The sequence below is a fragment of the Mesorhizobium sp. M0119 genome, from assembly GCF_040322615.1.
Lineage (GTDB): Bacteria > Pseudomonadota > Alphaproteobacteria > Rhizobiales > Rhizobiaceae > Mesorhizobium.
In genome coordinates this window covers 1-96,597 of sequence record NZ_JAMYTU010000021.1, presented here as the reverse complement: position 1 = coordinate 96,597, position 96,597 = coordinate 1, and the positions used below count along the sequence as shown (strand labels likewise).

At 63.3% G+C, this 96,597-nt stretch carries 90 protein-coding genes, 1 tRNA gene and 1 other RNA gene; 49 read left to right on the top strand and 43 right to left on the bottom strand.

The window, feature by feature from the left end; translation table 11 throughout:
• Nucleotides 1–308: 308 nt before the first annotated feature.
• The gene (locus NKJ40_RS20095; protein WP_292664553.1) at nt 309–878 is read left to right on the top strand and encodes a NifU family protein; all 570 of its coding nucleotides are present in this window, start codon (nt 309–311) and stop codon (nt 876–878) included.
• A gap of 111 nt (nt 879–989) precedes the next feature.
• On the opposite strand, the gene NKJ40_RS20090 is transcribed toward NKJ40_RS20095, so the two are convergent.
• On the bottom strand, nt 990–1,607 hold the full coding sequence (locus NKJ40_RS20090) for a L,D-transpeptidase (RefSeq protein ID WP_023676387.1): 618 nt from the start codon (nt 1,605–1,607) through the stop codon (nt 990–992).
• On the opposite strand from NKJ40_RS20090, the gene NKJ40_RS20085 reads away from it, so the two are divergent.
• Nucleotides 1,600–1,920 carry a hypothetical protein gene (locus NKJ40_RS20085; RefSeq protein ID WP_352467529.1) on the top strand — a complete coding sequence of 107 codons (321 nt, stop codon included), beginning with the start codon at nt 1,600–1,602 and terminating at the stop codon, nt 1,918–1,920. The genes NKJ40_RS20090 and NKJ40_RS20085 overlap by 8 nt on opposite strands.
• Here NKJ40_RS20085 and NKJ40_RS20080 read toward each other — a convergent pair.
• The 3 genes from NKJ40_RS20080 to NKJ40_RS20070 form a co-directional block, all read right to left on the bottom strand.
• A complete protein-coding gene (locus NKJ40_RS20080; protein ID WP_352467528.1) occupies nt 1,917–2,042 on the bottom strand; it encodes a hypothetical protein in 126 nt (41 codons plus the stop codon). The genes NKJ40_RS20085 and NKJ40_RS20080 overlap by 4 nt on opposite strands.
• Nucleotides 2,043–2,171 (bottom strand): hypothetical protein, encoded by a 129-nt coding sequence (locus tag NKJ40_RS20075; RefSeq protein WP_302893588.1) that lies wholly within the window; start codon nt 2,169–2,171, stop codon nt 2,043–2,045. It abuts the gene before it with no gap.
• 164 nt (nt 2,172–2,335) lie between these two features.
• Nucleotides 2,336–2,662 (bottom strand): GYD domain-containing protein, encoded by a 327-nt coding sequence (locus NKJ40_RS20070; protein ID WP_023717906.1) that lies wholly within the window; start codon nt 2,660–2,662, stop codon nt 2,336–2,338.
• A 150-nt stretch (nt 2,663–2,812) separates the two neighbouring features.
• Here NKJ40_RS20070 and NKJ40_RS20065 point away from each other — a divergent pair, with 150 nt between their 5' ends.
• The 4 genes from NKJ40_RS20065 (at nt 2,813) to NKJ40_RS20050 (ending at nt 5,131) form a co-directional block, all read left to right on the top strand.
• Complete coding sequence (locus tag NKJ40_RS20065) at nt 2,813–3,112, top strand: DUF1330 domain-containing protein (protein ID WP_023717905.1); 300 nt, start codon at nt 2,813–2,815, stop codon at nt 3,110–3,112.
• Between the two features lie 798 nt (nt 3,113–3,910).
• Nucleotides 3,911–4,237: a hypothetical protein gene (locus NKJ40_RS20060; protein ID WP_352467527.1), complete on the top strand. Its 327-nt coding sequence runs from the start codon at nt 3,911–3,913 to the stop codon at nt 4,235–4,237.
• Between the two features lie 61 nt (nt 4,238–4,298).
• Entirely contained in the window at nt 4,299–4,799 is a 501-nt protein-coding gene (locus tag NKJ40_RS20055; RefSeq protein ID WP_352467530.1) for an MmcB family DNA repair protein, read from the top strand.
• Nucleotides 4,800–4,870: 71 nt separating this feature from the next.
• Nucleotides 4,871–5,131: a hypothetical protein gene (locus NKJ40_RS20050; RefSeq protein ID WP_352467526.1), complete on the top strand. Its 261-nt coding sequence runs from the start codon at nt 4,871–4,873 to the stop codon at nt 5,129–5,131.
• Between the two features lie 26 nt (nt 5,132–5,157).
• Here the strand turns inward: NKJ40_RS20050 and NKJ40_RS20045 are convergent, their stop codons facing one another.
• From NKJ40_RS20045 to NKJ40_RS20020, 6 genes are all read right to left on the bottom strand, one after another.
• Nucleotides 5,158–5,466 (bottom strand): formate dehydrogenase subunit delta, encoded by a 309-nt coding sequence (locus NKJ40_RS20045; protein ID WP_352467525.1) that lies wholly within the window; start codon nt 5,464–5,466, stop codon nt 5,158–5,160.
• Nucleotides 5,456–6,286, bottom strand: coding sequence for a formate dehydrogenase accessory sulfurtransferase FdhD (gene fdhD, locus NKJ40_RS20040; RefSeq protein ID WP_352467524.1), 831 nt, complete (start codon nt 6,284–6,286; stop codon nt 5,456–5,458). The genes NKJ40_RS20045 and fdhD overlap by 11 nt, the downstream gene beginning before the upstream one ends.
• 3 nt (nt 6,287–6,289) lie before the next feature.
• Entirely contained in the window at nt 6,290–9,202 is a 2,913-nt protein-coding gene (gene fdhF / locus NKJ40_RS20035; protein ID WP_352467523.1) for a formate dehydrogenase subunit alpha, read from the bottom strand.
• A 12-nt stretch (nt 9,203–9,214) separates the two neighbouring features.
• On the bottom strand, nt 9,215–10,771 hold the full coding sequence (locus NKJ40_RS20030; protein WP_352467522.1) for a formate dehydrogenase beta subunit: 1,557 nt from the start codon (nt 10,769–10,771) through the stop codon (nt 9,215–9,217).
• Nucleotides 10,768–11,247, bottom strand: a complete 480-nt coding sequence (locus NKJ40_RS20025; RefSeq protein ID WP_292656094.1) for a formate dehydrogenase subunit gamma — start codon at nt 11,245–11,247, stop codon at nt 10,768–10,770. The genes NKJ40_RS20030 and NKJ40_RS20025 overlap by 4 nt, the downstream gene beginning before the upstream one ends.
• 133 nt (nt 11,248–11,380) lie before the next feature.
• Nucleotides 11,381–12,280, bottom strand: coding sequence for a LysR family transcriptional regulator (locus tag NKJ40_RS20020; RefSeq protein ID WP_023717897.1), 900 nt, complete (start codon nt 12,278–12,280; stop codon nt 11,381–11,383).
• Between the two features lie 208 nt (nt 12,281–12,488).
• Between NKJ40_RS20020 and NKJ40_RS20015 the strand changes: the two genes are divergently transcribed.
• Together NKJ40_RS20015 and NKJ40_RS20010 are read left to right on the top strand one after the other, a co-directional pair.
• Entirely contained in the window at nt 12,489–13,130 is a 642-nt protein-coding gene (locus tag NKJ40_RS20015) for a DUF47 family protein (protein ID WP_352467521.1), read from the top strand.
• Nucleotides 13,130–14,134 (top strand): inorganic phosphate transporter, encoded by a 1,005-nt coding sequence (locus NKJ40_RS20010; RefSeq protein WP_352467520.1) that lies wholly within the window; start codon nt 13,130–13,132, stop codon nt 14,132–14,134. Before NKJ40_RS20015 ends, NKJ40_RS20010 begins: the two co-directional genes overlap by 1 nt.
• A gap of 38 nt (nt 14,135–14,172) precedes the next feature.
• Here the strand turns inward: NKJ40_RS20010 and NKJ40_RS20005 are convergent, their stop codons facing one another.
• Nucleotides 14,173–14,550, bottom strand: coding sequence for a VOC family protein (locus tag NKJ40_RS20005; protein ID WP_352467519.1), 378 nt, complete (start codon nt 14,548–14,550; stop codon nt 14,173–14,175).
• A gap of 196 nt (nt 14,551–14,746) precedes the next feature.
• Between NKJ40_RS20005 and NKJ40_RS20000 the strand changes: the two genes are divergently transcribed.
• The 4 genes from NKJ40_RS20000 to chrA all read left to right on the top strand — a co-directional run bounded on the left by NKJ40_RS20000 (nt 14,747) and on the right by chrA (nt 20,472).
• Entirely contained in the window at nt 14,747–15,931 is a 1,185-nt protein-coding gene (locus NKJ40_RS20000) for an Mrp/NBP35 family ATP-binding protein (protein WP_352467518.1), read from the top strand.
• A gap of 239 nt (nt 15,932–16,170) precedes the next feature.
• Nucleotides 16,171–17,976, top strand: coding sequence for an IlvD/Edd family dehydratase (locus NKJ40_RS19995; protein WP_352467517.1), 1,806 nt, complete (start codon nt 16,171–16,173; stop codon nt 17,974–17,976).
• A gap of 271 nt (nt 17,977–18,247) precedes the next feature.
• Complete coding sequence (locus NKJ40_RS19990) at nt 18,248–19,087, top strand: chromate resistance protein ChrB domain-containing protein (protein WP_352467516.1); 840 nt, start codon at nt 18,248–18,250, stop codon at nt 19,085–19,087.
• Nucleotides 19,084–20,472, top strand: coding sequence for a chromate efflux transporter (gene chrA / locus NKJ40_RS19985; protein WP_352467515.1), 1,389 nt, complete (start codon nt 19,084–19,086; stop codon nt 20,470–20,472). The genes NKJ40_RS19990 and chrA overlap by 4 nt, the downstream gene beginning before the upstream one ends.
• Before the next feature lie 3 nt (nt 20,473–20,475).
• Here chrA and NKJ40_RS19980 read toward each other — a convergent pair whose 3' ends face one another.
• Both NKJ40_RS19980 and pdxR read right to left on the bottom strand, forming a co-directional pair.
• Nucleotides 20,476–22,065: a trimethylamine methyltransferase family protein gene (locus tag NKJ40_RS19980; protein WP_352467514.1), complete on the bottom strand. Its 1,590-nt coding sequence runs from the start codon at nt 22,063–22,065 to the stop codon at nt 20,476–20,478.
• Between the two features lie 192 nt (nt 22,066–22,257).
• Entirely contained in the window at nt 22,258–23,751 is a 1,494-nt protein-coding gene (gene pdxR, locus NKJ40_RS19975) for a MocR-like pyridoxine biosynthesis transcription factor PdxR (protein ID WP_352467513.1), read from the bottom strand.
• A gap of 5 nt (nt 23,752–23,756) precedes the next feature.
• Here pdxR and NKJ40_RS19970 point away from each other — a divergent pair, with 5 nt between their 5' ends.
• From NKJ40_RS19970 to NKJ40_RS19960, 3 genes are all read left to right on the top strand, one after another.
• On the top strand, nt 23,757–23,912 hold the full coding sequence (locus tag NKJ40_RS19970; protein WP_352467512.1) for a hypothetical protein: 156 nt from the start codon (nt 23,757–23,759) through the stop codon (nt 23,910–23,912).
• 94 nt (nt 23,913–24,006) lie between these two features.
• The gene (gene pgi / locus NKJ40_RS19965; RefSeq protein WP_352467511.1) at nt 24,007–25,650 is read left to right on the top strand and encodes a glucose-6-phosphate isomerase; all 1,644 of its coding nucleotides are present in this window, start codon (nt 24,007–24,009) and stop codon (nt 25,648–25,650) included.
• Between the two features lie 5 nt (nt 25,651–25,655).
• Nucleotides 25,656–26,378 carry an HAD family hydrolase gene (locus NKJ40_RS19960; protein ID WP_352467510.1) on the top strand — a complete coding sequence of 241 codons (723 nt, stop codon included), beginning with the start codon at nt 25,656–25,658 and terminating at the stop codon, nt 26,376–26,378.
• On the opposite strand, the gene NKJ40_RS19955 is transcribed toward NKJ40_RS19960, so the two are convergent.
• Nucleotides 26,362–27,066 carry a class I SAM-dependent methyltransferase gene (locus tag NKJ40_RS19955; RefSeq protein ID WP_352467509.1) on the bottom strand — a complete coding sequence of 235 codons (705 nt, stop codon included), beginning with the start codon at nt 27,064–27,066 and terminating at the stop codon, nt 26,362–26,364. The two genes, NKJ40_RS19960 and NKJ40_RS19955, sit on opposite strands and share 17 nt — an antisense overlap.
• A 37-nt stretch (nt 27,067–27,103) precedes the next feature.
• Nucleotides 27,104–29,056: a long-chain fatty acid--CoA ligase gene (locus NKJ40_RS19950; RefSeq protein ID WP_352467508.1), complete on the bottom strand. Its 1,953-nt coding sequence runs from the start codon at nt 29,054–29,056 to the stop codon at nt 27,104–27,106.
• 477 nt (nt 29,057–29,533) lie between these two features.
• Here NKJ40_RS19950 and NKJ40_RS19945 point away from each other — a divergent pair, with 477 nt between their 5' ends.
• The 5 genes from NKJ40_RS19945 to NKJ40_RS19925 are packed head-to-tail and all read left to right on the top strand — an operon-like array spanning nt 29,534 to nt 34,817.
• The gene (locus NKJ40_RS19945; protein WP_352467507.1) at nt 29,534–31,126 is read left to right on the top strand and encodes an ABC transporter substrate-binding protein; all 1,593 of its coding nucleotides are present in this window, start codon (nt 29,534–29,536) and stop codon (nt 31,124–31,126) included.
• A 57-nt stretch (nt 31,127–31,183) separates the two neighbouring features.
• Complete coding sequence (locus tag NKJ40_RS19940; RefSeq protein WP_254816243.1) at nt 31,184–32,191, top strand: ABC transporter permease subunit; 1,008 nt, start codon at nt 31,184–31,186, stop codon at nt 32,189–32,191.
• Between the two features lies 1 nt (nt 32,192).
• A complete protein-coding gene (locus NKJ40_RS19935; RefSeq protein WP_023676823.1) occupies nt 32,193–33,110 on the top strand; it encodes an ABC transporter permease subunit in 918 nt (305 codons plus the stop codon).
• Between the two features lie 4 nt (nt 33,111–33,114).
• Complete coding sequence (locus NKJ40_RS19930) at nt 33,115–33,990, top strand: ABC transporter ATP-binding protein (protein WP_023676824.1); 876 nt, start codon at nt 33,115–33,117, stop codon at nt 33,988–33,990.
• A complete protein-coding gene (locus NKJ40_RS19925; RefSeq protein WP_352467506.1) occupies nt 33,987–34,817 on the top strand; it encodes a dipeptide ABC transporter ATP-binding protein in 831 nt (276 codons plus the stop codon). The genes NKJ40_RS19930 and NKJ40_RS19925 overlap by 4 nt, the downstream gene beginning before the upstream one ends.
• A 22-nt stretch (nt 34,818–34,839) precedes the next feature.
• Here NKJ40_RS19925 and NKJ40_RS19920 read toward each other — a convergent pair whose 3' ends face one another.
• Nucleotides 34,840–35,757 carry a LysR family transcriptional regulator gene (locus NKJ40_RS19920; RefSeq protein ID WP_352467505.1) on the bottom strand — a complete coding sequence of 306 codons (918 nt, stop codon included), beginning with the start codon at nt 35,755–35,757 and terminating at the stop codon, nt 34,840–34,842.
• 93 nt (nt 35,758–35,850) lie between these two features.
• On the opposite strand from NKJ40_RS19920, the gene NKJ40_RS19915 reads away from it, so the two are divergent.
• Nucleotides 35,851–36,723: an NAD(P)H-dependent oxidoreductase gene (locus NKJ40_RS19915; RefSeq protein ID WP_352467504.1), complete on the top strand. Its 873-nt coding sequence runs from the start codon at nt 35,851–35,853 to the stop codon at nt 36,721–36,723.
• On the opposite strand, the gene NKJ40_RS19910 is transcribed toward NKJ40_RS19915, so the two are convergent.
• From NKJ40_RS19910 to NKJ40_RS19835, 16 genes are all read right to left on the bottom strand, one after another.
• Complete coding sequence (locus tag NKJ40_RS19910) at nt 36,654–37,946, bottom strand: cysteine desulfurase-like protein (RefSeq protein ID WP_352467503.1); 1,293 nt, start codon at nt 37,944–37,946, stop codon at nt 36,654–36,656. The genes NKJ40_RS19915 and NKJ40_RS19910 overlap by 70 nt on opposite strands.
• A 78-nt stretch (nt 37,947–38,024) precedes the next feature.
• Nucleotides 38,025–38,699 carry an amino acid ABC transporter permease gene (locus NKJ40_RS19905; protein WP_352467502.1) on the bottom strand — a complete coding sequence of 225 codons (675 nt, stop codon included), beginning with the start codon at nt 38,697–38,699 and terminating at the stop codon, nt 38,025–38,027.
• Between the two features lie 108 nt (nt 38,700–38,807).
• Nucleotides 38,808–39,599 carry an ABC transporter substrate-binding protein gene (locus NKJ40_RS19900; protein ID WP_352467501.1) on the bottom strand — a complete coding sequence of 264 codons (792 nt, stop codon included), beginning with the start codon at nt 39,597–39,599 and terminating at the stop codon, nt 38,808–38,810.
• Between the two features lie 177 nt (nt 39,600–39,776).
• Nucleotides 39,777–40,172, bottom strand: coding sequence for a RidA family protein (locus NKJ40_RS19895; protein ID WP_352467500.1), 396 nt, complete (start codon nt 40,170–40,172; stop codon nt 39,777–39,779).
• A 75-nt stretch (nt 40,173–40,247) separates the two neighbouring features.
• Nucleotides 40,248–41,396: an acyl-CoA dehydrogenase family protein gene (locus tag NKJ40_RS19890; protein ID WP_352467499.1), complete on the bottom strand. Its 1,149-nt coding sequence runs from the start codon at nt 41,394–41,396 to the stop codon at nt 40,248–40,250.
• A 231-nt stretch (nt 41,397–41,627) separates the two neighbouring features.
• Entirely contained in the window at nt 41,628–42,440 is an 813-nt protein-coding gene (locus NKJ40_RS19885; RefSeq protein ID WP_352467498.1) for an enoyl-CoA hydratase family protein, read from the bottom strand.
• Nucleotides 42,437–42,907, bottom strand: coding sequence for a MarR family winged helix-turn-helix transcriptional regulator (locus tag NKJ40_RS19880; protein ID WP_254816232.1), 471 nt, complete (start codon nt 42,905–42,907; stop codon nt 42,437–42,439). Before NKJ40_RS19880 ends, NKJ40_RS19885 begins: the two co-directional genes overlap by 4 nt.
• Nucleotides 42,901–43,674, bottom strand: coding sequence for an SDR family NAD(P)-dependent oxidoreductase (locus NKJ40_RS19875; protein WP_352467497.1), 774 nt, complete (start codon nt 43,672–43,674; stop codon nt 42,901–42,903). The genes NKJ40_RS19880 and NKJ40_RS19875 overlap by 7 nt, the downstream gene beginning before the upstream one ends.
• On the bottom strand, nt 43,671–45,965 hold the full coding sequence (locus NKJ40_RS19870) for a bifunctional salicylyl-CoA 5-hydroxylase/oxidoreductase (protein ID WP_352467496.1): 2,295 nt from the start codon (nt 45,963–45,965) through the stop codon (nt 43,671–43,673). Before NKJ40_RS19870 ends, NKJ40_RS19875 begins: the two co-directional genes overlap by 4 nt.
• Before the next feature lie 143 nt (nt 45,966–46,108).
• Complete coding sequence (locus NKJ40_RS19865; protein WP_352467495.1) at nt 46,109–46,708, bottom strand: VOC family protein; 600 nt, start codon at nt 46,706–46,708, stop codon at nt 46,109–46,111.
• 81 nt (nt 46,709–46,789) lie between these two features.
• Nucleotides 46,790–47,620 (bottom strand): ATP-binding cassette domain-containing protein, encoded by an 831-nt coding sequence (locus tag NKJ40_RS19860; protein WP_352467494.1) that lies wholly within the window; start codon nt 47,618–47,620, stop codon nt 46,790–46,792.
• Entirely contained in the window at nt 47,613–48,503 is an 891-nt protein-coding gene (locus NKJ40_RS19855; RefSeq protein ID WP_352467493.1) for an ABC transporter ATP-binding protein, read from the bottom strand. The genes NKJ40_RS19860 and NKJ40_RS19855 overlap by 8 nt, the downstream gene beginning before the upstream one ends.
• Complete coding sequence (locus tag NKJ40_RS19850; RefSeq protein WP_352467492.1) at nt 48,500–49,348, bottom strand: ABC transporter permease; 849 nt, start codon at nt 49,346–49,348, stop codon at nt 48,500–48,502. Before NKJ40_RS19850 ends, NKJ40_RS19855 begins: the two co-directional genes overlap by 4 nt.
• Entirely contained in the window at nt 49,341–50,348 is a 1,008-nt protein-coding gene (locus NKJ40_RS19845; protein WP_352467491.1) for an ABC transporter permease, read from the bottom strand. Before NKJ40_RS19845 ends, NKJ40_RS19850 begins: the two co-directional genes overlap by 8 nt.
• 64 nt (nt 50,349–50,412) lie before the next feature.
• Complete coding sequence (locus tag NKJ40_RS19840) at nt 50,413–51,939, bottom strand: ABC transporter substrate-binding protein (protein ID WP_352467490.1); 1,527 nt, start codon at nt 51,937–51,939, stop codon at nt 50,413–50,415.
• Between the two features lie 108 nt (nt 51,940–52,047).
• On the bottom strand, nt 52,048–53,622 hold the full coding sequence (locus tag NKJ40_RS19835; protein WP_352467489.1) for a phytoene desaturase family protein: 1,575 nt from the start codon (nt 53,620–53,622) through the stop codon (nt 52,048–52,050).
• Between the two features lie 117 nt (nt 53,623–53,739).
• On the opposite strand from NKJ40_RS19835, the gene NKJ40_RS19830 reads away from it, so the two are divergent.
• The 5 genes from NKJ40_RS19830 to NKJ40_RS19810 all read left to right on the top strand — a co-directional run bounded on the left by NKJ40_RS19830 (nt 53,740) and on the right by NKJ40_RS19810 (nt 60,673).
• Entirely contained in the window at nt 53,740–54,531 is a 792-nt protein-coding gene (locus NKJ40_RS19830; protein ID WP_352467488.1) for a cyclase family protein, read from the top strand.
• 311 nt (nt 54,532–54,842) lie between these two features.
• Nucleotides 54,843–56,414, top strand: a complete 1,572-nt coding sequence (locus tag NKJ40_RS19825) for a phytoene desaturase family protein (protein ID WP_352467487.1) — start codon at nt 54,843–54,845, stop codon at nt 56,412–56,414.
• A complete protein-coding gene (locus NKJ40_RS19820) occupies nt 56,414–56,893 on the top strand; it encodes a MarR family winged helix-turn-helix transcriptional regulator (RefSeq protein ID WP_352467486.1) in 480 nt (159 codons plus the stop codon). Before NKJ40_RS19825 ends, NKJ40_RS19820 begins: the two co-directional genes overlap by 1 nt.
• A 44-nt stretch (nt 56,894–56,937) precedes the next feature.
• Entirely contained in the window at nt 56,938–59,091 is a 2,154-nt protein-coding gene (locus tag NKJ40_RS19815) for a thiamine pyrophosphate-dependent enzyme (RefSeq protein ID WP_352467485.1), read from the top strand.
• Entirely contained in the window at nt 59,084–60,673 is a 1,590-nt protein-coding gene (locus NKJ40_RS19810) for an indolepyruvate oxidoreductase subunit beta family protein (protein ID WP_352467484.1), read from the top strand. Before NKJ40_RS19815 ends, NKJ40_RS19810 begins: the two co-directional genes overlap by 8 nt.
• A gap of 26 nt (nt 60,674–60,699) precedes the next feature.
• On the opposite strand, the gene NKJ40_RS19805 is transcribed toward NKJ40_RS19810, so the two are convergent.
• A complete protein-coding gene (locus tag NKJ40_RS19805; RefSeq protein WP_352467483.1) occupies nt 60,700–60,870 on the bottom strand; it encodes a hypothetical protein in 171 nt (56 codons plus the stop codon).
• A gap of 357 nt (nt 60,871–61,227) precedes the next feature.
• A tRNA-Thr gene (locus tag NKJ40_RS19800) sits at nt 61,228–61,303 on the bottom strand.
• A gap of 353 nt (nt 61,304–61,656) precedes the next feature.
• Between NKJ40_RS19800 and NKJ40_RS19795 the strand changes: the two genes are divergently transcribed.
• A complete protein-coding gene (locus NKJ40_RS19795) occupies nt 61,657–62,814 on the top strand; it encodes a hypothetical protein (RefSeq protein ID WP_352467482.1) in 1,158 nt (385 codons plus the stop codon).
• A gap of 239 nt (nt 62,815–63,053) precedes the next feature.
• On the opposite strand, the gene NKJ40_RS19790 is transcribed toward NKJ40_RS19795, so the two are convergent.
• Entirely contained in the window at nt 63,054–64,655 is a 1,602-nt protein-coding gene (locus NKJ40_RS19790) for a cisplatin damage response ATP-dependent DNA ligase (RefSeq protein ID WP_352467481.1), read from the bottom strand.
• 226 nt (nt 64,656–64,881) lie between these two features.
• Nucleotides 64,882–65,892 (bottom strand): ligase-associated DNA damage response exonuclease, encoded by a 1,011-nt coding sequence (locus NKJ40_RS19785; RefSeq protein ID WP_352467480.1) that lies wholly within the window; start codon nt 65,890–65,892, stop codon nt 64,882–64,884.
• Nucleotides 65,893–65,999: 107 nt separating this feature from the next.
• On the opposite strand from NKJ40_RS19785, the gene NKJ40_RS19780 reads away from it, so the two are divergent.
• Together NKJ40_RS19780 and NKJ40_RS19775 are read left to right on the top strand one after the other, a co-directional pair.
• The gene (locus tag NKJ40_RS19780) at nt 66,000–66,944 is read left to right on the top strand and encodes a methyltransferase domain-containing protein (RefSeq protein ID WP_352467479.1); all 945 of its coding nucleotides are present in this window, start codon (nt 66,000–66,002) and stop codon (nt 66,942–66,944) included.
• A 54-nt stretch (nt 66,945–66,998) separates the two neighbouring features.
• Entirely contained in the window at nt 66,999–67,355 is a 357-nt protein-coding gene (locus NKJ40_RS19775; RefSeq protein ID WP_352467478.1) for a hypothetical protein, read from the top strand.
• 7 nt (nt 67,356–67,362) lie between these two features.
• On the opposite strand, the gene NKJ40_RS19770 is transcribed toward NKJ40_RS19775, so the two are convergent.
• Both NKJ40_RS19770 and NKJ40_RS19765 read right to left on the bottom strand, forming a co-directional pair.
• On the bottom strand, nt 67,363–68,226 hold the full coding sequence (locus NKJ40_RS19770) for a prephenate dehydratase (protein WP_352467477.1): 864 nt from the start codon (nt 68,224–68,226) through the stop codon (nt 67,363–67,365).
• Between the two features lie 34 nt (nt 68,227–68,260).
• Nucleotides 68,261–68,989, bottom strand: coding sequence for a 3-deoxy-manno-octulosonate cytidylyltransferase (locus tag NKJ40_RS19765; protein WP_352467476.1), 729 nt, complete (start codon nt 68,987–68,989; stop codon nt 68,261–68,263).
• Between the two features lie 192 nt (nt 68,990–69,181).
• On the opposite strand from NKJ40_RS19765, the gene NKJ40_RS19760 reads away from it, so the two are divergent.
• The 9 genes from NKJ40_RS19760 (at nt 69,182) to NKJ40_RS19720 (ending at nt 79,518) form a co-directional block, all read left to right on the top strand.
• Nucleotides 69,182–69,835 carry a c-type cytochrome gene (locus NKJ40_RS19760; protein WP_352467475.1) on the top strand — a complete coding sequence of 218 codons (654 nt, stop codon included), beginning with the start codon at nt 69,182–69,184 and terminating at the stop codon, nt 69,833–69,835.
• 173 nt (nt 69,836–70,008) lie between these two features.
• Nucleotides 70,009–71,892, top strand: coding sequence for an extracellular solute-binding protein (locus tag NKJ40_RS19755; protein ID WP_352467474.1), 1,884 nt, complete (start codon nt 70,009–70,011; stop codon nt 71,890–71,892).
• Nucleotides 71,892–73,760: an extracellular solute-binding protein gene (locus NKJ40_RS19750; protein WP_352467473.1), complete on the top strand. Its 1,869-nt coding sequence runs from the start codon at nt 71,892–71,894 to the stop codon at nt 73,758–73,760. The genes NKJ40_RS19755 and NKJ40_RS19750 overlap by 1 nt, the downstream gene beginning before the upstream one ends.
• Nucleotides 73,761–73,790: 30 nt before the next feature.
• Nucleotides 73,791–74,885 (top strand): microcin C ABC transporter permease YejB, encoded by a 1,095-nt coding sequence (locus NKJ40_RS19745; protein ID WP_292662264.1) that lies wholly within the window; start codon nt 73,791–73,793, stop codon nt 74,883–74,885.
• Nucleotides 74,885–76,024, top strand: a complete 1,140-nt coding sequence (locus tag NKJ40_RS19740; RefSeq protein WP_352467472.1) for an ABC transporter permease — start codon at nt 74,885–74,887, stop codon at nt 76,022–76,024. Before NKJ40_RS19745 ends, NKJ40_RS19740 begins: the two co-directional genes overlap by 1 nt.
• Nucleotides 76,025–76,121: 97 nt before the next feature.
• Nucleotides 76,122–76,355, top strand: coding sequence for a hypothetical protein (locus NKJ40_RS19735; RefSeq protein WP_236379202.1), 234 nt, complete (start codon nt 76,122–76,124; stop codon nt 76,353–76,355).
• A complete protein-coding gene (locus NKJ40_RS19730; protein ID WP_352467471.1) occupies nt 76,355–76,855 on the top strand; it encodes a type II toxin-antitoxin system VapC family toxin in 501 nt (166 codons plus the stop codon). Before NKJ40_RS19735 ends, NKJ40_RS19730 begins: the two co-directional genes overlap by 1 nt.
• Nucleotides 76,852–78,480, top strand: a complete 1,629-nt coding sequence (locus tag NKJ40_RS19725) for an ABC transporter ATP-binding protein (RefSeq protein WP_352467470.1) — start codon at nt 76,852–76,854, stop codon at nt 78,478–78,480. Before NKJ40_RS19730 ends, NKJ40_RS19725 begins: the two co-directional genes overlap by 4 nt.
• A gap of 96 nt (nt 78,481–78,576) precedes the next feature.
• Nucleotides 78,577–79,518 (top strand): 2-hydroxyacid dehydrogenase, encoded by a 942-nt coding sequence (locus NKJ40_RS19720; RefSeq protein ID WP_352467469.1) that lies wholly within the window; start codon nt 78,577–78,579, stop codon nt 79,516–79,518.
• A gap of 25 nt (nt 79,519–79,543) precedes the next feature.
• Here NKJ40_RS19720 and NKJ40_RS19715 read toward each other — a convergent pair whose 3' ends face one another.
• From NKJ40_RS19715 to NKJ40_RS19705, 3 genes are read right to left on the bottom strand one after another with little or no spacing between them, the layout of a single operon-like run.
• On the bottom strand, nt 79,544–79,846 hold the full coding sequence (locus NKJ40_RS19715; protein ID WP_352467468.1) for a Dabb family protein: 303 nt from the start codon (nt 79,844–79,846) through the stop codon (nt 79,544–79,546).
• 26 nt (nt 79,847–79,872) lie between these two features.
• Nucleotides 79,873–80,814, bottom strand: a complete 942-nt coding sequence (gene nudC / locus NKJ40_RS19710; protein WP_352467467.1) for an NAD(+) diphosphatase — start codon at nt 80,812–80,814, stop codon at nt 79,873–79,875.
• A 38-nt stretch (nt 80,815–80,852) separates the two neighbouring features.
• Nucleotides 80,853–81,272 carry an HIT family protein gene (locus NKJ40_RS19705; RefSeq protein ID WP_352467466.1) on the bottom strand — a complete coding sequence of 140 codons (420 nt, stop codon included), beginning with the start codon at nt 81,270–81,272 and terminating at the stop codon, nt 80,853–80,855.
• Nucleotides 81,273–81,630: 358 nt separating this feature from the next.
• Here NKJ40_RS19705 and ffs point away from each other — a divergent pair.
• The 11 genes from ffs (at nt 81,631) to NKJ40_RS19650 (ending at nt 93,018) form a co-directional block, all read left to right on the top strand.
• An RNA gene (gene ffs / locus NKJ40_RS19700) (signal recognition particle sRNA small type) lies at nt 81,631–81,727 on the top strand.
• Nucleotides 81,728–81,831: 104 nt separating this feature from the next.
• Complete coding sequence (locus NKJ40_RS19695) at nt 81,832–83,658, top strand: DNA polymerase III subunit gamma/tau (RefSeq protein ID WP_352467465.1); 1,827 nt, start codon at nt 81,832–81,834, stop codon at nt 83,656–83,658.
• A 31-nt stretch (nt 83,659–83,689) separates the two neighbouring features.
• Nucleotides 83,690–84,013, top strand: coding sequence for a YbaB/EbfC family nucleoid-associated protein (locus tag NKJ40_RS19690; protein WP_292662242.1), 324 nt, complete (start codon nt 83,690–83,692; stop codon nt 84,011–84,013).
• Between the two features lie 292 nt (nt 84,014–84,305).
• Nucleotides 84,306–85,244, top strand: a complete 939-nt coding sequence (locus tag NKJ40_RS19685) for a cell wall hydrolase (RefSeq protein WP_352467464.1) — start codon at nt 84,306–84,308, stop codon at nt 85,242–85,244.
• A 282-nt stretch (nt 85,245–85,526) separates the two neighbouring features.
• Nucleotides 85,527–86,132, top strand: a complete 606-nt coding sequence (gene recR / locus NKJ40_RS19680; RefSeq protein WP_352448580.1) for a recombination mediator RecR — start codon at nt 85,527–85,529, stop codon at nt 86,130–86,132.
• A gap of 187 nt (nt 86,133–86,319) precedes the next feature.
• Nucleotides 86,320–87,597, top strand: a complete 1,278-nt coding sequence (locus NKJ40_RS19675) for a lytic murein transglycosylase (protein WP_352467463.1) — start codon at nt 86,320–86,322, stop codon at nt 87,595–87,597.
• 201 nt (nt 87,598–87,798) lie between these two features.
• Nucleotides 87,799–89,442: an ABC transporter substrate-binding protein gene (locus NKJ40_RS19670; protein ID WP_352467462.1), complete on the top strand. Its 1,644-nt coding sequence runs from the start codon at nt 87,799–87,801 to the stop codon at nt 89,440–89,442.
• Nucleotides 89,443–89,460: 18 nt separating this feature from the next.
• Complete coding sequence (locus NKJ40_RS19665; RefSeq protein WP_352467461.1) at nt 89,461–90,528, top strand: ABC transporter permease; 1,068 nt, start codon at nt 89,461–89,463, stop codon at nt 90,526–90,528.
• The gene (nikC, locus tag NKJ40_RS19660; RefSeq protein WP_352467460.1) at nt 90,525–91,445 is read left to right on the top strand and encodes a nickel transporter permease; all 921 of its coding nucleotides are present in this window, start codon (nt 90,525–90,527) and stop codon (nt 91,443–91,445) included. The genes NKJ40_RS19665 and nikC overlap by 4 nt, the downstream gene beginning before the upstream one ends.
• On the top strand, nt 91,442–92,275 hold the full coding sequence (locus NKJ40_RS19655; RefSeq protein ID WP_352467459.1) for an ABC transporter ATP-binding protein: 834 nt from the start codon (nt 91,442–91,444) through the stop codon (nt 92,273–92,275). Before nikC ends, NKJ40_RS19655 begins: the two co-directional genes overlap by 4 nt.
• Complete coding sequence (locus NKJ40_RS19650) at nt 92,272–93,018, top strand: ABC transporter ATP-binding protein (protein WP_352467458.1); 747 nt, start codon at nt 92,272–92,274, stop codon at nt 93,016–93,018. Before NKJ40_RS19655 ends, NKJ40_RS19650 begins: the two co-directional genes overlap by 4 nt.
• Nucleotides 93,019–93,106: 88 nt before the next feature.
• Here NKJ40_RS19650 and NKJ40_RS19645 read toward each other — a convergent pair whose 3' ends face one another.
• Both NKJ40_RS19645 and NKJ40_RS19640 read right to left on the bottom strand, forming a co-directional pair.
• A complete protein-coding gene (locus tag NKJ40_RS19645) occupies nt 93,107–96,202 on the bottom strand; it encodes an efflux RND transporter permease subunit (RefSeq protein WP_352467457.1) in 3,096 nt (1,031 codons plus the stop codon).
• Nucleotides 96,199–96,597, bottom strand: a 399-nt coding sequence (locus NKJ40_RS19640; protein ID WP_352467456.1) for an efflux RND transporter periplasmic adaptor subunit, incomplete at its 5' end; no start/stop codon positions are given. The genes NKJ40_RS19640 and NKJ40_RS19645, both read right to left, overlap by 4 nt.

Sequence of the window (96,597 nt, the reverse complement as noted above, 5' to 3'; positions counted from 1 at the left end):
TAAGTTTATCCACGGACGGTCTCCCTTGATTGAGATCTGCAACGACCTCATTCTGGCACATCACGATGCCGTCGGGGGCCGTCCACCCCAACACGTACCAAAAGTACGCTCCGCTCTGGTTCTCGGAAACCACCATTTTCGGCTCGGCCTGACCTGAATCTCAACACATCTCCAATTGTTTCAGCGAGCTAGCAAAACATTTCACCAGCCAGCCGTTCCCCGCGATGCCTTTCGCTTGAATGTCGGGCGGATAAAGCCTAATTAGAATTATTCCAAACTAGCTGCCCGAAACGGGCACGGAGACGGCCATGTTCATCCAGACCGAGTCGACGCCAAACCCGGCGACGCTGAAATTCCTGCCCGGCAAGGAAGTGCTGCAAGAAGGCACCGCCGATTTCCGCGATGCCGACAGCGCGGCGACGGCTTCGCCGCTGGCCGGCCGGCTGTTCGAGATCCCCGGCGTCACCGGCGTCTTCTTCGGCTATGATTTCATCACCGTGACCAAGGACGGCCCCGACTGGCAGCATCTGAAGCCGGCTATCCTCGGCGCCATCATGGAGCATTTCATGTCCGGCGCCCCGGTGATGGCCAAGGCCGGCCCCGCCGCCGAGACCAGCCAGACCGGCGAATTCTACGACAAGGCCGACGAGGAGCTGGTCCTCACTATCAAGGAGCTGCTCGACACGCGGGTGCGCCCGGCCGTGGCCCAGGATGGCGGCGACATCACTTTCCGCGGTTTCGAGAACGGCACAGTGTTCCTGCACATGAAGGGCGCCTGCGCCGGCTGCCCGTCGTCGACCGCGACGCTGAAGCACGGTATCCAGAACCTGCTCCGGCACTTTGTGCCGGAAGTGCAGCATGTCGAACAGGTTTCCTGACGCGCCGTTCCATCGTCAACATCGATAGACAACAAAAAACCGGGCCAAAGTGCCCGGTTTTCTGCTTGCGACGTCTGTGTTGTTGCCTAGACGGTCCGCGTATAAGGGGCTTTATATTACAATGACCTTGGCGCCGACCGAGGTGCGGTCGTAGAGGTCGATAATGTCCTGGTTCATCAGCCGGATGCAGCCCGACGACATCGCCTTGCCGATCGAATTCCATTCCGGGCTGCCATGCAGGCGGTAGCCCATGTCGCCGCCCTTGTTGAACAGGTACATGGCGCGCGCGCCGAGCGGGTTCTTCAATCCCGGCTCCATACCGCCGGCGAACTTGGCCAGCTCCGGCTGCCGCTTGATCATCTGTGAAGGCGGCGTCCAGGTCGGCCATTCGCGCTTCAGTGCGATATGGGCGGTGCCGTGCCATTCGAAACCTTCACGGCCGACGCCAATGCCGTAGCGCATCGCTTCGCCGTCGCCCATGACGAAATAGAGGAACTTGTTCTGCGTATCGACGATGATGGTGCCCGGCTTTTCCTTGGTGTCGTAGTCGACGATCTGCCGGCGGTATTTGAACGGCACCTTTTCGATCGGAACGCGCGGCAGGTGATAGCCGGCGTCGGTTACCGCGCCGTAGTTGTTGGTGAAGATCTGCGAGCCGATGGTGCTGCAACCGGCGACAGCCGTCGACAGCGCCAGGGCCGCGACGATTGCAAGTGACTTCATGCGCATGAAAAGGTCCGATGCCCTGCCCAAACAACAGCGGCTCGAGTCGGCCGCTTTTTCATCTTCATTCATGCTGGCATTTGCTTTGCTTGCCAAGCGGGCGATGCCTATATCCTTGGGGTTGCGTGCTGGTAAACCTGCGACTATGGCATTTCGGCAACAGCTCCCGCAGGATTATGCTGCAAAATCAATGGGCCAAGAACAAGAGCCGGGAGACGAGGAAATCGCCGTGAATGTCGGTGGCGCTCATCCGCCCCTACGAGAAGATCGGCCTGTGACGCGGCCGCTGCAGGGGAAAGTCCAGACGGGCCGGGTTTAATAAAGGACGCCGCGAAGCACGGTCCAGGCCAGAAGCCCGAACGTGCCGATCACCACCAATGCACCAAGGACCGTGCCGATCTTTTCAGGCAGTCCATCGGGGCGACCAGGATCGTCGGCCATTCAACTATCGATCATGACGTAGGCGGCGCCAAACACGGCGACGATGATTGCCCCAAGCACCGCCCAGCCTCTGATGGCCGAGCGGATTTCCTCCGGCGTCGCCGATTTCCGGTCGTCATCTTCCGTCATGGTGTGCTCCTCGTAAAAAATCCCGTGGCCGACATTGAAAGCGCAAGCTGCCGGCGCTGCCAAGAGGGTGCAGCGGACATTTTTTGCGCAAAAGTGTAGGAACGGGCGCCGTTCGAGAGCAAGCGTTCCCCAGCCTTCGACACTCCGCAAAGCAGGGGCGGCCGTCACGATCCCGGTGGGCGATAGCGGATCGACTTCGCTTTCCCAAGCGCGTCCATCGTCTCTTCGACACTTAACAGCACGGTGGTCTCGTACGAGCTGAGCGCGCCTCCCGCACCGATGGCGAGCATGACAGAGGCCATCGACACGTTGTCCGGCGCCTCCCATAGGTTCCAGCCATCGTACTCTCCGAAGGCATACCAGAACCCGTGCAGCTTTCCGCCGACCGACTCGATGTAGGAACGGGCAGCCTCGCGTCTATCCTCGGGATTATCCATCAAGCGCGCCCAGGTTTCGGGCCTGTAGCTGAATCGCGTGAGATACATTGGCATGGTTCGTCTCCTCCCAGAGCTGCCCCCACCAAGACAGTTAAGCGCCGCAATCCGGGAGAACGCGAGTCGTTTCCGAGGCGTAGTACCGCTGGCTTAGTTGCGGGGCCGCTAATAGACCTGTTTCAATGTTTTTTTCAGGGAGTAAGGTCAATGGCCGCATATCTCATTGCTGATGTAGACATAACCGACGCCGCCGTTTTCGAGGAATACCGCCGGGACGTGCCGGCAACCGAAGCCCGCTACGGGGGGAGGTACATCGCTCGCGGCGGAGCCACCAAAGTTCTGGAAGGCGATTGGGAACCTCATCGCCTCGTCATTGTCGAATTCCCTGATATGGCTTCCCTCCTGGCATGGTACGACTCTCCAGAATACGGCCGCCTCAAAGCCATCCGCGAACGCTGCGCAAAGACGAGGATCATTGCTCTGGAGGGCATGATGCCGGTTAGTTAGAGGGACGGGTCGATGACAATGGCAAATCTGAGTTGCCATATCTGGTGCGGTCGGGCGACAGGACAGGATATGAATCAGCAAGCTTCAAACTTGCGGGCGGAAAATGACGGCCAACGATGGGAGGATGACGCCGGAAGCACTCATTGAACGGGACCTACACATCAATATGGCCCCACACCGGATCGGCAGGCGGTGTTACAGTGTGACCTAGGGTTGTGTCATGGCGTTGAAAATGCCGGCGCCAACTATCGCACATAAGACTGCGGCCCCAAGCCCTCCCACAATGATGCACCACCAGGCGCGGCCATTTCCCCGAAGCACGGGATTCATTTTTATCATCCGTCGCGCCAGAAGCCCTGGTAGAGTGCATAAGAAGACCCGAAACCGGCGAGCCAAATGACGGAAAATACGACGCCCCGCGTGAGCATCCTATTGAGCCTAGTCTGCACGACCGTCAAACTTGCATTCTCAGTAACCATGCTTCGCCACCTTTTTGATTACGCTGCGACCACTATCGGGCATGCAGCGGTGAATATTAGAGCAACCGCGACGCCTCGCGAAAACATAGCTCCCCTCACCAGTAGGAACCGCATTCATAACGCGAGCGGCCCGCCTTGTGGAAGGACGGGCCTTGTAGCGCCCGCTCCACAGTATTTTGCAGATAGGTTTGTCAGCCAGATAGTCGCCCCTCAAAAAGGCGATTATGTACACGTTGATGGGCAAGCTGGCGCACATGCCGCCCGCCCCAAAACCAAAACCGAAAGGCAAGAAGGCCCGTTAGGCAATGGATGAGTCACAATGAGCGTCGTCAGCGGTGTGGTGCTTTGTACATCTATTGCTGAAGATTGTTCGAGCCCGAACGGTCAGCCCGTTCTTTTCGAGCGCATACAGGAGTGGCTAGCGGAGCGCGCCGGCCCCTTCCAACAACTTAACAGCGTCGAGGCTAGCTTTGGCGGCAGCAAGCACCCGCAAATGTTTGTAGCTGGCGGCGGCTTCAACCATTTCCCCGAAGACGACTTTGCGGCCTACGTGATGTCGCTGCCTTGGCAAAACCCAGAAAACGTTGTGTTGGTGATCGATCCCGAAGAGGGGGCTACCCGCGTCTTCAGACCTTCCTGTTTGTAAAGTACATAATCACCCGCAAAACCGGGTTCAAACCGTGAACAAAATCTGGCATGGTGCGGCCATGCCGATCATCTCACCGATTCCTCTCAACCCCCTCATAGACGGTCGCCAGTCGGAGCGTGCCATGCTGGTCAGGCGTGGTGTGCAGCGGCTGCTCAAGCAGATGGGCGCGCATGTCTTGCCCGAACTGTCGCTGGCCACCGGCAGACGTGCCGACCTTGTGGCCCTAACCCGCCAGGGCGATATCTGGATCATCGAGATCAAATCCTCGATCGAGGATTTCAGGGTCGACCGCAAATGGCCGGACTACCGCCTGCATTCCGACCGCTTCTTCTTCGCCACGCATCCCGGCGTGCCCCAGGAAATCTTTCCGGAGGAATGCGGCTTCATTCTCTCCGACGGCTATGGTGCCGAGATTTTGCGCGATGCGCCCGAGCACCGCATGGCGGCGGCGACGCGCAAGGCGCTGATGCTGAGGATCGCGCGCGCCGGTGCCGCGCGGCTGCTGGCAGCGGAGCTTGCCGGTGTGTCGGTGCCGGCGCTGGAGGGTGAGAGCGAGTAGGGGTTTTTCGCTTCGTAATCTTGGAGGCTTGCGCTGCCCCGGCTGACGCCACCTTGCATAAGAGATGATGTATGACTGCGGTGTTCCGCAAGGAACGCCAACAGCCGGGTGTAGCCCTCGTCTTCCCAGTGCAGGTCGAGATTGGAAATGAAACCCGGCACGAAGACGAGATCGAGCGATCCCTGGCCGACCACCTGATAGGCGATCCGCACGTCGCCGCTAAGCGCGTATCGAGTTTCGATCGGCCTCACGAGGTTTGTCCGCCCGACCCGACGATTTCTTATCGCCGGATCATAGCAGAGGCGCACAGCTTGCGGCAGATGAAACTATAGAGAGTGTGAATGTAGGCCCGCGGCGCCTACTTCTGTGACGCGGCGGTAGTCTCGGTGTTCGCTCCGCCGACGCTGAAACCTGCGCCCTCCGGCGCGCCCGGCCGCTTGATGTGTGGCGCGGCCGCGACGACAAGCTCGTTGAAGCCTTCGCCGCCGCTGTCCAGCATCTCGAACAATTGCCGGCGCATCCGCGGCTCCCAGAACTTGTTGATGTGCTCGGCGACGCCGGCAATGCCTTGCTCGCGCGGCTTGGAGTGGAAAAAGGCAGCGATCTGGTTGGCCATGCGAACCAGCTTTTCGCTGGTGCTCATGAGGTGGCCTTCGTCATGCGACATGCTTGGCAACTCCGGAAACCACGCGGTCAGGATGGGTGAAAATATCGAAATCATCGCCGCGCACCAGCGCCACCAGCGTCATGCCGGCGTCGTCTGCGGTGCGGATGGCAAGTGCCGTCGGCGCCGAGACGGCGATGATGAAGGCAGCACCGATCGCCGCGGTCTTCTGCACCATCTCGACCGAAACGCGCGACGTCACGACGACGGCCCCCGACCTGCCGTCGATACCGGCTTTGGCCAGCGCGCCGGCCAGCTTGTCCAGCGCATTGTGACGGCCGACATCCTCGCGCGCCATGACGATGCCCTTGCCGGGCATATAGAAGCCGGCGGCGTGGACCGCGCCGGTCTCGGCGTGCAGCGGCTGCACTTTCGACAAAAGCTTGACCGAGCGAACGATGTCGTCGGCCTGAAGCGTAAGTGTTGACGCGCCGACCGGATCGACCGAGCGCATTGCTTCCTCGATCGATTCGATGCCGCACAGCCCGCAGCCGACCGGGCCGGCCAGCCGTCTGCGACGCGCCTCGAAGCGGGTGTTGGCGCTGTCCTTCAGCCTGATCTGGATATCGATGCCGGCGCCGTGATCCTCGACCTCGATCGCTTCGATTTCATCTGGCGAGGCAATGATGCCTTCGGTCAGCGAGAAGCCGAGCGCGAAATCCTCAAAATCAGCCGGGCTTGCCATCATCACCGCATGCGTGGTGCCGGCAAAGGAGAATGCTACCGGCGTCTCTTCCGGCACCATGCGGTTGGCGGCCGCGGTGCCGCCGGCGCGGCGCGCCAGCCGCGAGATCTGCGCAATGGCTTTGCGGCGCGCGGTCAAAGACTACTCCGCCGCTTCCAGCTTTGCGATGCGGCGGCTTTGCTTCGCCTGCTCGTCATAGTCGCGCTGCCATTCCGACGGGCCGTTGGACGCGCCCACCTGCACCGCGGTCACCTTGTATTCCGGGCAGTTGGTCGCCCAGTCGGAGAAGTCGGTGGTGATGACGTTGGCCTGGGTGTCGGGATGGTGGAAGGTCGTATAGACGACGCCCGGCGACACCCGCTCGGTGATCAGCGCGCGCAGCGTCGTCTCGCCCGAGCGGCTGGTCAGCCGCACCCAGTCGCCATCGCGCAGGCCGCGATTTTCGGCATCGTGCGGATGGATCTCCAGCCGGTCCTCGCTATGCCAGACCACGTTGTCGGTGCGCCGGGTCTGTGCGCCGACATTATATTGCGACAGGATGCGGCCGGTGGTCAGCAGCAGCGGGAAGCGCGGTCCGGTCCTTTCGTCGGTCGCGACGTATTCGGTGCGGATGAACTTGCCCTTGCCGCGCACGAAGCCGCCAATATGCATGATCGGCGTGCCTTCCGGCGACTTCTCGTTGCAGGGCCACTGCACCGAGCCCACCCGGTCGAGAAGGTCGAAGGAAACGCCGGCGAAACTCGGCGTCGTCTTGGCGATCTCGTCCATGATCTCAGACGGATGCGTGTAGTTCCAGCCAAGGCCGAGCGCCTTGGCGAGCTCCTGCGTCGTCTCCCAGTCGGCATAGCCGCATTTCGGCCCCATCACCTTGCGCACCATATTGATGCGGCGCTCGGCATTGGTGAAGGTGCCGTCCTTCTCGAGGAAGGTCGAGCCGGGCAGGAAGACATGCGCGTAGTTGGCCGTCTCGTTGAGGAAGAGGTCGTGCACGACGACGCATTCCATCGCGGCGAGACCCGCGGCGACATGCTTGGTGTCGGGGTCCGACTGCAGGATGTCCTCGCCCTGCACATAGAGGCCCTTGAACGAGCCGTCGACGGCTGCGTCCAGCATATTGGGGATGCGCAGGCCGGGCTCGTCGTCGAGCTTGACGCCCCACAGGCTCTCATAGATGGCGCGCACGGCGTCGCCTGAAATGTGGCGATAGCCGGGAAGCTCGTGCGGGAACGAGCCCATGTCGCAGGAGCCCTGCACATTGTTCTGGCCGCGCAGCGGGTTCACGCCGACGCCCGGCCGGCCGATATTGCCGGTCGCCATGGCGAGGTTGGCAATGGCGATGACGGTGGTCGAGCCCTGGCTGTGCTCGGTCACGCCGAGGCCGTAATAGATCGCGCCGTTGCCGCCGCGGGCATAGAGCCGGGCTGCACCGCGTATGTCGTCGGGATCGACATTGGCAAGCTGGCCGACCACCTCCGGGCTGTTTTCCGGCAGGGCCACGAACGATGCCCAGTCCTGGAACTCGTCCCAGTCGCAGCGCTCGCGGATGAAAGCCTCGTCGAACAGGCCTTCGGTGACGATGACATGGGCGAGCGCCGTCAGCATGGCGACGTTGGTGCCCGGCTTCAGCGGCAGATGGAACTGTGCTTCGACATGGGCCGAGCGCACGATATCGGTGCGGCGCGGATCGAGCACGATCAGCTTGGCGCCTTGGCGCATGCGCTTTTTCATGCGCGAGGCGAACACCGGATGCGCATCCGTTGGATTGGCGCCGATCAGCAGGATGACATCCGTCTGCTCGATCGAATCGAAATCCTGCGTGCCGGCGGAGGTGCCGAAGGTCTGGCCGAGGCCATAGCCGGTCGGCGAATGGCAGACGCGGGCGCAGGTATCGACATTGTTGTTGCGGAAGCCCTGCCGGACCAGCTTCTGGACGAGGTAGGTCTCCTCGTTGGTGCAGCGCGACGAGGTGATGCCGCCGATCGACGTGCGGCCGTACTGGTATTGGATGCGGCGGAATTCATTCGCCGTATGGGTGAGCGCCTCTTCCCACGACACTTCGCGCCACGGATCGCTGACCTTCTCGCGTATCATCGGCTTCAGGATCCGGTCCTTGTGCGTCGCGTAGCCATAGGCGAAGCGGCCCTTGACGCAGGAGTGGCCGTGGTTGGCCTTGCCTGCCTTGTAGGGCATCATGCGGATGACCTCGTCGCCCTTGACCTCGGCCTTGAACGAACAGCCGACGCCGCAATAGGCGCAGGTGGTGACGGTCGAGCGCTCGGGCAGGCCTTTCGCCAGCACGGTCTTTTCCCTCAGCGCATCGGTCGGGCAGGCCTGCACGCAGGCACCGCACGACACGCATTCGGAATCGACGAACGCCTCGTGCATGCCGGCCGCGACCCTGGATTCGAAGCCGCGTCCCTCGACGGTCAGCGCGAACGTGCCCTGCACCTCCTCGCAGGCGCGCACGCAGCGCGAGCAGACGATGCATTGCGCCGGATCGTAGGTGAAATAGGGGTTCGATTCATCACGCGCGATGTAGTCGATGGTCAGCGAGCCATGGCCGGGCGCCACGCCGTTTTCCTGCTTGACGTGGTTGCGGCCGTCCACGCCATAGCGGTTCTCGGTCAGGCCGACCGTCCTGACGACCTTGTCGAACTCGCTGGCGCCGGTGCCGGCCTTCTCGCCCCACGCCGCCGGGTGGTCGGAGACATAGAGTTCCATCACGCCGCGGCGGATGGCGCCTAGCCGGTCGCTCTGCGTATGCACGACCATGCCTTCGCCGACCGGCGTCGTGCACGAGGCCGGCGTGCCGCCGCGCCCATCGATCTCGACGAGGCAGACCCGGCAGGAGCCGAACGAGTCCAGCATGTCGGTGGCGCAGAGTTTCGGGATTTCAACGCCCGCTTCCATCGAAGCGCGCATGATAGAGGTCCCCGCCGGCACCGTCACCGACTTGCCGTCGACGGTCAGCGTTACCTTTTGTTCCGCTTCAGAGGCGGGTGTGCCGTAGTCGATTTCCTGGACCAGCGATTTGATGTCGAATGCCGCGTTCATGCCTGTCCGCTCCTATTCCGCTGCTTCGGCGACCGGCGTCGGCCGAAAGTCGTCCGGAAAATGGTTGAGTGCACTCATCACTGGATATGGGGTGAAGCCGCCGAGAGCGCAAAGCGAGCCGAACTTCATCGTGTTGCAAAGGTCGGTGACCAGCGCGATCTGCTTTTCCGGTTCGACGTTCTGGGCGAGCCGGTCCAGCACCTCGACGCCGCGCGTCGAGCCGATGCGGCACGGCGTGCACTTGCCGCAGCTTTCGATGGCGCAGAATTCCATGGCAAAGCGTGCCTGCTTCAGCATGTCGGCGCTGTCGTCGAAAACGACGATGCCGGCATGGCCGATCAGCCCGTCCTTGGCGGCAAACGCCTCGTAGTCGAACGGCGTGTCGAACAGGGCGCGCGGGAAATAGGCGCCGAGCGGGCCACCCACTTGCACAGCCTTGACCGGACGCCCCGTCGCCGTGCCGCCGCCGATATCGTCGACGATCTCACCCAGCGTCATGCCGAACGCCGCCTCGTAGAGGCCGGGATACTTGACGTTGCCGGCAATCTGGATCGGGATGGTGCCGCGCGAACGGCCCGTGCCGAAATCCTTGTAGAAGGCGGCGCCCTTGTCCATGATCACCGGCACCGAGGCCAGCGAGATGACGTTGTTGATCACCGTCGGCTTGCCGAACAGGCCCTTGTGCGCCGGCAGCGGCGGCTTGGCCCGCACCTGTCCGCGCTTGCCTTCGAGGCTGTCGAGCAGCGCGGTCTCCTCGCCGCAGACATAGGCGCCGGCACCGACGCGGACTTCCATGTCGAATGAATTGGGCGAGCCGAGCACATTGACGCCGAGCACGCCGACCTTGCGGGCGATCTCGACGGCCTTCTGCATCACCGCCACCGCATGCGGGTATTCGGAGCGGATATAGATAAAGCCCTTGGTCGCGCCGGTGGCTATGCCGGCGATCGCCATGCCTTCGATCAGCACGAAGGGGTCGCCTTCCATGATCATGCGGTCGGCGAACGTGCCGGAATCGCCTTCATCGGCATTGCAGACGATGTATTTGCGGTCGGCCGACGTGTCGAGCACCGTCTTCCACTTGATGCCGGTCGGGAAGCCGGCGCCGCCACGACCGCGCAGCCCGGACTCGGTCACCTGTTTGACGATGTCCGCCGGCGTTATCGCCACTGCATTCTGCAGGCCCTTCAGGCCGCCATGCGCCTTGTAATGATCGAGCGACAGCGGATCGGTGACGCCGCAGCGCGCAAAGGTCAGCCGCGTCTGCCTGGCCAGGAACGGGATCTTGTCCGGCGCGCCCAGCCAGCGCTTGTGGTGGCCGCCGGTGAGGAAGCCGCAGTCGAACAGGCTTTTGACGTCGGATGGCTTGACCGGCCCGTAGGCGACGCGGCCAGTGGCTGTTGCCACTTCGACCATCGGCTCGAGGAAATAGGCACCGCGCGAGCCGTTGCGCACGATCTTGGCCTCGATGCCGCGCTCGGCCAATTCCGCCCGAACCGCCTTGGCGACCTTTTCCGCGCCGAGCGCCAGCGCGCCGGAATCGCCGGGAATATAGATGCGCGGGATCATGAGCGCACCTCGGCTACGATTTCATTGAGCTTTTCGTCGTCGAGCCGCCCGATCACCTCGCCGTCCAGCATCGCCGACGGCGAGCAGGCGCAAAGGCCGAGGCAATAGACCGGCTCCAGCGTCACCGACCCGTCGCGGGTTGTCTCGTGGAAACCGATGCCCAGCAATGATTTGAGCTTGGCGGCAATCGCATCCGAACCCATCGACTGACAGGCTTCCGCCTGGCAGAGCTTCAGCACATGCCTGCCGGCCGGTTGGCTGCGGTAATCGTGATAGAAGGTGACGACGCCATGCACCTCGGCCCTAGAGATGTTCAGCGCCTCGGCGATGACCGGCAGCGCGTCCTGCGGTACATAGCCGAACTCTTCCTGTATGCCGTGCAGGATCGGCAACAGCGGGCCTTCGAGGCCTTTCAGCTCCTGGATGATCGCCGCCGTGCGAGATGCGATCTCGGTACTTGCAGGCTGCATCGTCATGCAGCGCCCTCCCTGGTCGTGGCGGTCTTCCGCTAAGTGCTTAGGAAATCAGAGGAAACCCGCCAAATCAATAAAGCCGATCCGTTGCTCGATAGAAATTTTCTATCGTTCGCGGTCACCTGTATTTTCTAGCCTAGCGACGGGCGCGGAAATCGTCCGCCAGCGCCATTGCCTCGTCCAACAGCGCCGAGACCAGTGGCGTGTGCGGTTCGCGCGGCGCCGCCACCAGCCCGACGGTGTGGCTGGCATCCGGCTCGACGATCGGGATAGCCCGGATCGGCTCGGAAAAGCCGAACGTTTCCGCAAGGTTAAGCGGCATGATCGACGACCATTTGCCGGTGCGGATATGCGAAAACAGCACGATCATCGAGTTAGATTCCAAAGTCGGCCGCACCTGCACGCCGGCTTCGGCCAGATGCTGGTCGATGATGCGGCGGTTCTGCATGTCCGGCGTCAGCAGGCAGAGCGGCAGCTGGCTGAGTTCCGCCCATGTCACTTTGTCGCGGTCGAAATAGGGGTTCCCGACAGCGGTGATCAGTTGGTAGCGCTCGTCGTAGAGCGGCACGCTGGTGACGCGTCCGAGCGGCTCGTTGTCGAGATAGGTGATGCCGGCGTCGATGTCGAAATTGCCGAGCAGCGACAGCACCTCGATCGAGGTCCGCGACAGCACCGAGAAGGTGACGCCGGGATGCTTTGCCCGGAACGGCGTCGTCAATCGCGCCACCATGGCCAGCGCCGTCGGGATCGCCGCGATGCGGATGCGCCCTGACAGGCCGTGGCGCGCCGCCCGCATCTCCTCGCGCATGGTCCTGCTATCGCCGACGATGCGGCGCGCCCACACCAGCACCTGCTTGCCTTCCGGAGTCAGCCCCTGGAAGCGGGAGCCGCGCAGCACCAGCATCACGCCGAGCTGGCCCTCCAGCTGCTTGATGCCGGCCGAAAGCGTCGGCTGGGTGACGCCGCACACCTCCGCCGCCCGGCCGAAATGTTCTTCCCTGGCAAGTGCTATGAAGAATTCCAGCTTGTCGATCATGCCGTCGGGAGCCTGTCACGGACGCTATGTCCAATCTTAGCGCGCAAGGTCGGGGAAATCGCCTTCGGCCGCAAGCCGCCTGTGCAATCGCCCGCATCCACATCTTTCAGCCGGCTTACTGTTTCCCGCAATGGCATGCAGCGCTATGTGGATGGGACGGGGTCGTGGATGGGACGGGGTCGTGGACCGACACGACGGGAGACCGAACATGCTGGGCTGGTTCCGCAAGCTTTTGCCGCGCGAAGATCGCTTCTTCGACCTGTTCGAGCGGCATTCCCGCACCGTGGTCGCTGGCGCCGAGGCACTGCAGCAGCTTTTGCAGGGCAACGAGATCGACCGCTGGTGCCAGACGATCATCGATCTCGAGGACGAAGCCGATCAGATCACCGCGGAAGTGCTGCTGGCCGTGCGCCGCTCCTTCATCACGCCCTTCGACCGCGGCGACATCAAGGACCTGATCCAGTCGATGGATGATGCCATCGACATGATGCACAAGACCGTCAAGACGGTAAGGCTGTTCGAAAAGAAGGAATTCGACCCGCTAATGCAGCAAATGGGGGCCGTCATCGTCGAGGCCGCCAAGTTGGTGGCCGAGGCGATCCCGCTGCTCGGCGAGGTCGGGGCGCATACGGTGCGCCTCAACGCCATCGCCGAGGAGGTCATGCGCGCGGAAGGCCGGGCCGACGACCTGCACGAGCAGGGCCTGAAGGACCTGTTCAAGCGGCACGGCCGCAGCGATCCGATGGCCTATCTGATCGGCAGCGAGATCTACGGCGAGCTGGAAAAGGTGGTCGATCGCTTCGAGGACGTCGCCAACGAAATCAGCGGCATCGTCATCGAGAACGTATAGTGGAAGCCGCAATAGCCTTTCCCGTGCTGGTCGGCCTTGTCGTCGTCGCGCTGTTCTTCGATTTCCTTAACGGCCTGCACGATGCCGCCAACTCCATCGCCACCATCGTCTCCACCCGGGTGCTGCGGCCGCATTATGCGGTGTTCTGGGCGGCCTTCTTCAATTTCATCGCCTTCATGTTCTTCGGTCTCCACGTGGCGGAGACGCTGGGAACCGGCATCATCGACGCCAGCATCGTCACACCGGCAGTGATCTTCGCAGCACTTGTCGGCGCCATCGTCTGGAATATCGTCACCTGGCTCATCGGCATCCCGTCCAGCAGCTCACACGCACTGATCGGCGGTTTGGTCGGCGCCGGCGTTGCCAAGGCAGGCACCGGCGCTATTGTCTGGGCCGGATTGGGCAAGACCACGGCAGCCATCGTACTATCGCCGGCGGCGGGATTTCTGCTGGCGCTCATCTTGATCCTTGCGGTTTCCTGGCTGTTCGTGCGGCAGACACCGTTCGCAGTCGACAGCACGTTCCGCGTCATGCAGTTCTTTTCCGCCTCGCTCTATTCGCTCGGCCATGGCGGCAACGACGCGCAGAAGACCATGGGCATCATCGCCGTGCTGCTCTATTCGCAAGGCATGCTCGGCGCGAATTTTTACGTGCCGCTGTGGGTCGTCATCACCTGTCAGTCGGCGCTGGCGCTGGGCACGTTGCTCGGCGGTTGGCGCATCGTCCACACAATGGGCTCGAAGATCACCCGGCTGAACCCGATGCAGGGTTTCTGCGCCGAGACCGGCGGAGCGATCACCCTGTTCGCCGCCACCTGGCTCGGAATTCCGGTATCGACCACGCACACGATCACCGGCGCCATCATTGGCGTCGGCGCCGCCCGCCGCGTCTCCGCCGTTCGCTGGGGCATTGCCGGCAACATCGTGGTGGCATGGATCGTCACCCTGCCGGCAACCGCGGCGATCGCGGCTCTCACCTACCTCGCGGTCGGCCTGGCATGGTGACAGCACCGCAGCACTGCGCGGCAGGCGATGCGCCGTATCTACCTATCCACGAGGTTCAGGATGTTGCCGTCCGGATCCTTGAACCATGCGACCTTCATGCCCTGACCGACATGAACGTCACCCTCCAGCGTCAGGCCCGGCATGTCGTAATGCTCGAAGGTCACGCCCTTCAATTTCAATGCCTCGACGATTTTGCCGAGTTCATCGCCGACCGTCCAGGTCACAGCCGTCGCCTTGTTGGTCCCAGCGAAGTTCGAACGGTACACGTTGATGGCGGTATCGCCGCTTTCATAGACGATCAGTTCGCCACCCTCATTGTGCACCTCTTTGAGGCCGAGCGTCCCTTCGTAGAAAGCCCTGGCCTTGGCCAGGTCCTTCACAGCGAGATTGGCCGTTGCGTTGCTGTTTGCGAGCATGATTCGTCTCCTTCCCTGACGGTCATTCCATGTCCATTGAAATAGGCTGCGTTGACGATTTGGCGACGGCTACTCCCACTGGAAATGCCGTCATATGTTCGCTGCCTCCCCGGTACGCCGCTGCAACTTGTTAGTCCATCGCTTGGTTCTATTCCGGAACTGCATTATCTGGAGCGGAAAAGTAGAGGAAAAACTCATGCCCGCCGCCCATGAAAACGTGACCAAGGAAATCGTTATCGAGCGCCTGAAAACGGTCAATGGGCCGGATTTCACCGGCAATATCGTCGACCTCGGCATGGTTTCCGAGATTTTCATTGCCGATGCCAAGGTGTTCTTTTCGATCACCGTTCCCGCAGCCCGTGCCCAGGAGATGGAGCCGCTGCGTGCGGCGGCCGAACGTGTCGTCAAGGCGATCCCCGGTGTCGCCGGCGCCGTGGTCGCGCTGACGGCGGAAAAGAAGGGCGGCGGCATGGAGGCGCCGGTTCCGCAAAGACCGGCTCAGAGGCCCGCTCCACCGGCCGCACCTGCGCGTCCCATGCCCCAGGCGCCGGCCTCACACAGCCAGGGCAAGCGCGGCGTACCCGGCATCGAGGCGATCATCGCTGTTGCTTCCGGCAAGGGCGGCGTCGGCAAGTCGACTACCGCCGTCAATATCGCCCTTGGGCTTGCCGCCAACGGGCTGCGGGTCGGCGTGCTCGATGCCGATATTTATGGCCCCTCCATGCCGCGTCTGCTCAACATTCGTGGCAGGCCGCAGACCGTCGACGGCAAGATCCTGAAACCGATGCAGAATTATGGCCTCAAGGTCATGTCGATGGGCTTCCTCGTCGATGAGGAGACGCCGATGATCTGGCGCGGGCCGATGGTGATGTCGGCATTGACGCAGATGCTGCGCGAGGTCGAATGGGGACCGCTCGATGTGCTCGTCGTCGACATGCCGCCCGGCACCGGCGACGCCCAGCTGACCATGGCCCAACAGGTGCCGCTGGCCGGCGCCGTCATCGTCTCGACGCCACAGGACCTGGCCCTGATCGATGCGCGCAAAGGCCTCAACATGTTCAGAAAGGTCGACGTGCCGCTATTGGGTATCGTCGAAAACATGAGCTATTTTCTCGCCCCCGATACGGGAAAACGCTACGACATCTTCGGCCATGGCGGCGCGCGCCGCGAGGCCGAGCGTCTCGGCGTCACCTTCCTTGGTGAAGTGCCGCTCGAGATGGGCATCCGCGAAAGCTCCGATGCCGGCACGCCGGTGGTGGTCTCCAAGCCGGATGGCGCTGAGGCGAAAATCTATCGCGACATCGCCGCCAAGGTCTGGGACCGCGTCAATGAAGAGCGGGGCGCGGCCGAGGCTGCAGTGCCGAGCATCGTATTCGAGTGAGGCGGATGTCCCTCCCCAAGTGGGCCCCTTGAGGGGGAGGGTGGCCGGAAGGGTCAGGTAGGGTCCGCGGCGACACGCTCCAACTTTTCCGGGATAGCGGGCTGACAAACCGCGATCCCGTCTAGCGTGGGGGGCAGATGTATGTCTATCGCACCAAAGTGCGGATTCGGATGGCGTGTGCCCCTTGCCTGCTTCCGCGCGTTGTCATATCGATTTGTCATACAAATACGGAGACCACGATGGCAGGCGCCCCCACCCACAAGAAAAAATTTCGCTCGCAGGAGTGGTTCGACAATCCCGACAATCCGGGCATGACGGCACTCTATCTGGAACGCTACCTGAACTACGGGCTGACGCGGGCCGAACTGATGTCCGGGAAGCCGCTGATCGGCATCGCCCAGACCGGCTCGGACCTGTCGCCCTGCAACCGCCATCACATCGAACTGGCCAAGCGCGTGCGCGAAGGCATCGTCTCGAAGGGTGGCATTCCTTTCGAGTTCCCTTGCCACCCGATCCAGGAAACCGGCAAGCGGCCGACTGCTGCACTTGACCGCAACCTTGCCTATCTCAGCCTGGTAGAGGTGCTCTACGGCTATCCGCTCGACGGCGTGGTGCTCACCATCGGCTGCGACAAGACGACGCCGGCCATGCTGATGGCCGCGGCCACCGTCAACATTCCGGCTATCGCGCTTTCGGTCGGCCCGATGCTCAACGGCTGGCACAAGGGCAAGCGCACCGGCTCCGGCACTATCGTCTGGGAATCGCGCCAGCGCCTGTCGGCCGGCGAGATTGGCTATGACGAGTTCATGGATATCGTTGCCTCTTCGGCGCCGTCGACCGGCTATTGCAACACGATGGGCACCGCCACCACGATGAATTCGCTGGCCGAGGCGCTCGGCATGCAATTGCCGGGCTCGGCCGCTATCCCCGCCCCCTATCGCGAACGCGGCCAGATCGCCTACGAGACCGGAAAGCGCATCGTCGACATGGTGCATGAGGATCTGAAGCCCTCCGACATCATGACCCGTAAGGCCTTCGAGAACGCCATCGTCGTCAACTCGGCGATCGGCGGCTCGACCAATGCGCCGATCCACCTCAACGCCATCGCCCGCCATCTTGGCGTGCCGCTCGACAATGACGATTGGCAGAAGGTCGGCCTCAACATACCGCTCATCGTCAATCTGCAGCCGACGGGCGAATATCTCGGCGAGGACTATCACCATGCCGGCGGCGTGCCGGCCGTGGTCGCCGAACTGATGAAGGGCGGCCTGCTGCCCTATCCGGAAGCCATGACGGCTAACGGCAAGACCATCGGCGACAATTGTAGCGGCGCTGTTAACGAGAACCTCGACGTCATCCGCACGGTTGCCGCGCCGCTGAAAGCCAATGCCGGCTTCATCAACCTCAAGGGCAATCTGTTCGATTCGGCGATCATGAAGACCAGCGGCATCTCGCCCGAATTCCGCGAGCGCTATCTGTCGAACCCGAAGGACCCCGAAGCTTTCGAGGGCAACGCCATGGTCTTCGACGGCCCCGAGGACTATCACGCCCGTATCGACGACCCGGCACAGGGCATCGACGAGCACACCATCCTGTTCATGCGTGGCGCCGGCCCGATCGGCTATCCCGGCGGCGCCGAAGTCGTCAACATGCAGCCGCCTGCCTATCTGATCAAAAAGGGCATCCACGCGCTGGCCTGTATCGGCGACGGTCGCCAGTCGGGCACGTCGGGCTCGCCATCGATCCTCAACGCCTCGCCGGAAGCCGCCATCGGCGGCGGCCTGGCGCTGCTGAAGACCGGCGACCGCGTCCGCATCGACCTGCGCAAGGGTACCGCCGACATCCTCGTCAGCGACGACGAGATCACGCGGCGCCGCGCCGAGCTGCAAAACAATGGCGGCTATCACTATCCGAAGCACCAGACGCCCTGGCAGGAAATCCAGCGCGGCATGGTCGACCAGTTTTCCGAAGGCATGGTGCTGAAGCCGGCGGTGAAATACCAGGATGTGGCACATACAAGCGGCGTGCCGAGGGACAATCACTGACCAGGGTCCGTCGCACGAGCCAGCCGTCAGGTCGCCAATTTTGCGGTCACCTCAGTTCTCCCCGTTAACAGCCCGCTAACGGGGAGAAATGCCCGCCACAGAGTTGGATGCGATCATTTGTCAAAAGCGATTGCCCTGCGACAGCAGGGACAAATGCTTGACAAGCGGGCGTGACAAATCCACGATCATCGTAAGGGGTGCATCGCGACGACCCCGTGAGGCGTCAGCCCAACGTTCGCGTCCAAGCTTCTCTTTCAAGGAGGTGGACGCCATGCCGTCAACAACCGCTATCACTGTATCGCAACTGTCCCGTCTGATTGGGCTGCCGGGTGCACCCGCAATCATCGACGTCCGCATCGATGATGACTACAACGCCGACCCGCGACTGCTGCCGGGGTCGGATCGGCGTGATTTCAGGACTGTCTCGAACTGGGCTGCCGACTTCGCCGACAGGCAAGTGACAGTCGTCTGCCAGCAGGGAAAAAAGCTCTCGCAAGGCGTGGCCGCATGGCTGCGGCAGGAGGGCATTGCCGCCGAATCGCTCGACGGCGGGTTTGAAGCATGGCGCGATGCCAAGGGCCTTCTCGTTCACGCGGACAAGATACCGCCCGCCGATGCCAAGGGCCGCACCGTTTGGGTGACGCGTACGCGCCCGAAGGTCGATCGCATCGCCTGCCCCTGGCTGATCCGGCGCTTCATCGATCCTCACGCGGTCTTTCTCTTCGTCGAGCCGGCCGAAGTGGCGGCGGTCGCCGATCGCTTTCAGGCCGTGCCTTTCGACATCGCGAACGTGTTCTGGAGCCACCGCGGCGAACGCTGCACCTTCGACACCATGATCGAGGAGTTCGGGCTTAAATCCGAAGCGCTCGATCGCCTGGCCACGATCATACGCGCTGCCGATACTGCGAGCCTCGATCTTGTTCCACAGGCGGCCGGGTTCCTGGCCGCCTCGCTTGGCCTGTCACGGATGTTTCGCGACGATCTGGAGCAGCTCGAGGCCGGCATGCTGCTTTACGATGCGTTCTTCCGCTGGTGCCGCGATGCCACCGAGGAGACGCATAACTGGCCGGTCGCAGGCGCAGTCAGTCTCGGCGCGGGCAAACCATCGTGAGCGCCGTCCTTTCGAAAAAGCCGGCGGAGATCCAGGAGCCGGTGGTGCCGAGCTTCCGGCAGGCCGTGAAAGTCTGGGCGAAAATCGGGGTGCTCAGCTTTGGCGGCCCGGCCGGGCAGATCGCGCTCATGCACAAGGAACTGGTCGAGGAACGGCGCTGGATCGGCGAACAGCGCTTCCTGCATGCGTTGAACTACTGCATGCTGCTGCCTGGCCCCGAGGCCCAGCAACTCGCCATCTATATCGGCTGGTTGCTGCACAAAACGGTCGGCGGCCTTGTTGCCGGCATTCTCTTCGTCGTGCCGGGCGCGCTTGTCATGTTCGTCCTGAGCAGCCTCTATGCGCTCTATGGCGATGTACCACTCGTCGCGGCGCTGTTTTTCGGGGTCAAGGCGACCGTGCTCGCCATTGTCATCGAGGCGGTGATCCGGATCGGCAGACGCGCGCTGAAAAACCTGGTCATGGTGTCGATCGCACTCGCCGCCTTCATCGCCATCTACGCGTTGAACGTGCCGTTTCCGCTGATCGTGCTGCTTGCCGGCCTGGCAGGCTGGATCGGCAACCGTAGTGCGCCGGCATTTTTTTCCGGCGCTTCGCATGGCAAGGGCGATGTTCCCGACATAAAGGGCGTGGTCGATCTGATGTTCGAGCGCGGCGAACTGACCCACGTCAGGCCGACACGATGGCACGCGCCGCGCACTTTGGCGATCTGGCTGCCGATCTGGCTGGGGCCTGTTCTGCTGGTCTGGGCTGTCACCGGCCCTGCCAGCGTTTGGACGCAAATCGGTGGCTTCTTCAGTGTCATGGCGGTCGTCACCTTCGGCGGTGCCTACGCCGTGCTTGCCTATGTCGCGCAGGCAGCGGTCGAGTCCTTCGGCTGGCTGGCACCCGGTGAAATGGTGGACGGCCTTGGGCTTGCCGAAACCACGCCGGGTCCGCTCATCCTGGTCTTGCAGTTCGTCGGCTTCGTTGCCGCGTTCCGCCAGCCGGGCTTGCTGGCGCCGCTGCTTGCCGGACTGCTTGGCGGGCTATTCACGTTGTGGGCGACGTTTACCCCATGTTTCCTATGGATATTCCTTGGCGCGCCTTACATCGAAGCGCTGCGCGGCAACAAGGCGCTGTCGGCGGCGCTCGGTGCGATCACCGCCGCCATCGTCGGCGTCATCATGAATCTCGCTCTATGGTTTGGCTTGCACGTCATCTTCGGCGAAGTGCGCAATGTCGGGCTTGGAATGGACGTGCCGGTGCTTTCATCGATAGACTGGCGCGCGGCGCTGCTTTCCTGTGCCTCGATGATCGCCATTCTGAGGCTGAAGATCGGTATGCTGCCGACGCTTGCCGGATCGGCGCTGGCCGGTGTGTTGTTACTGGCGGTGAGCGGGTAACGCTCAGCCGCCCATTCTGCCGCGCGGCAGCTTGATCATATCGCCGAAGCGGGCGCGCAATTTGTCGTCGACCGGCTTCGGCACGTGGCGCGGGAAGCGTTCGGCAAGCACGCGTTTCTTCTCGATGATCGCCCGCTGCAAGATGTCAGGCCTGCCTTTCTCATTCCATTCCTTCGGCGAAAAGCGGTCGCCGACGGCCGGATAGAAATATTCGGTCTGCATCAGCCGCAGCGTCTGCTCGTTGCCGAGATAATGGCCCGGGCCTTTCAGGCAGACATCGGCAATGGTGTCGATCGACAGCGACTCGTCCGTCACTTCGATGCCGCGCACGCAGCGCAGGCAGTGGCCGAGCATGTCGTTGTCGATGATCAGGCTCTCAAGGCAAAAGCCGAGCAGCGAGGCATGCATACCGGCCGATTCGTAAACCAGGTTGAGGCCGGCAAGACCGGCCATCACGTCGGTTATGCCCTTTTCGTAGCCGGACTGAATGTCAGGCAGTTTCGAATCTGTCATGCCGGCGGCCGAACCGCCCGGCAGGTCGTAAAATTGCGCCATCTGAGCACAGGCCGCGGTCAGCACCGCCTGCTCGGCCGAACCGCCCGACATGGCGCCGGTCCGGAGATCCGAGACGAACGGCCAGGTGCCGAAAATCGCTGGATGGCCTGGCTTGATGGCGTTGACGTAGATGAGGCCGACGAGCACTTCGGCGACCGCCTGCACCACGGCGCCGGCAATCGCCGCCGGTGCCGTCGCACCCGCCTGGCCTGCCGACAGCAGCAGGATCGGAATGCCGCCCTCGACGCAGGCTTCGAGAACGCCGCAGGCGTCCTCGGCAAACTTCATCGGCGGCACGACGAAGCAGTTCGAATTGGAGACGAAAGGCCGCGCGCGAAAATTCTCTTCGCCGCCGGCGATCGCATAGAGCATGTCGAGCGCCGGCTTGACGTTCTCTCGCACGGTAAACGAGGTGCCGACATGCTTCGACGTGCCCATGACGCAGGCGTAGAGCGTGTTGAAATCCATATCGAGCGGGTCGGGAATGTCGCGTGGCACCATCGGCCGCTGGAAGAAATGGATGTTGTCGAGCCCTTCGACCAGGCGCGCGGCATCGTAAATGTCCTGCAGCAGCGACTCGCGATACTCACGCTTTTCGACATCGACGAGATGCACCGCAGCACCAGCCGTGCCGTAATGCACGCGCTTGCCCTGGATCACCATGTCATGCTTCGGATCCTGGCCGTGCAGGGTGAAATGCCGTGCCGCTTTCTTGATGGTGTCGAGCACGAGACCGCGGGGAAAGCGCAGGCGGCCGTCCTCACCGAGGGTCGCGCCGGCCTTGGTCAGTGCCTCGATGCAGGAGGGGATGGCGTTGGCGAAACCGACTGTCTCCAAAAGAGTAAGCACGGCCTCGTGGATACGTTCGCAATCATTGCCGCTGAGCGGGCTGTAGCTTCCGCCTTCGAGGCCAGCGCGCACCGGCTTGACGTCGTCGGCGAGCGGTGCCGCCCGCATGGCGCGGCGCGCCTCGCGCCCGCCGGACCGCCGCGAACGCTGGTCTGCGGACACGTCCTGCTTCTCATGGGCCACTGGCATGAAGGCACTCCAACTTTAGCTGCGGAGCGGGCGCGGCGGTTGGTCCACCATCTGCCTGCTTCGTCCCCTATATATCCGACTATGCCGCCGGCATTGGCACAGCCTATGTGCCAGCTGATCCCGTCGCATATGCCAAGGTGCTAAAGAACCGGAGCCGCACCACATGCGCCGGCTCCGGTCGGGGGAGGGTGATCAAGCCGCTGCCGGCCTGCGTCCAGCTGCCGTCGCCAGTTCGCGGATGCCGGGTTCGATGTGCTGCAACGCGATCGAGGAAATGCCCAAGCGCATGAAACGCGATGGCTTTTCGGTGCGGTCGAAGAAGCGGTCGCCAGGCTCGATGATGACGCTGCGCGAGGCTGCGGCCTCCGCCAGCCCGCGCGAATCGGTGCCGCGCGGCCCCTCGAGCCAGAGCGACGTGCCGCCGGCCGAATCGGTCGAGCGCCACTCCGGCAGGAAGGCGGAAATCGCATGGACCAGACGCTTGCGCCTCTCATCGAAGGCGCTCGACAGCCGCCGCACCAGCGCCTCGTGATGGCCGAGCGACAGGAACAATGCGACGGCGCGCTGGTTGTTCGCCGGCGGATGGCGCAGCATGAAGCGGCGCAGCGCCCGAAGCTCGGAGATCAGCCCGGCCGAGGCGACGATGTAGCCGAGCCTGAGGCCGGGAGCCAGCGTCTTCGACATCGAGCCGACGTAGACGACGCGGCCGGACCGATCGAGGCTCTTCAGCGCCTGCTGCGGCGCCTCGTCCAGGAGCTGGCTGTCATATCCGTCCTCGATGATGATCTGGTTGTAGCGGTTGGCGCGCGCCAGAAGATCCTGCCGCCGCTCTGCCGACAGCGGCACCATGGTCGGGCAATGGTGGCTGGGCGTGACGAAGACGAAGCCGGAATCATTGGGAATGGCCGAGGTTACGATGCCGGAGTGGTCGACCGGAACCGGCTGGATGTCGGCGCCGGCCAGCCGGAAGATCGAACGTGCATCGGGATAGCCCGGGTCCTCCATCGCCACCTTTGAGCCCTTGGTCATTAACAGCGTCGCCAGCATGTAAAGCGCGTTCTGCGCGCCCAGCGTCACGATGATCTCGTCCGGATTGGCGAAGATACCGCGTCGCGGCAGCAGCCGTGCCTGGATCTGCTCGATCAGGAGCGGATCGTCGCGGTCGACCATGTCGGACGCCCAGTTGCGGATTTCGAGCACCGCCAGCGCCATGCGGTTGCACTCGCGCCATTCGGCGGTCGGGAACAGCGCCGGGTCGAACTGGCCATAGACGAAGGGATAGGACGACTTGATCCAGTTGTCGTGCTTGGCCGGCGGTGGCATGTCGCTCGCCGCGATCTGCCGGCGCGCCTTCCAGTCGATCTCGTTGGCCTGGTCGGGCGCTTTCTGGTGCGGCTTGGCCGGCGTCGCCAGCACTTCGGGATTGACGAAATGGCCGCGGCGCTCGCGCGCCACCAGGAACCCCTGGTCGACCAGCTGCTGGAAGGCCAGCACCACGGTGCCGCGCGCTACGCCGAGTTTTTCGGCAAGAATCCGGCAGGACGGAAGCGGCATGGAAGCCGCGATCTGCCGGTCGAGGATGGCGGCGACAATCGCCTGACGGATCTGCGCCTGCAGGGTCTGACCGGATTCCGCCGAAATCCGGAACAGGCCGGACCATATGGCCGTGTCGTTTCGCTGTGGCATGGGAGATGTTCCTCGATGGCCAGCTTTTTTCACTTGGCTGGACCAGTCGAATGTACCGGTGGCACAAGGTGTTGCGCCAATCAATTTTTCTGATCGCTGGGATTTATGCCAGTGATCCTTTGCGCTGGCCCGCGCCGCGCTGCGGCATCGCTGCGCATTGAAACAGATCGAATACGACCCGATAGTTTGCCGCGACGACACGCGCCGGAAACATCCGGCCTGATAAGATGCATCTCAAGAGACCGGAGCGAAGCAGTGGATCAATCGTCCTTTCAAAAGCAGCTCGACGCATTGCGCGATCATCGTGCGGCCAAATCGGGCTCGATGCGCGAGGCTTTCGCTACCGATCCGCAGCGCTTCGAGAAATTCTCCGCCAGCGACGGCGACCTGCTGCTCGACTGGTCGAAATGCGCGGTCGATGCGCGGACGATGGAGTTGCTGGAGAACCTAGCTGAGGCCGCCGACCTCGAAGGCCGGCGCGACGCGATGTTTGCTGGCAAGAAGATCAACGTCACCGAAGGCCGCGCCGTGCTGCACACGGCGCTGCGCAACCTGACCGGCAAGGGCATCGTGCTCGACGGCCAGGACGTGAAGGCGGAAGTCCTTGCCGTACTCGACGCGATGGGCGCCTTCGCCGACGCGGTGCGTTCCGGCAAGGCGGCCGGCGCGACCGGCAAGAAGATCACCGACATCGTAAACATCGGCATCGGCGGCTCCGATCTCGGTCCGGCCATGGCGACGCTGGCGCTGGCGCCCTATCATGACGGGCCGCGCGCGCATTACGTATCCAATATCGACGGTGCCCACATCCACGACACGCTGAAGGGTCTTTCCGCCGAAACCACCCTGTTCATCATCGCCTCCAAGACCTTCACCACGGTCGAGACGATGACCAATGCCGAGACCGCGCGCGGATGGGTCGAGAAGGCGCTCGGCAAGGAAGCGGTCGGCAAGCATTTCGCCGCCGTCTCGACGGCGCTCGACCTGGTCGCCAAATTCGGCATCGCGCCCGATCGCGTCTTCGGCTTCTGGGACTGGGTCGGCGGCCGCTATTCCGTCTGGGGTGCGATCGGCCTGCCGGTGATGATCGCCGTCGGGCCAAGGAATTTTCGCGCCTTTCTCGACGGCGCCCATGAGATGGACGAGCATTTCCGCACCGCGCCCCTGGCGAAGAACCTGCCGGCGCTGATGGGGCTGATCGGCTGGTGGCACCGGGTGGTCTGCAAATACCCCGCTCGCGCCGTCATTCCTTACGACCAGCGTCTGTCCAGGCTGCCGGCCTATCTGCAGCAGCTCGACATGGAATCGAACGGCAAGAGCGTCACCCTGGACGGCGGCGCTGTAACGACGCCGACGGGCCCGCTGGTGTGGGGCGAGCCCGGCACCAATGGCCAGCATGCCTTCTTCCAGCTTCTGCATCAGGGCACCGATTTCATTCCGGTCGAATTCCTTGCCGCTGCCGTCGGCCACGAGCCGGAACTGAAGCATCACCACGACCTTCTGCTCGCCAATTGCCTGGCGCAGTCGGAAGCCTTCATGAAGGGCCGCACGCTTGAGGAAGCCCGCGCGCAGATGCTGGCGAAAGGCATGAAGCCGGCCGATGTCGACAGGATTGCTCCGCACCGCGTCTTCTCCGGCGACCGCCCCTCGGTGACGATCCTCTACAGGAAACTCGACCCCCACACGTTCGGACGGCTGATTGCGCTCTACGAACACCGCGTCTTCGTCGAAGGCACGCTGTTCAACATCAACTCCTTCGACCAGTGGGGCGTCGAGCTCGGCAAGGAACTGGCGACCGGGCTGCTGCCCGTCGTTGAAGGCAAGGAGAATGCCGCAAAGCGGGATGCCTCGACTGCCGGACTGGTGGAATACATTCACCGCTTGCGCGGCCCGGAGTGAAAAGCTTGGCGGACATCAAGGGAATATTGTTCGACAAGGACGGCACGCTCGTAGATTTCAACGCGACATGGCTGGGCATCGCCGACTTCATGGCGATGGATGCGGCCGAAGGCGATCGCTGGAAAGCAGACAGGCTGCTTGCGGCAGCGGGCTTCGACTTCGCCACCAAGCGCTTCAAGCCGGATTCGATTTTTGCCTCCGGCACAAACATGGACGTCGTCGAGCTGTGGTTTCCACGGCTTTCCGACGAGGACCAGATGCTTGCCGTCGCCCGCTTCAACGCCATCACTTCGGCGCAAGGATCGGCAATGGCGGTGGCGCTGCCGGGCGTGGTCGAGACGCTCGGGCTGCTTCACAGGAAATCCTACCGGCTTGGCGTCGCCACCAACGACTCGACCAGCGGCGCGGAAAAGACCTTGGTAACGCTGGGCGTCGCGCAGCTTTTCGAAGCCGCCTATGGTTACGACGCGGTGGCCAATCCAAAACCGGCACCGGACACGATCCTTGCCTTCTCGGATCTGACCGGGCTCAGGCCGGCGACGATCGCAATGATCGGCGATAATCGCCACGATCTGGAGATGGCGCGCGCCGGCGGCTGCGGCCTGGCGATCGGCGTGCTGTCCGGCACCGGCACACGTGAATCGCTGTCGCAGATCGCCGACGTCATCCTGGATTCGGTTGCCGATCTGCCCGATTTTCTTGCGGCCCGGGTCAGCGAGACGGTCTAGACTCGCAGCTGGCTGGTCCGAACGAGAACACGCCGCTCGGCTTCATCGCCGCATTCCTGCCTTCGCCGACATCCGTCACCTCGTATTCGGCCAGCAGGCGAAGCCGCGAGCGGGGCAGATAGGCGCGGCCCGGATCGCCGATCAGCACGGCGATGCCGGCTGCAAGGCAGCGGTCGAGGAAGGGAACGACCCGGCCGGCGAGATCATGGGCATAAAACAGGTCGCCGACCACCACGACATCCACCGGTGGCGGCGGACCGCTGGTGATGTCCTCGCCGATCGTCGCGATCACAACATCATTTGCCGTCGCATTGAGGCCGAGCGCAACCACACCATTGCGATCGATCTCGGCCGCGACGACCGCGCTTGCCCCGGCTTTTGCCGCTGCGATGCCGACGAGACCCGAACCGGCGCCGAGGTCGAGCACGCGACGGCCGGCCACGGTCTCCGGCCGGTCGAATATGTAGCGGGCGAGCACCGCGCCGCCGGCCCAGACATAGGCCCAGTACGGTGGCTCCGGTTCAGGCCCGTCTTCTTCGGTCGCGTGTTGGTTCCACTCGACAAGCCGCCTGAGCCCGCTTCCCGGATGGGCGGTGTAAAGCCGAATGTCGGGAATCGCAGGCACTGCCGCGATCCGCATGTTCGCCCGGATGAACTCTGCCGGGTCCGGACGCGCACCTGTATCCATGGCGTTGGCGCCGGCGATGCAATGACTCAAGCTGCGCCTAGCCCCGCAACGCCCGGCGCAGGATCTTGCCGACCGGTGTCTTCGGCAGCTCGGTGCGGAACTCGATATATCTGGGGCGCTTGTAGCCGGTCAGGTTTTCGCGGCAATAAGCCGTCAGCATCTCGGCGGTCAGTGCCGGGTCCTTTTTGACGACGAACAGCTTCGGCACTTCACCCGAATGCTCGTCCGGCACGCCGATCGCCGCCACTTCGAGTACGCCCGGATGCTGCGCCACCACTTCCTCGAGTTCGTTCGGATAGACGTTGAAGCCGGAAACCAGGATCATGTCCTTCTTGCGGTCGACGATCTTGGTGTAGCCGCGCTCGTCCATGAAGCCCATGTCGCCCGACTTGAAGAAGCCGTCCTCGGTCATCACCTTGGCGGTCTCGTCCGGCCGGTTCCAGTAGCCGGCCATCACCTGCGGTCCGCGGATGCAGATTTCGCCGACTTCGCCGAGCGGCAAATTGTTGCCGTCGTCGTCGCGGATGGCGAGCTCGGTCGAGGGCAGCGGCAGGCCGATCGTGCCGGTGTAAACGCCGTCGCTGAATTTGTTGATGGTTGCCCCCGGCGAGGTCTCGGTGAGCCCGTAGGCCTCGCTAATCGGGCAGCCGGTCAGCGCCTTCCAGCGCTCGGCGATGGCCCTCTGCACCGGCATGCCGCCACCCAGCGTCAGGATCAGCGGCTTGAAATCGAGCTTGCGAAAATCCTCATTATTGAGCAGCGCATTGAACAGCGTGTTGAGGCCCGGAAAGATGTGGATCGGGTATTTCTGCAGCTCCTTGACGAAGCCGGGAATGTCGCGCGGATTGGGGATGAGGACATTCTGCGCGCCTTGCTGCATGCCTACCAGCACGTTCGCCGTCAGCGCAAAAATGTGATAGAGCGGCAGCGCGCAGAGGAAGTTCATATGCGCCGGCTTCGGTTTGACGGTAAAGGCGTCTTCGGCCCATAGCGCGTTCTGCGCGACGTTCGCCAAAATGTTGCTGTGCAAAAGCATCGCGCCCTTGGAGATGCCGGTCGTGCCGCCCGTGTATTGCAGGAAGGCGATGTCGTCGGCCGCGACCTTTGCGGGCCTGAAGGCCATGCCGGCGCCGGCCTTCAGCGCGGCGTTGAATTTGACATGGCCGGGCAGCGACCATGCCGGCACCATTTTCTTGACGCGGCGTACAACGAAGTTGACGATCGTTCCCTTGAGCCCACCGAGCATGTCGCCCATCGTGGCGACCACGACATGCTTGACCGCGGTCCTGGCGATCACCGCCTGCAAGGTGCAGGCGAAATTTTCGAGGATGACAATGGCTTGAGCGCCGGAATCCTTGAGCTGGTGCTCCAGTTCGCGCGGCGTGTAGAGCGGATTGATGTTCACCACGACATAGCCGGCGCGGAGCACTGCCATCATCGCCACTGGATATTGCAGCACATTCGGCATCATCACCGCGACGCGCGCGCCCTTCTGCAGCCCCTTTGATTGCAGATAGGCGCCGAAGGCCGCCGATTGTCGCTCGAGGTCGGCATAGGTGATCGATTTGCCCATGCAGACGAAGGCCGGCCGATTCGCAAACTGCTTGCAGGCGGCGACGAGAAAGTCACCGATCGAGCTGGAGGGCAGGTTGCCGATCTCAGCCGGCACGATCTTTGGGTAACTCTTGAGCCACGGTTTTTCCGGCAGGCCGGCGGCCAGCGACGTGATCGCCTTCGGTAATCTCTTGGCTGGACCTGCCGCCTGTTTGGGCGCTGTCGGCACTGCCTTCGCCGCCGGCTTGGCGGCGGCGGACTTTGCGGCAGGCGCCGTCTTGCCGGCTGTCGGCTTGGCAGCCTTTCCAGCCGCGGTTTTCGCCGCCGGCCTGGCGGTAGCCTTCGGTTTGGTTGCGGCTGCTTTTGGCTTGACCACTTTCGATGTTGCCTCGGCCTTTGCTTTCGCCGCGGTCGTTGTCTTTGCCGGTTTTGCCACCTGTCGCTCCCTCAATCGTTCTTATTGTTTCGGCACGCTTGAGCGCCACCGCCGCCCCTGACGAACAAAGGTATCCACGCTGCCGCAATGTCCGGAACCCGGGAAATCCAGCACGCCGTCCATCTATCTATGTATTGCCACTAGCGGCGGCCGTGCAAGCCTCGCCCACCTGGCAGTGCGGCAAGACTTGCTGTCAAACCTCTCGGCCGCGACTGCTTTTCGGACGCGCATCTCTTGAACCGAACGGCTCGATTCCCCCAATTGGCGGCATCGCCGATCAACAAAAAATTGAAGTCGCTAATAATGTCGTGATCTGCGGATTCCGCTCGTTTTTTCCACAATTTGCTGCGTGCCGGAATTTTTTTCTGCTTCCCGTGGGTTAGGCAAACGAGCAGTTCCAAAGCTAGAAAAACGGTGCTTATATGCGGCCTTCGCGAGCCTGATAGAGGGGCTTGGAAGAACATCAGGGAGTGCTCAATGAAAAAGAAACTGACTTTTGCAGCCGCGTTGCTGGCTGCAAGCGTCCTCGGCGGCATGGCCAATGCAAAACAACTGGTCTATTGCTCGGAGGCATCGCCGGCCGGCTTCGACCCGTCACCATGGAGCGGCGGCAACGACTTCGACGCCTCGTCGCGCACCATCTATTCGCGCCTGGTCGAGTTCGAGCATGGCAAGACCACCATCTCGCCCGGCCTCGCCGAGAGCTGGACGGTTTCCGACGACGGTCTCGAATACACGTTCAAGCTTCGCCCGGGTGTGAAATTCCAGACGACCGACTATTTCACGCCGACGCGCGACCTTAACGCCGACGACGTGATCTTTTCTTTCGAACGCCAGTGGAAGAAGGAAAGCCCGTGGTTTAGCTATCTGGAAGGTACCGGCTGGGAATATTTTGCCGGCATGGGCTTCCCGGAACTTCTGAAGGAAATCGTCAAGGTCGACGATCTGACCGTGAAATTCGTGCTGAACAAGCCTGAGGTTGCCTTCCTGCCGGATCTCGGCATGGATTTCGCCTCGATCGTCTCCAAGGAATATGCCGACCAGCTCGACAAGGCCGGCACTCGGCAGCAGTTCACCCAGAAACCGATCGGCACCGGTCCGTTCCAGTTCGTCGACTATCAGGTCGATGCGGTCATCCGCTACGCGGCATGGGACGGCTACTATGGCGGCCGCCAGAAGATCGACGATCTGATCTTCGCCATCACGCCCGATCCGGCCGTGCGCGCGCAGAAGCTCAAGGCCGGCGAGTGCGATATCATGTCGTACCCGGCGCCGGCCGACATCGCCGGACTGCAGGCCGACACGAACCTCAAGGTTGACGAGCAGGAAGGCCTGAATATCGGCTACATGGCTTACAACACGACGCAGCCGCCCTTCGACAAGGTCGAGGTCCGCAAGGCTCTCAACATGGCGGTGAACAAGAAGGCGATCATCGACGCGGTCTATCAGGGCGCCGGCGCGCCGGCCATCAACCCGATCCCGCCGACCATGTGGTCCTACAACAAGGACATCAAGGACGATCCCTATGATCCAGAGGCGGCCAAGAAGATGCTGGCCGACGCGGGCGTCAAGGATCTGTCGATGAAGATCTGGGCTATGCCGGTCAGCCGTCCCTACAACCCGAACGCCCAGCGCGTCGCCGAGTTGATCCAGGCCGACTATGCCGCCGTCGGCGTCAAGGCGGAGATCGTCAGCTACGAATGGACCGAGTACCGCCAGCGCGGCAAGGCTAAGGATCGCGACGGCGCCTTCCAACTAGGCTGGACCGGTGACAATGGCGATCCGGACAACTTCTTTTTCTTGCTCGGTTGCGATGCCATCGGCCAGTCCAACTATGCAATCTGGTGCAATCAGGAGTTCGAAGGCCTGCTGAAGAAGGGCAAGGCGACGACCGACGTCGCCGAGCGCACCAAAATCTACGAGGAAGCTCAGGTGGTGTTCAAGCGTGAGGCTCCGTGGCTGACCATCGCCCACTCCAAGGTCTTCATGCCGATGAACAAGAAGGTGTCGGGCTTCGTTATGGACCCGCTCGGCATTCATCGGTTTGACGGCGTCGACGTCACCGAATAAGCCCGAGAAATTGAACGGCGGCGCTGGACTTCCCGCGCCGCCGTTCTATGAAGCAAGATGCTCCGTTATCTCCTCCACAAGCTCGCTTTGATCATCCCGACCGTGTTCGGCATATCGCTGGCGGCGTTCGCTTTCGTCCGGCTTCTGCCTGGCGATCCCATCCTGGCCCTGGCCGGCGAGCGCGGCGTCAGCCCCGAGCGCTATGCCCAGCTCATCGAGCAGTTTGGCTACAACCGGCCCTATGTCATCCAGTACCTCGAATATATCGGCAGGGTCCTGACCGGCGATTTCGGCATATCCATTGCCACCAAGCGGCCAGTACTCGGAGAATTCCAGGCGCTGTTTCCGGCCACGCTGGAACTGGCGACGGTGGCGTTGATCATCGCCATCCTGCTCGGCATTCCCGCCGGTATCTTCGCCGCGGTCAAGCGCGGCTCGTGGTTCGACCAGGCGACGATGGGTGTGGCGCTGACCGGCTATTCGATGCCGATCTTCTGGTGGGGGTTGCTGCTCATCATCTTCTTCTCGGGCTATCTTGGCTGGACGCCGGTTTCCGGCCGCATCGGCCTGCAGTATTTCTTCAGGCCGACGACCGGGTTCATGCTCATCGACAGTCTGATCTCCGGCAGGAGCGGCGCTTTCAAATCTGCCGTCAGCCATTTGATCCTGCCGTCGATCGTGCTGGCGACGATCCCGCTTGCCGTCATAGCGCGCCAGACGCGCTCGGCGATGCTCGAGGTGCTGGGCGAGGACTATGTGCGCACCGCGCGCGCCAAGGGCTTGGCGCCGCGCCGCGTCATCGGGCTGCACGCTTTTCGCAACGCGCTGATCCCGGTGGTCACCACCATTGGCTTGCAGGTCGGCACGTTGATGGCGGGCGCCATTCTGACCGAAACCATTTTTTCCTGGCCAGGCATTGGCAAATGGATGATCGACGCCATCGGCAAGCGCGACTATGTCGTCGTCCAGAGCGGATTGCTGATCATCGCGCTGATCGTCATGGCGGTGAACCTGATCGTCGACGTGCTCTACGCCGTCATCAATCCGCGCATCCGGGTGCAGTGAGATGACCGACGAATCCGCCGCCGAAGCCACCGCTGCCTCCATCCCGACAGGCGGCAGGCAAAGGGCGTTTGCCGAGTTCTGGCACTACTTCTCGATGAACACCGGGGCCGTCATCGGCCTTGTCGTGTTTTCGGCGCTGGTGCTGGTGGCGATCTTTGCGCCGTTCGTCGCGCCGCATTCGCCCGACGAGCAGTTTCGCGATGCGCTGCTGGCACCTCCTGCCTGGCAGGAAGGCGGCAAATCGATGTTCCTGCTCGGCACCGATGCGGTCGGCCGCGACATGCTTTCACGGTTGATCTTCGGGGCGCGTTTCTCGCTGTTCATCGGCTTGGTGGTCGTCGTCTTCTCGCTTACCAGCGGCATCGTGCTTGGCGTGCTCGCCGGCTATTTCCGCGGCTGGGTCGACACGCTGATCATGCGCATCATGGATATCATCCTGGCCTTCCCGTCGCTGCTTCTGGCGCTGGTGCTGGTGGCGATCCTCGGCCCCGGCCTGTTCAACGCCATGCTGGCGATCGCGCTGGTGCTGCAGCCGCATTTCGCGCGTCTCACCCGCGCCGCCGTGATGGCCGAAAAGAACCGCGAATATGTGATCTCCGCCAAGGTGGCCGGCGCCGGTCATCTTCGCTTGATGGTGAGGACGATCCTGCCGAACTGCCTGGCGCCGCTGATCGTACAGGCGACGTTGTCCTTCTCCAACGCCATTCTCGAGGCTGCGGCGCTCGGCTTCCTCGGTGTCGGTGCGCAGCCGCCGACGCCGGAATGGGGCACGATGCTCGCCTCGGCGCGCGAGTTCATCCTGCGCGCGCCTTGGGTGGTGACCTTCCCCGGCCTTGCCATCCTGATCACTGTGCTTGCAATCAATCTGATCGGCGACGGCTTGCGCGATGCCTTCGATCCCAAACTGAAGAGGTCATAATCCAATGCCTCTTCTCGAGATCAAGAACCTGACCGTTTCCTTCGACACCGCCGCCGGACCATTCATGGCGGTACAAGGTATCGACCTGTCGGTCGAACCGCGCGAGGTGCTGGCGATCGTCGGCGAATCCGGTTCCGGCAAATCGGTGGCGATGCTGGCGGTGATGGGGCTTTTGCCCAACACCGCCACAGTGAGGGCCGACCGCATGGCCTTCGACGGCATCGACCTGCTCAAGCTCGGCCCATCCGAGCGGCGCAAGATCGTCGGCAAGGACATTTCGATGATCTTCCAGGAACCAGTCGCCAGCCTCAACCCGTGCTTCACCGTCGGCTTCCAGATCGAGGAGGTGCTGCGCTTCCACATGGGCATGGACCGCGCCCAGCGCCGGGCGCGCGCCATCGAGTTGATGAAGCTCGTCGGCATCGCCGACCCCGAGGAACGGCTGGGCTCCTTCCCGCACCAGATGTCGGGCGGCCAGTGCCAGCGCGTCATGATCGCCATTGCCATCGCCTGCAATCCGAAGCTTTTGATCGCCGACGAGCCAACCACGGCCCTCGACGTCACCATCCAGAAGCAGATCCTCGATCTGCTGGTCGGCCTGCAGGCCAAATATGGCATGGGCCTGATCATGATCACCCACAATATGGGGGTGGTTGCCGAGACCGCCGACCGTGTCATCGTCCAGTACAAGGGCCGCAAGATGGAAGAGGCCGACGTGCTGTCGCTGTTCGAATCCCCCAAGAGCAACTACACGCGCGCGCTCCTGTCGGCGCTGCCGGAAAACGCCGTCGGCGACCGGTTGCCTACTGTTTCCGACATGCTGTTCGAGCCGGCCCCATCTGTAGTCGCAGCCCGGTCCGCAGGAGGAACCGCCTCATGAGCGTGACGGTAGTCGAAGGCAAGAACATCGTGCGCGACTATCATGTCGGCGGCGGGCTTTTCCGCCCCTCCCGTACGGTTCATGCGGTCAAGGGTGTTTCGTTCAGCGTCAACAAGGGCAAGACGCTGGCCATCGTCGGCGAGAGCGGCTGCGGCAAGTCAACACTCGCCCGCATCATCACCCTGATCGACCCGGCGACCTCTGGCGAGCTTTTCATCGACGGCAAGAAGGTCGACATTGGCAGGGACGGCCTGTCGAAGGAAATGCGTCGCAAGGTGCAGATCGTCTTCCAGAACCCCTATGGTTCGCTCAATCCACGCCAGAAGATCGGCGACGTGCTTGGCGAGCCGCTGCTCATCAACACCGACAGCACGGCCGACGAGCGGCGCGATCTTGCCATGAAGATGCTGAAGAAGGTCGGTCTCGGCCCCGAGCACTATAATCGCTACCCGCATATGTTTTCGGGCGGCCAGCGCCAGCGGATCGCCATCGCCCGCGCGCTGATGCTCAACCCCAGCCTCCTGGTGCTGGACGAGCCGGTCTCGGCGCTTGACCTGTCGGTGCAGGCGCAGGTGCTGAACCTGCTCGCCGACCTGCAGGACGAGTTTCAGCTGACCTATGTTTTCATCAGCCACGACCTGTCGGTGGTGCGCTATATCGCCGACGACGTGATGGTGATGTATTTCGGCGAAGCGGTCGAATACGGCTCGCGCGACGAGGTCTTCGCCGACCCCAAGCACAGCTACACCAGGACGCTGTTCGCGGCGACGCCGCGTGCCGACGTCGCCAGCATCAAGGCAAGGTTGGCCAAAAAGAAGGCCGCCTGATCCGGCGAGGTTTGCCGGCCGGCTACCGCTTCTCGATCCCCGGAATGCCGGCAATCTGCTCGACGAGAAAGTCGACCAGCAGCCGCACCCGGGCAATGCCCGCACGCTCCGGAACGATCAGCATGTTCAGCGGGACGGGAGGCGGAAAATAGCCCATGACCACCTCCAGCCGGCCGGCCGTCAGAAGATCGTCGACAAGCCAGTGGTGCGCGGGTGCGATGCCGCGTCCGGCGACAAGGGCTTCGCGCGCGGCAAGCCCATGGTCGACCCGAAATCGCCCGTCAAAGGGCACCGCAAAGCTCTCGCCGTCCGGCCCCTGCAGGACGAGCATGTCGCTTCCCGCGATGTTCGACATCCGGATGCCGTCATGGCCAGGCAGATCCTGCGGGACAGCCGGTCTGCCCTGCGCCGCCAGATAGGCCGGCGCCGCCACCAGCAAACGCCGGGACTGGCCGAGCGCCCGCAGCTTCATCGAGCTGTCGGTGAGCGGACCGAGGCGAAGCGCGATGTCGACTCCCTCCCGCACGAGATCGATGCGCTCGTCGGTGAGGCTGAGATCGATGCCGATGTCGGGATAGCGGTCCTGAAAGGCGAAGATCAGCCGGCTGACATGCAAGACCCCGAGCGCCGCCGTGCAGGATATCCGGATCGTGCCGGCCGACGCGCCGCGCGTGCCCCGCGCCTCATCGCCGGCCTGCTCAACGAGGCGCAGGATCTGGACGCTGTCGGCGTAGTAACGGCTGCCTTCATCGGTCATCGTGACACGCCGGGTGGTCCTGCTGAGCAGGGGCACGCCGACGGCCTCCTCGAGTTCCCGCAAATGCCGTGTGATCGTCGACTGCCCAACTCCGAGCTCGCGCGCCACCGCCGAGAGGCTGCCGCGCTCGGCGACGCGAACGAAGGTGCGCATGCGTTCGAGGGTGACGTCCGATCTATCCATTATTCGGCATTATCTTATACATTCACTACATATAGCGGATCAGCCCACGGCTGGATACCTTTGGTGTCTATCGCCCTTCTTCGGAGTAGACCCATGAAAGTCCTGCTTGTTTTTGCTCATCCTGAACCGCGTTCGCTCAACGGCGCGTTGCGTGACGTCGCCATCAGGGAACTCGAGGCCCAGGGCCACGAGGTGCGGGTGTCCGACCTCTATGCCGATGGCTGGAAATCCGAGGTAGACCGTGCCGACTTTCCGTCGTGGCCGCCCGAAGCACGTTTCCTGCCGGCCGGCGCCTCCAAAAAGGCTTTTGCGAGCGGCACTCTGACCGGTGACGTCAAAGCCGAGATCGACAAGCTGCTATGGGCCGATACCCTGATCCTCCAGTTCCCGTTGTGGTGGTACGCCATGCCGGCGATCCTCAAGGGCTGGGTCGATCGGGTGTACGCCTACGGCTTCGCCTATGGCGTCGGCGAGCACAGCGACAAGCGGTGGGGTGACCGCTTTGGTGAGGGAACGCTCGCCGGCAAGCGCGCGATGCTGATCGTGACCACCGGCGGCTGGGAGGAGCATTATTCCGCCCGCGGCGTCAACGGCCCGATCGACGACCTGCTGTTTCCGATCAATCACGGAATTCTCTACTATCCGGGCTACGACGTGCTTCCGCCGTTCGTGGTCTACAGGGTGGACCGTTTCGGGGAGGCGGATTTCGAGCCTGTCGCGGAGCGACTGCGCGAAAGGATGCGAACGCTCGAGACAATCCGGCCCATTCCTTATCGGCAGCAGAATGGCGGCGATTACTTGATCCCAAGCATGCAATTGCGCCCCGGCTTGGAGAACCCGGGTGCGAACGCCTTTGCGCTTCACGAGGATCGCGCCGGCGCCGCCGGCCAGCCCGATCAGGACAGCCGGGCAATGATGGTGCGCAGCGCCTCGCCGAAGCGCCGGACTTCCTCGATCGTATTGTAATGCACCAGCGAGGCGCGCACGGCGCCGCTGTCCATGCTGAGGTTGAGCCGCTTCATCAGGCGCGGCGCATACATGTGGCCGTCGCGAATGCCGATCTGCATCTCGGCCATCTCCTCGACGATCCTCTGCGGCGACAGCGTGCCGATGTTGAAGCAGAAGGTCGGCACGCGCTCGCTGAGGCGTGCCTCTTCGGCCACGCCGTAGATCGTCGCGCCGCAATCTTTGAGCACCGCCAGCATTTCGCGCGCCAGCACCTGCTCGTAGTCGCGGATGGCATTCATGCCGGCGACGATGTTGTCGCGGCGCGACCGATTATTGGCTGGAGCGAAATTGCGGCCGATCGATTCGAGGTAGCGCACCGCGGCATCCATGCCGGAGACGTTTTCGTAGATGAACGTGCCGGCCTCGATCTTGTAAGGCGGCTCGTCGGGGATGAAATCCTCGCGGAAGGTCGGCAAGCGCTTCAGCGTTTCGAAGCGGCCCCACAGGAAGCCCATGTGCGGCGAGAAATTCTTGTAGCCGGAGCAGACCAGATAGTCGCAGTCCCAGGCCTGCACATCGATCAGCCCGTGCGGCCCGTAATGCACGCAGTCGAGGAACACTTCAGCGCCTGCCGCATGCGCAATCCCAGCCACGGAGGCAACGTCGACAATCGAGCCGATCGAATGCGCCGTCACCGTGCAGGCGACGAGCCGGGTGCGCTCGGAGACCAGCGGGCGCAAATCATCGGCATGCAGATTGCCGTCATCGCGCATCCGCCACCATTTGAACTTGGCGCCGGCGGGCGCCAGCGCCAGCCACGTCGCGATATTGGCGTCGTGATCCATGTCGGTGATGACGATCTCGTCACGGTCCCCGTTTGCGCGCTCAGAAAGCATCTGGCCGATGCCGAGGCTGACCAGGCGGATGAACGAAGTGGCGTTCATGCCGAAACAGATCTCCGCCGGGTTGGCGGCGTTGATCAGCAAGGCCACGCTTTCGCGCGCGCCGGCGACGGCTTGGTCGACGGTGACGCTGCGGCCATAGCGGCCGCCGCGCTGCACATTATGCGCGACCAAATGGTTGGTGACCGCATCGAGCACGCTTTGCGGGATCTGCGCGCCGGCGGCGTTGTCCATGAAGACGAAGTCGCCCGCCTTCTGCAAGGCGGGAAACATCGCGCGGATCGTCTCGACCGGGAACGCTGCGGCATCGCCGGTTTTCGAAATCTGATGCTGGTTCAAGGTCGTCTCCTGCGAAGTGCCTAACGGATAGGAAAGTTGATATTTAGGAGAATTGGCCGATGGAAATCGTTCGCGCCCTCAGCGGGTCTTTTCGGTCTGGAAGCGGCGTTCCAGGAGGCTGACGAGACGGACCATCGGCCAGAGAAAGATCAGGTAGACCAGCGCCGCGCCGATCAGCGGTGAAGGATTGGCATAGAGCGATTGCGCATTGGTCGCTTCCTTCAGCAGTTCAGGCAATGCTACCGTGGAGGCGAGCGAGGTGTCCTTGAACATCGAAACGCAATTGCTGGTCATCGGTGGAATGACGACGCGGATCGCCTGCGGCAGTACCACCTTGCGCAGGGTCAGCAAGAACGGCAGGCCGAGTGCCTGCGCCGCCTCGAACTGGCCGCGCGGAATGCTTTCTATGCCGGAGCGGAACACCTCGGCCGAATAGGCCGCCATGATGATGGCGAAGGCCATCACCGCGGACGTCCACGATGACAGGCGAATGCCGAGGAACGGCAGCGCATAGTAGATCAGGATCAGCACGACCAGCACCGGCATCGCCCGGAAAATGTCGATGTAGCCGACAGCCAGCAGCCGAAGCGGCTTTGGCGCATAGAGCCGCACTAGGCTGACCGCGAGGCCGACGGGAATACCGATGCCGATGCTCATGATTCCGAGCAGCAGCGTGTTCAGGAAGCCGCGCAGCAGCGCCGGCAGGCTGGAGACCATGACGTCGGCGTTGAAGAAGGTGTCCAGCAGCGACATCGCAGCATTCCCGAAACGTTTGGCGTCCCGCGACGCTCGAGCCCGAGCCCGAAATCCGAAATCGTGCCGGCACGAAAGCCGGCACGACATTTAAGCGCGAACTGCCGTTCAGGCCTTCGGCATAGGCATTTCCTTGACGGTCGAGGAATCGGCCGGTGCGTCGCTGCCGAACCACTTCTTGTGGATCGCGGCCAGCGTGCCGTCCGTCTTCATCGCGGTCAGCGCGTCGTTCAGCTTGCCGAGCAGCGGGTGGTCCTTGGTCATCATCAGGCCGTACTGCTCGCCGGTCTTGATGCGCTCTTTTACCGCCAGATCCTTCATCTTGGTGAAGGAATATTCCAGGCCCGGAATATCGCTGACCACCGCATCGACGCGGCCTGACCCGAGATCGAGCAGCAAATTCTGCTGGGTGTCGTAGCCCTTGACGTCACTGAACCCGTCCGCTTCCTGGTGCGCCTTGACCCAGGCTTCGCCAGTCGAGCCGGACAGCACGCCGACGATCTTGCCCTTGAGGTCGGCCTCGGCCTTGATTGGGCTGTCGGCCTTCGCGGCGATGCCCATGTCGGAATCATAGTAGGGCTGCGTGAACGACTGCGACTTCAGCCGCTCCGGCGTGATGGTGATCGACGAGATGGCGACGTCGATGCGCTTCGAGGTGGTGGCGGCGAACAGCGCCTGGAAACCGAGGTCGGCGATATCAGTGGTCATGCCGATACGCTTTGCCGCTTCGTTGATGATGTCGACTTCGAAACCCTCGAATGTGCCGCTCTCGTTCTTGTATTCAAAAGGCGGATTGGTCGGATAGGCGCCGACATTCAGCGTGCCTTCGGCATAGGCCGGGCCGCCGGCGATGCCGATAGCGGCAGCAACAAGAAGCAGGTTGCGACGGGTGAAGTTCATTTTCGTTCCCTCTGGTTGTGATCGGGCGGGTTTGGCCCCGCACGGTTTTGATGCGCCAAGTGACCGGACTGCTGGAAAGCCCTCCCGGCACGGCAGTCGCAAGACATCGGATGCTATCCAAAGTACCGCGCTTTTCAAGGCGAAAGTTTTAAGCTTAAAAAATTGCGCATGTTGCCGTCAGTCCGGAATAACCGCCGTGGCCTGGATCTCAACCTTGGCGCGATCCTCGACCAGCGCCATCACCTGCATGGCGGCCATCGCCGGAAAATGCCGGCCGATCACCTCGCGATAGACCTCGCCGATCCCCCTGAGATTGGCCAAATATTCTGCCTTGTCGGTAAAGTACCAGGTCATCGAGGTGATATGCTCCGGCTTGGCGCCGGCCTCGGCGAGCACAGCAACAATATTGGCCAGCGTCTGCCGCACCTGGCCGACAAAATCATCGGTCTCGAAGCGGCCCTGCCCGTTCCAGCCGACCTGCCCGCCGACGAAGACAAGCTGCCCACGCGCGGCGACGCCATTGGCGTAGCCGACGGGTTTCGCCCAGCCTTCCGGCTGCAGGATGGTGTGCATATCAAAGCCTCCCAATGCTCAAATCCGGTCGCTCAAAACTCGAAGACAATCAATTCTTCCACATAAACTCCGGTCTCAGGCCGCTCCCAATACCTGTCGCGCAATCACCACCTTCTGCACGTCCGACGCCCCCTCGTAGATGCGCAGCGCCCGGATCTCGCGATACAGGCTTTCAACGATATGGCCCCTGCGGACGCCGTCGCCGCCATGCAGCTGCACAGCCTTGTCGATCACCGCTTGCGCTTTGTCGGTAGCGAACAGCTTGGCCATGGCGGCTTCGCGGGTAACCCGAGCGGCCCCCATGTCCTTGGTCCAAGCGGCGCGGTAGACCAGCAAGGCGGCGGCATCGACATCCAGCGCCATGTCGGCAATGTGGCCCTGCACCATCTGCAGCTCGGCCATCGGTGCACCGAACAGCCTGCGCTCGGCCACTCTTTTGATGCTTTCGTCCAGCGCGCGCCGGGCAAAGCCGAGCGCCGCTGCGCCGACAGTCGAACGGAACACGTCGAGCACGGACATGGCGATGCGAAAACCGTCACCGGGTTTGCCGATCAGCGCCGAGGCTGGAACGCGTGCATTGTCGAAAAATAGCCGGGCGAGCGGGTGCGGCGCGATCACTTCCAGCCGCTCGGCGACGATCAGCCCCTCGGTTTCGGAAGGCACGACAAAGGCGGAAAGCCCCTTGGCGCCGGGCGCCTCGCCGGTGCGGGCAAAGACAACATAAAAGTCAGCGATACCGCCGTTGGAGATCCAGGTCTTTTCGCCAGACAAGAGATAGCTGTCGCGGTCACGTGTGGCCGTCATTTCCATATTGGCAACGTCCGAGCCAGAACGCGGCTCCGACAGCGCGAAAGCCGAAATCGCCTTGCCAGCCCGTGTCTTCGCCAGCCAATGCTGCTGGTCGGGCGAGCCGAACAGGCTGAGCGCACCAGTGCCGAGCCCTTGCATGGCGAAGGCGAAATCGGCCAGCCCGTCATGCCGGGCCAGCGTCTCGCGTGTGAGGCAGAGCGTGCGCACGTCGAGCGGTGAGGGGTTGTCGGTATCGAGCGCCGTCGGCTTCAGCCAGCCGTCCTTGCCGAGCTTGGCCACCAGCTCGCGGCAGGCGGCGTCGACGTCGTCATGCGCGACCGGCAGGTTCTTGGCGCACCATGCCTCCAGCCGCTCCGCCAACTCGCGGTGGCGATCCTCGAAGAACGGCCAGGAGAGGAAGGAACGGTCAGGCATTGCTGCCTCCACAGTTCTCCGGCCCTGGCGCTCCACGGCGCCCCCCTCTGTCCTGCCGGACATCTCCCCCTCTAGGGGGGAGATTGGCGGCTTCGCTGCCACGGCTCTCCCTGCGATGTTGGAGATTGGCGAAAGCGGGCCTGACATCCAATCTCCCCCCTTGAGGGGGAGATGGCCGGCAGGCCAGAGGGGGGTTCTGTCCCGCCAGCGTGCCCACGGAAACGATCATCCTCAATCCCCCTCGAACACCGGCTTCTCCTTGGCCACGAAAGCCGTGTACGCTCGCTCGAAGTCACGGGTCTGCATGCAGATCGCCTGCGCCTGCGCTTCCGCTTCGATCGCCTGGTCAAGCCCCATCGACCATTCCTGGTTCAGCTGCGTCTTGGTCATGCCATGGGCGAAGGTCGGGCCGGAAACGATGCGCGCAGCCATGTCGAGCGCGTCGGCCTCGAGCGTTGCGGCATCGACCAGCCGGTTGTAGAAGCCCCAGCGCTCGCCTTCCTCGGCGCTCATCGTGCGGCCGGTATAGAGCAGCTCGGCGGCGCGACCCTGGCCAATGATGCGTGGCAGGATCGCGCAGGCGCCCATGTCACAGCCGGCAAGGCCGACGCGGGTGAACAGGAATGCCGTCTTGGCTTGAGGTGTGGCGATGCGGATATCGGAAGCCATGGCGATAATCGCGCCGGCGCCAACCGCCACGCCGTCGACCGCCGCGATAATCGGCTTGCCGCAATTCAGCATCGCCTTGACGAAATCGCCGGTCATGCGGGTGAAGGCGAGCAGCGCCTTCATATCCATCTCGACCAGCGGGCCGATGATGTCGTGGACATCGCCGCCCGAGCAGAAATTGCCGCCATTGGGAAGGAACACCACCGCATCGACATCGTCGGCATAGACGAGATCGCGAAAAATGTCGCGCAATTCGGCATAGCTGTCGAAGGTCAACGGGTTCTTGCGCTCCGGCCGATCGAGCCGGATCTTTGCGACCTTGCCTTCGACCTGCCAGAGGAAATGCTTCGGCTTGCGGCCCGCCATGTCAGTCATTCCCGTCCCTCCCAATTGCTGCGGAAGGAGGTCAGCATGCCGGTCAGCCGGCGCGCCTCGTCCTCGCTCACATTGCCCAGCAATTCGCCGACCCATTTCTCATGCGCGGCGGCGATCACGGCGAAAGTCTTCGACCCTTCTTCGGTCAGCCGCACCATCGAGGTGCGGCGGTCGCCATTGCGTCGGGCTCGCATCACCAACCCTTCCGAGACCAGCCGGTCGATGATGCCGGTGACATTGCCGTTGGACACCAGCAGGAAGCGCGAAAGATCGCTCATCAGCATGCCCTCCGGCGCCCTGTAGAGCGCGGCCATCACGTCGAAGCGTGGCAGCGTTGTGTTGAACTCTTGCCGCAGGCGTTCGCGCAGCTCGGCCTCGATGGTGCGCGAGGCGCGCAGCAGGCGTATCCACAGCCGCAGGCGGTCCTTGCCGGGTCCGGACGGGGCGGGCAGGGGACCGGCTACCATGTCTCACCTCCGGAGATCGAAATCGTCTGCCCGGTGATCGACCGGGCGGCGTCGCTACACAGATAAAGTACCGCGGCCGCAATTTCTTCCGGCTGGATGAAGCGGCCTTGCGGGTTGCTCGCGGCTAGGCTTGTCCGTGCCTGCTCGGACGAGCGGCCGGTCGTTTGGACGATGCGCTGGACGGCGCTCTCCAGCATCTCGGTTTCGACAAACCCTGGGCACACGGCATTCACTGTTATGCCGGACTTGGCGGTCTCGACGGCGAGTGCCCGCATCAGGCCGACGACGCCATGCTTGGCGGCAACGTAAGCTGCGACATAGGGATAACCTTTCAGTCCGGCGGTGGAAGCGACGAAGATGAGACGGCCAGCCTTGCGCACCGCCATGCCGGCCAACGCCGGCTTCATCGTCAGGAACGCACCGGTCAGGTTGACGTCGAGCGTGCGCTGCCAGTCTGCCAGCGAGGTCCGCTGCGCCGGGGCACTGCCGGACATGCCGGCATTGGCGACGACGATGTCGAACGCTCCGCGTGCCGCTTCCGCGGCCTCGTAGAGCGACGCCATCGATGCCTCGTCGGTGACGTCGGCGGAAACGGCGAAGATGCGGTTGTTCTCGGCGGCGACCTCGGCAAGCGGTTCTTCACGCCGGCCGCAGATGGTCACGTCGATACCGGCGCCGGCCAGTGCCAGCGCGATTGCGCGGCCGACGCCGGAGCCGCCGCCGGTGACCAGCGCATGCCGCCCCGAAATCGTCGCCGCGGCACTCATACTTTCAACCCCGCTGCCGCTTCGCGCTCGGCCAGCCGGAAGAGCTGGTCGCGGCCGGGCAGATAGGGATCCGGCCATTTGGCGCCGCGATCGCCAAGCGTGACGGCCGCGTGCAGCGTCCAATAGGGATCGGCAAGATGCGGCCTAGCCAGTGCGACGAGATCGGCGCGGCCCGCCATCAGGATCGAGTTGACGTGGTCCGGCTCATAGATATTGCCGACCGCCATCGTCGCCATGCCGACCTCGTTGCGGATGCGATCGGAAAACGGCGTCTGGAACATGCGGCCATAGACCGGTCTTGCCACGGCCGAAGTCTGGCCGGCCGATACGTCGCAGATGTCTACGCCGGCCTCATGCAGCAGCCGCGCGATCTCTACGGCATCGGCCGGCGTCACGCCTTCGATGCCCAGCCAGTCATTGGCGGAGATGCGCGTCGAGATCGGCTTCTCGGCCGGCCACGCGGCGCGCACCGCATGAAAGATTTCCAAGGGATAGCGCATGCGGTTTTCCAGCGAGCCGCCATAGGTGTCGGTGCGCCGGTTGGTCAGGGGCGTGATGAAGGAGGACAGGAGATAGCCGTGCGCGGCGTGGATTTCGAGCATGTCGAAGCCGCAGCGCGCCGCCATCTCGGCCGAGGCGACAAACTGGTCGCGCACCATATCCATGTCGGCGCGGTCCATCGCCTTCGGCACCTGGTTCTCCGGCGACCACGGCACGGAAGACGCCGCCATGACCGGCCAATTGCCTGAGGGCAGCGGCACGTCGGTTCCTTGCCAGCCGAGCCTGGTCGACCCCTTGGCACCGGAATGGCCGATCTGGGCGCAGATCTTGGCCTCGGTTTCGGCATGGACGAACTCGACCAGCCGCTTCCAGGCGACCTCATGCTCGGGCGCATAGAAACCGGGGCAGCCAGGCGTGATGCGGCCCTCCGCGCTGACGCAGGTCATCTCGATGTAGAGGAGGCCGGCGCCGCCCTTGGCCCGTTCGGCGTAATGGGCGAAATGCCAGTCGGTCGGACAGCCGTCGACCGCCTTGTACTGTGCCATCGGCGAGACGACGACGCGGTTCTGCAACGCCATCTCGCGCAGCCGGAACGGCGCGAACATCGGCGCGCGACGCAGATTGTTGCCGCCGGCGCCGGCCTGGCGCTGGTACCACTCCTCGGCGCCGGCCAGCCATTCGGCATCGCGCAGCCGCAAATTCTCGTGACTGATGCGTTGCGAACGCGTCAGCAGCGAATAGTTGAACTGCACCGGATCGAGGCCGAGATAGCGCTCGACCTCCTCGAACCATTCGAGCGAATTGCGCGCCGCCGACTGCAGCTTCAGCACTTCGGTGCGGCGGGCGTCCTCATATTTGCGGAAGGCTGCCTCGAGGTCCGGCTCGGACTCGACATAGTCGGCCAGCGCCACCGCGCTTTCCAGCGCCAGCTTGGTGCCGGAGCCGATCGAGAAATGCGCGCTCGCCGCCGCGTCGCCCATCAGCGCCAGGTTCTTGTAGGACCAGCGTTCGCACAAGACGCGCGGGAAATTGATCCAGGCCGAGCCGCGGATATGATTTGCGTTGGTCATCAGCGCGTGGCCGCCGAGATGGCGGGCAAAGATGCGCTCGCAGACGGCAATCGATTCCTGCTGCGACATCGCGCCGAAGCCGAAGCGCTGCCAGGTCTGCTCGCTGCATTCGACGATGAAGGTCGCGGTATCACTGTCGAACTGGTAGGCATGCGCCCACACCCAGCCATTTTCGGTCTTTTCGAAGATGAAGGTGAAGGCGTCGTCGAATTTCTGACGGGTGCCGAGCCAGACGAACTTGCATTTACGGATGTCGATATCGGGCTTGAACACGTCGACGAAGGCGCCCCGCGCTTTCGAGTTCAGCCCGTCGGCGGCGACGACCAGGTCGTGCGTCTCCATATATGGCTTGGGATCGGCGATATCGGTCTCGAACACCAGCTTGACGCCGAGTTCGCGCGCCCGCCGCTGCAGCAGGGTGAGCAGCCGCTTGCGGCCGATGCCGCAAAAGCCGTGACCGGTCGAGACCGTGCGCACGCCGTCATGGATGACGGCGATATCGTCCCAATAGGCGAAATGCTTGCGGATCCAGATGGCGCTGACCGGGTCGTTCTTGGTCAGGTTCTCCAGCGTTTCGGCCGACAGCACGACGCCCCAGCCGAACGTATCATCGGCACGGTTGCGCTCGAACACCGTCACGTCATGCGCGGCATCCCGGAGCTTCAGCGAGATGGCAAAGTAGAGCCCGGCTGGTCCGCCGCCGAGAACCGCAACTTTCATCGTGCGATCTCCTCTTCGCTTCTGTCCGTCGAGTTTACGCCTGAGGCGGATTAATTCAAGCTTGAAGTTTCAGGATTGAAACAATCTGCCTCAGAAGCCCAGCTCGCCGGCAGTCGGCTTGCGCAGGCCAAGGACGTCCCGGGCTATTTTTCCGGGTTCTTCGGGCTCCACAGCACCGTCTCCGCATCTTTTTCATAGGCCATGCCATTGGGATAGCTGATCGCTTCCAACTGCAAGCCCCAGGGCGCCTGGAAGTAGAGGATGGTCTGGCCGGCGGCCGGGCCTTCGGTAACCGGCAGCGGCCCCATTCGCGTCTTGACGCCCTTGCCGTCAAGATAGGCTTTTGCGGCGGCGATATCGTCGACATAGAAGGCGATATGGAAGCCGCCTATGTCGCTGTTGCGCGGCGTCAGGTCCTTCTGGTCCGGCGCTGTGTATTTGAACAGCTCGATGTTCGACCCGTGTCCGCAGCGGACCAGGGTGATCTCCTCGATCACCGCCTTGGGATCGACGCCCAGCAGATCCTGCATGAACGTGCCCTTGTCGTCGGCGAACGGGCCGAACGACATCGCCTTCTTGCAGCCGACCACCTCGGTAAAGAAACCGACGGCCTGCTGCATGTCGGGGACGGTGACGCCGGTGTGGTCGTGGCCACGCATGCCGGGTATCGAATCAGCCGAGGCTGCTCCCATCGAGCCGAGCAGAGCGGCCGCAAGCATTGTATTTCTGACTGCGTATTTCATTCCAGTTCTCCTCCGTTTCGTGAGCTGACTTGTCGACGCACGCCCGAGGCCCGCTCTTCGGCGTGCGAATAGGATTGTGCTTCATGCCGGCGCCTTTGCGGCGGGAAGTAGCCAGCCGTCATCGATCTCGGGCAGCGGAATGGCGGCGAGGAGGTCGCGCGTGTAGGCCTGCTGCGGGTGCTCGAACAAAGTATCCGTCGCGCTGGCTTCGACGATCGCGCCTTCGCGCATGACGATCACTTGCCGGCACAGCCGCCGGATCACCGACAGATCATGGCTGATGAAGGCAACGGTCAGGCCCATTTCGGCGGCGAGTTTTTCCAGCAGCGTCAGGATCTGCGCCTGCGTCGACACGTCGAGGCCGGAGACGATTTCGTCGGCCAGCACGAATTTCGGCGACAGCGCCAGCGCCCGGGCAATGCCGACGCGCTGGCGCTGGCCGCCCGACAGTTCGTGGCGGTAGCGGCTGGCAAAGCTTTGCGGCAGGCCGACGCGCTGCAATGCCTCCGCGACACGCCCCTTGAGATTGTCGCCAAATCCGTTCTGCTTGAGCGGTGCTGCGATGATGCTGAAGATGGTGCGGCGCGGATTGAGCGACGACATCGGATCCTGGAAGATCATCTGCAGATTACGGCGCAGCGGCCGGAGCTCGGCCTCAGGCAGATGTGTGATGTCGCGGCCGTCGAAGATGACGTTGCCGGCACTGGGCTCCAGAAGCCGCACCAACGCGCGGCCAAGCGTCGATTTGCCGGAGCCGGATTCGCCGACGATGCCGGTCACCGAGCCCCTGGGCAGGTCGAAATCGAGGCCTTTCAGGATCTCGGCCAGCGGCGCCCGGCCGATCAGCGGCTTGCGCGTCATATCGGGCAACGCAACCTTGAGCCCGCGCACGGAAAACAGCGGCTCAGCCATGCGGCCGTCTCCAGGCCTGGTCTGCTGCGGCGATCTCCGCCGCCAGTCCGGCCAATACCGCCTCGTCCACCGGTTTCAGCGAAGCGTATGGATCGGTGTAGCGCGGCGTCGCCGCCATCAGCGCCCGCGTATAGGGGTGTCGTGGGGCGGCGAAGAGGGCAGCCGTCTTGGCCTCCTCCACCACCTTGCCGGCATAGAGCACCGAAACTTTCTGGCTGATCTTGGCGACGACGCCGAGATCGTGGGTAACGAACAGGATCGCCGTGCCATGCTCGCGCTGCAATTGCGCGATCAGCCGCAAGATCTGCTTCTGCACGGTCACATCGAGCGCCGTGGTCGGCTCGTCGGCGACGATCAGCCTTGGTTCGGCTGCGAACGCCGCGGCGATCAGCACGCGCTGGCGCATGCCGCCGGACAGCTCATGCGGATAGCATTTGAGGACACGCTCGGGGTCGCGGATCTGCACCTCGTCCAGCAATTGGCGGATGCGTGCATCGGCCTTCTCACCGCTCCAGCCGAGGATGCGCACCAGGCGGTCGGTCATCTGCGGGCCGATGCGCCGTGACGGATTGAGCGCCGTCAGCGGGTCTTGCGGGATCAGCGCCGTGCGCGCGCCGATCAGGGTGCGCCTTGCCTTGGGCTGAAGGCGGCCGAGGTCCTCGCCCTCGAGCAGCATATCGCCTCCGACGATGCGCACGCTCGGGGGCAGCACGCCGAGCACCGCCTTGCCGATCATCGTCTTGCCGGCGCCGCTCTCGCCGACCAGCGCGCGAACTTCTCCGGGCTCGACGGCGAGTGACACCGAGCGCAGCACGCGCAACCCATTAGGCAGCACCGCGCTAAGGTCGCGTATGTCGAGGCAGGATTTCGCCAGCGCGTTCATCGCAGCACCGGATCGAAACGTGCCCGGAGACCTTCGCCGAACTGGCTGAACGACAGCACCGTCAGGATCAGGGTGACCAGCGGGAACACCAGCACCCACCAGGCCTGATGGATCGACAGGCGGCCCTCGGCGATGATGCCGCCCCAGGTCGGGTCGTCGGTCGAGATCGACAGATTGACGAAGGACAGGATCGCCTCGACGATGACGGCAATGCCCATCTCCAGCGACAGCAGTGCCACGATCGACGGCACCACATTGGGCAGCACCTCGCGCAGCATGATGCCGATGCGGCCATAGCCGGCGATGCGGGCGTTCTCGACATAATCCATGCGCGACTGGCCCATCGTCTCGGCGCGGATCACCCGGCAGAAGCGCGTCCAGTCGATGACGGCGATGGCGATGATGACCGAGCTCAAGCCGGTGCCGAGCACGGCAACCAGAAGGATGGCAAACAGCACCGGCGGAAACGCCATCCAGACATCGACAACGCGGGAGATGATGCGGTCGGCCCAGCCGCCGAAATAGCCGGCGATCAGGCCGAGCGCCGAGCCGACCAGGCAGGCGGCGATGGCGGCGGCGAAGGCGACGATGAAGGCGATGCGGGCACCGAAGATCAGCCGCGACAGGAGATCGCGGCCGAGGCTGTCGGTGCCGAGCCAGTAGCCGGGCTCTGCTCCGCTCAGCCAGAACGGCGGCAGGCGCTCCAGCATCAAGTCCTGCGCCAGCGGGTCCTGCGGTGCGACCAGCGGCGCAAAAATTGCAGCCAGCAGCGCAATCAGCAGCCAGCCGCCGGCCAGCCATAGGCGTGCCCGCGAGCCATGTCTTGAAATACGGGCCTCATCCATGGCGCAGCCTCGGATTGAGCAGCGCATACATCATATCGACGGCAAGGTTGATCAGCACGAACAGCAGCGCGAAAACCAGCACGATGCCCTGGATCAGCGGCAGGTCGCGGTTGATGACGGCATCGATCGCCATGTTGCCGAGACCCTCATAGGAAAACAGCCGCTCGACGATGACCGTGCCGCCGATCAGGAAGGTGAATTGCACGCCGACCAGGGTAAGCGTCGGCAGCGCCGCGTTCTTCAGCGCTTCGCGCAGGATGACCTGCGTTTCCGAAAACCCCTTCACCCGCGCCAGCACGACATAGTCGAGGTCGAGCACTTCCTTCAGCGACTGTTTGAGCAACTGCGAGATAATCGCGGCCAGCGGCAGCGCCAGCGCGATCGCCGGCATCAGCATGTGCGCCAAAAGGTCCCTGGTCAGGTCGAAGCGCAGTCGCACAATGCTTTCGAACAGATAGAATTGCGTGGCGAAGGGCAGGTCGAGCTGCGGCGACACCCGGCCGGAAATGTCGAAGATAGGCACCAGCACGCCGAACAACAGGATCAGCACCAGACCCCACAGGAAATCGGGAATCGAGAGCGCCGCACCGCTGGCAATGTCGATGCCGGCCTCGACCGCGGTGCCGCGCTCGCGCGCGCCGAGGATTGCCGTCGTGCCGCCGATCGCCACCGCCATCACAAGCGCGACGACGGCGAGTTCCAGCGTCGCCGGGAGGCGATTGAAGACCAGCCCGAGCACATCCTGTCGCAATGAGATCGACGTGCCGAAATCGCCCCTGACGACACCGGCCAGCCAGATGAAGAATTGCTGGACGATGGTCTTGTCGAGCCCGTAGAGCGCGCGCAGCCGCGCGATGTCGGTATCGGTGGCGCCAGGCGGCAGCATCATCGCGATCGGGTCGCCCGGCGCGACGCGGATGACGACGAAGACGACGACGGCCACACCGAACAGCGTGATCGCCATCGTCAGAAGACGGATCAGGAATCTTTGCAGCAGCATGGTCGCCCGTGGCGGAAAATGCGCGCCGTCATTCCGGACGGCGCGCGGCAAGCCGAAGACCGTCTCAGGCCGGGCTCATCAGCGCCGGCAGAAGTGCGCCCGACACATGCTGCACGACATTGACGCCCTTGGCATGCACGATCGGCTGCGCATACTGGATCAGCGGCAGCACATAGGCCTGTTCGGCGATGTATTTGTCGACGGCCTTCCAGCCGGCAATGCGCTTGGCCTCGTCCTTCTGGCCCCACAATGGGTTGATCATGTCGATCAGATCCTGGCTGTCCCACACCGAATGCGGGCTTGGGCCATACATGGCGAAGCCGGTCGACGTGGTGGGATCGCCGATGGCGTTGCCCCAATTGTAGAAGGCCGCCGGCGCCAGCTTGTCGGCGGCGCGCAACTCGTAGTGCTTGGCGATCTCGTAGACCTCGATCGTCGCCTCGATACCGACCTTGCGCCACATGCCGACGATCGCCTGGATCATCTCGTAGTCCTTGGGCTTGAAGCCCTTGGTCGTCTGTATCGTGAACTTGACCGGCTTTTCGGGCGAATAGCCGGATGCGGCCAGCAATTCCTTGGCCTTTCCCGGGTTGTGCTCCACCTTGATCGACGCATCGTAGGCCGCGTATTCCGGCGTCTCCAGCGTATCGATGGGCTGGCCGTAACCGCGCAGCAGCCGGTCGACCAAAAGCTTTTTGTCGACCGCCATCACCGCCGCCTGGCGCACGTTCTTGTCCAGCATCACGTCGATGTCGTTGAAGAAGATCATGCCGATGTCGGAAACGTTCTTGCACGAGCCGGCAAGTCCGTCCTTGGCGATCAGGCGGTCATATTCCTCATAGGGGATTTCCAGCGTCACCTGCGAGGAACCGGACTCGATCTCGGCGACGCGGCTCGCCGCATCGGTGACGAACTTGATGGTTACGTTTTCGAAGGCCGGCTTGCCAACCCAGTAGTTCGGGTTGGCCTTGAGCCGCAGGAAGGCGTTGCGCTCGAATTTGTCGACCATGTAAGGCCCGGTGCCGATCGGGGCTTTCTCAAAGCCTTCGGCGCCGACCTTTTCGTAATAGGCCTTCGGCATGATGTAGCCGGTGAGGAACGACATCCATTTGAAATACACCGGGTCGAATTGCACGACGTCGCCGGTGATCTTGTTGCCGTCGATCTTGAAGTTGTTGACGTTCTTCCAGACGAACTGGATCGGGTTGCCGGTCTTTTCATCGCCCGCCCGCTGCAGCGACCAGACCACGTCTTCGGCCGTGAATGGCGAGCCGTCATGCCAGGTGACGCCCTCGCGCACCGTCATCATGATCTTGCTGCGATCCTCGTTCCAGCCCCATTCGGTGAGCAGGCCGGGCGCGAAGGAAAGGTCCGGCTTCTGCGGGATGAACTGGTCGAACACCGACTGGTAGAGACCCTGGATGGTCGGGTTGACCGCCGAAGGCCCGGTGGTCGGGTCCCAGGACGGCAGGTTGACATTGTAGGCGATGGTCAGTTCGCCGGCAGCCTTGGCGATTTGCGGCAGGCCGAGCGCCGTGGCGCCAAGTGCGGCCGCGCCATATCCGAGCAATTCTCGTCTGTTGATTGTCATGGTCGTTCCCCTGTTGCTTTTATGCGCGGTGTCGTTGTCAATCGGTGGGTTCAGGCTCCTTGGGCAACCGCGCCTTGTCCTCCTTCACCCTAGTTGAAAATTACGGCTTTACCTCCCGCCAAGTTGTTGCGCGAGCATGAAGCCCGACGCCGCCTCGGTGCCGGCGCCCGGCCATGTTGCCGCCCCGGTCAGGTGCAGATTGCCGACCGGCGTGTTCCAGCCAGCGTAACCGCGCGCCGGCCGGAACAGGAAATTCTGCGCCAGATGATGGCTGCCGCAGATCTGGTCGCCGCCGACAAGGTTCGGGTTCTCGCGTTCGAGGTCGATGGGCGAGAACACGGCGCGACCGAGGATCTTCCGGCGAAGGCCGGGCGCATAGCGCTCGATAATGTCGAGGACGCGCTCGGCGTAGTGCTCCCTAGCCTCGTCCCAGTGGACCGCCGCGATCGTGCCCGCCGCATCGCCCACAATCTCGGCCGGCAGCATGCGCACCTGCACCCACAGCACATGCTTGCCGTCGGGCGCACGCGAGGGATCGACCGCCGTCGGCTGGCCTACGACCAGCACCGGTTCGTCCGGCAGCATGCCTGACATCGCCTGCTGATAGGTCCGCGACATGGCATCGAGCGACGGCGACAGATGCACATAGGCGAACTGCCGAAGCTCGGCGCCGGCGCGCCAATCCGGCAGATCGTCGAGCGCCAGATGGATCATCATCGTCCCCGGCGCATGGCGAAATTTTCTCATCGCCGTGTCGAAGCCGGCGTCGCCCGATCCATTACGCAAAAGTGTCCCGGTCAGCGCCTTGGGCGCGACACCCGCGATGACGGCCTTGGTGGCGGTGTGGGTCTCGCCTGAAGCAAGCCGCACGCCGGTCGCCTTGCCGGCGGAAACCATGATCTCGGCGACATCAGCCTCGGTGACGATCTTGCCGCCGGCAGCCGTGAGCATGCCCGACAAAGCGCGGATGATGGTGTCGGCGCCGCCCTTGCCGAGCACCATGCCGAAGCACTGGTTGGCCATGGATTCGAGGTAAGGGAACACCGCGCCGCCGGCGATATCGGGGGCGAAGTCGAGATGCATGCCCCAGGTGGCGAGCGTCGCCCTGACATGCGGTGACTGGAAAGTCTCCTCGAGCCAGGCACGGGGTGACGAAAGCAGCAGCCGCCCCGTATCGAGCGCGCCGCCAAAACCCTTCTTGCGCCAGAGGTTCCAGGCGGTGCCGGCGAGCGCACGGCCGCTCATCGGCGAGCCCAGCAGCCGGAACAGATGCTCGGCCTCCGCCGGGAATGCCGCAACCAGACCACGCCATGCCTGTGCGTCGGCCTCGGAAAAAGCGGCTATCCGTCCAGCGGTCTTCTCCAGGTCGCTGCTGACGCCGAACCAGCGACCGTCGGGGAAGGCGCTGGCAAAACAGTCGGCCGCCGGCACGAATTCCAGCCCGTGGGTTTTCAATTCATTTGCATATTTCTTGTGGAAGCCCGAACCAGCGAACAGGCTCACATTCATCGCACCGAAGTCGTGCCGGAAGCCCGGCAGCGTGAATTCGTGCGTCTGGACGGCGCCGCCGATCGTTGGATTGCGTTCGAAAACCGCAGTTTTCCAACCTTTGAGCGCCAGATGCGCGGCGCATGCCAGACTGTTGTGGCCTGCCCCGACAAATATGGCGTCAAACTCGCTCACGCCCCGTCCCATTTCCTTTATGCTTAAAGATAATTGCAGATGCATATGTTTTCGTCTAGTAGGATATTAAGGGCCGCGAGAGCCTTCAGCACCATCGAGAAAGAGGGAACAGAGACCATGGACACACAACAACTCCTCGGCGAAGTTGCCGGCCAGCTTCTTTCCGGCGCCATCCAGGTGGTCGACCTGACGGCGCCGCTCGGGCCCGACACGCCGCTGATCAAGCTGCCGCCGGAACTGGCGGTCGACACGCCGAAGATCGAGATCCACGCCATCTCCGCCTATGACAAGAATGGCCCGTGGTGGGCGTGGAACTGGCTCAAGCTCGGCGAGCATTCGGGCACGCATTTCGACGCGCCCAACCACTGGATTACCGGCAAGGATTATCCGGACGGCGCTACCGACACCATTCCGGCGCACAACTTCGTCGGCCCGGTCAACGTCATCGACTGTTCGAAGGAAGCGGCAGCCGATCACGACTTCCTGCTCACCGTCGATCACATCAAGGCATGGGAAGCCGAACATGGCGCTATCAACGCGGGCGAGTGGGTGGTGATGCGCACCGACTGGTACAAGCGCAACGGCTCGGAAGCCGAGTTCCTCAACGCCAATGAGACCGGCCCGCACACGCCTGGCCCGACCGCCGAAGCCATCCAGTATCTGATCGGCAAGGACATCAAGGGCTGGGGCAGCGAGACGATCGGCACCGATGCCGGCAAGGCCGGCGGCATGGAGCCGCCATTCCCGGCGCACAGCCTGATGCACAAGGCCAACCGCTACGGCCTCGCCAGCCTTTGCAACCTCGACCGGCTGCCGCCGAAGGGCGCGATCCTGATCGCGGCGCCGCTCAAGATCGAGCACGGTACCGGCAGCCCGATCCGCGCGTTGGCGTTGGTGCCAAGGCAATAGGGTAGCTGCGGTCTTCGGGAGAAGATCATGTGCGCAGGCAATATCGTGATGATGGGTAGAGGGTGGCAGCTTGGCAAGGCTGCCGCTCTACGGCGCCCCCCTCTGTCCTGCCGGACATCTCCCCCTCTAGGGGGGAGATCGGCCGTCGATACTGCCTTCGCCAATCTTCAACGTTGTAGGAATGAGCGGAGCGCCGAAGCCGCTAATCTCCCCCCTAGAGGGGGAGATGTCCGGCAGGACAGAGGGGGGCGCGCAGGAACGCCAGCCCGCGCAAATGACTTCCACCTTCCACTCACCGAGAGCACGCATCGATGAGCGATATCGATCACATCATCGTCGGCAGCGGCATCAACGCGCTGGTTTGCGCGGCGATGCTTGGCGGCAAGGGGGCGAGGGTGCTGGTGCTCGAGCGCAACGACCGCATCGGCGGCTGCATGCGCACCGAAGAAATCACAGCGCCCGGCTTCATCCACGACGTGATGGCGACGACCTTCGTCCTGTTCATCACCTCGCCGGCCTATGCGGCGCTGGGCAAGGATCTGGCGCGGCACGGCCTGGAGTTTTGCAACACCTCCACGCCGACCGGCGTGCTGCGCCCGGACGGCAGCCATGCCGTCCTGCGCACCGACCGTACCGCCAATGTAGCGGCGATCAATGCAATCGCCGCGGGTGACGGCGACCGGCACGCAAACGATGTCGGCGAGATCGAGCGCAACGCCGGTCTGCTGTTCGGGCTGCTCGGCGGCAGCCTGTGGTCCTACCCAACGGCCAGGCTGCTGGCGGGTGAAGCCTGGCGGCGCGGGCCGCATGGCCTTGCCGCCTTTCTCGGCAGCGCGCTGGTGCCGGCGCGCGGTTGGCTGGAAAGCACCTACCAGTCGGAAACCATGCGCGCGCTCTGGTCCCCCTGGGTGCTGCATGCCGGCCTCGGGCCTGAGGACGCGTTCTCCGGCCAGATCGCCAGGGTCATCGCCTTTGCGCTCGAAGCCGCCGGCGCGCCGGTTGTCAAGGGCGGCGCCAAGAACCTGCTTTCCGCGTTCGAAGCGCTGATCAGGGAACGTGGCGGCGAAATCCGCACCGGCGCCGACGTCGCGGCTATCGTCCAAAGCGGAGGCCGCGCCACCGGTGTGCGGCTGACTTCGGGCGAAACGATCAACGCGAACAAGAGCGTTATCTGCTCGGTCACGCCGACCCAGCTCTACGAGCGGCTGCTCGGCGACGCGGCCTCGAAAGCCGATGTCGAGGCAGCGCAAAAATACCACTACGGCAAGGGCAATTTCCAGATCCACTATGCCTTGGACAAGCCGCCGGCATGGCGCGGCGAGGGCCTGGACAAGGTCGCGCTGCTGCATCTGACGCCAGGGCTCGACGGCGTGTCGAAGGCCTGCAACGAGGCCGTGCGCGGCATGCTGCCGGAGGTGCCGACAATCTGCGTCGGCCAGCCGCACGCGCTCGACCCGTCGCGCTGTCCAGACGGCAAGTCGATCCTGTGGCTGCAACTGCCCGAGGCGCCACGGCATATCAAGGGCGATGCCGCCGGCAAACTGCAAACACCTGCGGACGGCCGCTGGACCGAGGCGCTGCGCGAAGCCTATGCCGACCGTGCCGAAGCCATCCTTGCCAGTCATATCGAAGGATTCAAGGACAGCGTCATCGCACGTCGCGCCTATTCGCCGGCCGATTTGGAAGCGATGAACATCAACCTGGTCGGCGGCGACCCCTATGGCGGTTCCTCGGCTATTGACCAGTCGTTCCTGTGGCGGCCGTTCAAGACGAGCCGCAATCACGCCACCGGGGTCAAGGGACTCTACCACATCGGCGCCTCGACCCATCCGGGTGCCGGGCTGGGCGGCGGCTCCGGCTTTCTCCTGGCGGGGAGGCTGTGATGGAACAGAAGGTCGAAAAGCGCCAGCGCATCTCGACTTTGGGCCAGATCGGCCTGCAGCAATTCGCGCCCTATCTGATGAACCGCATCATGGGCCGCTACAACGCCACCTTGCGTGACAATTTCCGCAAGCAGGGCCTGACCATTCCGCAGGTGAGGACGCTGGCCGTGCTGTCGGTCACCGATGGCGTCACCGTCAACGATCTCTCGGTCTATACTGTCATCGAGCAGTCGACCTTGAGCCGGACGCTCGACACGCTGGAGGGGCAAGGGTTTGTGCGGCGCGAGCAGGGGGGCACCGACAGCCGTATCCGCCATGTGTTCCTGACCGACGATGGCCGCGCCGAATTCGCGCGCGCCTGGCCGGCCATGCACGACGCTTTCGAGACGATGTTCGACGACATCGACGACGCCGAATACGCGGCGCTGATCGCGACACTGCAGAAGATGCTGAAGAACATTCGCATGCACGACATCTGATCTTACGCGCCGCCAGATTCCGGCGGCAACGGAAGGAGCCCAAAATGGCCGAACGGTCTTTTGCCAAGGAAGTCGAAAAGCTCAGGCTCGGCGCCGGCGAGGAGTTTTCCGGCGAAGGCATTCTCGCCATCACCAAGGCGCTGCTGCAATGCGGCGTCGGCTATGTCGGCGGCTATCAGGGTGCACCGATCAGCCATTTGATGGACGTGCTGGCCGACGCGCAGGACATCCTTGGCGAGCTCGGCGTGCATTTCGAGGCAAGCGCCTCGGAAGCCACCGCCACCGCCATGCTGGCGGCATCGGTGCATTATCCGATCCGCGGTGCGGCCACTTTCAAGTCGACGGTTGGCACCAATGTCGCCTCCGATGCGCTCGCCAACCTCGCATCCGGCGGCGTCACCGGCGGTGCATTGATCATCGTCGGCGAGGATTACGGCGAAGGCTCCTCGATCATGCAGGAGCGCAGCCACGCCTTTGCCATGAAGAGCCAGGTCTGGCTGCTCGACCCGCGACCGAACCTGCCGTCGATCGTCAAGGCGGTGGAGGACGGCTTCGAGCTGTCCGAGGTTTCCAATACGCCGGTCATGCTGCAGGTCCGCATCCGCTGCTGCCATGTCCACGGCCATTTCATCGCCAAGGACAACAAGCGCCCGGCGATGACGGTGGCCGATGCGCTCGAGGCGCCGCGCCGCGACACCGGCCGCATCGTGCTGCCGCCCGCGTCCTTCCTGCACGAGAAGGAAAAGGTGCAGAAACGCTGGCCGGCGGCGGTGGATTTCATCCGCACCAACAAGATCAACGAGTTTTTCGGCCCGGAGCACGGCTCGGTCGGCATCGTCATGCAGGGCGGCATGTACAATTCGGTAATCCGGGCGCTGCAGCGGCTCGGCCTCGCCGACACCTATGGCGACACCGACGTGCCGCTCTATGTGCTGAACGCCGTATACCCGCTGGTGGATGACGAGTTCCTGTCTTTCTGCGAAGGCAAGGACGCCGTTCTCGTCGTCGAGGAAGGCCAGCCAAACTACATCGAACAGGCCTTTGCCGCGATGCTGCACAAGGCCGGGCGCGGCACGAAACTCGTTGGCAAGGAGCATCTGCCGATGGCCGGCGAATATACCGGCCAGGTGATGCTCGACGGCATCGGATCGTTCCTACGCGCCACCATCCCGCATCTGCTGCCAAGCGAGGTCCGCGCGCCCAACAAGATCGGCGACGGGCTCGATACCGCCGACCTGATCAACGTCGTCCCGGGCCGTCCGCCCGGCTTCTGCGTCGGCTGCCCGGAACGGCCGATCTTCGCCGCGACCAAGCTGGTCGAGCAGGAGTTGGGCAAGCACCACATCGCCTCCGACATTGGCTGTCATCTGTTCTCGATCATGCCGCCTTTCGAGCTCGGCGCCACCACCATGGGCTACGGGCTGGGGCCGGCCTCGGCCTCGGCATTCAATTCGCCCGATGCCAAGCGCCGCTCGATCTCCTTCGTCGGCGACGGCGGCTTCTGGCACAACGGCCTGACCTCGTCGATCGGCAATGCCGTCTTCAACAAGAACGATGGCGTCATCGTCATCGTCGACAATTTCTATTCGGCCGCGACCGGAGGGCAGGACATCCTGTCGTCCCGCGCCGGCAACAAGACGAAATCGACCAAGCATCCGATCACCGAGGCGGTGAAGGGCATGGGCGTCAAATGGCTGCGCCACATCGACCGCACCTACGACGTAACCAAAATGCAGGACACGCTGCGCGAAGCGCTGACGACGGACGAAAAGGGCCCGAAAGTCATCGTCGCCTCGTCCGAATGCATGCTCAACCGGCAGCGCCGCGAAAAGCCCTTGGTCGACAAGGCGATCAAGGGCGGGACAAGGATGATCAAGCCGAAATTCGGCGTCGACGAGGATATTTGCACTGGCGATCACGCCTGCATGCGGCTTTCCGGCTGCCCGTCGCTGTCGGTGAAGTCGCTCGACGATCCGTTGCGCGACGATCCGGTGGCGCATATCGACCAGAGCTGCGTCGGCTGCGGCAATTGCGGCGAGGTCGCAGATGCCGCGGTGCTCTGCCCATCCTTCTACCGCGCCGATGTGGTGCATAATCCGAGCCGCTGGGACCGTTTCCTTGAAGCCGCTCGCCGCGCCACGATCGGCCTCTTGCAGCGGCGTCGTGAAAGCCGGCGCCTGATATTCGCCGATGCTTGACGCTGTCCCATCGTCCCGTTCCAAGGCCGGCGCGCCGGACGACCAGCGCGTCATCAAGCTTGCCGTGCTGGCGGTCGGCGGCCAGGGCGGCGGCGTGCTGGCCGACTGGATCACCGACGTCGCCGAGCGCAACTTCTATGTCGCGCAATCGACCTCGGTTGCCGGCGTCGCCCAGCGCACCGGCGCCACCATCTATTACGTCGAGATGTGCCGCGACACCGGCCGTCTGCCGGTCTTCGCGCTGTCGCCGTCGCAGGGCGACGTCGATATATTGATTGCCGCCGAACTGATGGAAGCCGGCCGCGCCATCATCCGCGGCTTCGTCACGCCGGAGCGCACAACGCTGATCGCCTCGTCGCACCGCATCGCCGCGGTCTCGGAGAAGATCGAGCCTGGCGACGGCCGCGCCTCATCCTCCAAAGTGCATGCCACGGCGGAAGCCGCGGCAAAGCGCTTCATTGCCTTCGACATGGAGAAGATCGCCGCCGACAATGGCTCGATGATCTCGGCCAGCCTGCTCGGCGCGCTGGCCGGCTCCGATGCCTTGCCGTTCAGTCGCGAAAGCTATGAGCAGGCGGTCAGTGCCGGCGGCCGCGGCGTCAATGCCAGCCTCGCCGCCTTCGGCGCCGCCTATGATCGGGCGCGCGGCATCGCGAGTGCGCCTTCGAGCGACAAGACTGCAGAACCGGCGGCCGCTGAAACCGGCTCGGGCGCGGCGACAGAAGTCAGCGGTCCGGAAAGGCTGTTGAAGGGCTGGCAACAATTGGCGGCGCGCGTCGCCGCGCTGCCTGTGCCCGTGCGCGACATGGCGCTTCGCGGCCTCAGGAAAGTGGTCGACTATCAGGACATCGCCTATGGCGGCGAGTATCTCGACCGGCTCGACCGGGCGGTCGTCCTGGACAATGCCGGACATGACTACGCGCTGTCGATCGCCGCCGCCAAGCATCTGGCCAACGCCATGTGCTACGACGACATGATCCGCGTCGCCGACCTGAAGACGCGCTCGAGCCGCGACCGACGCGTACGCCGCGAGGTCGGCGTCAAGGACGGCTCCGTGCTGCAGGTGACCGAATATTTCCATCCGCGCATTGAGGAATTCTGCGGCACGCTGCCGGCCGGGCTCGGCAGCTACATCGAAAGCCGGCCGAAGCTCGCTGCCTTCCTCGACCGCCGCATCAACCGCGGCCGCCATATCCGAACCGACAGTTTTGCCGGCTTTGCCGCATTGTGGTTCATCGGCGGCCTGCGCCGCTGGCGCCGCCGCCTGCTGCGCCACAAGGTCGAGACCGCCCATCTCGAGCGCTGGTATGCGCTGGCGCTCGGCCAGGTCGGCCAGGACTACGCGCTTGGCACGGAGATCCTCAACTGCCGCCGGCTGATCAAGGGTTACAGCGACACTCATGCCCGCGCACAGTCGAAATTCGACCGGGTGCTGTCGGCGCTCGACCTAGTCAAGGGCCGCCCGGACGCCGCCGACTGGATCAGGCGCCTGCGCGAAGCCGCGCTGAAGGACGAAAAGGGCGACATGCTCGACGGCGCGCTGAAGACGGTGGCGTCGCTGGGCGACACCTCGCCGAGCTGAGGCGCTCGTTCAACCCCGGCTGCAACTCAGTCTGTCGTCCATGTCGCCTTCGGCGCGGCAGTCTGCAGGGCAATTCTCAGGCCAATGATCTCAGCGATCGCAGCCTCCAGCACCAGGACGATCGTTTCCTTCGCCACATCATCGAAATTTTCGGCGACATAGCTCAGGTCGCTTAGGACATCGTCTTCCTCTTCCATGATTTTCTCCCCCTGTTGAACGTCAGGCCGGAACGGCCGACGATGAGATGGGCTTTGGGCTGGATCGATGGAACGCGTTTCTTTCACGCTATCATCACGGAAGTGAGGCTATCCAGCCCGCTTCGCTAGGTCTTGCCGCCGCCTTGGTTGTCTGCCTGTTTTGTAGTCTTCATGCCTATGGCAGCAGCAAACATATCGGCTCCGGGACAAATAACGCCCGCGCTGCCGCGATGCGGCATCATCGCGTCATCTGCCGCGCGGCGGGGTCGTGTTGGCAATGCTCGCCCTCATCTCGGCGGCGTCAGCTTTTCCACTCGGCTGAGTGCTGGATGAAGGAGGCGCGCGGGATATGTGTTTTGGTGCCGCTTAGGTGACTCGAACACCTGACCCCATCATTACGAATGATGTGCTCTACCAACTGAGCTAAAGCGGCCCGGGAAGCCGAGCTTCCAAGATGGGCTGCGTGATAGACGCAACCGGCCGCGAATTCAAGATGGCAGCCGCGATTTCAGGACGAGGCAATTCGTGCCGCCTCCGGCCGGGCGCAAGGGCAGCCGCCGCGCGGATCTACCATCGGCCGCGTGATGCCGCGTCGGCACGCCGCGCGACCGCCACGTTGGCCGTGACCGGAAAATCAGCGAAAAATGTTGATTCCTTTACCGAAAACCACCGAAATCGGTTTTGTACCCCTCGGCAAGGCAGAATGCGGCCGCTCGCTTGTTGATTGATTGGTCGCCTGCGGCTAACGATCATGACAATGTGAGTGAAATTGCAGAGGGAATTCGCTTGGACGCGATCGAAAAAGCGATCCGCAACGCCTTCGAGAAAGGCAATGCCGACGACCGGGCGTTTCGCGAGCGGGTCTATCGATCGGCTTTCGCGGCACTCGACCGTGCCCTGCAGGCCAATCCAAACGTCACCGTGGAAGTCGCCATCAAGCGCCGCAAGGCGGTCCAGGCGAAGATCACCGAAATCGAATCGGAATTCCTGCCGGCGGTTGCCGACGTCGCCGCGCCGACCGACAGTTTGGAGACAGCACCGGCGGTGGAGCCTCCGGCTGAAACCGAAGCTGAAGCCGAGCCCGCGCCGTCGCCTGACATCGTCGTTGACGGTCCGGCGCAGTCGCCCGAATCCGATGCGCCCCGGTCACGCGTCCTGCCGGTCGTCCCCGACATCATGCCCGACGCGCCTGTTCCCGAGGCGCCGGTGATCGACATGGGGGCCTCGGCTCCGACCGAAGCCGAAATCGACGACGCGGAAGTGACGCCCGACCGCGACGACCGGCGGGCGAGGCGGCGGCGCCTGCCTTTGACCGCGATCTTCTTCGGTGTGACGCTGCTCGCAGCCGCCGGCATCGGCCTCTATTTCGCCAACCAGACCGGCGTCTTCAAATCGGCGACCGAGCTCGACACGGCGCCGCCGGAAGCGCCGCCAACGGTCGATGGCGATGATTTCACGCCGGACGACACCGCTTCGCCGCCGAAGCAGGGCGAGCAGGACCAGGCGCGCGACTGGATCAACGTTTTTTCGCCGGGCGACCCGACGCAGGTCAATGCACCGTCGGACGCCAAGGCCGACGTCATCCAGGACGAAAGCGGTTCCTTCCTGCGCATCCGTTCGGGTGCATCCGGCTCGGCCATCAGCTTCGACGTCGGGCAAGGCGTGCTGGAAAAGCTCGCCGGCAAGCATGCCACATTCGACATCATCGCACGCTCCGAGGAGGGCCAGGAGACGCAGATTTCCGTCGACTGCAATTTCGGCGAACTCGGCGACTGCGGCCGCAAGCGCTATGCGGTCGGTCGCGAGCGCAATGAATATCTGTTCGACGTGCGTCTTCCCGACAAGCGTCCGGGGGCTGCCGGGACCATCGCCATCAATTCCGACTTCGACAAGCAGGGCAAGTCGGTCGACATCTACGAGATCCGCGTCTCGATTGCGCCTTGATATCCACGCACCGGGCAATCGCTTCAAGTTTGCGCCGCCCCTCATCGCCCTGCCGGGCACTTCTCCCCGTTTAGTGACGGGGAGAAGGGGCCTTCGCCAGGGATTTCGCCAATCTGCAGCGTTGCAAAGAGGCGCCGAGGTTGCGGCCAGCCTTCTTCTCCCCGTCACTATACGGGGAGAAGGTGCCGGCAGGCGGATGAGGGGCAGCGCAAACCTGTGGTGATTGCTCGGTATTCGGACTAACTGTCGAGCAGTGCCTGCAGCGTCTCGATGCGGTCGGCTTCGGCCGCCGGCTTGTCCCAGCGCAGCCGCGAAATGCGCGGAAAGCGCATGGCAACGCCGGATTTGTGCCGCGTCGAGCGGTTGAGGCCTTCGAACGCCACCTCCAGTACGAGGCCTTGTCTGCGGTCGGCACGTACCGAGCGCACCGGGCCAAAGCGCTCGATCGTGTTGTCGCGGACATATTTGTCGATCTGCCTCAGTTCCTCGTCGGTGAAGCCGAAATAGGCTTTTCCCACCGGCACCAGCTCTTCCGATCCTTCCGGCCCGGACCAGACGCCGAATGTATAATCGGAATAGAAGCTCGAGCGCTTGCCGTGGCCGCGCTGGGCATACATCAGCACCGCGTCGACGGTGTGCGGATCGCGCTTCCATTTGAACCACGGGCCCTTCGGCCGCCCGGCCACATAGGGCGAATCCCAGCGCTTCAGCATGACGCCTTCGATGACCGGATGCAGCGGCTTGCGGCGCAATTCCTCCAGCGCCTGCCAGTCGGTGAATTCGACCAGTGGCGACAGATCGAAGCGGCTCGGATCGAGTGTCCTCACAAAAGCCTCGAGCCGGCCGCGCCGTTCGCGGAAGGGAAGTCCGCGCACATCCTCGTCACCAATCTGCAGCGCATCGTAGCAGCGCATGAAGGCGGGGTATTGCTGCTGGATCTTGGGTGACACGCTCTTGCGGTTCAGCCGCTGCTGCAGGTCCGAGAAGGTGCCCGTCGCCTGCCTGGGGTCACCGACCAGAAGCTCGCCGTCGAGGGCGCCGGAAAAATCCATCGCCTCGGCAAGGTCCGGAAAGGCGCCGGAGACATCGTCGCCGGTGCGCGAATAGAGCCGGCGAATGCCGCCTTCGCAAACCGCCTGGACGCGGATGCCGTCCCATTTCCATTCGGCCGCGTAGTCGGCCGGGTCGAGCTTTTCGAGGTCGCCGTCACCGACGGCATTCGACAGCATCACTGGCCTGAACAGCGCCAGCGCCGTTTTCCTGGGTTTTTCCGCCTTGCCCTCCAGCCAGGCAAACAGCGCCGTATAAGGCGGCGTCAGCCCGTGCCAGAGTTCCTCGATCTCGGCGACATCGACCTTGCCGAAATCGGCCAGCGCCTGCTTGGCCAGCCGCGCCGAGACGCCAATGCGCAGGCCGCCGGTGACCAGCTTTATGATGGCAAAGCGCGCCGACGTGCTGGCGCTGTCGAGCAGCCGGGCCAGCACCTGCGGCCCATCGGAACGGCTCGCCGCCTGCAGCTTGGCCACCACTTCGGCCAGGGTCGGCTCGTGGTTCGCAATGTCGACCGGCGCTTGCGGCCAGACCAGCGAGACAGTCTCGGCCAGGTCGCCGACATAGTCGTAGGAATAGCCGAACAGCACCGGATCCATGCGCTCGATCACCAGCGTGCGCAGCATCGCCGGCTTGACCGCGGCGATGGACAGATCGCCGGTGATGGCCGCCAGCGCCAGCCCGCGGTCCGGATCCTCGACGTTGCGGAAATAGTCGGTCAAAAGCGTCAGCTTGCCATTGCGCGACGGCGTCAGCACCAGCCGGTCGAGAAGCTCGGCGAAGCGGTTCATGGGAGGGGCGCCAAGGGTGGAAGCCTGCGATCCTTCGCGCCCCCCTCTGTCCTGCCGGACATCTCCCCCACGAGGGGGGAGATTGGAAGTCGCCACTGGTTTCGCCAATCTCCAGCGTTGAGGGAACGAGCGCGGCGCCGAGGCTGCCGATCTCCCCCCTCGTGGGGGAGATGGCCGGCAGGCCAGAGGGGGGCGCGACAGAACGCTATACCGGCGATTTCCACCATCAATCGCCCTCGTCCTCATAACCGACGAGATGCAGCGGCCTGGCGGCGATGCCTTCGAGTTCGCACCAGCGCACCAGCGCCTCCTCGCGGCCATGCGTCACCCAGATTTCCTCGGCGCCAGTCTCCTTGATCGTCGCCGTCAGTTCGTCCCAGTCGGAGTGATCGGAGATGATCAGCGGCAGCTCGACGCCGCCCTGCTTGGCGCGCTGGCGAATGCGCATCCAGCCCGAGGCGAAGCACGACATCGGATCGGGAAAACGCCGCGCCCAGCGATCGGCGAAGGCGGATGGCGGGCCGATGACGATGGCGCCGGCAAAGTCGCTTTTTTGGCCGGTCTCGACGGTCGCCGGTTCCAATGTGCCGAGATCGACGCCCTGGCTCTGGTAGTACTCGCTGAGCTTGGCCAGCGCGCCATGGATGTAGATCGGCTCTTCGTAGCCGGCATCGCGCAGCAGGCGCATGACGCGCTGCGCCTTGCCGAGCACATAGGCGCCGACCAGATGCGTGCGCTCGGGAAACTGCTCGGTCGATCTCAGCAGCCGGGCAATCTCTTCGCAATCGGGCGGGTGGCGAAACACCGGCAGGCCGAACGTCGCCTCGGTGATGAAGACGTCGCATTTGAGCGGCTCGAACGGCTCGCAGGTCGCATCCTTCTGGCGCTTATAGTCGCCCGACGCGACGATGCATGTGCCCTGATGCGCCACCTTGATCTGCGCCGAGCCCAGCACATGGCCGGCCGGGTGAAAGCTGACAGTGACGCCGTCGAACGCGATGGTCTCGCCGAGCACGGCGGCTTGCGTCGTTCCGGCAAAACCTTCGCCGTAACGCAGCGCCATAATATCGAGCGTCTGCTGCGTCGCCATCACCGAGCGGTGGCCGGAGCGGGCATGGTCGGAATGGCCATGCGTGATCAGCGCCCGGTTGACCGGCCGCACCGGGTCGATGAAGAAATCGCCGGGCGGACAATACAGCCCTTCCGGCCGGGGATGAAGCAGGTCGCTGGCGCGCATGGCCCCAAGATAGGCGCTAATTCCGGCGCGGGAAGCCTGTTGTAAGTCACTGCTGACTCCAGCATAGAGCGCAAGCCGGCTGCAAACACCCGGCGGAACCCGACCACATGAAACCGCTCCAGACCTCGTCCGGCGATTTGACCGCCGACCGCCGCGCCGACTATGCCGAAATGCTCTATGCATCCGGCGATCATGCGGCAGCGGCGGAATTGCTGCTCGGCGCGCTCGAACTGGCGCCGCACTGGGCGGCCGGCTGGTTCCGCCTCGGCGAGATGCAGGAAGCAGCGGGCGCGCCCGATCTCGCCGCGCAGGCCTGGACGACGGCACTGCGGCTCGACCCGGCGGACAGGCTCGGCGCGGTGCTCAAGCTGCAATTGATCGGCAGGGCAGCGGCGGCCCAGGCGCCGCCCAGCGCCTTTGTCGAGACGCTCTACGACCACTATGCCGGGAGCTTCGAGGGTGAGCTGGTCGACAGGCTCGGCTATCGTCTGCCCGAATGCCTCGATCGCGCCATCCGGGCAGCACGGCCGGGCCGGTTTTCGCTGGTGCTCGATCTCGGCTGCGGCACCGGCCTCATGGGCCAGAAGCTGCGGCCGATAGCGGATCGGCTGGAGGGTTACGACATCTCGGCCGGCATGCTGAGGCAGGCGCGCGCCAAAGGTGTCTACGATCTGCTCGTCAAGGCGGACCTGCAGGAGTTTTCCTATTCTGGCCCGAAAGCCGATCTGGTTACGGCGGCCGATGTGTTCATCTATGTCGGCGCACTCGACAAGGTGGTGAACAAGATTGCCGGAATGCTTGCCGGCGGCGGTTTGTTTGCGTTCTCCGTCGAGACGCTCGCCGGCGGCGACTCGTCTGGCAGCGGCGATTTCGCCTTGCTGCCGTCCCGCCGCTACGCGCATTCGCAAAGCTATGTAGAGCGGGTTCTGGACGCCAACGGCTTTTCGGTCCTGTCGCTGCAGGCAACGATTATCCGGCAGGATCGCCGCGAACCGGTCGAAGGGCTGGCCGTCGTGGCAAGCTTGCTTTCCGGCAGCGTAAAATCTGGCTAAGACTCCTGCCGCCGCGCAGGAGAGCGGCAGCTGCGAAAGACAAGGAGCACGTTCATGCGCTGGAACATGATGGTCTTGGCGTCTTGCCTGGCGATGGCCGGCTGCGTCGGCAATTCGATGTCCGAACGGCAGGACGAAAACGTCCAGTCCTCGCTGCTATACGACAAGGTGCCTTGCGATCAATTGCTGGCGCAACGAAACGGCCTGGCGCAGCAATATCATTTGCCGGTAGACGCCAAGCCGTCCTTCTCCAACCCGGCGACGGGCTTTGGGCCGTTCACGCCGGATATGCGCTCAAAAGCCAAGCGTGACGCCGACCAGGCAAGCGGCAAGATCGACGCCATGAACCGGTCGATCAGCCGCCGCGAATGCGGCAAGCCGGCCAAGCAGAACAAGCTCGGCCTGACCTGACCGGATCCTAATCCGCCACCTTCCATTGCTCGCGCGAGGCGCTGGCGGGATAGACGCCGAGGATGCGCATTTCGCGCGAGAAAAAGCGCAACTCGTCGAGTGCCAGCTTCACCAGCGGATCGTCGGGATGGCCCTCTATGTCGGCGTAGAACAGCGTCGCCGTAAACGCGCCGAGCTGGTAGCTTTCCAGCTTGGTCATGTTGATGCCGTTGGTGGCGAAGCCGCCCATCGCCTTGTAGAGCGCGGCAGGCACGTTGCGGACGCGGAAGATGAAGGTCGTCATCATCCTGGCGTCGGCGGAGGGGCGTTCGGCCCATTGCTTGTTCTTGGTCAGCACGACGAAGCGGGTAACGTTGCTGTCGGTGTCCTCGACATTCTCTTCGATGATATCGAGCCCGTAGAGCGTCGAGGCCAGCGCCGGCGCCAGCGCGGCCATGGTGCGGTCCTTCATTGCGGCGACCATCTTGGCGGCGCCCGCCGTGTCGCCGGCAACCGTCCCCTTCCAGCCGTTCTTGCGGATGTATTTGCGGCATTGGCCGAGCGCGTGGATGTGGCTGTGCACGGTCCTGATCTCGTCGCGGCTGACGCCGGGCAGCACCATGAGCTGGAAGTGGATCGGCAGGAAATATTCGCCGATGATATGCAGCTTCGATTCCGGCAAGAGGTGATGGATGTCGGCGACGCGGCCGGCAATGGTGTTCTCGATCGGGATCATGGCCAGATCGGCCTTGCCGGTCTCGACCGCGTTGAAGGCGTCCTCGAAGGTCGGGCACGGCAACGGCTCCATCGACGGGAACATGTTGCGGCAGGCAGTGTCGGAATTGGCGCCCGGCTCGCCCTGGAAGGATATTTTGTTGGTCTTTTCAGGCATGCGCAGAGTCTCGGGAATTGGGGGGAAGAATTTCTTAGTTGGAAAGGAGCGCCCTGGCGCGTTCGAGATCGTCCGGCGTATCGACGCCAAGCGGCACCGACTGCACGATCTCCGCATCGATGCGCATGCCGGCCTCCAGCGCCCGCAACTGCTCCAGCCGCTCGCGGCGCTCCAGCGGCGACGGCCTCAGCGCAACGAAGCGCTCGAGTGCGGCGCGGCGATACGCATAGAGGCCGATATGATGGTAGAGCGAGCCTTCGCCCCACGGTGCGGTGGCGCGGGTGAAATAGAGCGCCCTGAGCCTCGTCGCCGAGAGTGGCGAGCCGACCAGCTTGACGACGTTCGGATTGGTCTTTTCCTCGTCGCGGACGATCTCGACGCAGAGCGTGGCGATGTCGACCGCTGCGTTCTCGAAAGGCTTCAGCGCGGCGCCGATAATAAGGGGGTCGATGGTCGGCAGATCGCCCTGCACATTGACGATCGTCTCGACCGTCTTGCCAGGGTCAAGAATGGTCAGCGCTTCGAAGATGCGGTCGGAACCCGTTTCGTGGTCCGCCCGCGTCATCACCGCCTCGAAATCATGCGCGCGTACCGCCTCCGCAACGCCTTGCGTATCGGTGGCGACGACCACCCGGCCGAGCCCCGCCTCGGCGGCGCGGCGGGCGACGTGGACGATCATTGGAGTGCCGGCAATGTCGGCCAGCGGCTTGCCCGGCAGGCGGGTCGAGGCCATGCGGGCCGGGATCAGGATGAGCGTGGACATGAGGCGGGCAGGGGCTCGAAAAAGAGGAGGACAAAAGTGGCAAAAGGTCTCACTGGCAGCGCCCTTATAGGTGTTGCAACGCCGGAGCAAAAGACCTAGTTTCCGCGCGATTTGACCGCCTCGCAGGGTGGTTCACGATACCGACGGACGGAGTGGACGGATCGGTCCGCCGGAAAAGGGAGCCTGGGGCGTATGGATTCCAACGAAGTCAACAAGCTGCTCGCCGCTTTCCTCGGCACGGTGTTCATTGTCTTTTCCGTTGGCATCGTGTCCGACGCGCTGTTTGCCTCTCCAGCGCCGGAAAAGCCCGGCTTCGCCATCGAGGCGACCGAGCCCGCCGAAGGCGGCCCGGCCGCTCCCGCCGCGGAGGCCAAGCCGATCGCCGAGCTGCTGACCACCGCCAACGCCGAAGCCGGCGCCGCCATCTTCAAGAAATGCCAGGCGTGTCATTCCGGCGAAAAGGGCGGCCCCAACAAGGTCGGGCCCGATCTGTGGGACATCATCGACCGTCCGGTCGCCGAGCATGAGGGCTTTGCCTATTCTGCCGGCATGAAAGAGTTCTCCAAGGGCGGCAGCGAGAAGTGGACCTACGACAACCTGAACCACTTCATCACCTCGCCGAAGAAGTTCGTGAAGGGCACGGCGATGGGCTTCGCCGGCCTGCCGAAAGATGAGGACCGCGCCAACGTCATCGCCTATCTGCGCACGCTGTCGGACAATCCGAAGCCGCTGCCGGCACCCGGCGCCTCGGCCGAGAACGCGCCCGCCAAGCCGGCCGAAGGTGCAGCCCCTGCCAAGCCGGCAGAAGGCGCGGCGCCAGCCGCTCCGGCCGCACCCGCAAAATAACAAAACTGTAATGACATAATCCTTGAAAAAGCCGGGTTCAGCCCGGCTTTTTCGTTAGGAAAAATGCATATGCGACGACAAAGCCGCTCGGTTGCGGTTTTCAGCGGCGCCAAATGATCTAGATTGGGCCCAGACGCTATGGTGACGGCGCTATATCGCGAAGAGGAGAACGCATGACGGTTGGCCGAGCGCGGACGCTTCTGAAATCGGTGCTGATGCTGGCTGCTTTTGCCGGCGGCCTGCAGGCGGCCTTCGCGGACGAATGGCGCACGACCTCGTCGCTGATCGGCGAATCCAAATACGGCGACAATTTCAAACACTACGATTATGTCAATCCAGATGCACCAAAGGGCGGCACGCTGAATTCGGTGGCGCCCGGCACGTTTGACAGCTTCAATCCCTACATCGTCCAGGGTTCTGCCGCCGCTGGCTTCGTCCCTTTTGGCGGCGGTCTGCTCTACGACACGCTAATGGAGCAGGCGACCGACGAAGGCAGCACCAGCCATTCGCTGGTCGCTGAAGCCTATAAATATCCGGCCGATTATTCCTCGGCGACCTACCGGCTCGATCCGCGGGCGAAGTGGCATGACGGTCAGCCGATTACCGTCGACGACGTGATCTGGTCGTTCCAGGTGCTAAAGGCCAACAGCCCGCAATACAGCCGTTATTTCGAGAACGTTACCGATGCGGTCGCAATCTCCGATCGAGAGGTCGAGTTCCATTTCAGCCAGAAGGGCAATCGCGAACTGCCCAAGATTCTCGGCGATCTCGTCGTACTGCCCAAGCACTGGTGGGAAGGCAATGACGCCAACGGCAAGAAGCGCGACGTCACCCGGCCGACGCTGGAGCCGCCGCTGGGTTCGGCCGCCTACAAGATCGCCAGCTTCAAGCCAGGTTCGGAAATTGTATGGCAGCGCGTGCCTGACTATTGGGCCGCCAAGTTGCCAGTGAAGATCGGCCGAGAGAATTTCGACACGAAGCGGTACACCTACATCCTCGATGAGAACGCGGCTTGGCAGGCTTTCACCAAGGGTGGGCTTGAGGATATCAACGCGGAAAACAGCTCCAGACGCTGGTCGACGGCGTATAATTTTCCCGCGATCAAGCAAGGCGACGTCATCAAGAGGGAGTACAAGACCGAGTCGCCCGAGCCGATGCAGGGTTTCGCGCTTAATCTGCGACGTCCGCAGTTTCAGGATCGACGCATACGCGAGGCGTTGACCGACGTGCTCGATTTCGAAAGCATGAATCGTACGCTGTTCTTCGGTCTTAACACCCGCACGAGCAGCTATTTCCAGGGCACCGACCTGGCGTCCAGCGGCCTGCCGAAAAGCAAGGAGCTGGAGATTCTCGAGCAATATCGTGACAAGCTGCCGCCTGAAGTGTTCACCGAGGAATTCAAACTGCCGGTCTACGACACGCCGCAGGCGGAGCGTAAATACCTGAAGTCCGCGGTCGACCTGTTCGCCAAGGCTGGTTGGGTCATCAAGGGCGGCAAAATGGTCAATGCCCAAACGGGCCAGCAATTCAAGCTGGAGATCCTGGGACGGGACCCGACAGACGAAGTCATCGCAAATCCCTACGTCGATAATTTGCGAAGGATCGGTATTGATGCCGCACTTCGCATTGTTGACCCCAGTCAATATGTGAACCGCACCCGCAGCTTCGACTTCGACATGGTGACGGGGATCTTCCCACAGTCGGATTCGCCCGGCAACGAGCAACGCGACTTCTGGAGTTCAAAAGCCGCCGACGCACCTGGCTCACGCAATCTGATGGGCATTAAGGATCCGATTGTCGACGCGCTGGTCGACCGCGTTATCTACGCCACCGACCGCGACGATCTGGTTGCTGCCACCCATGCGCTCGACCGAGTTCTATTATGGAACTACTATGTCGTGCCGCAATGGCACAGGCCGGTGGTCTGGCTGGCCTACTGGAACAAGTTCGGCATGCCTGAAAAGCAGCCTGCCTATTTAGGCGTGGACACGGATTCCTGGTGGATCGATCCGGTCAAGGAAAAGGCGCTGGCGGCCAAATACAAGAGTGGCAATTGATGGCGGCGCTGCCCCGTCGCGACTTCCTCGCCCTGGGCGGTGCCGCCGCGGCAGCTGCATTGCTGCCCGGCCGGGCTTTCGCCACGATCCCGACCGGCGTGAAACTGCACGGCCTGTCCGCCTTCGGCGATCTCAAATACGCGCCGGATTTCAAGCATTTCGACTATGTCAACCCGGACGCTCCCAAGGGCGGCCGGATGAATTTCGCCCCGCCGAACGCTACCTTCAATCAAAGCTTCCTGACTTTCAACACGTTGAACTCGCTGGTGTTAAAGGGGGATTCGCCGCCGCGCACCGAGCTCTGTTTCGATTCGCTGATGACAAGCGCACTTGACGAGCCGGATGCGGTCTACGGCCTGCTTGCCGAATCCGTTACCTTGTCGCAGGACCGCAATGGCTTCCGCTTCAGCCTGCGGCCACAAGCCCGCTTCCATGACGGCTCGCCGCTAACCGCGGAGGACGTTGCCTTCGCATTGAACCTCTACAAAGAGCGCGGACATCCGAATCTTTCCCAACCGCTGCGGCATATGACGGATGCGGTCGCAATCGATCCGCTTACAGTCAGCCTTGCCTTCAACGGCCAACAGTCCGCGCAGAATATCCTCGCCATCGTTGTTATGCCGATCGTGTCGAAAGCCTTCTACACGGCCAACGATTTCGACGCCTCGACGTTAACCCCACCGCTTAGCTCCGGACCATACAGGGCGGGACGGGTCGCGGCGGGGCAGACTGTCGAATATGAACGCGTCGCCGATTATTGGGGCCGCGATCTGGCCGTGAACCGCGGGCTTAATAATTTCGACCGCATCCGCATCGATTTCTATCTTGATCGCCAGGCAGCGTTTGAAGCTTTCAAGAAAGGGGACACGCATTTTCGCGAAGAATTCACATCGCGGGTGTGGGCGACCGGTTACGACTTTCCGGCGCTGAAGGATGGCAGGGTCATCAAACGCGAATTTCCCGGCGAGAAATCGCCCTCCATGCAGGCTGTCGCGCTGAACCAGCGCCGTCCGCAATTCCGCGACATACGCGTGAGACGGGCAATCGCCTATTGCTTCGACTTCGAATGGACCAGGCGGGTGCTGTTTTTCGGCGCCTACGAGCGTTCGCAATCGAACTTCGAACGATCGGATTACAAGGCCGAGGGCCTACCCTCGCCCCAGGAACTGAAACTGCTGGAGCCATTTCGAGCCGAGTTGCCGCCGGAGACCTTTGGCGAACCGGTGATGCAACCCGTCTCCGACGGTTCTGGCCATGACCGTAAGTTGCTGCGCGAGGCTTCGAGGCTGCTTGCCGAAGCCGGCTGGAAGCGAGCGGGCAATTTCGTCGTCAACGATAAAGGCGAGCGGCTGCGGGTGGAAATGCTGGCCGAGGACGAGGGCCTGGTTCGCATGTTGGCGCCCTGGTCCGAGAATATGAAGGCGATTGGCATCGACGCTTCGGTCCGGCAGGTCGATTCGACGCAATTTGAAGCGCGGCAGAGCAATTTCGACTTCGACTTCAATATGCTCGCATGGTTGATCGGGGCGACGCCCACCACCGACGGTTTAGAGATCCTCTATGCTTCGCGGATGGCCAAAACGCCGGGGATGCGCAACTATCCAGGTACGGAAAGCAAAGCCATCGACGCGCTGATCGAGGCAGCCGGCAAGGCGCAGACCCGCATCGAACTCGTCACCGCGCTCAATGCCCTCGATCGGGTCTTGCGCGCGCGGCTCGACTGGATTCCAACATATTATCAGGCGAATCACCGAGCGGCCTATTGGGACATGTTCGGCTTTCCCGCTCAGAAGCCGGATTACGGCTTTCCGGTCGAGACGTTGTGGTGGTTCAACAAAGACAAGGCGGCACAGATTGGCAAAGCCTGAGATTTTCGCACAAGCGAGGCAGAGGGCCTGATGGGCGCCTATATACTGCGCCGCATCCTGTTGATGATCCCGACCCTGTTCGGCATCATGGCGGTGTCATTTGCCGTCATCCAGTTTGCTCCGGGCGGGCCGGTCGAGCAGGTCATCGCCAGACTGACCAACCAGGGCGGCAGCGATCGCCTCGGCGGCGGCGGGGGTGATGCCGGCGGCGCCAATTTCGATGTGGCCGGCGACGTCGGCTCGAAATATCGCGGCGCGCAAGGGCTCGATCCGGAATTCATCAAGAAGCTGGAGAAACAATTCGGCTTCGACAAGCCGCCGCTCGAGCGCTTCGGCATGATGCTGTGGAACTATCTCCGTTTCGATTTCGGCGACAGCTATTTCCGCGACATATCGGTGCTCGACCTGATCCTGGAAAAGATGCCGGTGTCGATCTCGATCGGGCTATGGATCACGCTTTTGTCCTATTTGATCTCGATCCCGCTTGGCATCCGCAAGGCAGTCAAGGACGGCTCCACCTTCGATGTCTGGACCAGCGGCGTCGTCATCGTCGGCTACGCCATTCCGGGTTTCCTGTTCGGCATATTGCTGATGGTGCTGTTTGCCGGCGGCTCGTTCTGGGACTGGTTTCCGTTGCGCGGAATCACCTCGGACAATTGGGACCAATTGTCATGGCCGGCGCGGATCGGCGACTATTTCTGGCACATGACCTTGCCGTTGACGGCGCTGGTGCTGTCGGCCTTCGCCACGACGACGCTTTTGACCAAGAATTCCTTCCTCGAGGAAATCCGCAAGCAATATGTGGTCACCGCCCGCGCCAAGGGCCTGTCGGAACGGCGGGTGCTCTACGGCCACGTCTTTCGCAACGCCATGCTGATCGTCATCGCCGGCTTCCCCGGTGCCTTCATCTCGGCCTTCTTCACCGGTTCGCTGCTGATCGAGAACATCTTTTCGCTCGATGGGCTCGGCCTGCTCGGCTTCAACTCGGTCGTGCAGCGCGACTATCCGGTGGTCTTCGCCAATCTCTACATCTTCTCGCTGCTTGGCCTGTTCGTCGGGCTGTTGTCCGACCTGATCTACACCTGGGTCGATCCGCGCATCGATTTCGAGCGGAGAGACGTCTGATGGCGCAGGCCACAGCCGAAACGGCGCCGGCACGGATCGCGCGGCCCTTTCTGTCGCCGCTTAACCAGCGGCGCCTGCAGAACTTCAAGTCCAACCGGCGCGGCTACTGGTCGTTGTGGATCTTCCTGTTCCTGTTCGTGCTGTCGCTGGGTTCGGAACTGGTCGCCAACGACAAGCCGATCATCGCCTCCTACAAGGGCGAGATCCTGTTTCCCGTCCTGGTCGCCTATCCCGAGGAGAAGTTCGGCGGCTTCTATGCGGTCACCGACTACCGCGACCCGGTCATCCAGGACGAGATCAATGCCAATGGCTGGATGATCTGGCCGCCGGTGCGCTACTCCTACCAAACCGTCAACAACTCCATTCCAGAGGCAGCACCGACAAAGCCGTCCTGGCTCTACGACAAGAAAACGCGCTGCAACCAGTATCCGAAAGGCGAGGCGGACCCCAATTGCATCGTCGGCAACTGGAACTGGCTCGGCACCGACGACCAGGCCCGCGACGTGCTGGCGCGCGTCATCTACGGGTTCAGGGTCTCGGTGCTGTTCGGCCTGATCCTGACCGCCGGCTCGGCGCTGATCGGCGTGGCGGCCGGCGCCTTGCAGGGCTATTTCGGCGGCTGGACCGACCTTCTGTTCCAGCGCTTCATCGAGATCTGGTCGGCCATCCCGGTGCTGTATCTGCTCTTGATCGTCGCTGCCATCCTGCCGCCCGGCTTCTTCATCCTGCTCGGGCTGATGCTGCTGTTTTCCTGGGTGGCGCTGGTCGGCGTGGTGCGGGCCGAGTTCCTGCGCGCCCGCAACTTCGAATATGTCAATGCGGCGCGCGCGCTCGGCGTGTCCAACATCACCATCATGTTCCGGCATCTGCTGCCCAATGCCATGGTGGCGACGCTGACCTTCCTGCCCTTCCTGCTCAGCGGCTCGATCTCGACGTTGACCTCGCTCGACTATCTCGGCTTCGGCCTGCCGCCCGGCTCCGCCTCGCTCGGCGAGCTGTTGAAGCAGGCGCAGCGCAATCTCAACGCGCCATGGCTCGGCATTTCCGGCTTCGTCGTCATCTCGCTGATGCTGTCGCTGTTGGTCTTCGTCGGCGAGGCCACGCGCGACGCCTTCGATCCGCGCAAGACGTTCAGATGAGGGCGATGCGGGCTGGCATTCGGCATGTTATATTCCCGAGAATGGCAATCCGGACAAAAGCGGACGTATCCTCAAGGCGTTGGGGAAGGAAAGGGTTATGAATAGGGTCATCCTTGAACACTACCCGGCATCGAAGCTCCCGGATGAACTGCGAAAAGGCATAGCTCCGAGCGCTTCGGTCAAAGTGACAGTGGAAGAGGAGGCCAACAGGCCTCTTGGCCGCGAACAATTGCTTGAACTCATGCGGAATGCTCAGGCCAACGCGCCGGGAACAAGCCTCGACGAGGCTGTCGCGCGTGTTCGTGCCCTCCGCGATGAGTGGGAGGATTGATGGCTGCAGTCCGGATTTATGTCGATACCAACATTTTCATCTATGCCTTTGAAAACAACGATGCGCTTGCAAAAAAACTGCTTCAGGTCATTTCACTGAACGAGGGCAGAAAGCAGCCTTTCCTGACGACGAGTGAGATCGTCCTCGCAGAGTTGATGGTCGATCCCTTGAGAAAGAACAATGAGCGACTGATCGAACTCTACGACAATATATCAATCGGCAACGCGTTCATCTCAATTGGGGCGGTAACTCGCGAGGTTCTCTGGCACGCAGCACAGTTGCGTTCGGAATTCGTTTCCTTGAGATTACCGGACGCGATCCATCTCTCCACAGCGATGCACTTCGGCTGCACCCAATTTCTGAGTGCGGACACGAGATTGAAAGAGACCTATTCTATCGCACCAAATCGTCTCGTCCCCCCTCAAATGGCAGCCAAAATTTCGATCATACGACCGGAAATTTCCGCCTTGGACAGGGTTGTCGCGGAAGTCGAGCCATGACCGCCCCTCTCCTTTCCGTACAAGACCTCAGCGTCGCCTTCACGCAAGGCGGTAACCAGTCGATCGCCGTCGACCATATTTCCTTCGATCTCGCCAAGGGCGAGACGGTCGCGCTGGTCGGCGAGTCCGGCTCCGGCAAGTCGGTCACCGCGCTGTCGGTGCTGAAGCTGCTGCCCTATCCGACCGCCAGCCACCCGTCGGGAAAGATCCTGTTCCTCGGCGCCGACCTGCTTGCCGCGGACGAGAGAGACCTGCGCCGCGTGCGCGGCAACAAGATCACCATGATCTTCCAGGAACCGATGACGTCGCTCAACCCGCTGCACACGATCGAGCAGCAGATCGTCGAGGTGCTGAAGCTGCACCAGGGCCTGGGGGACCGCAAAGCCAAGGCGCGCACGCTGGAACTTCTACACGAGGTCGGCATCCGTGAACCGGAGAAACGGCTCGACGCCTATCCGCACCAGCTTTCCGGCGGCCAGCGCCAGCGCGTCATGATCGCCATGGCGCTGGCCAACGAGCCTGAACTGTTGATCGCCGACGAGCCGACGACGGCGCTCGACGTCACCGTCCAGGCGCAGATCCTCGAACTGCTCGCCGGCCTGAAAAGCCGCAAGAACATGTCGATGCTGTTCATCACCCACGATCTCGGCATCGTCAGGAAGATCGCCGACCGGGTCTGCGTGATGACCAAGGGCAAGATCGTCGAGACCGGCCCGACCAAGGAGATATTCGCCAATCCGCAGCACGCCTATACAAGGCATCTGCTTGCCGCCGAGCCGAAAGGCAAGCCGCCGGCGGCCAATGAAGCCGCCAAGCCGGTGATGGTCGGCAAGGACGTCAAGGTCTGGTTCCCGATCAAGAAGGGCTTCTTCCGGCGTACCGTCGACAATGTGAAGGCGGTCGACGGCATCGATGTCACCGTGCGGGCCGGACAGACGCTTGGCGTCGTCGGCGAATCCGGCTCAGGCAAGACGACGCTCGGCCTGGCGCTGGCCAGGATGATCTCGTCGACCGGGGCCATCCAGTTCAACGGACGCGGCATCGATCAGCTGTCCTTCAACGAAATGCGGCCGTTGCGGCGCGAGCTGCAGATCGTCTTCCAGGATCCGTTCGGCTCGCTCAGCCCGCGCATGTCGATCGCCGAGATCATCGAGGAAGGGTTGAAGATCCACGAGCCGAAACTGTCCCCCGATGCGCGCGACGAGCGCGTCGTCGACGTGCTGAAGGAAGTCGGCCTCGATCCGGCGACGCGCAACCGCTATCCGCACGAATTCTCCGGCGGCCAGCGCCAGCGCGTCGCAATCGCGCGCGCCATGGTGCTCAACCCGCGTTTCGTCATGCTGGACGAGCCGACCTCGGCGCTCGACATGAGCGTGCAGGCGCAGGTCGTCGACCTCTTGCGCAGCCTGCAGGCCAAGCACGACCTCGCCTACCTCTTCATCAGCCACGATCTGAGGGTCATCCGCGCGCTCGCCAACGAAGTCATCGTCATGCGCAATGGCAGGATCGTCGAAGCCGGACCTTCCGAGCAGATTTTTGGCAACCCGCGGACCGACTATACAAAGGCGTTGATCTCGGCCGCCTTCAAGATCGAAACGGCGCCGGTCGGCATCGTCAGCGAGTAGATTTTCGCCAGAGATCATGCGCAAAATCAAAACGCTGCCGCGCCCTTGCGCGTCGGGACGCGAACGCTGTTGGTAAAAAGGGAAAAACAATCCGCAATGGAAAAAGGCCGCATCCTGCTTGCCCTCACCGGTATCCATCCGCTGCGCTGGCGCGAGCTGCTGTCGGCGGAACGCGAAGTGGTGCTCGAGCCGAATGGCGCCGGCGATCCCTCGATCACCTACGCGGTGGTGTGGAAACAGCGGCCGAACCTGTTGTCGTCGCTGCCCAATCTGCGGGCCATCTTCTCGATCGGCGCCGGCGTCGACCACATCTTCGCCGATCCCACCTTGCCCGACGTACCGGTCGTCAAGGTGGTAGCCGACAACCTTACCCAGTACATGACCGAATACGTCGTCTGGCGGGTGCTCGACCACCATCGCCAGGGCATGCTCTACCGCGCCCAGCAGCAGAAGAAGATCTGGCACGAACCGCAGCAGCGGCCGGCCGGCGACATCTCGGTCGGCATCATGGGGCTCGGCACGCTTGGCCGCGCCGCGGCATCGGTGCTGTTGTCGCTCGGCTTTCCCGTTAATGGCTGGTCGCGCAGCGACCGGCCGATGCAAGGCGTCTCGACTTACGCGGGCGAGGCCGGCCTGATCCCGTTCCTCAACGCCACCGACATCCTGGTGGTGCTGCTGCCGCTGACGCCACAGACGCACGGCATCATCAACCACGGCGTGCTGAAGGAGCTGCGCAAGCGCAACGGGCTCGGCGGCTCGGTGCTGATCAATGCCGGGCGCGGCAGGCTGCAGAAGGACGCCGACATTTTGCGCGCGCTGGACGACGGCACGCTGAAGGAAGCCAGCCTCGACGTGTTCGAGGTCGAGCCGCTGCCGAAGACCAGCCCGCTATGGAGCCACCCGAAAGTGTTCGTGACGCCGCACGCGGCGGCAACCTCCGATCCGGTCCACCTGGCGCCGATCATGCTGCGCCAGATGGATGCTTTCGAGCGCGGCGAAGCGCTGGAAAATGTGGTGGACCGCAACGCGGGATATTGATTTTCTAGAGCGCCGCTTCCCGGTCTCAGCCCCAGCCGAGCGGCACGTAGTCGATCTCCATAAACGCCGCGACCTCCGGGTTCCAGCGGTCGCGGACGAAGGCGACGTGGTCGGGATGGTCGTTGTAGCCGGAATAAGCCCGCTGATCGGCGAACTCCATCGAGAAGCCGAAGCGGTAGTCGTTCTTGGGGCTGACCTGCCGCAACTGCTCGAAATGCGTGACGCCCTTTATCGCCGTGAGGATCCTCTTGGCGTCGGTGAGGAACCTTTTTTCCTCGAGCGAATGCGGCGGGTGTTTCAGCGTGAACACGACGGTGTGACGGATCATTTTCTGCTCCTGCGATGTCGATCCTGCTATGCGCTGTCGGCCCAGGCGCGGATCAGGTTATAGGCGATCGCCCCCTTTGGCGGCGTCACCAGGCCGCCCGGATGCTCGCGGGCCAGCATCGAGAGCACCTCGTCGCGAAAGAACCAGCGGCAATCTTCCAGCTCGTTGAGGTCGGGCTGGATATCGTCGTTGAGCGGTTCGCCGAAGCAGCCGATCATCAGCGAATAGGGGAACGGCCAGGGCTGGCTGGCGTGGTAGACGACGCGGCCGAGCCTGATGCCGGCTTCCTCCAGCGTTTCGCGGCGCACCGCCGCCTCGATCGTCTCGCCCGGCTCGATGAAACCGGCGAGCGCCGAATACATGCCGGGCCCGAAATGCCGGCCGCGGCCGAGCAGGCATTTTTCGGGCGTCGCCGTCAGCATGATCGCCACCGGGTCGGTGCGCGGAAAGTGCTCTGTGCCGCAGGCCGGGCAATGCCGCTTGTAACCGCCCGCCCGCATCTCGGCTTCGGTGCCGCATTTGCTGCAGAAGCGATGGCTGGCATGCCAGGCGAGCAGCGCCGCCCCTTGCGCCAGCGCGCCGGCCGCCGCTTCGTCGATCAGCCCCTGCATATAGACCGAGCGATAGTCGATCGCCTTGATCGTCTCGGGAAGCTGCTCGGGCTCGACCCCGGCCGGCACCGCCAGCACCGGGCCGCTTTCGGAAAAACCGAGCAGGACGCCGTTTTCGAGTGATGCTTCGAGCGGCCGGCTTTCGGCCGCGCCGAACCAGGGATCGAATGCACCTTGCGCAAGCTTCAGATAGAGCCGGCCGCCACGCATCAGCAAAAGCCGCGCCGAGGGATCGGCGAGCGCCTTTTCGACGGAATCGTCGGCGCGGTTTTCGGACTGCCGATCGATAATGTTGCCGGCGAAACCGACGAACTGGCTCGGCTCGCGCAAGGGCGCGTCAAACAGGCGAAAGCTCATGCAGACTCGGGAAGGTTCAAGGTGGACACGGGAGAGGCTTATAGCGCTGCCTTGATCTTTTCCGCAAACTTGCGAAGGTCGGAGCGCTGATAGGGCTCGCGCAGGCCGTGCCCCCACACCGGACCGGGCCAGCCGGGATCGCCTTCCGAGCGCGCAATGACATGTACATGCAACTGGCGCACGATGTTGCCGAGTGCGCCGGTGTTGATCTTGGTGCAGCCGGTCACCCGCTTCAGCGCCAGCGCCACCATGTTGGTCTCGAAGGTCAGCATCGCCTGATCGAGCGGCGTCATATCGTGGATTTCCTCGATGCCCGGCCGCTGCGGCACCAGCAGCAGCCACGGCCAGCGGCGGTCGTTCATGACGCGCAATTCGCACAGGCCGAGCCACATCAGCTGTTCGCTGTCGGCTTCCAGCTGGGCGTCAAGCGCGAATCCGGCCTTGAGGCCCGGCAGCATCGGCGTTTCCCTCACTTTTTGACGTTTTTTGAACTCCATCGACGCTAGAGCGGCTTCCGAAGGGCCGCAAGGGGCAGCAAGCAACATTGGCCGTCGTGGCGCTGATTGTGCGCGAAGAAGGGAGGGCCCGGGCAAATTGCATCAGGTTGGCGCTGCCCCGCCGAGGTCGACATTTTGATCACGGCCACATTTTGTTCTTGCTTTGTGCCGGCAGCTATGCTACTGATCTCGCTATGGTGATTATTCGCACCAACGACCCGCCCGCCGAGGCGGGTTTTTGGTTTCAGCTGTCGTCGTCGCTCACGACCTCTATCATCCGCACTTGCATTTCATCGCCGGATTGCCGATATGGAGGCTGGGAGGTTGGTGGTGGACGGTCCACTCGCCAACCGGGTCAGGTCCGGAAGGAAGCAGCCCTAACGAGCCCGGAACGGGTCATTGTTCCAGCCTCCCGCCTCTTCGCCTTTTGCCCCGACATTGACGGCGCCAAGCCGTGCGGGCGAAACTATGCGCAGGAATCGGCCGCCTCCAGTGGCAGCCCTTGGAGCTTAACGGGCGAATGAGCGAAGCCGGAAACGAGGCCGGGAAATTGGACAAGCCTGCCGCCTATCGCGTGCTGGCGCGCAAATACCGACCGTCGAATTTCTCCGAGCTGATCGGCCAGGAGCCGATGGTCCGCACGTTGACCAATGCCTTTGCCACCGGCCGCATCGCCCAGGCCTGGATGCTGACCGGCGTGCGCGGCGTCGGCAAGACGACGACCGCGCGCATCCTCGCCCGGGCCCTGAACTACAAAACATCGACGGTCGACCAGCCTTCCGTCGACCTTGCCGTGCTTGGCGAGCATTGCCAGGCGATCATGGAAGGCCGCCATGTCGACGTCATCGAGATGGACGCCGCCTCGCATACCGGCATCGACGATATCAGGGACATCATCGAGCGCGTGCGCTACGCCCCGGTGTCGGCGCGCTACAAGGTCTACATCATCGACGAAGTGCATATGCTTTCCAACCAGGCCTTCAACGGCCTGCTGAAGACGCTGGAAGAGCCGCCGCCGCACGTCAAGTTCATCTTCGCCACCACCGAAATCCGCAAGGTCCCGATCACCGTCCTGTCGCGCTGCCAGCGTTTCGACCTCAGGCGCATCGATGCGGCAATGATCAAGGCCGACCTTGCCAGGATAGCCGGTCTGGAGGGCATCGAAGTCGAAGACGATGCGCTGGCGATGATCGCGCGTGCGGCCGAAGGCTCGATGCGCGATGCGCAGTCGATCCTCGACCAGGCGATCGCCCATGGCGGCGGCGCGGTCAGCGCCGAAGCGGTGCGTGCCATGCTGGGCCTCGCCGACCGTGCCCGCATCGTCGACCTGTTCGAACATGTCATGAAGGGCGACGTCGCCGCCGCGCTTGCCGAATTCCGTGCGCAGTACGATACGGGCGCCGATCCTGCCGCTGTGCTGACCGACCTTGCCGAGTTCAACCATCTGGTCACCCGTCTGCGTTTCGTGCCGGGTGCCGTCGACGACGCCTCGCTGTCCGAGGACGAGCGCCGGCGCGGCGCCGATTTCGCCAGCACGCTGTCGGTCAAGGTGCTGTCGCGGACGTGGCAGATGCTCTTAAAAGGCATTCCCGAGGTGCAGACCTCCAACCGCCCGGTCAGCGCCGCCGAGATGGTGCTGATCCGGCTGGCCCATGCCGCCGACCTGCCGACGTTGGACGAGGCCCTGAAATCGCTGGAGAACGGCGGTACCCTGCCGGGCGCCGCGCCGCGCGCGAATGGCACGCCGGCAAGCCCCGGCCCTGCAAACCATGCGCCTGCAAGCGGTGGTACCGGCGCTGTGGCGCAGACGCGGATGCCGACGGCCAATGGCGGCGCGCAGACGATGCGCCTGGTCGAGGCAGAGCCGGTGCCGACCAACTTCGTTGCTCCGCCGGAGCCGGCGGTCGAGGCGCCGCCGGTGCCGGTGAAATCGCTGGCCGATATTGTCGCCCTTGCCGACGCCCAGCGCGACATGGCCTTCAAGGTGCTGGTGAAGCGTTGCGTGCGCCTGGTGCGCATCGAGCCCGGCCGTATCGACGTCAGCCTGACCGACGATGCGCCGAAGATGCTGCTCAATGATTTGACCGCCAAGCTGCGCGCCTGGACCGGCCGGAACTGGCTGGTGTCGCTGTCGAAGGAAGAGGGCGGCCAGACCTTGGCCGAGATGGAATCGACAAAGCGCGAAAACGCCTTCCTCGATGCCAAGAGCGACCCGACGGTCGCCGCCATCCTGGCGCGTTTTCCCGGCGCCAAGATCATCGACGTGCGCATTCCCGACGCGCCGGAAGCCGATGCGGCCGAGGCCGAAGTGCCGGACGAGCCGCCGGCCGACGACGACGAAACCTGAACAACCAGCACCAACTGCAAAGGACCGTGCGATGAAAGATCTTCTTGGCCTGATGGGCAAGGCAAAGGAAATGCAGGCCAAGTTCCAGGCCATGCAGGATGAGATCGCCACGCTGGAAGCCACCGGGCAGGCCGGCGGCGGCCTGGTCAGCGTGACGCTGACCGGCAAGTTCGAGATGAAGTCGCTGAAGATCGACCCGGCGCTGTTCAAGGAGGACGAGGTCGAGATTCTCGAGGACCTGCTCCTCGCTGCCCACAACGACGCCAGGACCAAGGTCGAGCAGACCATGCAGGAGAAGACCAAGGCGCTGACCGCGGGACTACCGATCCCCCCGGGAATGAAGCTGCCGTTCTAGGCTAATGCATGTCGCGCAAAAGTGTGCAGCGGTTTTGCGATAACGACATGCATCAAAATAAGAACCTAAAACGCGTCGCATGAGGCCGGTCGAACGCGACGCGCTTTTAGTCAAATCGGGATGCCGTTACAGTGGCCGAAGCGTGCAGGGGCCCAACGCTTGCTGACCAGCCGGCTGTGTCTATTGGGCAACGCCCCCCACTTAATAACGCTTTAGCCATCTTTTTGCCTGAAAGTGTCTCATTCTTGCCGCAACCAGGGGCGGGCTGGCAGCAGAATGAGGGGACGCCTGTTTGATCTCTACCCGATGGAAGACGCCGTTGCGGCTCGGCGTCGTTATCTCGCCGCTGTTTTTGGCCGCTTGCAGTCAGACCGCCTCGCACGGCATGTCCAGCCTGACCAATGCCATCACGCCGAGTTTCCTGAGCTCGCGCTCCTACAATTCCACACCCAAGGAGAAGGAATGCCTGGAACGGGCGATGTTCTTCGAATCCAACCGCTCGAGCCGTGACGGCATGATTGCGGTCGGCACGGTGGTGATGAACCGGCTGCGGTCCGGCAAGCACGGCAACACCATCTGCGAAGTGGTTGGCGAGCGCGGGCAGTTCGCGCCGGGCGTCATGACACGGCCGATGAATTCGAAGGCGATGCCCGATGTCGAGGAAGCCGCCGCGGCGGTGCTCAAGGGCGAGCGCAAAGCCAAGCTGAAGAACACAATGTATTTCCACACCGCCGGCCTGCGCTTCCCCTACAAGAACATGCACTACACCATGGTCGCCGGCGGCAATGCCTTTTATGAAAAGCGCGGCCGCAACTGGCAGCCACTGCCGGACGAGCCCGTGGTTGCCGTTGCCCAGGCCAAGCCGCAAGCGCCTGCCGCTCAGGCCATACTTGTCGCCTCGGCGGAGCCGGCACGCGAGGCCAAGCCGACATTCGCCAAGGCAACCTATGTGACCGCCGCTGCATCGCTGCCGGCAAAGCAGACCCGGGTGACTACCGGAATGGCGACCTCGGAGAGGGCGACGGCGGAGAAGCCGATGCTTGTGGCGCTGCAAGAACCAATGCAGGAACCGGATGCGGCCCGTTTTGGCGGGACCGTGAGCGCCCGCCCTGTCACCTCCTTCCAGGCCGCGCCGGCGGAGCCGACAATGTCGTTCGAGGCGACGCCCGAGAACACCGACGCCATCGGCGCGATGATCGCCGGCCAGACCCGGCCGCTGGAAGAAAACTGAGGCGGTCAACGTCGGCGCCGCCCCTCATCTGGCTGCCGCCATCTTCTCCCCGTATAGTGACGGGGAGAAGGACGCCTTTGCCAAGGATTTCGCCAATTTCCGGCGCTGCAAAAAGAGTGCCGAGGTTGCGGTCAGCCCTTTCTCCCCGTCACTATACGTGGAGAAATGCCCGGCAGGGCAATGAGGGGCGGCGCCGACCTGAAGCAATCGCGTTCCAGCAGCAGTTCTTGCGCGTCCGAGGACGCTGTTCCAAAATCCGTTGAAAAATCCTAAACCGGTGCGATGTCGAAGCGAATCGCCGGTCCCGAGATCGAACGCCTGATCCAGCTGCTGGCCAAGGTGCCGGGGCTCGGTCCGCGTTCGGCACGCCGCGCCGCGCTCCACCTCATCAAGAAGAAGGAGCAGCTGCTGGCGCCTCTCGCCGCCGCCATGGGCGAGGCAGTCGACAAGGTGCGCATCTGCTCGACCTGCGGCAATGTCGATACCTCCGATCCATGCATGATCTGCACCGACCCGCGCCGCGACCCCACTACGCTCATCGTTGTCGAGGACGTGGCCGACCTTTGGGCGCTGGAGCGGGCGACCGCCATGAACGTGCGTTATCATGTGCTCGGCGGTACGCTGTCGCCGCTCGACGGCATTGGTCCTGATGAGCTCAACATCCGTTCGCTGGTCGATCGCGTCGCCGGCGGCGAGGTCAAGGAAGTGATCCTCGCCGTCAACGCCACCGTCGAGGGCCAGACCACCGCGCACTACCTCACCGACCAGCTTTCCGGCTTCGACATCAAGGTGACACGGCTGGCGCATGGCGTTCCGGTCGGCGGCGAGCTCGATTATCTCGACGAAGGCACGCTGGCCGCCGCACTGCGCTCACGGACTGTGTTTTGAGGCGAGTTGCGAGGAGGAGGCCCGGATGATGACTGCAAACTTGGCACTCCGTCCCACCCCCCTCTGTCCTGCCGGACATCTCCCCCTCAAGGGGGGAGATTGGCTGTCATGCCTGCTTTCGCCAACTTTCAGCGCTGCAAAACTGGCGACGAGATCGAAACTGCCAATCTCCCCCCAAGTGGGGGAGATGTCCGGCAGGACAGAGGGGGGCGCGACAGAACGCAACTTTCGCAACCTCGTCTTTGCATTTCTTCTAGCCGCGCTAACCAGCCTTTTCATTTCCACTCCCGCCTCCGCCGCACCAATCGACGACCAGTTCCGCGCCTGGCTTGGCAACGACCTCTGGCCCGAAGCCAAGGCCAAAGGCATCTCCAAGAAAACCTTCGATGCCGCCTTCGACGGCGTCAAGCCGAACCTCAAGCTGCCCGACCTGGTGAAGCCGGGCAAGAGGGCGACGACGCCGCAGAAGCAGCATCAGGCCGAGTTCGGTTCGCCCGGCGCCTATTTCGCCGAAAGGATAGTCCGAGCGGTGACCGCCGGCGGCCGCACCCGCGAGGCGGCCAACGCTAGGACTCTTGCCGCGATCGAGAAACGCTACGGCGTGCCTGGCGAAGTGCTGCTGGCGATCTGGGGCCGCGAGAGCGGCTTCGGCGCGGCGAAGCTGCCTTATGACGCCTTCGAGGTGCTGGGCACCAAGGCGTTCATGTCGACGAAGAAGGCGTTCTTCCGCACCGAGCTCTTGGCGGCGCTCGAGATCGTCGAGCGCGGGCTTGCCCCGGTCGGCGCGATGAAATCGTCCTGGGCCGGCGCGCTTGGCCAGCCGCAATTCATGCCGACGTCGTTCCTCAAGCATGCCGTCGATTTCGACGGCGACGGCCGCACCGACATCTGGAATTCGACGCCCGACATACTGGCATCGATCGCCAATTATCTCGTGCATTATGGCTGGGTCAGGGGCCGCGGCTGGGGCTTCGAGGTGACGGTGCCGGACAGCGTCTCGTGCTCGCTCGAAGGTCCCGACCAGGGCAGGAAGATTTCGCAATGGGCTGATATGGGCATCAGGCGTGTGTCGGGCAAACCGTTTCCGGCGAGCGAACTGAAAGCCGAGGGCTTTCTTTTGATGCCGGCGGGACGCAGCGGCCCGGCCTTCATTGTCACCCCCAATTTCTACGTGCTGAAGCAGTATAACACCAGCGATCTCTATGCCCTGTTCATCGGCCATGGCGCCGATCGCATCGCCCATGGCGACAGCAATTTCTCGGGCAATTGGGGCGCAGTCGGCGGGCTCTACCGCTCCGACATCGCCGCCCTGCAGCGGGCGCTGGAGGCAAAGGGTTATGATGTCGGCAGTGCCGACGGCCTGCCCGGCTTCAAGACGCGCCGCTCGATCGGCAAATGGCAGGCCAGCAACGGCCGTTCCGCTACCTGCTTTCCCGACGCCGACCTGGTTACCGCGCTGAAATAGCCGGGTTTTCGCACCGCCGGTCTGGCCCAATCAACCGTTCTGCAAATGCTCGTTGCCGCGCTCGAAACCGCCGGATATGGTGAGCCGGAACTGCACAAAAAATTGCCTAGACAACGGTCCGGGGATCACCGTTCGACGCGGCAAGAAATGCCACAACCCTGAGCCGGGAACTCAGGTCAACAAAAACAGGGAACAGTTAAAATGATGATGGAAAAGTTTGCTCTACGCGCCCGCTTCTTGCTCGCGGGCGCGGCAATGTCCGCGCTGCTTCTGGCCGGTGCGCCTGCCTTCGCGGTCACGCCCGCCGACACGCTGGTCGAGGGTTTCGCCATCGACGACATCATCTCCATGGATCCGGGCGAGGCATTCGAATTGTCGACCGCCGAAGTCACCGGCAACACCTATGATCTTCTGGTGCGCCTCGACCTCAGCGACACCTCCAAAGTCAAGGGCGATCTCGCGGAAAGCTGGAGCGTCTCCGACGATGGCCTGACCTACACATTCAAGCTCAAGCCCGGCCTCAAATTCGCTTCCGGCAATCCGATCACGGCGGCGGACGTCGCCTATTCGTTCGAGCGCGCCATCAAGCTCGACAAGAGCCCGGCCTTTATTATCGGCCAGTTCGGCATCGATGGCGGCAACGTCACCGAGAAGGCCAAGGCTGTTGATGATACGACGTTCCAGTTCACCGTCGACAAGGCCTATGCGCCGAGCTTCGTGCTGAACTGCCTGTCGGCGACGGTCGCCTCGGTCGTCGACGCCAAGCTGGTCAAGGAGCATGTCGCCGCGGTCACGCCGAGCGCCGATTACAAATGGGACAATGATTTCGGCAATGCCTGGCTAAAGACCGGCTATGCCGGCTCCGGTGCCTTCAAGCTGCGCGAATGGCGCGCCAACGAGGCCGTCGTCCTCGAGCGCAACGACAATTACAACGGTGAAAAGGCAAAGCTTGCGCGGGTCATCTATCGCAACATGAAGGAAAGCTCCGGCCAGCGTCTGGCGCTGGAAGCCGGCGACATCGACGTTGCCCGCAATCTCGAACCGAACGATCTCGACGCCATCGCCAAGAATGCCGACCTCACCACCACCAGCGCGCCGAAGGGCACGGTCTATTACATCAGCCTCAATCAGAAGAACGCGAACCTCGCCAAACCCGAGGTTCGCCAGGCGTTCAAATATCTGGTCGACTACGATGCCTTGAGCACGACCATCCTCAAGGGCATCGGCGAGATCCACCAGACCTTCCTGCCCAAGGGCGTGCTCGGCGAACTGGACGAGAACCCGTTCAAGCTCGACGTCGCCAAGGCCAAGGACCTGCTTGCCAAGGCGGGTCTCGCCGACGGCTTCAGCGTCACCATGGACGTGCGCACCGGGCAGCCGACGACGGGCATGGCGGAATCGATCCAGCAGACGCTGGGACAGGCCGGCATCAAGCTGGAGATCATCCCCGGCGACGGCAAGCAGACGCTGACCAAATACCGCGCTCGCAACCACGACATCTATATCGGCCAGTGGGGCCAGGACTATTTCGACCCGAATTCCAATGCGCAGACCTTTGCCAGCAACCCGGACAATTCGGATGAAGGCAAGACCAAGACGCTGGCCTGGCGCAACGCCTGGGACATTCCGGACCTGACCAAGCAGACCGAAGCCGCACTGCTCGAGAAGGACGCGGCCAAGCGCGCCGCAATGTACCAGGATCTAGAGAAGAAGATCCTCGATACCAGCCCCTTCGTCATCATCCACCAGCAGCTGGAAGTGGCCGGCCTGCGCAAGAACCTCAAGGGTTTTGCGCTCGGCCCGAGCTTCGACACCAACTTCGTCGGCCCCGTCTCGAAGGAGTGACGGCGGCGGACGCGCCGTATGAGTGTGGCTGAAAGCGAAGCGATGGCAGGGCGCGGCGGCGCCCGCGCCGTTGCCGTGGCCTCATCGATCGCCAGGTTCCTGGTCATCGCGATAACGACCTATCTCGGTCTGCTCGCGGTGACCTTCTTCATCGGCCGCGTGATCCCGATCGACCCGGTGCTGGCGGTGCTCGGCGACCGGGCGCCGGCCAATGTCGTCGAACGCACGCGCCGCGAGATGGGCCTCGACTTGCCGCTCGTCGAGCAGTTCTACATCTATGTCAAACATGCCCTGAACGGTGATTTCGGCACATCGGTGCTGACCACCAATCCGGTGATGACCGATATTCGCCGCGCCTTTCCCGCGACGCTCGAACTGGCGACGCTGGGGACACTGATCGGTTCGGTGATCGGCGTGCCGCTCGGCGTGCTGGCTGCGGTGCGGCGCGGCAGCATCATCGATCAGATCGTGCGGATCATCGGCTTGGTCGGCTATTCCGTGCCGATCTTCTGGCTGGGACTGCTGGCATTGGTGCTGTTCTATGCCAAGTTGCAGTGGGTCGCCTTTCCCGGCCGCCTCGACGTCGTCTACGAGTACACGTTCACGCCGGTTACCGGCTTTTACCTGCTGGATGCACTCTGGCAGCGGCAGTGGGACGTATTTGCCGATGCCTTCCGCCACATCATCCTGCCTGCCTCGCTGCTCGGCTATTTCTCGCTCGCCTACATCAGCCGCATGACGCGCTCCTTCATGCTGAACGAACTCACCCAGGAATACATCGTCGCGGCGCGCGCCAAGGGCCTGTCGGAAACGCGCATCATCTGGGGCCATGCGCTGCGCAACGCCGCGGTGCCGATGGTTACGGTGATCGCTCTGTCCTATGCCGGGCTGCTCGAAGGATCGGTGCTGACCGAGACGGTGTTTTCGTGGCCGGGCATCGGCCTCTACATCACCAACTCGCTGCAGAACGCCGACATGAATGCTGTGCTTGGCGGCACCATCATCATTGGCTCGGTCTTCATCGCCATCAACCTATTCTCCGACCTGCTCTACCGGGTGCTTGACCCAAGGACCAAGGCGGGATGAGCACCGAAGCGATTCAAACCCGCCGCGACTGGCTGCTCAGCGAGCGGCCGGCGTCGCGCGTGCAGGCAAGGCTCGGCCGCGCCTATGTGGCATGGCGGCGCTTTTCCGCCAACCGGCTGGCATTCATCGGCCTGCTCATCATCATCGCGCTGCTGGTGGTCGCGGCCTTCGCCGATGTGCTGGCGCCCTATTCGCCGACATTCGGCGACCTCAAGGGCTCGCGGCTGCTGGCGCCGAGTGCCGCGCACTGGTTCGGCACCGACGATCTCGGCCGCGATATCTATTCGCGCATCATCTTCGGCTCGCGCTGGACACTCTACGTCGTCATTCTGGTTGCCATAATCGCTGCGCCCATCGGCTTGCTGGTCGGCACCGTCGCCGGCTATGCCGGCGGCTGGACCGATGCGATCCTGATGCGCATCACCGACATCTTTCTCGCCTTTCCGAAGCTGATCCTGGCGCTGGCCTTTGTCGCCGCGCTCGGCCCCGGCATCGAAAATGCCGTGCTCGCCATCGCCATCACCTCGTGGCCGCCCTATGCCCGCATCGCGCGCGCCGAAACGCTGACGGTGCGCAATTCCGATTACATCAACGCGGTGCAGCTGATGGGCGCCTCGCCGTTCCGCATCGTGCTTCGCCACATAATGCCGCTCTGCATCTCCTCGCTGATCATCAGGGTGACGCTCGACATGGCCGGCATCATCCTGACCGCCGCCGGCCTCGGCTTCCTCGGCCTCGGCGCGCAGCCGCCGCTGCCGGAATGGGGCGCGATGATCGCGTCGGGCCGCCGCTTCGTGCTCGACCAGTGGTGGGTGGCGGGCGCACCGGGCTTTGCCATCCTCATCGTCAGCCTCGGCTTCAACCTGCTCGGCGACGGCCTGCGCGACGCGCTCGACCCCCGAAGCGGTGACCAATGAGCACGCTTCTCGAAGTCGACGACCTGCGCGTTACCTTCCCGACGCGCACCGGCCTGATCGAGGCGGTGCGCGGCGTTTCCTTCTCGCTCGGCCGCGAGCGGCTCGGCATCGTCGGCGAGAGCGGTTCGGGCAAGTCGCAGACCGGCCGCGCCATCATGGGCGTCACCCCGCCGCAGGCCGAGGTGACCGCGAAGACGCTCGCTTTTGACGGCATCGATCTGCTCGCAGCCTCGCCCCGCGACCGCCGCGCGCTGCGCGGCAAGCGTATCGCCATGATCCTGCAGGACCCGAAATATTCGCTCGACCCGGTGATGAGCATCGGCCGCCAGATCGTCGAGACGCTGCGCACGCATGAGAAGGTCTCCAAGGCCGAGGCTCGAGACCGCGCGCTGGCCATGCTGGAGGCTGTGCAGATCCGCGATCCGGCCCGTGTCTTCGACCTGCATCCGCATGAGGTCTCCGGCGGCATGGGCCAGCGCGCCATGATCGCCATGATGCTGATCGCCGGGCCGGAAATGATGATCGCCGACGAGCCGACCTCGGCACTCGACGTCACCGTGCAGCTCGACGTGCTCGGCATCCTCGACCGGCTGGTCAGCGAGCGGGGCATGGGGCTGATTTTCATCTCGCACGATCTGCGCCTGGTCTCGTCTTTCTGCGACCGGGTGATCGTCATGTATGCCGGCAAGGTCGTCGAACAGCTCAAAGCCTCGGAGCTCGGCCGCGCCCAGCATCCCTATACACGCGGCCTGCTCAACTGCATGCCCAAGATCGGCGCCGACCGTCACCCGCTGCCGGTGCTCGACCGCAAGCCGGAGTGGGCGGCATGACGGCAGCCCTTTCCGTCGACAGGCTGGAGGTGATGTTCGACCGCTTCCGCGCGCTGAAAGGCGTCAGCCTCGAGGTGCAATCCGGTGAATCGTTCGGCCTCGTCGGCGAGTCCGGCTCCGGCAAGTCGACGCTGCTCAGGGCAATCGCCGGCCTGGCGCCGGCCGCCTCAGGCACCATCACCGTCAACGGCAAAACGCTCGGCGCGCACCGCGACAAGGCGTTCTACCGCGAGGTGCAGATGGTGTTCCAGGACCCGTACGGCTCGCTACACCCGCGCCAGACCGTCGACCGCCTGCTGCAGGAGCCGCTCGCCATTCACGGCTTCGCCGACGGCGAAAAGCGCATCCAGCGGGCACTCGACGAGGTCGGCCTGGGCACCGGTTTCCGCTTCCGCTATTCGCATCAATTGTCCGGCGGCCAGCGCCAGCGCGTAGCGATCGCCCGTGCCTTGATCCTCGAACCGTCGATCCTGCTGCTCGACGAGCCGACCTCGGCGCTCGACGCTTCGGTGCAGGCCGAGGTGCTGAACCTGCTGGAGGAGATCCGGCGCCGCCGCAAGCTGACCTTCCTGATGGTCAGCCACGACCTAGCCATCATCACCCACATGTGCGAGCGGCCGATGGTGATGCAGAACGGCGAGGCGGTCGAAAATCTGGCGGCGGACGATCTTGTCGAACGCCGTGTCACCAAGGATTATACGCGCAATTTGCTGAGGGCCAGCGAGGGGTTCGTGAGGACGTAGCTTCGATCGCTTGCGTTGCGTTCCCGCCCACCCCCCTCTGTCCGGCAGGCCAGAGGGGGGCGGGAACTCGGCGATCGTGTTTTGCGGCTCAGGCCGCTCCAACTTCCGGCACCGTTTCCGCTTGGGCGCCGGCGCCCTCCGCCTCTTTCGGCTCCTTGATCCTGAACCACGTCACATAGAGCGCTGGCAGGAACAGCAGTGTGATCGCCGTGCCGGCGATGATGCCGCCCATCATGGCATAGGCCATCGGCCCCCAGAACACTTCGCGTGCGATCGGGATCAGCGCCAGGCTCGCGGCCGCCGCTGTCAGCGCGATCGGCCGCATGCGATGCTCGGTCGCCTCGATGACGGCGGCCCAGCGGTCCTTGCCCTCGTTCACAAGATCCTCGATCTGGACGATCAGGATGACAGAATTGCGGATCAGGATACCGATCAGCGCCAGCACGCCGAGGATGGCAACGAAGCCGAGCGGTGCCCCGCTCGGCACCAGCGCGGCCACCACGCCGATCAGGCCGAGCGGCGCCACCGCCACGACCAGGAACAGGCGCTGGAAGCTCTGCAACTGCACCATGAGGATGGTCGCCATGATGAACAGCATCAGCGGCACCACGGCGGCTATCGGCCCCTGGCTGTTGGCGCTTTCCTCGACCGAGCCGGCGGTGGCGATCGAATAGCCCGGTGGCAATTTGGCGATGAAGGCGTCGACCGACGGTTTCACCTCGTTGACCACGGTAGCGGGCAGCACGTCGCCGACCAGCCCGGCGCGCACGGTGATGGTCGGGATGCGGTCGCGGCGCCACACCGTCGGCTGTTCGAGCTCGTAGCGGAAGTTCGCCACCGCGGCCAGCGGGATCGCCTCGCCGGTTCCGGTTGGCAATTGCATGTTCTGCAGTGTGCCGATCGAACCCCGTTCGGCCTCGCGCGAACGGGCCACCACATTGATCAGATAGGTCGCGTCGCGCACCTGGGTGATGGTGGAGCCGCCGACCGTGCTGTTCAGCGCGCTGGCGATATCCGAAGAGGTGATGCCGAGTTGCCGTGCCTTGTCCTGCAGCACGTCGACCCTCAGCACGCGCTCGGGTTCGTTCCAGTCGAAGGTGGGTGCGGCCAGCTGCGGATTGGCGGAAATGATGCCGGCGAATTCTTGCGCCAGTGTCCGTACCGTTTGGACGTCAGGACCGCCGACGCGGTACTGCACCGGCCGCCCGACCGGCGGCCCGAGTTCGAGCGGCTTGACGAAGGCGTCAGTGCCGACGAACTCGTCGCGCAGCAGCTTTTCGAGCGCCGGCTTGACCCGATTGCGCGCCTCGATGCTCTTGGTGACGATGACGGTCTGGCCGAAATAGGGATTGGCCGGTTGCACGTCATAGGCCAGCACGAAGCGAACCGCGCCCTGGCCGATATAGGAGCTGAAGTGGTCGATATCGGGATTGCGGACCAGCGCCCGCTGTTCGAATCGCTCCATCTGGTCCCGGGTCTCGGCAATTGAGGAGTTCTGCGGCAGATTCCAGTCGACGATCAGTTCGGGACGGTCGGATGGTGGAAAGAACTGCTGCTGGACGAGGCCAAAGCCGGCCAGCGACGCCGCGAACAACAGCCCCGTGGCGATGATGGTCAGCCAGTGATGGCGCACCGAGCCGACGAGGACGCGCCGGAACAGCGCGGTGAAGCGGCCGGGCTTTTCGTGGTGCTGCTTCATCGTCGCCGGCAGGACGGTGACGCCGAGCAGCGGCGCAAACAGCACCGCGACGATCCATGACACCAGGAGCGAAACGGCGATGACGACGAACAGCGTGAAAGTGTATTCGCCGGCGGCGCTGTTGTTGAGGCCGATCGGAATGAAGCCCGCGACCGTCACCAGCGTGCCGGTCAGCATCGGAAAGGCGGTCGAGGTATAGACATAGGTCGCCGCCTTGCGCAGATTGTCGCCGACCTCCAGCCGCGCCACCATCATCTCCACCGCGATCATGGCATCATCGACCAGAAGGCCGAGCGAGATGATCAGCGCGCCCAGCGAAATGCGCTGCAGCGATATGCCGAGATAGGCCATGACCGTGAAGGTGATGGCCAGCACCAGCGGGATCGACAGCGCCACGACGAAGCCGGCGCGCATGCCGAGGCTGATGAAGGACACGGCAAGCACGATGGCGACCGCCTCGAACAGGGCGCGCGTGAAACCGGAAACCGCCTCCTCGACGATGACAGGCTGGTCGGCGACCAGATGCACGCCGACGCCGACCGGCAGGTCGGCCAGTACCTTGTTCATCTCCTCGTGCAGGGCCTGGCCGAACTCCAGCAGATTGGCATTGGGCTTCATGCCGATGGCAAGGCCGATCGCGTCCTGCCCGTTGAAGCGGAACAAGACCGTCGGCGGGTCGACATAGCCGCGCGAAATCGTCGTCACGTCGCTCAGCCGGAAGAAGCGATCGTTGACGCGCAAATTGATGGCGCGAAGGCTCTCTTCCGAGGTGAACTGGCCGCCGACGCGCACACTGATGCGCTCCGGCCCGGACTGGATGACGCCGGATGGGGTGATTGCGTTCTGCGCCTGCAGGCTGGCCACGATCGCTTGCTGGTTGAGGCCGAGGGCCGCGATCTGGCGGGTCGAGAATTCGAGGTAGATCGCTTCGTCCTGGGCACCGACCAGATCGACCTTGCCGGCATTCGGCACGGTCAGGATCTTTGTCCTGACATCCTCGACATAGTCGCGCAACTGGCGCGGCGTCAGCCCGTCGGCGGTGAAGGCATAGATGTTGCCATAGACGTCGCCGAAGCGGTCGTTGAAGAATGGTCCCTGCACGCCTTGCGGAAACTGCGCCCAGATGTCGTTGACCATGTTGCGCACCTGCAGCCAGGTCGGCACGACATCGCGCGCCTTGGTCGTCGGCTTCAGGTTGACGAAGATGACGGTCTTGCCGGCAGAGGTGACGGATTTGGTATAGTCGAGGCTGTCGAGCTCTTCGAGCTTCTTCTCGATGCGGTCGGTCACTTGCCGCACCGTCTCGTTGACCGATGCGCCCGGCCAGTTGGCCTGGATGACCATGGTCTTGATGGTGAAGGCGGGGTCTTCCTCGCGGCCGAGATTGAGATAGGCAAAGACGCCGGCCACGACGAAGACCAGCATGAAATACCACACCAACGAGCGATGGCTCAGCGCCCAGTCGGAGAGGTTGAAGCCCTTCATATGGCCTCGCCCTCAGAGATCTTGACCTTCTGTCCCTCGGTCAGGCTGTGGACGCCGGCGGTGACGACGCGCATGCCTGCATTGAGGCCCTCGGCGACTGTGAAAGTGGCGGCACCCTTGGCGGCAATTTTGACGTCACGGGCACTCACGCTCGACGTCTGCTGGTCGACGATCCAGACCTTTTCTCTGCCGTTCTTCTCCAGCAGCGCCGACAGCGGCAACTCGATCGTCGGCGTGATCTTGACCATGCGGGTCGCCGTCACCGTCGAACCAAGCCTGAATGCCGGCGGCGGATCGATGAGCATCAGCCGGACGCGGCGGGTGCGGGTCGAACCTTCGGCCTGCGGGGCGATCTCGCTCAGCATGGCGACGCTGCGTATAGTCGGCAGCCATTT

What these genes read in the sequence shown, in the direction of transcription:
- NKJ40_RS20095 (WP_292664553.1), top strand. Translation starts at nt 309, where the DNA reads ATGTTCATCCAGACCGAGTCGACGCCAAACCCGGCGACGCTGAAATTC.
- NKJ40_RS20085 (WP_352467529.1), top strand. Translation starts at nt 1,600, where the DNA reads ATGCGCATGAAAAGGTCCGATGCCCTGCCCAAACAACAGCGGCTCGAG.
- NKJ40_RS20090 (WP_023676387.1), bottom strand. Translation starts at nt 1,607, where the DNA reads ATGCGCATGAAGTCACTTGCAATCGTCGCGGCCCTGGCGCTGTCGACG.
- NKJ40_RS20080 (WP_352467528.1), bottom strand. Translation starts at nt 2,042, where the DNA reads ATGGCCGACGATCCTGGTCGCCCCGATGGACTGCCTGAAAAGATCGGC.
- NKJ40_RS20075 (WP_302893588.1), bottom strand. Translation starts at nt 2,171, where the DNA reads ATGACGGAAGATGACGACCGGAAATCGGCGACGCCGGAGGAAATCCGC.
- NKJ40_RS20070 (WP_023717906.1), bottom strand. Translation starts at nt 2,662, where the DNA reads ATGCCAATGTATCTCACGCGATTCAGCTACAGGCCCGAAACCTGGGCG.
- NKJ40_RS20065 (WP_023717905.1), top strand. Translation starts at nt 2,813, where the DNA reads ATGGCCGCATATCTCATTGCTGATGTAGACATAACCGACGCCGCCGTT.
- NKJ40_RS20060 (WP_352467527.1), top strand. Translation starts at nt 3,911, where the DNA reads ATGAGCGTCGTCAGCGGTGTGGTGCTTTGTACATCTATTGCTGAAGAT.
- NKJ40_RS20055 (WP_352467530.1), top strand. Translation starts at nt 4,299, where the DNA reads ATGCCGATCATCTCACCGATTCCTCTCAACCCCCTCATAGACGGTCGC.
- NKJ40_RS20050 (WP_352467526.1), top strand. Translation starts at nt 4,871, where the DNA reads ATGACTGCGGTGTTCCGCAAGGAACGCCAACAGCCGGGTGTAGCCCTC.
- NKJ40_RS20045 (WP_352467525.1), bottom strand. Translation starts at nt 5,466, where the DNA reads ATGTCGCATGACGAAGGCCACCTCATGAGCACCAGCGAAAAGCTGGTT.
- fdhF (WP_352467523.1), bottom strand. Translation starts at nt 9,202, where the DNA reads ATGAACGCGGCATTCGACATCAAATCGCTGGTCCAGGAAATCGACTAC.
- NKJ40_RS20030 (WP_352467522.1), bottom strand. Translation starts at nt 10,771, where the DNA reads ATGATCCCGCGCATCTATATTCCCGGCGATTCCGGCGCGCTGGCGCTC.
- NKJ40_RS20025 (WP_292656094.1), bottom strand. Translation starts at nt 11,247, where the DNA reads ATGACGATGCAGCCTGCAAGTACCGAGATCGCATCTCGCACGGCGGCG.
- NKJ40_RS20020 (WP_023717897.1), bottom strand. Translation starts at nt 12,280, where the DNA reads ATGATCGACAAGCTGGAATTCTTCATAGCACTTGCCAGGGAAGAACAT.
- NKJ40_RS20015 (WP_352467521.1), top strand. Translation starts at nt 12,489, where the DNA reads ATGCTGGGCTGGTTCCGCAAGCTTTTGCCGCGCGAAGATCGCTTCTTC.
- NKJ40_RS20005 (WP_352467519.1), bottom strand. Translation starts at nt 14,550, where the DNA reads ATGCTCGCAAACAGCAACGCAACGGCCAATCTCGCTGTGAAGGACCTG.
- NKJ40_RS20000 (WP_352467518.1), top strand. Translation starts at nt 14,747, where the DNA reads ATGCCCGCCGCCCATGAAAACGTGACCAAGGAAATCGTTATCGAGCGC.
- NKJ40_RS19995 (WP_352467517.1), top strand. Translation starts at nt 16,171, where the DNA reads ATGGCAGGCGCCCCCACCCACAAGAAAAAATTTCGCTCGCAGGAGTGG.
- NKJ40_RS19990 (WP_352467516.1), top strand. Translation starts at nt 18,248, where the DNA reads ATGCCGTCAACAACCGCTATCACTGTATCGCAACTGTCCCGTCTGATT.
- NKJ40_RS19980 (WP_352467514.1), bottom strand. Translation starts at nt 22,065, where the DNA reads ATGCCAGTGGCCCATGAGAAGCAGGACGTGTCCGCAGACCAGCGTTCG.
- pdxR (WP_352467513.1), bottom strand. Translation starts at nt 23,751, where the DNA reads ATGCCACAGCGAAACGACACGGCCATATGGTCCGGCCTGTTCCGGATT.
- NKJ40_RS19970 (WP_352467512.1), top strand. Translation starts at nt 23,757, where the DNA reads ATGTTCCTCGATGGCCAGCTTTTTTCACTTGGCTGGACCAGTCGAATG.
- NKJ40_RS19955 (WP_352467509.1), bottom strand. Translation starts at nt 27,066, where the DNA reads ATGGATACAGGTGCGCGTCCGGACCCGGCAGAGTTCATCCGGGCGAAC.
- NKJ40_RS19945 (WP_352467507.1), top strand. Translation starts at nt 29,534, where the DNA reads ATGAAAAAGAAACTGACTTTTGCAGCCGCGTTGCTGGCTGCAAGCGTC.
- NKJ40_RS19940 (WP_254816243.1), top strand. Translation starts at nt 31,184, where the DNA reads ATGCTCCGTTATCTCCTCCACAAGCTCGCTTTGATCATCCCGACCGTG.
- NKJ40_RS19935 (WP_023676823.1), top strand. Translation starts at nt 32,193, where the DNA reads ATGACCGACGAATCCGCCGCCGAAGCCACCGCTGCCTCCATCCCGACA.
- NKJ40_RS19930 (WP_023676824.1), top strand. Translation starts at nt 33,115, where the DNA reads ATGCCTCTTCTCGAGATCAAGAACCTGACCGTTTCCTTCGACACCGCC.
- NKJ40_RS19925 (WP_352467506.1), top strand. Translation starts at nt 33,987, where the DNA reads ATGAGCGTGACGGTAGTCGAAGGCAAGAACATCGTGCGCGACTATCAT.
- NKJ40_RS19920 (WP_352467505.1), bottom strand. Translation starts at nt 35,757, where the DNA reads ATGGATAGATCGGACGTCACCCTCGAACGCATGCGCACCTTCGTTCGC.
- NKJ40_RS19915 (WP_352467504.1), top strand. Translation starts at nt 35,851, where the DNA reads ATGAAAGTCCTGCTTGTTTTTGCTCATCCTGAACCGCGTTCGCTCAAC.
- NKJ40_RS19905 (WP_352467502.1), bottom strand. Translation starts at nt 38,699, where the DNA reads ATGTCGCTGCTGGACACCTTCTTCAACGCCGACGTCATGGTCTCCAGC.
- NKJ40_RS19900 (WP_352467501.1), bottom strand. Translation starts at nt 39,599, where the DNA reads ATGAACTTCACCCGTCGCAACCTGCTTCTTGTTGCTGCCGCTATCGGC.
- NKJ40_RS19895 (WP_352467500.1), bottom strand. Translation starts at nt 40,172, where the DNA reads ATGCACACCATCCTGCAGCCGGAAGGCTGGGCGAAACCCGTCGGCTAC.
- NKJ40_RS19890 (WP_352467499.1), bottom strand. Translation starts at nt 41,396, where the DNA reads ATGCCTGACCGTTCCTTCCTCTCCTGGCCGTTCTTCGAGGATCGCCAC.
- NKJ40_RS19885 (WP_352467498.1), bottom strand. Translation starts at nt 42,440, where the DNA reads ATGACTGACATGGCGGGCCGCAAGCCGAAGCATTTCCTCTGGCAGGTC.
- NKJ40_RS19880 (WP_254816232.1), bottom strand. Translation starts at nt 42,907, where the DNA reads ATGGTAGCCGGTCCCCTGCCCGCCCCGTCCGGACCCGGCAAGGACCGC.
- NKJ40_RS19875 (WP_352467497.1), bottom strand. Translation starts at nt 43,674, where the DNA reads ATGAGTGCCGCGGCGACGATTTCGGGGCGGCATGCGCTGGTCACCGGC.
- NKJ40_RS19870 (WP_352467496.1), bottom strand. Translation starts at nt 45,965, where the DNA reads ATGAAAGTTGCGGTTCTCGGCGGCGGACCAGCCGGGCTCTACTTTGCC.
- NKJ40_RS19865 (WP_352467495.1), bottom strand. Translation starts at nt 46,708, where the DNA reads ATGAAATACGCAGTCAGAAATACAATGCTTGCGGCCGCTCTGCTCGGC.
- NKJ40_RS19860 (WP_352467494.1), bottom strand. Translation starts at nt 47,620, where the DNA reads ATGGCTGAGCCGCTGTTTTCCGTGCGCGGGCTCAAGGTTGCGTTGCCC.
- NKJ40_RS19855 (WP_352467493.1), bottom strand. Translation starts at nt 48,503, where the DNA reads ATGAACGCGCTGGCGAAATCCTGCCTCGACATACGCGACCTTAGCGCG.
- NKJ40_RS19850 (WP_352467492.1), bottom strand. Translation starts at nt 49,348, where the DNA reads ATGGATGAGGCCCGTATTTCAAGACATGGCTCGCGGGCACGCCTATGG.
- NKJ40_RS19845 (WP_352467491.1), bottom strand. Translation starts at nt 50,348, where the DNA reads ATGCTGCTGCAAAGATTCCTGATCCGTCTTCTGACGATGGCGATCACG.
- NKJ40_RS19840 (WP_352467490.1), bottom strand. Translation starts at nt 51,939, where the DNA reads ATGACAATCAACAGACGAGAATTGCTCGGATATGGCGCGGCCGCACTT.
- NKJ40_RS19830 (WP_352467488.1), top strand. Translation starts at nt 53,740, where the DNA reads ATGGACACACAACAACTCCTCGGCGAAGTTGCCGGCCAGCTTCTTTCC.
- NKJ40_RS19825 (WP_352467487.1), top strand. Translation starts at nt 54,843, where the DNA reads ATGAGCGATATCGATCACATCATCGTCGGCAGCGGCATCAACGCGCTG.
- NKJ40_RS19820 (WP_352467486.1), top strand. Translation starts at nt 56,414, where the DNA reads ATGGAACAGAAGGTCGAAAAGCGCCAGCGCATCTCGACTTTGGGCCAG.
- NKJ40_RS19815 (WP_352467485.1), top strand. Translation starts at nt 56,938, where the DNA reads ATGGCCGAACGGTCTTTTGCCAAGGAAGTCGAAAAGCTCAGGCTCGGC.
- NKJ40_RS19810 (WP_352467484.1), top strand. Translation starts at nt 59,084, where the DNA reads ATGCTTGACGCTGTCCCATCGTCCCGTTCCAAGGCCGGCGCGCCGGAC.
- NKJ40_RS19805 (WP_352467483.1), bottom strand. Translation starts at nt 60,870, where the DNA reads ATGGAAGAGGAAGACGATGTCCTAAGCGACCTGAGCTATGTCGCCGAA.
- NKJ40_RS19790 (WP_352467481.1), bottom strand. Translation starts at nt 64,655, where the DNA reads ATGAACCGCTTCGCCGAGCTTCTCGACCGGCTGGTGCTGACGCCGTCG.
- NKJ40_RS19785 (WP_352467480.1), bottom strand. Translation starts at nt 65,892, where the DNA reads ATGCGCGCCAGCGACCTGCTTCATCCCCGGCCGGAAGGGCTGTATTGT.
- NKJ40_RS19780 (WP_352467479.1), top strand. Translation starts at nt 66,000, where the DNA reads ATGAAACCGCTCCAGACCTCGTCCGGCGATTTGACCGCCGACCGCCGC.
- NKJ40_RS19775 (WP_352467478.1), top strand. Translation starts at nt 66,999, where the DNA reads ATGCGCTGGAACATGATGGTCTTGGCGTCTTGCCTGGCGATGGCCGGC.
- NKJ40_RS19770 (WP_352467477.1), bottom strand. Translation starts at nt 68,226, where the DNA reads ATGCCTGAAAAGACCAACAAAATATCCTTCCAGGGCGAGCCGGGCGCC.
- NKJ40_RS19765 (WP_352467476.1), bottom strand. Translation starts at nt 68,989, where the DNA reads ATGTCCACGCTCATCCTGATCCCGGCCCGCATGGCCTCGACCCGCCTG.
- NKJ40_RS19760 (WP_352467475.1), top strand. Translation starts at nt 69,182, where the DNA reads ATGGATTCCAACGAAGTCAACAAGCTGCTCGCCGCTTTCCTCGGCACG.
- NKJ40_RS19755 (WP_352467474.1), top strand. Translation starts at nt 70,009, where the DNA reads ATGACGGTTGGCCGAGCGCGGACGCTTCTGAAATCGGTGCTGATGCTG.
- NKJ40_RS19750 (WP_352467473.1), top strand. Translation starts at nt 71,892, where the DNA reads ATGGCGGCGCTGCCCCGTCGCGACTTCCTCGCCCTGGGCGGTGCCGCC.
- NKJ40_RS19745 (WP_292662264.1), top strand. Translation starts at nt 73,791, where the DNA reads ATGGGCGCCTATATACTGCGCCGCATCCTGTTGATGATCCCGACCCTG.
- NKJ40_RS19740 (WP_352467472.1), top strand. Translation starts at nt 74,885, where the DNA reads ATGGCGCAGGCCACAGCCGAAACGGCGCCGGCACGGATCGCGCGGCCC.
- NKJ40_RS19735 (WP_236379202.1), top strand. Translation starts at nt 76,122, where the DNA reads ATGAATAGGGTCATCCTTGAACACTACCCGGCATCGAAGCTCCCGGAT.
- NKJ40_RS19730 (WP_352467471.1), top strand. Translation starts at nt 76,355, where the DNA reads ATGGCTGCAGTCCGGATTTATGTCGATACCAACATTTTCATCTATGCC.
- NKJ40_RS19725 (WP_352467470.1), top strand. Translation starts at nt 76,852, where the DNA reads ATGACCGCCCCTCTCCTTTCCGTACAAGACCTCAGCGTCGCCTTCACG.
- NKJ40_RS19720 (WP_352467469.1), top strand. Translation starts at nt 78,577, where the DNA reads ATGGAAAAAGGCCGCATCCTGCTTGCCCTCACCGGTATCCATCCGCTG.
- NKJ40_RS19715 (WP_352467468.1), bottom strand. Translation starts at nt 79,846, where the DNA reads ATGATCCGTCACACCGTCGTGTTCACGCTGAAACACCCGCCGCATTCG.
- nudC (WP_352467467.1), bottom strand. Translation starts at nt 80,814, where the DNA reads ATGAGCTTTCGCCTGTTTGACGCGCCCTTGCGCGAGCCGAGCCAGTTC.
- NKJ40_RS19705 (WP_352467466.1), bottom strand. Translation starts at nt 81,272, where the DNA reads ATGCTGCCGGGCCTCAAGGCCGGATTCGCGCTTGACGCCCAGCTGGAA.
- NKJ40_RS19695 (WP_352467465.1), top strand. Translation starts at nt 81,832, where the DNA reads ATGAGCGAAGCCGGAAACGAGGCCGGGAAATTGGACAAGCCTGCCGCC.
- NKJ40_RS19690 (WP_292662242.1), top strand. Translation starts at nt 83,690, where the DNA reads ATGAAAGATCTTCTTGGCCTGATGGGCAAGGCAAAGGAAATGCAGGCC.
- recR (WP_352448580.1), top strand. Translation starts at nt 85,527, where the DNA reads ATGTCGAAGCGAATCGCCGGTCCCGAGATCGAACGCCTGATCCAGCTG.
- NKJ40_RS19675 (WP_352467463.1), top strand. Translation starts at nt 86,320, where the DNA reads ATGTCCGGCAGGACAGAGGGGGGCGCGACAGAACGCAACTTTCGCAAC.
- NKJ40_RS19670 (WP_352467462.1), top strand. Translation starts at nt 87,799, where the DNA reads ATGATGATGGAAAAGTTTGCTCTACGCGCCCGCTTCTTGCTCGCGGGC.
- NKJ40_RS19665 (WP_352467461.1), top strand. Translation starts at nt 89,461, where the DNA reads ATGAGTGTGGCTGAAAGCGAAGCGATGGCAGGGCGCGGCGGCGCCCGC.
- nikC (WP_352467460.1), top strand. Translation starts at nt 90,525, where the DNA reads ATGAGCACCGAAGCGATTCAAACCCGCCGCGACTGGCTGCTCAGCGAG.
- NKJ40_RS19655 (WP_352467459.1), top strand. Translation starts at nt 91,442, where the DNA reads ATGAGCACGCTTCTCGAAGTCGACGACCTGCGCGTTACCTTCCCGACG.
- NKJ40_RS19650 (WP_352467458.1), top strand. Translation starts at nt 92,272, where the DNA reads ATGACGGCAGCCCTTTCCGTCGACAGGCTGGAGGTGATGTTCGACCGC.
- NKJ40_RS19645 (WP_352467457.1), bottom strand. Translation starts at nt 96,202, where the DNA reads ATGAAGGGCTTCAACCTCTCCGACTGGGCGCTGAGCCATCGCTCGTTG.